Below are 81956 nucleotides of genomic sequence, written 5' to 3'. Positions count from 1 at the left end.
GAAGCGCCACCCGGCTTTTACGCCGCGCGATCGTCCCGATTCGCCATCACCTTCGGCGTATTCACCTCAATCCAGTCCGCCAGCGCGGCGACTTTCTCGCTGACCTCGATCCCCATCGGGGTCAGGCTATACTCTACGTGCGGCGGCACAACCGGGTACGATACGCGATCGACAAACCCGTCCTGCTCCAGCGCCTGAAGCGACTGGGACAGCATCTTTTCGCTCACCCCGCCCATTTTACGGCGCAGATCGCTAAAGCGATGCGTTCCCTGGCGCAGCGCCAGCAGAATCAGTACCCCCCAGCGGCTGGTAACGTGTTTGAGCACCTCTCGTGAAGGGCACTGTTCCGCGAAGAGATTGCCATCGCGCAATTGTTCGCTGAGCGTCGGTATCGTTGTTTTCATACTTACCTTTTTGTACGTACTTACTAAAAGTTAGCTATGGTGCTAGTGTGCCACAACACCAGACAAACACGAAGGAGATTCATCATGATCGCGATTACCGGCGCCACCGGCCAGCTTGGCCATCTCGTTATCGAACAGCTGTTGAAAACCGTACCGGCTAACCAGATTGTGGCCATCGTACGTAACCCGGCAAAAGCTGAAGCCTTAAGCCAGCAGGGAATTGTGGTTCGTCAGGCGGACTACACGGATGAAGCCGCATTCACCGCCGCGCTGAACGGCGTGGATAAGCTGCTGCTGATCTCGTCCAGCGAAGTCGGCCAGCGCGCGATCCAGCACCAGAACGTGATTAACGCCGCCAAAGCGGCAGGGGTGAAATTTATCGCCTACACCAGCCTGCTGCATGCGGATACCTCGCCGCTCGGTCTGCACGTTGAACACGTTGCCACTGAAAAAGCGCTAGCGGCGTCCGGCATTCCTTATGCCCTGCTGCGCAACGGCTGGTATACCGAAAACTATCTGGCGAGCGCGCCGCCTGCGCTGGAACACGGCGTGTTTATTGGTGCGGCAGGCGAAGGCAAAATTGCCTCTGCCACCCGCGCAGACTATGCCGCGGCGGCAGCGAAAGTGATTGCTGAAGAGGGCCATGCGGGCAAGGTGTATGAACTGGCGGGCGACCACGGCTGGACGCTGAGCGAACTGGCGGCTGAACTGAGCAAACAGAGCGGAAAGCCGGTCACCTACCAGAATCTCAGCGAAGCGGAGTTTGCTGCCGCGCTGAAAAGCGTCGGCCTGCCTGCCGGGCTGGCGGATATGCTGGCGGACTCCGACGTGGGCGCCTCGAAAGGCGGCCTTTTCGACGACAGCCGCACCCTGAGCAAACTGATCGGGCGCCCAACCACTACGCTGGCGGAGAGCATTAAAGCCATCCTGTAATGGTTACGGGATGGTTATTTTTTGTGGCATCCCCTCGGGTCATCTTTGATAATGAAAAGATGACCCACGAGGAGGCTCACCGTGCAAGGCGTACCGGAACAGTTTAATGATGAAAGAGACAGCGCGCGCTTTCGCCATCTGTCGCAGCTGCCGGGCCTGGAACTGTATCACGCGCATATTTCTGACTACGCCTTTGAGCCTCACACCCATGAAGCCTTCGGCATCGGCACGATTGAAACCGGTGCCGAACGCTTTCGCTATCGCGGCAGCCAGCATCTCGCGGCGGAGAAATCCGTCGTTACCATGAACCCGGACGAGATCCACACCGGCGAATCCGCCACCGAGGGCGGCTGGCGCTACCGGATGGTCTATATCGAACCCGATCTGCTGGAAGAGGTGACCGGCCTCCGGCACTGGTGGTTCAGCGACGTGACCCGTCATGATCCGTTACGCTCACAGCAAATCGGCAGGCTCATTTACGGCTTGTGGCACACGGACGATCCGCTTGCGCAAAAAGGATTACTGCTGGATCTGATTGAGACCTTCCAGCCGTTTGCCCACCACGCGCCACGGGTTCAGGAAGGCGCGCACCGCTTCGAACGGGTACGCGAGTACCTGCACGACAACTATATGCGCGCTCTGACGCTGGACGAGCTGGCCAGCGTCGTCTCGCTCAGCCCGTATCATTTCCAGCGCCAGTTCAAAGCCCATTTTCACGTGACGCCGCATCAGATGCTGATGGCCATTCGACTCTGGCGCGCCAAAGCGTTTCTCACCCACGGCATGCCCGCCGCAGAGGTTGCCGCCGCAACCGGACTGACCGATCAGTCACATCTGACCCGCGCGTTTACCCACCGCTACGGCATTACGCCCGTGCGCTACCAGAAGCAGGTCACCCGGCGCTAATGCGCAATCTCATACAATACGCGCGCATTCGCCCCTCCTACACTGACTACAGCGTAAATACCTGTGGATGGAAAAATGATTAGTGGAGTGTTGTATGCCCTGCTGGCCGGGATGATGTGGGGACTGATTTTTGTCGGCCCGCTGATCGTGCCCGAGTATCCGGCAATATTACAGTCGACCGGACGTTATCTGGCGCTGGGGCTGATTGCCCTGCCCCTGGCGTGGCTGGGACGCGCGCGCTTGCGCCAGCTCAGCCGTCAGGACTGGGGGACCGCGCTGGCGCTGACCATGATGGGCAATCTTATCTATTACGTTTGCCTCGCGAGTGCCATTCAGCGTACCGGTGCGCCGGTATCGACCATGATTATCGGCACGCTGCCGGTCGTCATTCCCGTCTTTGCTAACCTGCTCTACAGCCAGCGCGATGGCAAACTGGCGTGGTCAAAAATGGCCCCGGCGCTGGTCTGCACCGCCCTGGGGCTGATATGCGTTAATGTTGCCGAGCTGCGCCATGGGCAGGGCGATGTTGACCTGTGGCGGTACGGTTCTGGCATTCTGCTGGCGTTCATTTCCGTGGCGTGCTGGGCATGGTATGCCCTGCGCAACGCGCGCTGGCTGCGTGAGAACCCGGACAAGCACCCGATGATGTGGGCGACGGCGCAGGCGCTGGTCACGCTGCCCGTATCCGTCGTGGGGTATCTCGGCGCATGCCTCTGGCTGGGCCATCAGCAGCCGGACTTCGCCCAGCCCTTCGGGCCAAGACCGTGGGTGTTCATTGGCCTGATGGTTGCGATCGCGGTGCTGTGCTCATGGGTGGGCGCGCTGTGCTGGAACATTGCCAGCCAGAAGCTGCCGACGGTGATCTTAGGGCCGCTGATTGTCTTCGAAACCCTGGCCGGACTGCTTTATACCTTCCTCATGCGCCAGAGCGTGCCGCCGCTGTTCACTGCCTGCGGGATCGTGCTGCTGGTGGTGGGGGTGGTGGTGGCGGTGAGAGCGAAGCCGGAAAAACCGAGGGTCGTTCCGGCGTCGGAGGTGTGATATTTGCCGGGTGGCGGCTCCGCCTTACCCGGCCTACAAGGAGCCGTTTCGTAAGCCGGGTAAGCGCCAGCGCCACCCGGCATGATGTTAAAACGTTTCCCAGTTTGCTTCAGACGCCGCCGCGACAGGCTGCGCTTTTGGCACATAGGTTTTCACCGGCGCCGCTTTGACCGCCTGGTTGCGGGTGATTTTGAACACCGCCACCGCTTCGTTCAGACGCGCAGCCTGATCTTCCAGCGCCGCCGCCGCGGCCGCAGACTCCTCAACCAGCGAGGCGTTCTGCTGGGTCACGCGGTCCATCTCGGCTACCGCCTGGCCCACCTGGTCGATACCGCGGCTCTGCTCGTCAGAGGCCGAAGCAATTTCGCCCATAATGTCGGTGACGCGGGTAACCGCATTGACGATCTCAGCCATCGTCTCCCCGGCTTCGTTAACCAGCTGCGAGCCCGCGCTCACGCGTTCGCCGGAGTCATCGATCAGCGCTTTGATCTCTTTCGCCGCCTGAGCGCTGCGCTGGGCAAGGGTACGCACTTCCCCTGCCACCACCGCAAAACCACGGCCCTGCTCGCCTGCACGGGCCGCTTCCACCGCCGCGTTCAGCGCCAGAATATTTGTCTGGAAGGCAATCCCGTCGATCACGTTGGTAATTTGCGCGATTTTGCTGGAGCTGGTGGCGATTTCATCCATCGTCCGCACGACGCCTTCCACCACGTGACCGCCCTTCTTCGCCGTGGAGGAGGCATCCAGCGCCAGACGGGAAGCCTGACGCGCGTTATCGGCGTTCTGCTTCACGGTTGCCGTCAGCTGTTCCATGCTGGCTGCCGTCTCTTCCAGAGACGCGGCCTGCTGCTCGGTACGGGAAGAGAGATCGTTACTGCCTGCGGAGATTTCGCCTGCACCGGTGTAAATCGTATCTGCGCCTTCGCGCACCACGCCCACGGTGTTCGCCAGCGAAGTTTGCATCTCCTGCACGTTACGCGCCAGGATGGCCATTTCATTTTTACCGTCGGCCTGAATCGGCTGGGTGAGATCGCCTGCCGCAATGGCGCGAATATGGTTGATCACCTCTTCCAGCGGCAGCAGCAGCACGCGGCGCATCGCAATCCAGCTGGAGATAATCACCACGATCACCAGCAGCATGACCGCAGAGAGGATCCACAGGATGCGTTTGTAATCACTTTCGTTATCCTGAATGCCTTTATCCGTGAGCGCGGCCTGCGCTTCACGCCATTCACGATAAACCGTCTGCATCGCATTCTGTTTTTGTTCGGCATTCTGCTTGAACATATCTTCCAGATTGCCCTGGCTCAGCAGAACATTCATTTGCGTCAGCGTTGCAGAGTAAATGCGGTACTGCTCCTCGAGTTGGTTGGTCAGGTTCTCATCCAGGCCTGGCGTATTCGGCAAGGCATAGTATTTATCGTAATGAACCTGGGCTTCAGTCAGCAGATTTTTCGCCGTGGTCACCAGCTCATTCAGCTGACCGCCGTTAATTTGCGAGGCCATGCTGCTTTGCAGGCGCAGCATTCCGCGGTTCAGGGTGACGCGCGCCTGGTTCAGACTGATCCACGCATCGGTAAACTCCGCCACGTTCTTGCTGGAGAGCTGCGACACGGTAAAGTTGTCTTTATCGTTATTCAGGGCGTTGATAAAGATACCGGCGGAAATCACTTGCATGATGCCGAGCACAAGCAGCACCGAAATCAGAAGGGTAATGACTTTTATACGTTTAAACATGCGTTGCCTTTGTTATATGCAGGTTTGTCTGACGTGGATATATCGGCAGGTGCAGCGGGTTGTTTACTGTTTCTCCACCTTTAAAAAGTTTCGAAACCACTTTCCTGAACCCATTCAGAGAGTTAAATCGGATATTTTTTTGTGATCTGCATCTCACTTTTACCCGTCCCTCTAAAGGGTTATAGCGTCGTTTATAAGATGCATTTAATATGCATCTTATATTATTGATGATGAGGTAACTGCTATGGCCTTTCGCGACCAACCCCTGGGCGAGCTGGCGCTCTCCATTCCTCTCGCTTCTGCGCTTTTTCGCAAATACGATATGGACTACTGCTGCGGCGGTAAGCAAACCCTGGCACGTGCGGCCTTACGCAAAGAGCTGAACGTTGAGGTGATTGAAGCCGAACTGGCGAAGCTGGCCGAGCAGCCCGTCGACAAAGACTGGCGAACCGCTCCGCTCGCGGAAATCATCGACCATATCATCGTGCGTTACCATGACCGTCACCGTGAACAGCTGCCTGAGCTGATCCTGCAGGCGACAAAAGTCGAGCGCGTGCATGCCGACAAACCTTACGTACCGCGCGGTCTGGCGAAATACCTGACCCTGCTGCACGAAGAGCTTTCCAGCCACATGATGAAAGAAGAGCAGATCCTCTTCCCGATGATTAAACAGGGAATGGGAAGCCAGGCGATGGGGCCCATCAGCGTGATGGAAAGCGAGCATGATGACGCGGGCGAACTGCTGGAAGTGATCAAACACACCACCCACAACGTCACGCCGCCGCCAGAAGCGTGCACAACGTGGAAAGCGATGTACAACGGCATTAACGAGATGATTGACGACCTGATGGAACACATCAGCCTTGAGAACAACGTTCTGTTCCCGCGGGCATTAGCGGGGGAATAAAAAAGCCCGGTGGCGCTAGCGCTTACCGGGCCTGCAACGTCCTCGAACGTAGGCCGGGTAAGCGTCAGCGCCACCCGGCAACATGCTTAACGCATGCCAGCCATCCGTTTCTTACCGATAAACATCCAGCCCAGCCCCAGCGCGATAAACCACAGCGGCGTGACGATCAGCGCCTGACGGGTATCATCTTCCAGCGTCAGCAGAACCAGCACGAAGACGAAGAACGCCATGCATACCCAGCACATCAGCTTGCCCTGCGGCATCTTGTAGATCGATTTTTCATGCAGGTGTGGGCGCTGTTTGCGGTACACCAGATAGGAACAGAGGATGATGGTCCAGACGAACATAAACAGGATCGCTGAGACCGTGGTAATCATGGTGAACGCGCCAATCACGCTTGGGTTTACGTAGAGCATCACCACGCCGCCCAGCAGGCACATGCAGGAGAAGGTCAGCCCTTTCGCAGGTACCGCACGCTTAGACAGCTTGGCGAACGCGCTCGGCGCCACACCTTCCTGCGCCAGACCAAACAGCATACGGCTGGTTGAGAACACGCCGCTGTTCGCGGAAGACGCTGCAGAGGTCAGCACCACGAAGTTAATCAGGCTCGCTGCCGCAGGCAGCCCCACCAGCACGAACAGCTCAACGAACGGGCTCTTGCTTGGCACCACCGAGCTCCACGGCGTCACGGACATAATGATGATCAGCGCGAAGACGTAGAACATGATGATACGCACCGGAATGGAGTTGATGGCGCGCGGGAGAGACTTCTCCGGATCTTTGGTTTCCGCAGCGGTCGTTCCGACAAGCTCAATCCCTACAAACGCGAACACCGCAATCTGGAAGCCAGCAAAGAAGCCGCTAATGCCTTTCGGGAACCAGCCTCCATCATTCCACAGATGGGTAAACGACGCCTGAACGCCGGTTGGTGACTGGAAGTGGGTGAGCACCATCACCAGGCCTACTACGATGAGCCCAACGATGGCCACGATTTTGATCATCGCGAACCAGAACTCCATCTCACCGAACATTTTAACGGTGGCGAGGTTCAGGCTCAGCAGCAGAACAATAACCGCCAGCGAGGCCACCCAGTCCGACAGCCCGGGGAACCAGAACTGCGCATAGGCGGTTATCGCCACGACGTCCGCCATACCGGTCACGACCCAGCAGAACCAGTAGGTCCAGCCGGTGAAATAGCCCGCCCATGGCCCGAGCAGGTCTGAAGCGAAGTCGCTGAAGGATTTGTATTCGAGGTTCGAGAGCAGCAGCTCACCCATTGCACGCATCACGAAGAACAGCATAAAACCGATAATCATATAAACGAATATGATTGACGGTCCGGCGAGACTGATGGTTTTGCCTGACCCCATAAACAGCCCGGTACCGATGGCACCCCCAATAGCAATGAGCTGAATATGACGGTTTGTGAGATTGCGCCGTAGCGACTGTTCAGACGACGCCTCTTCGTCGGCGACGACTTTGACCTGATCTACCATGTGATATTTTCCTGTTTATGCCTGTCTGTGTTGTTAAGGCTCTTCTGGCCTTTAAATACGTCAAAAAAATGACGTTCCCTTGTTAGGGCTAATCGATATTAGGTAAGAATCGGCGGGATGAATACTATGATTTAGATATTATGTTAATAATATGTTGAAAGTGAGTGTCATATCACTCATGCAGCGCGAAACAGCTCACAAAAATACACGCAACAGTTTCGTTTGCAAGATAAAATATTGATTCCGACTTAACTATAGGTTTTCACGCTATTTTCCCCTCCCCAACCGGGGAGAGGAAATAAGAAAAGTCGATTACAGAATTTCCAGCAGCTCGACTTCAAAGACCAGAGTGCTGAATGGCGGGATGGACGCGCCAGCGCCACGCTCGCCGTAAGCCAGGTTGTGCGGGATAGTCAGTTCCCATTTGGAACCGACTGGCATCAGGGTCAGCGCTTCGATCCAGCCCGCGATAACGCCATTCACCGGGAACTCAGCCGGTTCGCCGCGCGCGACGGAGCTGTCGAAGACGGTACCGTCGATCAGCTTACCGGTGTAGTGTACGCGAACGTGGTCGGTACGCGCCGGGATTGCGCCATCGCCCTGATTGATCACGCGGAACTGCAGACCAGACTCGGTGCTGTTCACGCCTTCACGCTCACGGTTCTCTTCCAGATATTTCACACCTTCGGCGGCCATCTCTTCAAAGCGCGCGCGACGCACGGCGTCAGCACGCTCGTGGATTTCACGCAGCGCACGGTGCACAACGTCAACCGGAACGGCAGGCTGTTTACCTTCCAGCGCGTCAGCGATACCCGCCACCAGCGCTTCAGGTAACAGACCTTCCAGGCCGGATTCGCTCAGCTGCTGTCCTACCTGCAAGCCGATACCGTAACTTGCCTGCGCTTCGATAGTGTCAAAAGTCGGGGTGGTCATGGGTTTTCCTTCCATCACATTTAAAGTAGCGGGCAGCATATCAGCCATGCCCTTATGGGTAAAACTTTGTCTGAAGTTAAGGTGACAAACCGCGACGAAACAGAAACAATAGAGAGAACCAGGATTAATCCCGAACTGATGTCACGGATGTCGGGTTTACTACGCCGTTCAGGCAGTTAGCAAACTATACTTCGGGGCACAGGATAAAAAATACGCGGAGCAGGAGGAGTGCCATGCCCGGGCGATTTGAACTGAAACCTACCCTGGCGAAAATCTGGCAGGCGCCGGACAATTTTCGCATCATGGATCCGCTGCCTCCTCTGCATCGCAGAGGGATCATCATTGGTGCGCTGATGGTGATTGTGGGCTTCCTGCTTCCTTCCGGTGGCGATGATGTTGATACTGCCCCCGTCACCCGCAATGCTCAGCTGGACCTTCAGTCGCAAACGCGACCGCAGCCTGACGCACAGCCGATGCAGACGCAGCTCGTTACCCCGTCTAACGATCCGGGTCAGGTCGCGCCGGTTGAGCCAGAGCCGATTCAGGACGAACAGCCACAGGAACAGGCCGCCGCCCCGTCTCAGCCTCAGACCCAACAGCCCACCGGCATTGAGCAACAGTGGCGTTCCTATCGCGTAGAGCCGGGTAAAACGCTGGCGCAGCTGTTCCGTGACCACAACCTGCCGCCGACAGACGTGTATGCCATGGCGAAGGTGGAAGGCGCGGGTAAACCGCTCAGTAACCTGCAGAACGGCCAGATGGTGCAAATTCGCCAGAATGCCAGCGGGGTGGTGACAGGATTAACGATTGATACCGGAAATGGACAACAGGTGCTGTTTACCCGCCAGACAGACGGCAGCTTTATCAGGGTACGTTAAGGGCGGGGTTCTGTAAAAAGCAAAACGCCGGCACAAGGCCGGCGTTTCAACGTGAGCAGAGTAAAAAATTACTCAGCTACAACGTTAACAACCAGTTTAGCGAACACTTCGCTGTGAACCTGGAAGTCAACTTCGTGCTCACCAGTGGTACGCAGAACGCCGTTCGGCAGACGAACTTCGCTCTTAGCCACTTTAACGCCTGCTGCAGAAACTGCATCAGCGATATCGCGGGTACCGATGGAACCGAACAGTTTACCTTCGTCGCCAGCTTTGGACGCGATGGTAACGGTGCCCAGTGCGTTGATTGCTTCAGCGCGAGCGTTAGCAGCCGCCAGAACGTCAGCCAGTTTGGCTTCCAGTTCAGCGCGACGTGCTTCGAAAAACTCTACGTTTTTCTTGGTAGCTGGAACAGCTTTACCCTGTGGAACCAGGAAGTTACGAGCGTAACCCGCTTTAACGTTTACCTGATCACCCAGGCTGCCCAGGTTTGCTACTTTATCAAGCAGAATAACTTGCATTACCTTATCCTCTTAAAGTCGTATTAATGGACCGTGCCCGATTACTGATGACGATCAGTGTACGGCAGCAGGGACAGGTAGCGAGCGCGTTTGATAGCGCGAGCCAGCTGACGCTGATATTTTGCACGAGTACCGGTGATACGGCTTGGGACAATCTTACCGCTTTCGGTGATGTAGTTTTTCAGCGTTGCGATATCTTTATAGTCGATCTCTTGAACGCCTTCCGCGGTGAAACGGCAGAACTTGCGACGACGGAAATAACGTGCCATATGGCTAGTCTCCAGAATCTATCAAATCAATCTGCTCGGCATGCAGAACCATTTTGCTCAGACCGTTCTTTGCCTTGTGGCAAGAGATGAACCCCTGAACGATTACTGCACTACCGACCGTTAAACTGTGAGTAATGGCCTGGTTTTCGTGTCCGCTAATAATAACGGGCATTTGGCACCACGCCTGCCGGTGAAACCCGGCTTCCTCTTGCACAGAACGATGCTCAAGCACGAACTGGCAATGCGGAATTCCTGATGGACTGACCTTTCGAAGGGGAGCCCTGCATACGATGCCGGACAACGCCAGACGGTTGGTCATCAGAAATTACTCTTCAGAATCCCCAGCATCAGAATCATCTGCGGTTTCGTTTGCGAAATCATCGCGACGCTCACGGCGCTCGTCTTTCGCTTTAACCATCGGAGATGCTTCGGTCACTGCGTTTTTGGTACGCATAACCATGCTGCGGATAACGGCATCGTTGAAGCGGAAGTTAGTTTCCAGCTCATCGATCACTTCCTGCGGCGCTTCAACGTTCATCAGAACGTAGTGTGCTTTGTGCAGTTTGTTGATCGGATAAGCCAGCTGACGGCGGCCCCAGTCTTCCAGACGGTGGATCGTGCCCGCTGCTGCAGTGATTGCACCAGTGTAGCGCTCGATCATACCCGGAACCTGTTCGCTCTGGTCAGGATGGACCATAAAAACGATTTCGTAATGACGCATCGAATTGCTCCTTACGGATTATTCAGCCTCCTGTCTGGGTCAGCCGAGGCCCGGGGAGGCAAGGAACGTGTTAAAGGTCGGCTGAAAAATTGACGCGTCATAATACTTGCGCGCCCCTGGAAACTCAAGCTGATTGCACAAATAATTCGCACAAAGCGCGAAGCGGGTCTAAGTGGGTGATTTAAAATTACTCACATCCGTAAGCGGTGTTTTTTTGAACAACTGCATCAGAAATGGTCACGCATCCCCGCCGGAGGAATGATTACACTTTAATCAGAGATAACCGAAACAGAAGAAGGAGCATCCCCCCTCTCACAGCACGCAGTCGTGGAGCGCATATCATGAAAAAAATCGCATTAGCCATAATGGCGGCGCTTTTGCTCAGTGCAAACGCGATGGCAGCCATCAAGATAGACAGCCGACAGGCCAGAAACATGGATGATGTGCACAGCTTAGGCGTAATCTATATTAATCATAATTTCGCCACCGAAAGCGAAGCAGATCAGGCACTAAATGAAGAGACCGACGCCCAGGGCGCAACCTATTACCACGTGATGTTAATCCGTGAGCCCGGCAGCAACGGCAATATGCACGCCAGTGCAGATATTTACCGATAACGCCTTAACGCTAGCACCAGGAAAGCCAACAACGAGAACATAGCCATAGTTGACGTTGCCCCCTGCCCGGGGGCTTTTTTTGTGAATGGCTCCGGAATACCACCGGTTACAACTGTTTTTCGGTATTCCAGAGCACTTATTCACTTCTGCCCGTAATAGGCATTCGGGCCATGCTTGCGCATGAAATGCTTGTTCATCAGGTAATCATCAATGCCCTGAAGCTGTGGGTTAATGCCGCGGGCAATCCACGCCATACGTGCCACTTCCTCCATGACGACCGCATTATGGACGGCGTCGTGGGCATCTTTTCCCCAGGCGAACGGGCCGTGCTGATACACCACAATCCCCGGCGTATGCAGCGGCTCGCATTCTCCCAGCGTGTCGATAATCACCTTTCCGGTGTTGAGCTCGTACTCTCCTTCCACTTCATCCTGCGTTAATGCGCGCGTGCAGGGGATGTCGCCAAAGAAGTAGTCCGCATGTGTCGTGCCCAGCGCCGGAATCGCCAGCCCCGCCTGTGCCCAGGCGGTCGCGTGCGTGGAGTGAGTATGCACCACACCGCCAAGGGACGGATAACGCCGATACAGCGCCAGATGGGTCGCCGTGTCCGAAGAAGGACGCCATTTACCGTCAACGACGTTTCCTTCAAGATCGACCACCACCATATCGTCAGCCTTCATGGTGTCATACGCCACACCGCTCGGCTTAATCACGATCAGCCCCTGCTCGCGATCGATAGCGCTGACGTTACCCCAGGTGAAGGTGACCAGGCCGTAGCGGGGCAGATCCATGTTGGCTTCAAAGACCTGCTGTTTAAGCTTAAGCATGTTCAGCCTCCAGTAATCCCGCGCGCGCCATACGCTCGCGCACCCAGTCCCGCGCCTTTGCTACTTCCGCAGCAGGGTTGTCCGACGTTTCGCTCCACATCTCAATCAGGTAAGGCCCGCAATAGCCTGTCTGCTTGAGCGTCTCGAAGCACCGTTCGAAATCCACCACCCCGGTGCCGAACGGTACGTTTTTAAACACGCCAGGACGGGTATCTTTGACGTGCACCGCCACGATATGCCCTATGCCTGCCTGCAGCTCCATCTGCACGTCGTTATCCCATGCCGACAGGTTGCCGATATCGGGATAAAGCTGGAACCACGGGTTGTTCAGATAGTGCGCGTAGCCCAGCGCCTTACTGATGGAGTTCATCAGCGGGTAATCCATGATCTCCATTGCCAGCGTGACCTGCGCACGGCTGGCCATCTCAACGCTCTCTTTCAGACCATCACGGAAACGACGGCGCGTTTCATTGTTGGCTTCCTGATAGTAAACGTCATAACCCGCCAGCTGGATCACGCGGATACCCACGTCCTGCGCAAAGCGGATGGCTTTACGCATGATCTCCAGCCCCTGCGCGCGCACGGCATCATCTTCGCTGCCGAGCGGAAAACGGCGGTGAGCGCTCAGGCACATGGATGGCACGCGCACGCCCGTTTCCGCGATGGCGCTTACCAGTGCCAGGCGCTGTTCGCGGCTCCAGTCGAGGCGAGCAAGACGCTCGTCCGTCTCATCCACCGACATTTCGACAAAATCGAAACCCAGCTGCTTCGCCAGCTGTAACCGCTCCAGCCAGCACTCCCCCGCAGGGAGTGCCTTTTCATAGATGCCAAGCGGGACCTGTTTTGACAACATACCCGCTCCTTAGCCCCAAAGCTGAGCGATTGAGCGTTTGAACTGACGCGCGGCTTCCACCGGGGACGCCGCATCACGAATGCTGCGACCGGCAATAAAGACGTGAATCGGAATGCCCTTGAACAGCGGCAGATCTTCCAGCGCCAGACCGCCAGTGACGGTCACTTTGAAACCCATATCGGCCAGACGTTTGATGGCGCTGATATCCGCCTCGCCCCACGCCACACCTGCGGCCTGGGCATCACGGCTGCGGTGATATACCACCTGCTGAATGCCCGCGTCGCGCCACTCCTGGGCCTGCTCCCAGGTCCAGAAGCCGGTCAGCTCAATCTGCACGTCGCCATTAAACTCTTTTGCCACGTCCAGCGCGCCTTTGGCGGTGTTGATATCCGCACAGCAGATCACGGTGACCCAGTCGGCGTTGGCTTCGAAGCACATGCGGGAGAGGATTTTGCCTGCGTCGGCGATTTTGGCATCCGCCAGCACGATTTTATGCGGATAGAGCGCTTTCAGGTCACGAACCGCACGAACGCCTTCGCCCACGCACAGAATGGTACCCACTTCAATGATGTCCACTTCTTCCGCAATCAGGCGGGTGGTTTCGTAAGCGTGAGACAGCGTTTGGTTATCCAGCGCAACTTGCAACATGGGTAATGACATATTCAATTCCTCTTAAACGGCCGCCGCAGTGGCGTTATCAATTAAATCCAGCACGTCCTGCGCGGTGCGGCAGGCGCGTAAACGGTCAAAATTGGCTTCGTCATCAAACAGATTGACGATCTGCATGATGCCCACCTCCTGGTGGGTATTGGCATCGACAGCCGCCATAGTGATAAGGATGTCGACCGGGTCGTTATCTTCGTGGTTAAACACCAGCGGCGTTTTCAGCGTCACCAGCGCGAAGCCGGTTTTCTTGACGCCCTCTTCCGGGCGGCCATGCGGCATCGCCAGGCCTGGCGCAATCACAAAGTAAGGGCCATGCTGCGCCACGCCATCCAGAATCGCCTGGTAGTAACGCGGCTCGACAACGTCAGCCTTAACCAGCAGATCCACACTCAGCTTCACCGCTTCCTGCCAGGTACTGGCTTCGGCCTGTAAAAGGATGGAGTTATTCTCTGCCAGCGAATCACGTAGTTTCATGTGGCGTCCTTACTTCACGTCTTGTGGGAAGTGTTCTTTGATCACTTCCAGCAGTTTTGGTCCGAAATCCGCAGGCGACAGCATGTTGCGTACGCCCACCACATATTTATTACCCGACACACTAATTTCGCCGGCGATATGAGTAGAGGCGATGATGATGTCCGCGCCGTTCAGCTCACTTTTGTATTCACCCACTGCGCAGCTGTTCACCGTGTGGTCGATGTTGGACTGGGTTAAAAACTGGTCCACTTTCATCTTCATGATCATGGAGCTGCCTTGCCCATTACCACACACAGCCAGGATACGTACGGTCATAATCGAAACTCCTTAATGAGCAGACACTTCTGCTGTTTGTTTTTCCGCATCTTCTTCAGCTCGCAGCGAACGGCCAGCGAAGAACATATAAGCCAGAGCAATCAGGATGATGATGGCCATAAAGATCAGTCCGATGGAGGCAAAACCCTGCATCATCGGCGGTGCCAGAATTGACCAGTCCGCCATGCCCATCCAGGCGCTCATACCGGTGAGCTTGACCGCCCACACGCAGCCAAAGATTTCAACCATGCCCATTACCAGGCAGATCTTGAGCGCCGCGCGCCAGCCGCCGAAGTGGTTAGCGAATACGCCGATGGTGGCGTTGGAGAAGAACATCGGGATAAAGCCCGGAATAATCAGGATTGAGGAGCCGCAGCCGACCAGGATGCCCACCGCAATCAGCTGGCCGATGGTGCCCCACATAAAGCCCCAGACCACCGCGTTTGGCGCGAAGCTATAGATAGCGGCACAGTCGATGGCCAGTACCGCGCCAGGAATCAGGCGCTGAGAGATACCGTTGAAAGCTTCAGACAGTTCGGCGACGAACATACGCACGCCCTGAGTAATGATGAAAATAGCCACGGCGAAAGAGAAACCGGTCTGCAGGATGTAAACCGTCCAGTGGGTTTTCCCCGCCATCGCCTGCACCACATCAATACCGAAGGAGAGCAGAATGGCGCCGAAGAAGAGGGTCATCACAATCGCGGTCGACACGATGTTGTCATGGAAGATATTCAGCCAGCCAGGCAGCTTAAGGTCTTCAACACTCTCTTCTTTTTTACCCAGGTACGGCGCAACTTTATAAGCAATCCAGGCAGCAAACTGTTGCTGGTGACCGATGGAAAAACCGCAACCGTCGGTCACTATCTGGGTTGGCTTGTACATCATGTTGGAGGTGATACCCCAGTAGAGCGAGACCAGCACCGCGGTGCAGATAATCGTGGTCCACATTGGGTAACCGAAGATATAGAGAGAAACCGCAATCAGCCCCGCCTGCTGGAACATAATGTGCCCGGTGAGCATGATGGTGCGAATACCGGTAATGCGGCGCAGCAGAACATAGATAATGTTCAGCGCCAGCGCGAGCAGAACGGCGTAACCTACCCAGCTATAGGCATCGCCCATACGATCGATGGTCGCCATCATTGAGGCGTAGGTATCAGAGATAGCCCCATTAATGCCATACACTTCCGACATTTTGGCAACGACTGGCTTAAACGTGCTGGTCAGTATGCCCGACCCCGCCTGCAACAACATGAAACCGATAATGGTTTTGATGGTGCCTTTAATAATCACGCTGACGCTTTTACGCAGCAGGATATATCCCAGGCACGTCACGATACCCAGCAACAGCGGGGCGTTGGTCATTACCTGATTAAAGAAAACGGTAAAGACGTTGTAGAGGATCTCCATAACTCTCTCCAGAAATGAGAACACGAGGGGCAATCCCTGTGCGGTTGGTGCCATCACTCTATTAATCACAAATAATCACCACAAGATTGAATTTGATTATTTGTGACGCATCACGCAATTTATTTCCCTTCAGTTAGTAATGATTTTCACTACCGCACAAAAGAAATAAATTAGTCCTTATAATTCATGAAATTAATGTTTATTGCGCGATAATCTAACAAGTAACAAGCAGAGAGTCTGTGACGTTGAGCAGATAAAATTCCGCATTTTCGCTATTGCAAAGCGCGTAAAATGGTGCCAGCATTAATCACAACGAATCACAATGTGATTACTTTTGATTAAAACCAGGAGTCAAAACGATGAGTAAAGTGAAAACCATCACCCGTGAATCATGGATTCTGAGCACCTTTCCGGAGTGGGGTAGCTGGCTGAACGAAGAAATCGAGCAGGAACAGGTTGCTCCTGGCACGTTTGCAATGTGGTGGCTGGGCTGCACCGGGATCTGGCTGAAATCAGAAGGTGGCGCCAATATCTGCGTCGATTTCTGGTGCGGCACCGGCAAACAGAGCCACGGTAACCCGCTGATGAAAAAAGGCCACCAGATGCAGCGTATGGCCGGCGTTGAAAAACTCCAGCCGAACCTGCGTACTACACCGTTTGTGCTGGATCCTTTTGCCATTCGTCAGATCGATGCCGTACTCTCTACCCACGATCACAACGACCATATTGATGTAAACGTGGCGGCTGCGGTGATGCAAAACTGCGCGGACGATGTGCCGTTTATCGGGCCGCAGACCTGCGTGGATCTCTGGATTGGCTGGGGTGTGCCGAAAGAGCGCTGCATCGTGATGAAACCGGGCGACGTGGTGAAAATCAAAGACATTGAAATCCATGCTCTTGATGCCTTTGACCGTACCGCTCTGATTACGCTGCCGGCCGATCAAAAAGCGGCAGGTGTACTGCCAGACGGCATGGACGAGCGCGCGGTGAACTACCTGTTCAAAACGCCGGGCGGCTCCCTGTATCACAGCGGTGACTCCCACTACTCCAACTACTACGCTAAGCACGGTAACGAGCATCAGATTGACGTGGCCCTGGGCTCCTACGGCGAGAACCCGCGCGGTATTACGGATAAAATGACCAGCGCCGACATGCTGCGCATGGCGGAAGCGCTGAACACCAAAGTCGTTATTCCGTTCCACCACGATATCTGGTCAAACTTCCAGGCCGATCCGCAGGAAATTCGCGTGTTGTGGGAGATGAAAAAAGACCGCCTGAAGTACGGCTTCAAGCCATTTATCTGGCAGGTAGGCGGCAAGTTCACCTGGCCGCTGGACAAAGACAATCTTGAGTACCACTACCCGCGTGGTTTCGATGATTGCTTCACCATTGAGCCTGACCTGCCGTTTAAGTCCTTCCTCTGATTCCGAGGCCACATCGCCAGACTTGTGTCTGGCGATTTCATATTTATTTTAGTAATTTCACGCTATTTCAAATATCATCTTTTCAAATCAATTCTTATCGGAATAGCTCATGACGGAAGCGCAACGGCATCAATTTTTACTGGAACTCCTGGCGCAAACAGGGTTTATCACCGTCGAGAAAGTGATCGAACGTTTAGGGATTTCCCCTGCCACCGCGCGGCGAGACATTAACAAGCTGGATGAAAGCGGCAAGCTGAAAAAAGTTCGCAACGGTGCGGAAGCCATTAGCCAGCAGCGCCCCCGCTGGACGCCGATGAACATTCATCAGGCGCAGAATCACGATGAAAAAGTGCGGATCGCCAGAGCCGCGTCGCAGCTGGTGAATCCCGGTGAGAGCGTCGTTATCAACTGCGGCTCTACGGCGTTTTTGCTGGGCCGCGAGATGTGCGGCAAGCCGGTGCAAATCATCACGAACTACTTACCGCTCGCCAACTATCTCATCGATCAGGAGCATGAGAGCGTGGTGATCATGGGTGGTCAGTACAATAAAAGTCAGTCGATTACGCTTAGCCCACAGGACAGCGAAAACAGTCTCTACGCCGGACACTGGATGTTTACCAGCGGCAAAGGCCTGACCGCTGAAGGTTTGTATAAAACCGATATGCTGACCGCGATGGCGGAACAAAACATGCTCAACGTGGTAGGCAAACTCGTGGTGCTGGTCGACAGCAGTAAAGTCGGTGAACGCGCAGGCATGCTGTTCAGCCGCGCAGAACAGATCGACCTGGTGATCACCGGCAAAGGGGCTAACCCCGAGATCCTCCAGAAGCTGGAAGATCAGGGAGTAAAAGTGCTGCGCGTTTAAAGGTGCTGGCGGAAAAACGCTACCGTGGCGTCCAGCGCCGCTGGCGTGATGCGGTGGCGAACGCCTGATTCCCACAAACAGGTCAGATTACCGTCCAGCCCGTCCTTCTTTAACGCCTGCTGCAGGCGGAAGGTACCGTCAGGTGGCACTACATCATCCGCATCACCGTGCCACAGCAAAAGCGGGCGATCTGCGAGGCGCGGCAATGCCCGGGTTACTTCCCACTCTTCCAGCCTCGCGGTGATTTCCGCTAAATCCTGAGGGGGAAAAAGGGTCTTCGCCAGCGAGGTAAAATAACCCGAGCCCATCAGACAGGCGACCGACCTCACTTCTGGATGGTGCGTCATGATCCCCAGGGCTGTCATACCGCCCATTGACGCCCCGGCCACGGCCAGACGATTCTCGGCCACCAGCCCTGCCTCATAAAGCGCATCGCGCAACCCGGCAAACTCGGTCAGACTCCCGTGCAGTATGTGCCAGAACTGCCCAAGGCGCGCCTGCTCATTACCCATAAATCGTGCGCCGTGGTCAGGCGCATCCGGCATCACCACGCGAAAACCTGCCTGCGCCAGCGCGACCGCAAAGTAACTGTAAACCAGCTTCGATGAGGTAAATCCATGATAAAAAACCACAACAGGCAGCGGTTTATCACGTTTACCCGCTGGCATAGCGTGTAAAATTTCATGGTCGCCGAGATGGCGTATTTCAATTTCAATCATTGTCGACCCTGCACGAATGGATGATTCATAATGTTGAGAACTGGATTACGGTTTCAGGCTATTTTCATTCGAAAATTACGTCCCAGCTAACACTTCGGGAACATTCCCCCAAAACTAAATTCACAGACAACTACACTATGGCTATCAGGAAACGAGATATGGTTATGCACAGGTTTGCTGCTTTATTGCTGGTGTTTCTGCTCAGCGGCTGTAGCGCACTGCAGGGAACACCGCAACCCGCTCCCCCGGTTGCCGATCATCCGCAGGAGATTCGTCGTAATCAGACGGAAGGATTACAACGAATGGGCACCGTCTCCGCGCTGGTTCGCGGTTCGCCGGATGACGCAGAAGAGGCAATAAAGGCACAAGCCGTCGCCGCCAAAGCAGATTATTACGTCATTATTATGATCGACGAAACCATCATAACGGGGCAGTGGTATTCACAGGCCATTTTGTACCGAAAATAATGGTTTACCTTTGAACGACATTTACACTGCTTTGCGTCCATAGACATTTTCCTGTCCACAATAAACTCCATGCCAGCGACAAGGGATGGGAGTTTATTCGCGAAGGATTGCCCGGCGGATACCGGAAATATGTGAAATGGAGCTGACGATGAAACGAACTCTTGCTTTGACCTCTCTGTTGCTCTCCGCAGGCCTGGTGAGCACCACCGCGCAGTCAGCAGAATTCGCCAGTGCTGACTGTGTAACTGGCCTGAATGAAATTGGCCAGATCTCCGTGAATAATATCTCGGGGAGCCCGCAAGACGTTGAACGCGTCGTGGCATTAAAGGCCGATGAGCAGGGTGCTTCCTGGTATCGCATCATCCAGATGCAGGAAGATAACCATATCGACCACTGGCGGGTACAGGCCATTCTCTACGTGTAAACTCCCTCCTGATAAAAGCCACTTATTTTTAGTGGCTTTTCGCTTTTGCAAATTTTTTATCTTATGAAAAACCAATCAATAACAACAAAATAACATTTTGTTACATTAATTCAGTAAACGTAATCTCCGCTCTGCCGTTGAAGAACCACACCTATTCAATGATGAGCAATTTATGATCAACGTTTTTCGCCGTGCAGGCCTGGGGGCGAAGCTGTCGCTGCTGACGGGCGTCAGTGTCGCCACGCTGTTTCTGCTTTTCACTTTTCTGCTCAGTCAAAAAGCCAGCCAGCAGCTTGAAGCCCTTGCGGTAGAAGACCTGCACAATCAGTCCACCGGCATGGTCGACATGGTGCAGATGTTTAACACCAGCCTGAGTGAAGAGGTTGAGAGTTATACCCGGCTGTTTACCACCTTTTTACCGCAGCCACTGAATATTGATACTTCCCAGGCTCAGACGATTAACGGACTCAGCGTCCCGCTTCTGAAAGGCGGTGATACCGGACTGCATCAAAACAACACCCTGTCTGACGAGTTCCTGAACCGTACGGGAGCCATTTCGACGCTGTTTGTACGCAGCGGTAATGACTTTGTTCGCGTAGCCACCTCCCTGCGTAAAGAGAATGGCGAGCGGGCGATGGGCACCGTGCTGGATACCGCCAGCCCGGCCTTTGCCGCCGTCAACAGAGGGGAAGTCTACCGCGGACTGGCGCTGCTGTTTGGCAAACGCTATATCACCCAGTATCAGCCGGTTAAAAACGCCGAAGGACAGGTCATTGCGATCGTCTTTGTTGGCGTGGACATTACGCACTCCTGGAACGTCATGCGCGAGAAAATCCTCACCCGCCGCCTGGGCGAGAGCGGTCACTTCTTCGTGCTGGATCGCAGCAACGGCAAAACGCGCGGGCAATACCTGTTCCATGCCGGTGAAGAGGGGCAGTTGCCGAAGTGGGACGACGCGACGCAGCAGCAGCTTCTGGGTGACAAGCCCGGCACCCTGGAACGCGTAAGCGACGACGGCCGCACGCTTAAAATGGCGTATACCCCGCTGCCAGGCTGGAACTGGACTATCGTGGGCGAAGTGGATAAATCGGTGCTGCTCGCAAGCGTTAACGCCATGCGCGATCGCTTCCTGCTGGCCGGCGTGGTCTTATCTATCCTGTTTGCTGGTCTGTTTGTGGTCCTTATTCGCCGTATGCTGACCCGGCCGCTGAGCCATGTGATCCATCTTGCCCGGCAATATGCTGCAGGGGATCTCCGTTCCAGCCTGCCCGTGACGCGTCAGGACGAAGTCGGCCAGCTGATCGACGCCATTAACGGCATCGGCGGAGGCCTGCAAAAAATTGTTCTGCAGGTTCGCGAGGCCGCAGGCGAGATCCATTTGGGCACTAACGCGCTGGCTTCCGATACCGGCGAGATTTCTGAGCAGATCAACAAGCAGGCCAGCAGCGTGGAAGAGACCTCCGCCAGCATGGAGCAGCTGGCCGCCACCGTACAGCAAAATGCCGCCAACATGGAGCAAACGCAGCAGCTGGTGGGTGAAACCTCCCTCGCGGTCCATCAGGGCGGTGAGACGGTCACCCACGCCGTGTCGACCATGGACGACATTCGCGAGGCGTCAAAACGCATCGAAGACATCACGCGTGTGATTGAGTCCATCGCTTTCCAGACCAATATCCTGGCGCTGAATGCGGCAGTGGAAGCGGCCCGCGCGGGCGAGCATGGGAAAGGGTTTGCGGTGGTTGCGCAGGAAGTTCGCGCCCTGGCCGGACGCAGCGCCAACGCGGTGAAGGAGATTGAACAGCTGATTGGCGATACGCTCAGGAAAGTGAGCGAAGGCCATGCGCTGTCTGAACAGACGCGCCTGGCGATGGATGACATCATCATTCATATCGATAACATCAGCCAGCTGGTCACCGAGATTAACCATGCCTCACGCGAGCAGTCCGCAGGGATTGGCCAGGTGAATCTCGCCATGACCCACATTGGCGAAGCGTCGCATATTAATGCGGATCGTATCTCACGCAGCGAACAAACCGCTCAAACGCTGCGCGAGAAGGGGTCACATCTGGCTCAACTGGTGAGTCTGTTCCAGCTAAAAGACTAACCGACTCTGCCCGTCGCACGCAGCAGCAGGTCATTTTGCACCTGCTCGCTCATCAGCGTACCGCCACGGGTATCCAGCATCATGCGGCACCACGCCTGCGCCACCGGGGGCGATGCGTGCCGCAGCATTTCGCTTCCGGCCCCCAGCAGGAAAAGCTGCTGCGCAATTTCCCGCCCCTGCGCCTCCTGCGGTTTACGCAGTTTTTGCTGAAGCTGTCGCCAGCTGCGGTCGAAGTGTCTGTCCTGCCCTTTTACCTGTGCAAACTCATCGGCAAGCAGATCGTGAATACCCGGCTGCTTCGCCAGCACGCGCAGCACGTCCAGGCACATGATATTGCCGGACCCTTCCCAGATGCTGTTCACCGGCATCTCGCGATACAGGCGGGGAAGTTCGCTCTCCTCGCAGTACCCGACTCCGCCCAGCACCTCCATCGCTTCCGCCACAAACGGGATGCCCGCTTTGCACACGCTAAATTTCGCGGCCGGGGTAAACAGCCGCGCCCATGCCGCTTCCTGGGGATCCGCGCGTTTATCCCACGCCCGGGCCAGGCGAAACAGCAGCGCCGTTTGCCCCTCCAGCACCAGCGCCATCCGACTTAACACCTCACGCATGAGCGGCTGATCGATAAGATTTTTGCCGAAGGTCTGACGCTGATGCGCGTGGTATAGCGCCACGGACAGCGCACGACGCATCAGTCCGTGGCTGCCCAGCGCGCAGTCAAAGCGCGTCAGGCCGCCCATTTTGAGGATCTGCCGTACCCCTTCGCCCTCTTCCCCCAGCAGCCAGCCGGAGGCATCAAGAAACTCTACCTCGCTGCTGGCGTTGGAGCGGTTCCCGAGCTTGTCCTTAAGGCGCTCCAGCCGGACGGCGTTGCGCTGTCCGTCAGGTAAAAAACGCGGCACAAAAAAGCAGGACAACCCGCCCTTCGCCTGTGCCAGCACCAGATGCGCATCGCTTTGCGGGACGGAGAAAAACCATTTATGGCCCACCAGCCGGTAGCTGCCGTCGCTGCATTTTTCCGCTTTGGTGGTGTTGCTCAGCACGTCCGAGCCGCCCTGTTTTTCCGTCATCCCCATACCGATCAGCAGGCCGCGTTTTTGCGCGCCAGGCGCCAGATGAGGATCGTAGCGATCGCTGAGCAGCGGCGTCAGCCAGTCGTGAAATAGTTTAGGGAGTGCCTGCTGCAGGAGCGGTGTCGCGGCAAACGTCATGGTGACGGGACAAAGCGTGCCTGCCTCAACCTGAGCATGAAGCACAAAGCGTGCGGCCCGGGCGACAAACGCCCCCTTACGCGCCTCCTCTTCCCATGCCAGGTTATGTACCCGATTGGCACACAGCCCCTGCATCAGCAGGAGCCATGCCGGGTGAAAGCGAACGTCATCCAGCCGCTCTCCGGTAGCGTCATAGCGAAGCAACTCCGGCGGATTCACGTTCGCCAGCCTGCCCAGCTCCAGCGACTCTGCGGTACCTAACTGCTGCCCGATGCTGGCGAGCAGTTCGATATCCCACTCGGCACCCTCACGCGAGACTGCGTCACGCAGCGCGCAGTCCGAGAGAAAAAGGTTGCTGTTAGAGAGTGGTGCAGGTTGATTGAAAACGGTATGAGTCTGCCAGTGCATACTGTCTCCCTCCTTCAGTGGCAATGACGATAAGTATGGACAGACCGCGCACACGCTGCATGGGAGGGGAGTCACACGTTCACGATCCCGCAGATATCATTCGTGAAATAGCTCACAGAACATAAGAATAAACTATTTCATGACTTCGCTTTTGTTGAATAATTTATTCTCTCCCCCTTTCAGTGAGGAAAGTTATGCAACCGGATGCGCACAAGCGAGCATTAATTGCCGGCTCCATTGGTAACTTTATCGAGTGGTATGAGTTTGCGGTCTACGGTTTTCTGGCGACCGTCATTGCGAAGAACTTCTTTCAGCTTGAAGGGGAAGCGGGGCTTACCAGCCTGATCCTCACCTACGCCTCATTTGCCATCGCCTTCTTCTTCCGCCCGCTGGGGGCGGTGGTGTTTGGCCGCATCGGCGACCGGATTGGCCGTAAGCCGACGCTAATCATTGTGCTGGTGCTGATGACGCTGGCCACCGCCGCCATCGGCATTGTGCCGGTCTACGCCAGCATCGGGATTGCCGCACCGCTGATCGTTACGCTGCTTCGGATCCTGCAGGGGCTGTTCGCGGGCGGCGAGTACGGCGGTGCAGTCTCGCTGATGACGGAGTTCGCCCCGCGAGGCAAGCGCGGGCTCTATGGTGCCTGGCAGTCCTTTACCGTGGCGCTGGGGCTGTTAGCGGGCGCCGGCATCGTGGCGCTGCTCTCCGCCCTTCTCACGCCTGAAGCCCTGCACGACTGGGGCTGGCGCATTCCTTTCTTCCTGGCGCTGCCCATGGGCGCTGTTGCGCTGTGGCTTCGCGTCAGCATGGAGGAGACACCCAGCTTTGTGCAGCAGCAGGACAAACCGGCCGTCGCTCAGGCGGACATTGCCGCCACGCTCCGGGCCATCGTGATGGGGATTGGCCGCGTGATGGTCTGGTCTGCGGCGGGGTACACCTACCTGGTCATTATGCCGACCTATCTGCAGTCGGCGCTGCACACCGGGTTTAATCAGGCGCTGTTGATCGCAGTGATTTCGAACGTTGGGTTTGCGCTGACGATCATTCCGTCGGGGATCCTGAGCGATCGGATCGGGCGTCGCACGGTGATGATTATCGCCACCGCGCTGCTGCTGATCCTCGCCCTGCCGCTGCTGAAACTTCTGCAGGCGGAGTCCAGCACGCTGGCGGTGAAAGCGATAGTGGTATTGATTGCGGGCGGTCTGGTGGGGATGTTGGCGGGGCCGGGCCCGGCGATGCTCTCTGAGATGTTCCCGACGCGCGTGCGCTATACGGGCCTGGGGCTGGCCTATTCGTTATCGAACGCGATTTTCTCGGGATGCGCAGGGTTAATCATAACCGGGCTGATTAAGCAGACGGGCAATCTGGATATTCCGGCGTACTACGTGATGGCGACGGCAGTAGTGAGTATTTTCGCGCTGATGACGCTGAGGAAGGATGACCATTTGCGGTCACTGGAGGAATGAGGTTAATGCCCGGTGGCGCTACGCTTACCGGGCCTACGGTACCGTGCCTTTGTAGGCCGGGTAAGGCGAAGCCGCCACCCGGCATAACAGGCTACCCGCGCTGACGCACCGCTTCAAACAGGCAGATGCCCGTCGCAACAGACACGTTCAGGGAGGACACGCTGCCCGCCATCGGGATGCTGATCAGCTCGTCGCAGTGCTCGCGCGTCAGGCGACGCATACCTTCACCTTCCGCCCCCATCACCAGCGCCAGACGGCCGGTCATTTTGCTCTGATACAGGGTATGATCCGCTTCACCGGCCGTGCCGACGATCCAGATGTTCTCTTCCTGCAGCATACGCATGGTGCGCGCCAGGTTGGTCACGCGGATCAGCGGAACGTTTTCCGCCGCGCCGCAGGCCACTTTCTTCGCCGTCGCGTTCAGCTGCGCGGAGCGATCTTTCGGCACGATCACCGCATGCACGCCCGCCGCATCCGCACTACGCAGACACGCGCCGAGGTTGTGCGGATCGGTAACGCCATCGAGGATCAGGAAGAACGGATTCTCGAGCTCAGCGATCAGATCCGGCAGATCGTTTTCCTGATACTGACGGCCCGGCTTCACGCGGGCAATGATCCCCTGGTGAACCGCGCCTTCACTTTTCTCATCCAGGAACTGGCGGTTAGCCAGCTGGATCACCACGCCCTGCGCTTCCAGGGCGTGGATCAGCGGCATCAGACGTTTGTCTTCACGCCCTTTCAGAATAAACACTTCCTGAAAACGCTCCGGTGCGCGCTCGAGAAGGGCCTGCACCGCGTGGATGCCGTAAATCATTTCACTCATTGATGGTTCTCGTAATAAGTATTTCCCCTCTCCCGGTTGGGGAGAGGGTCAGGGTGAGGGGAGAATTTACTCCGCCTGCTTTTTCTTAGCCGCGCGCTTCGCTTTGGTGGCGGCCGCTATTTTCTGTGTCTTCGCGGAAGGTTTCTTCGCGGCACGGGCTTCTTTCTTCGCCGCCTTCGGCTTCTGCTTCTTCTCACCGCGGAACGCGCTGTCCGGCTCGAAGTTCACCTTCTTACCGGCCTGACGGCGCTTGCCGCTCGTTTTGCCGTTTCCGCCTTTTTTCGCTCTTTCGCGCTCGGTTTTACCGACGTTACGCGGCGCGCGCTCGCTGGAGATCAGGCTGAAGTCGATTTTACGGTCGTCCATATTCACGGCCTCAACCTTCACTTCCACACGGTCGCCCAGACGATAGGTCTGGCCGCCAGATTCGCCGATCAGACGCTGACCGACCTGGTCGAAGCGGTAGTAGTCGTTATCCAGGCTGGAGACGTGCACCAGACCGTCGATAAACAGCTCGTCCAGACGAACGAAGAAGCCAAAGCCGGTCACGCTGGCAATCACGCCTTTGAAGACGTTACCGACCTGGTCCAGCATAAAGTCACATTTCAGCCAGTCCGCCACGTCGCGGGTGGCCTCATCGGCACGGCGTTCGGTCATGGAGCAGTGCTGACCCAGCTGCAGCATCTCTTCCATCGAATAGTGGTAGCCACCGGTTTCAGTGGTGTTCCCTTTATGGCCCTGCTCCTGCGCCAGCAGATACTTGATCGCACGGTGCAGCGAAAGGTCAGGGTAACGACGGATCGGCGACGTAAAGTGGGCGTAAGACTGCAGCGCCAGGCCGAAGTGACCGCGGTTTTCCGGATCGTAAATCGCCTGCTTCATCGAGCGCAGCAGCATTGTCTGTAGCATTTCTGCATCAGGACGATCGCTAATGGATTCCAGCAGCTCGGCGTAATCGCGCGGCTCTGGCTTATTGCCGCCCGGCAGCTCCAGACCGAGCTCGGCCAGCACGGAGCGGAACGCGGTGATGGCTTCCGTCGACGGTTTATCGTGAATACGAAACAGCGCAGGCTCTTTGGCTTTCTCAACGAAGCGTGCCGCCGAGATGTTCGCCAGGATCATACACTCTTCAATCAGCTTGTGCGCATCGTTACGCTGAGTCTGCTCGATGCGCTCAATGCGGCGCTCGGCGTTGAAGATAAATTTCGCCTCTTCGCTCTCAAAGGAGATCCCGCCGCGCTCTTCGCGCGCCTGATCCAGCGTTTTGTAGAGGTTATGCAGCTCTTCGATGTGTTTGACCAGCGGCGCGTACTGTTCGCGCAGATCCTGGTCGCCCTGCAGCATATGCCAGACCTTGGTGTAGGTCAGACGCGCGTGCGAGCTCATCACCGCTTCGTAGAATTTATAGCCAGTTAAGCGCCCTTTGTTGGAGATGGTCATCTCGCAAACCATACAGAGGCGGTCAACCTGCGGGTTCAGGGAACACAGGCCGTTAGACAGCACTTCCGGCAGCATCGGTACAACCTGCGACGGGAAGTAGACCGAGGTACCACGGCTGCGCGCTTCGTTATCCAGCGGGGTATGCGGACGAACATAGTAGCTTACGTCTGCAATCGCTACCCACAGACGCCAGCCGCCACCGCGTTTTTTCTCGCAGTAGACGGCGTCATCGAAGTCACGGGCGTCTTCACCGTCGATCGTAACCAGCGGCAGGGAGCGGAGATCCACGCGGCCCACTTTGGATTCTTCCGGCACTTCTTCGCGCAGGCTTTCGATCTGCTCTTCAACCGCTTTCGGCCAGATGTATGGAATTTCGTGGGTGCGCAGCGCCATATCAACGGCCATGCCGGTGCCCATATTATCGCCCAGCACTTCGACGATTTTACCTACCGCTTTGGTGCGACGGGTTGGGCGCTGGGTGAGTTCCACCACCACCACAAAGCCCATGCGGGCGCCCATCACCTCTTCAGGTGGGATCAGAATGTCGAAGCTCAGACGGCTGTCGTCCGGCACCACGAAGCCCACGCCCGCGTCGGTAAAGTAGCGACCAACAATCTGGCTGGTTTTTGGCACCAGGACGCGCACGACGCGCGCTTCTCGGCGACCTTTACGGTCAGCGCCCAGCGGCTGCGCCAGAATTTGGTCGCCGTGGATGCACATTTTCATCTGTTCAGATGAGAGATACAGATCGTCTTTACGGCCTTCCACCCGCAGGAAGCCGAAGCCATCGCGGTGACCAATGACGGTCCCTTTCAGCAGATCGAGGCGTTCTGGCAGCGCGTAGCACTGGCGGCGGGTAAAGACCAGCTGCCCGTCACGCTCCATCGCGCGCAGGCGGCGGCGAAGGGCTTCAATTTGCTCTTCACCTTCAATGTTTAATTCAACAGCAAGTTCTTCACGATTGGCGGGTTTTTCGCGTTTTGTTAAGTGTTCAATGATGAACTCGCGGCTGGGGATAGGATTCGCGTATTTTTCGGCTTCGCGTTCCTGGAAAGGATCGTGTGACATGTCGGTTCCTCCGTTGTCAGCTCCGGTGGAAATTTTCTTCATTCCACCAGCAATAATTTATAAAGCGGTTGATTCTCTTCAACCAAATCGGCCAGCGTGTAGTTATCCAGCTCCTTGAGAAAACTTTGCACGGCCTTAGAAAGCGCCTTTTTCAGGCGGCAGGCGGGCGTGATGTGGCAGAACTCGCTGCTGCAGTTCACCAGAGACAGCGGCTCCAGTTCACGTACCACATCGCCAACACGAATACTCTGTGCCGGTTTACCGAGACGGATCCCACCATTCTTCCCGCGGACGGCAGCAACGTATCCGGCACGACTAAGTTGATTGATTATTTTGACCATATGATTACGGGATACGCCGTAGACCTCTGTGACTTCAGAGATACTGGTCATTTTCCCATCGGGTAACGACGCCATGTAGATCAGCGCGCGTAAGCCGTAATCGGTGAAACTTGTTAACTGCACATCAACCTCAGGAAAAAGGGAAATCGCGGACAAACCGCAGAGATATTCATTAATGATGATAAACCAGCCAGATAGTTAGCGGCTAATTTATTTGACAGACGGGGCGAAAAAGCGGAGATCCAGGAGCGGTCGCCGGATGGCGCTACGCTTATCCGGCCTACGGGTCTCCCCGCAGGCCAGCAGTCACGAAGATTATGCGTCGAACGGGTCGCGCAGGATCATCGTTTCAGTACGATCCGGGCCGGTAGAAATAATATCGATCGGCACTTCGGTCAGTTCTTCAATACGCTTGATGTAATCCAGCGCCGCCTGCGGCAGGCCGCTACGCTCTTTCACACCGAAAGTGGTCTCAGACCAGCCCGGCATGGTTTCGTAGATTGGCTCAATGCCTTCCCAGTCGTCAGCAGCCAGCGGCGTGGTGGTCACTTCGCGGCCATCAGGCATACGGTAGCCTACGCAGATTTTCACTTCTTTCAGGCCGTCCAGTACGTCCAGCTTGGTCAGGCAGAAGCCAGACAGGGAGTTGATCTGCACTGCACGACGCACGGCAACCGCATCCAGCCAGCCGGTACGACGACGACGACCGGTGGTCGCGCCAAACTCGTTACCCTGCTTGCACAGGAACTCGCCGGTTTCATCAAACAGTTCGGTCGGGAATGGACCTGCACCCACGCGAGTGGAGTACGCTTTGATGATGCCCAGAACGTAATCCACATAACGTGGACCCAGGCCAGAGCCGGTCGCCACGCCACCCGCGGTGGTGTTGGAAGAGGTTACGTACGGATAGGTACCGTGGTCGATGTCCAGCAGCGTACCCTGCGCACCTTCGAACATGACGAAATCGCCACGCTTGCGCGCCTGGTCCAGCAGATCGGACACATCAACAACCATACCGGTCAGAATGTCTGCAATCGCCATGACGTCATCCAGCACTTTCTGGTAGTCAACAGCGTCAGCTTTGTAGAAGTTCACCAGCTGGAAGTTGTGATATTCCATCACTTCTTTCAGTTTTTCAGCGAAGGTTGCTTTGTCGAAGAGGTCACCCACGCGCAGACCGCGACGTGCAACTTTATCCTCGTAAGCCGGGCCGATACCACGACCGGTGGTGCCGATCGCTTTCGCGCCGCGGGCTTTTTCACGCGCAACGTCCAGCGCCACGTGATAGTCCAGGATCAGCGGGCAGGCTTCGGAGAGCAGCAGACGCTCGCGAACCGGGATACCACGGTCTTCCAGACCTTTCATCTCTTTCATCAGCGCCGCTGGAGACAGCACAACGCCGTTACCGATGATGCTGGTGACGTTTTCGCGAAGAATGCCTGATGGAATAAGATGGAGGACGGTTTTTTCACCGTTGATTACGAGAGTATGGCCTGCGTTGTGACCGCCCTGGTAGCGCACAACATATTTAGCCCGTTCAGTCAGAAGATCAACAATCTTCCCTTTACCTTCGTCACCCCATTGGGTGCCCAGTACGACGACGTTGTTACCCATTTTTTTCAAAATCACCGTTTGCTTAAAAATGGATTCTACCATCGCTTTTTCAGATATACAGCACTTTTTGACCTCAGAATATCCCAAATCCGACCACTTTTTGATCAGCCAATCGTTTTCCTCAACATGTAGTAGATCACGATGCCCGCAACCACAAGACCGCCGCCAAAACGACGTAAAATATTATCCGGCAGTTGGCTCATGGTGGCGATCATTCGACGCCAGGCGCGTGGATAGAGCATCGGTCCCAGACCTTCCAGCACCAGGACCAGGGCCAGCGCGAGCCAGATCGTTGAATTCATTTTTGTTCCTTATAAAAGAAAACCACCGCTCCGTGGGGAGCGGTGGTTTGAATACTCAAACGAGCCTGAGTTTATCGCGTTGCGTTAGTCGGCGTCTTCATATAACGGAAGAAATCGCTGTCCGGGCTGAGCACCATCACATCCTGGTTGCTCTGGAAGCTATTCTCGTAAGCACGCAGGCTACGGATAAAGGCATAGAAGTCAGGATCCTGACTGAAGGCATCGGCAAACAGCTTCGCCGCCTCGGCATCACCTTCACCACGCAGGATACGGCCCTGACGCTCAGATTCCGCCAGCGTTTTGGCCACTTCGTAGTCCGCAGCAGCACGCAGCTTCTCCGCCTCTTCCTGGCCCTGTGAACGGTGACGACGGGCGACCGCTTCACGCTCGGCGCGCATACGGTTGTAAATCGCCTCGGACACTTCCACCGGCAGGTTGATCTGCTTGATACGCACGTCTACCACTTCAATACCCAGCGCAGCCATACTGTTCGGGTTGATCACCGGCACTTTACCGTTGGTTTCAGCCTGAACGCGCTCAGCCGCTTTGGCAATCGCATCATCTGCTGCCGGCGTTGAAACTTCATCTTCAGTGCCCGCTGTGCCAGAGTTCAGCGCATCGCGAACTTCCAGGGTCAGACGGCCACGGGAGTCGGTCACGATGTCTTTCACATCCAGACGACCAATCTCAGAACGCAGACGGTCAGAGAACTTACGTTTCAGCAGCACTTCTGCCTGAGAAACGTCACCGCCGCCCGTTGCCAGGAAGTAACGGCTGAAATCGCTGATGCGCCATTTGATATAGGAATCAACGATCAGGTCTTTCTTCTCTTTAGTCACGAAACGGTCGGCCTGGTTATCCATAGTCTGGATACGCGCATCAAGCGTTTTCACTGACTGAATGAACGGCACCTTGAAGTGCAGACCCGGTTCGTAGATCACCGGGCGTTTGTCGCCATCACGCACGACGCTGCTGAACTGGAACTTGATCCCACGCTCGCCCTCTTTCACCACAAAGATCGAGGTATAAAGCACGACCAGTACGATGACGATGATCGCAATAACTGACTTACGCATCCTTATTCCCCCTGACGCTGGTAGTCGTTACGCTGCGCGTTAGCACGGCGTTGGTCCATAATGTCACCATCGCTCGAAGAAGACGTGGTTGTTGCGCTTGTGCTACCGGATGACGCAGGTGGCAGACGCAGCAGGTTGTTCGCACCGCTGTTGTCTTTTGCTGCCGGTGCAGAACCGCCTTTCAGCATCTGATCCAGCGGCAGCACCATCAGGTTTCCGCCTTTACTGTCGTTAACCAACACTTTGCGGGTGTGGCTCAGCACTTTTTCCATGGTCTCAATATAGAGACGCTCACGGGTAATTTCCGGCGCCGCTTTATATTCCGGCAGGATCTTCGCGAAGCGAGCGACCTCACCCTGTGCTTCCAGGATGGTCTGCGTCTTATACGCACGCGCTTCTTCCAGAATACGCTGCGCCTGACCGTTAGCACGTGGCTGAACTTCGTTGGTGTAGGCTTCTGCTTCACGGATGTACTGCTGTTCGTTTTCACGTGCAGCAATCGCATCGTCAAAGGCCGCTTTCACCTCTTCCGGCGGACGAGCGGCCTGGAAGTTGACGTCCAGCAGGGTAATCCCCATGTTGTATGGACGAATGGTCTCTTCCAGCTCACGCTGGGTATCGCTACGGATAACGGTACGACCTTCGGTCAGGATACGGTCCATGGTGTATTTACCGATCACCCCGCGCAGGGCGCTGTCGGTCGCCTGGCGCAGACTGTCATCAGCGCTGGTCACGCTAAACAGATAACGCTCAGGATCGGTCACGCGGTACTGCACGTTCATCTCAACGCGCACCACGTTTTCATCAGACGTCAGCATCACACCAGACGCTGCCAGTTCACGGACCGATTCCACGTTGACCGCGGTCACGTCGTCAATGAAGGTCGGTTTCCAGTTCAGGCCCGGCTCAACCAGATGGCTGAACTTGCCAAAACGCGTAACGACACCGCGTTCCGCTTCTTTAATAGTGTAGAACCCGGTAGCAGCCCAGATGATTACCACTGCAGCGGCAACAATACCGACTACGCGGCCACCCATTTGCGGGCGCGGCCCCTGGGTGGAATTTCCACCTGAGCCAGAACCTTTACCTCCGCCAAGACCACCAAGCTTCTTGCTCAGCTTGCGGAAGATATCATCCAGATCCGGCGGCCCCTGCTCGCGACCACCTTTGTTGCCATTTCCCCCAGAGTTGCCGCCTTGATTATTGCTGCTTCCCCACGGGTCGCGGTCCTGTCCGTTATTACCGGGCTGATTCCACGCCATGTATATGCTCCATATTTGTTATGCAAGGGCGAATTATTCAGGCATCCCCTTTCTGATCAGACGATATAGTCGACCAGCGCAGGTTCTTGTTTACAGAGGCGACGCCAGTCAACGATCGGCATACGCACCTGCATCCCCACGCTGCCGTCATCCTCCATCCACTCTTTTTCTATCGCCTGAAGCTGATAAAACCGGCTGCGCAGCCTGCCTTCCTGTGGCGGCAGTCGCAGCGTGTGCTGAGCTACCTCACCGGAAAGACGTTCTGTCAAAGCCTGGAAAAGCAGTGGCACACCAAGACCGGTCTGGGCAGAAAGCCAGACCCGAATCGGTTTGTTCTCTTCATCTCTGTCGATACGCGGTTCGAAATCGTCCAGCATATCGATCTTGTTCATCACCAACAGCGTTGGGATTTCGTGGGCGTCGATCTCTTCGAGCACCACGTTCACCGCGTCGATGTTCTCCTGCACGCGCACGTCTGCCGCATCAATCACGTGCAGCAGCAGGGTCGCCTGTCGCGTCTCCTGCAGGGTGGCCTTGAACGCCGCCACCAGGTCATGCGGCAGGTGACGGATAAACCCTACGGTATCCGCCAGCACCGTTTCACCGACGTCTGCAACGTCAATACGGCGCAGCGTCGGGTCCAGGGTCGCAAACAGCTGGTCTGCGGCATAAACCTGGGCCTCGGTTATCTGGTTAAACAGGGTGGATTTACCGGCGTTGGTATACCCCACCAGCGACACCGTCGGGATGTCGGCTTTGGTTCGTGCCCGACGCCCCTGCTCACGCTGTTTCTCGACCCTTTCCAGACGTGAGAGGATCTGGGTAATTCGGCCACGCAGCAAACGACGGTCGGTTTCGAGCTGGGTTTCACCCGGGCCGCGCAAACCAATCCCGCCTTTTTGTCTTTCAAGGTGGGTCCAGCCACGCACCAGACGCGTTGCCAGATGACGCAGCTGCGCCAGCTCAACCTGCAGTTTCCCTTCGTGGGTACGTGCACGCTGAGCAAAAATGTCTAAAATCAATCCCGTGCGATCGATAACACGGCATTCGCAGAGAGCTTCCAGGTTGCGCTCCTGGGCTGGAGACAGCGCATGATCAAACAACACGACTGACGCGCCGGTTGCTTTTACGGCATCCGCAATTTCGACTGCTTTACCTTCACCAACAAAATACTTTGGGTGCGGCGCTTTACGGCTACCGGTAATCACCTGCATTGCTTCGACACCGGCGGAAGAGACCAGAGATTCAAACTCCTGGAGGTCTTCCATATCTTTGTCTTGCGAAAAATAGATGTGTACCAGCACCGCCTGCTCACCGGCATCATAACGGTCAAACAAGCGTAAACCTCTCTAAAAAGATCAGCGGGGAACGCAGGATCCCTGGCTCCCCGTGTGGATAACAGTGCGAAACCTTATTCGGTCTCGTCGCTGTCCTGCGCTGGCGTTGAAGAACCCTGCGCGTTGCTGCCATGATGGTAGTTACTACCTGTGCCGCCGCCAGCGTTATTGCTGTGATGAGATACCGGACGGGACGGAACAACAGTAGAAATAGCGTGCTTATAGACCATCTGACTGACCGTGTTTTTCAACAGAATCACGAACTGATCGAAAGACTCAATCTGACCTTGCAGCTTAATACCATTCACCAAATAAATAGAAACTGGAACACGTTCCCGACGCAATGCGTTCAGGAACGGATCTTGTAAAGATTGCCCCTTAGCCATTCTATCTTTTCCTTATATGCTTGTTTTGTACTTAGAACCTTGCGATTCTGAAAAATTGCGCACGATACGCCTCAATTGTACACATTCAGTGAGCGATATCACCAACAACCTCAATCACGTCGCTTAACGCCTGTTGTGGTTTTTCACTGTCTAACCAGTGAACCCCTTCCCAACCGCGCAACCAGGTGATCTGGCGCTTCGCTAACTGTCTCGTGGCGCAAACACCTCGATAAACCATTTCATCGTATGAAATCTCACCTTCAAGGTACGACCACATCTGGCGGTATCCCACACAACGAATGGAAGGCATGTCCGTATGCAAATCTCCACGGGCAAATAGCGCCCGCACTTCTGCTTCAAAATCTGAAGCTAACATCTGATGAAAACGCTGCTCAATTCGCTGATGGAGCAGTTCACGGCTCGCCGGGGCGATGGCGAACTGATGCACCTGATACGGCAGAGCGTCTCCTGACGTTTGCGTCAGTTCCGTTAAAGTTTTACCCGAAATGAAAAAAACTTCCAGTGCCCGGGAAAGCCTTTGCGGATCATTTGGATGGATCCGCGCTGCGGCAACCGGGTCAATCTCCGCCAGTTGCTGATGCAAAACGTCCCACCCCTGCTCTGCCGCCTGCTGCTCAATTTTCGCTCTTACTTCCGGGTCCGCGGATGGCAGAGGTGATAACCCCTCCAGCAGCGCCTTGAAGTAGAGCATGGTTCCGCCAACCAACAGCGGTATACGCCCCGCCGCCGTTATCTGGGCCATCTCGGCTAAGGCATCCCGGCGAAAATCCGCTGCGGAGTAAGCCTGAGCCGGGTCGAGGATATCCAGCAAACGGTGCGGTGCCGCGCGCAGTTCTTCTGCGTCAGGCTTCGCCGTGCCGATGTCCATCCCTCGGTAGATGAGGGCGGAGTCGACGCTAATCAACTCTACCGGCAAAACTTTACGCAACTCAATGGCGAGCGCCGTTTTGCCGGAGGCCGTTGGGCCCATTAAAAAAATTGCCTTAGGCAGGCTCGCCTTACTTACGTCAATCATGTTTCAGGGCGTTCATCGCCGTTTTTAAATCAACAGGTTGTAATAACCCACCCGGCGGCGCTTTCACCAGATGCGGACAGAGGCGTTCAACCTCCGCCAGCACGCTGATGGCCTGTGCCATGCTCCACGGCGCGTGTTCGCTGGCCAGATGGCGGGCGATCCACTGCGCGGTGTTAGCGGCATCAAACGATGTTTGCTGCGCCAGGTAGCCTATCAGTTCAGGAATCAAGTTTTGTAAATTTTGTTGGCGTAAGGGTAAAGGCACTGCACGAATTGTCACATGTTGTGGTTCGAGCACAATTTCAATACCCATTTGCGCCAGCTGTGCTTCGGCACGCTGCAATATCCTTGTTTCATCAGGGGATATTTTCAGGCGAACCGGAATTAACAGCGGCTGCGCACAGGCGGCATTTTCGCCCGGCGTGAGCTGCACCTGTTTAAGCCAGCGTTCGGCAACCGGCAGTGCCAGAAGCATCAATTTGCCGTCACGTTCCAGCAGAGCCATATCCGGCGCGATAATCGTCAGCACCCGGCCAAAACTCTGGCTATGGCCGTCCAGAGAAGGCTGAGGTGCCGGAATAGGTTCTTTACGCTCTACGACTGGCGTCTCCAGCAGTTTGCGGTACAACGCGCCCTGCTGCTTTTGATAGCCAGGCTGGGCATTCGGGTAGTTGGCACCCGTTGGACGCGGTGCGGCCCCTGCGGAGGAAAAGCGCGGCGCTTCCGGTTCACGCGCAACGGCGGGCTCCGCAAAATGGTTGCGGCCTGCAGCGACACGGTTTTCAGGAATTGGGCGTGGCGCAGGTTCTGCGTGTTCCAGCGGCAACGGCGTTTCACCCTGCTGCTGCAGCACGCTCAGCACGCCCTGATAGATAAAATCATGCACCAGTCGCGACTGGTGGAACCGCACTTCATGCTTGGCAGGATGGACGTTCACATCCACCTGATGCGGGTCGATTTCCAGATAAAGCACGAAAGCAGGCTGCTGATCGGCCCCGAGCTTGTCTTCGCAGGCCTGGCGAATGGCGTGATTGATGAGACGGTCGCGCATCATGCGGCCGTTGACGTAGCAATACTGGATCTCCGCAAACGCAGCGCTGCTCGCGTTCGGATCGGCTACCCAGCCGCGCAGCGCCAGATCGCCGTGCTGCCACTCAATGGCCAGCGCCTGTTCCAGAAACGGGGTCCCGCAAATGGCGCCCAGCCGACGCTCTTTCTGTCCACCTTCTGCCACCGCGCGATACTGACGCATCACCTTGCCGTTGTGGCTGAGGTTGATGGTGACATCGAAACGCGCCAGCGCGATGCGGCGGATGATCTCGTCGATGTGTCCGAATTCGGTCTTCTCGGTACGCATGAACTTGCGTCGGGCGGGGGTGTTGTAGAAGAGATCTAATACTTCAAGCGTCGTGCCGACAGGGTGCGCCGCGGGTTTGACCGTCACATCCATATCGCGCCCTTCGGCGTAAGCCTGCCAGGCTTCCTGCTGTTCGGCGGTACGGGAGGTCAGCGTTAAGCGCGAAACCGAGCTGATACTGGCCAGCGCTTCACCGCGAAAGCCGAGGCTAATAATCGCTTCCAGGTCATCCAGAGAAGCAATTTTACTGGTGGCGTGACGGGCCAGCGCCAGCGCCAGCTCCTCTTTTTTAATGCCGCAGCCGTTGTCGCGAATGCGGATAAGCTTCGCGCCGCCGCGCTCGATATCAATATCGATGCGGGTCGCGCCCGCATCGAGGCTGTTTTCCACCAGCTCCTTCACGACCGACGCGGGACGTTCCACCACCTCACCGGCGGCGATTTGGTTCGCAAGCTGCGGCGGCAGAACCTGAATCGGCATGAATTCTCCTTAGTTGGTCGCGGTCATCTCACCCGGTAGCGCTGCGCTGGCCGTCTGGGCAGCGCCGCTCTGTGGCGCAGACTGCAGCGGATGGGCATCAAAGTATTTACGCAGACCGTTATAAATCGCTTCGGCAATTTGCTGCTGATAGCTGTCGCTTCCCAGCAGACGCTCTTCACCGTTGTTACTGATAAAGCCCGTCTCTACAAGGATGGATGGGATATCTGGCGAGCGCAGAACGCCGAGGCTGGCATGTTCAGGACGACGCTTATGCAGCACACCAATGCTTTGCAGCTGGTTCAATACGTTAGTGGCCACATCATACCCGACGCGCTGAGAATGACCGAATTGTAAATCCAGCACCGCCTGGCTCAGGTACGGGTCTGACTGGCTGTTTGCCAGCACATCGCCCGCGCCGCCTAGCAGTTCAGACTGCTTCTCATGCTCTTCCAGCCAGTTGGCCATTTCGCTGTTGGCGCGACGGTTCGAGAGTACCCATACCGAGGCACCGGTCGCGTTACGGTTAGGCGCAGCATCTGCGTGGATGGAAACCAGGAAATTCGCATTCTGCTTGCGCGCGACGTCCGAACGCCCCATTACCGAAATGAAGTAATCCCCGTCGCGGGTCAACACGCCTTTGAACGTAGGGTCGTCGTTGAGCAGTGCACGCAGCTTACGGGCAATGGCGATGGTGACATTTTTCTCTTGCGTCCCACCCGGGCCAATCGCCCCCGGGTCCTGTCCACCATGACCTGCATCAATGGCGATAATCACTTTGTCACCGCTGGTCGCAGCACGGCGCGTACTCACCGCCGGACGGGTCACCGTATTGCTGCTGGTTGCCGCAGTGATGCGATCGTTCTGTGATTTAAATGGATTACGCGCAGGTTCAGCAGGACGCGGCGTATACACCGGTTCTTCCACGCGTTTGGCAACGACAGGCGGCGGTGGAGGCGGTGGCGGGACATCGGCATTGATGGTAAAGACCACCGTATAGTTCGCCCCGTTTTGCTGCTTCACCGCCTTCGTTTTGCCCTTTTCGGTCAGATCGACCACCAGGCGTAACGACTGGCTATCCTGCGGCGTACCCGAACGGATACTTTTCACCAGGTTGTTGCCGCTGAACTGCAGCGGTAATCCCTGGATCACGCCTGTCTGTTTGATATCCAGCGCCACGCTGTGGCTGTCTGGCTGTGAAAACGCATACTCAGGATCGCCCATAAAGCTGAACGTGATCCGGGCCTGGCTTTCGCCGTTCGATACCTGAATATCTGAAAGATTTGCCGCCCCGGCCTGCGCGCACAGCAGCACGGTGGCAGCCAACAACCAACCTTTAACGCGATTTATCATCCCGTCATCCCTACGCTTAACCGGCCAGACGCGCCAGTAAGGAACTGCCTGATGAGGAAACAGCACTGATGCGTGCCTCACGCCCTTGAGCCTGGTAATCTAAGTGAATTTCGACATCCGGGTCAGGCAGCACACCCGCACCTTGTTGCGGCCACTCCACCAGGCAAATGGCGTCGTTGGCAAAATAATCACGGATCCCCATAAATTCCAGCTCCTCAGGATCCGCAAGGCGGTATAAATCGAAGTGGTACACCATGAGATTTTCAAGGGTGTACGGTTCTACCAGCGTGTAGGTTGGGCTTTTCACATTCCCGTTATGCCCTAACGCCTGCAAAAAACCCCGGCTGAAGGTGGTTTTACCCGCCCCTAAATCACCATACAGATAAATGACGGTTGCCCCCTGACAGGCCTGCGCCACGCGCTTGCCGAGATCTAAAGTGGCTTGTTCATCAGGTAAAGGAATCGCTCGATTAGTCATTTTCTACGTCAATCACATCCGGGTTAACTACACGCCGCAGCGTGCAAAAGAGATCGGTGGCCAGCATACCGCGCGTACCGTAACGCGCAGCCAGTTTATCTGCCGCAACGCCGTGGGCCACGCAGCCCGCACAGGCTGCATCATAAAGGGGAAGTTTCTGTCCAAGCAATGCGCCAATAATACCGGAAAGCACATCGCCCATGCCGCCGCTCGCCATGCCCGCATTTCCGGCATCAATAACGCCCTGCGTCTCGTCACAGGCGACAACGGTTCCCGCCCCTTTTAAAACGGCAACACCTCCGTAACGTTTTACCAGACGCTGAGCAGAAAGTAAGCGATCGCTTTCAATTTCTGCCACGCTGCAGTTAAGCAGCCGCGCGGCTTCGCCGGGGTGTGGCGTCAGAATGCGATTGTGACGCTTATCCGGGTTTATTGCCAGAAGGTTAAGCGCGTCGGCATCCCACAGCATCGGTTTGCGAAAATTCTCGACCTTTTGCAGGGCCTGTTTACCCCACGCCTGCTGCCCAAGCCCGGGACCGATCACCACCACGTCCGCCCATTCGAGGCTTTGCTCCAGCGTCTGGAGCGTAAGCTCATGGACCATCAGCTCCGGTCGGGCCGTGACGATCGGCGCAATATTCTCAATGCGAGTGAGCACTCGCACTAATCCGGCGCCGCTGCGCAGAGCCGCTTCACCAGTCATGCGAATCGCACCCGCCGTACCGTGGTCACCGCCCACAATCACCAGCCTGCCGTGATCGCCCTTATGTGACGTTGGTCGTCGCGGCGGGAGCCACGCTGCAAGCTGCGACGCATCATAACGCATGAGGTGCGTTTCCTGCCCGGCCAGCCAGCTCTCCAGCCCCAGCGCACTGTGGTGCAACACGCCAACGACATCCCGCGCTTTGCCGGTCAGTAATCCTGGCTTCAGGGCGATAAAGGTTACCGTATGTGCCGCCTGAATCACCGCCCCCGGCGTCGCACCCGTTTGTGCAATCAGGCCAGAGGGAATATCCAGGGCGACTACCGGCGCGGAATGTCTGTTAGCGTGTTCAATGAGTGCGGCAACGTTTTCGCGCGGCGCGCTGCGCAGCCCGGTGCCCAGCAGCCCGTCAACAATCAGATCAACATCCTCTGGCCAGACGATATCAGGCGCATGAATCACACCGCCGGCGTTCAGCCATGCCTCCCGCGCCGCGCTGGCCTCTTCCGGCAGCGGTTTATCACTTTCGAGAGCCAGCAAGGTCACGCGGATACCCGCAGCCACCGCGAGACGGGCGACGACGTAGCCGTCACCGCCGTTGTTGCCGTGCCCGCACAGAATCAGCCAGTGGGCGGCCTGCGGCCAGGCGCTACGGGCAACGTCAAACGCTGCCTCACCCGCGCGGAGCATCAGTTCATACAGGGTAATCCCGAGGCTGTCTGCAGCCTCTTTTTCGGCGCGCCGGAGGTCATCCGCATGCCAGATGGAATGTGGTATACTTGCGGGGTTTTTCTTCACCGTATGGTCCGTCATGTCACAGCCCCTCGATCTCAATGAATTAGCGCAAAAAATCAAACAGTGGGGTGCTGAGCTTGGCTTCCAGAAGGTAGGCATTACCGATACCGACCTCTCCGCCAGCGAGCCCAAACTGCAGGCCTGGCTGGACAAACAATACCACGGCGAAATGGAGTGGATGGCACGTCATGGCATGATGCGCGCCCGTCCACACGAGCTTTTGCCGGGCACATTACGCGTCATCAGCGTGCGCATGAACTACCTGCCCGCCAACGCGGCCTTTGCGCGCACGCTCAAAGACCCCTCGCTGGGTTACGTTAGCCGGTACGCCCTCGGTCGTGATTACCATAAGCTTCTGCGTAACCGTTTAAAAAAACTCGGGGAAACTATTCAGCAGCACTGTGTTTCGCTGAATTTTAGACCCTTTGTCGATTCCGCGCCTATTCTTGAGCGTCCGATCGCCGAAAAAGCCGGGCTTGGCTGGACAGGTAAGCACTCACTTATTCTTAGCCGCGACGCCGGATCGTTCTTCTTCCTCGGTGAACTGCTGATTGATTTACCGCTGCCGGTAGACGGCCCGGTAGAGGAAGGCTGTGGCCGCTGCGTGGCCTGTATGACCATCTGCCCCACCGGCGCCATCGTTGAGCCTTACACCGTTGATGCGCGCCGCTGTATCTCCTACCTCACGATCGAACTGGAAGGCGCCATTCCAGAGGAGTTCCGACCGCTTATCGGCAACCGCATCTACGGCTGCGACGATTGCCAGCTCATCTGCCCGTGGAACCGCTATTCACAGCTCACCGACGAAGAGGATTTCAGCCCGCGCAAGGCGCTCCATGCCCCGCCGCTCGCTGAACTGTTCGCCTGGACCGAAGCCTGGTTCCTGAAAGTGACGGAGGGTTCGGCCATCCGCCGTATCGGCCATCTGCGCTGGCTGCGAAATGTGGCCGTCGCGCTGGGGAATGCCCCGTGGGATGAAGCGAATATTCGGGCGCTTGAAAGCCGTAGAGGTGAGCACCCACTTCTTGATGAACACATAGAATGGGCGATTGCGCAGCAAGTTGAGAAACGTAATGCCTGCGTGGTCGAGGTGCAGCTACCGAAGAAACAGCGTCTGGTGAGGGTGATTGAAAAAGGGCTTCCGCGGGATGCCTGAACTATTCACAGCCTGTGAATAAAATTACAAACTCAAGCGCCATCAGGGCTGGAGAAGAGTTCAAGTGATCTCAATAACATTTTGAAATCAAATTTTATTAAGTAAATACAGTATCTTATGAAGATATTATTCACCCTGCTAAGTTTTAACCCTGTTTCGGTTAAGCGCAGTTTCTGTGGATAACTCTGTTCACAAGAGTATTTCAGAGAAAACAGAAAACGTCCCCAGCGATGCTTTTCGCTGTGGATATTTTAGAGATGAAGAAGAATTTGGAGCGGGAAACGAGACTCGAACTCGCGACCCCGACCTTGGCAAGGTCGTGCTCTACCAACTGAGCTATTCCCGCTTGGGTGGTCCGTGCTGTGGAAGCACTTTCAAATTTTGGAGCGGGAAACGAGACTCGAACTCGCGACCCCGACCTTGGCAAGGTCGTGCTCTACCAACTGAGCTATTCCCGCTTGGGCAGTCTGTGCTATGAAAGCACTTTCAAATTTTGGAGCGGGAAACGAGACTCGAACTCGCGACCCCGACCTTGGCAAGGTCGTGCTCTACCAACTGAGCTATTCCCGCAAATCTGCACTGCTTTTGTTGCTGTCGTAACGTGTAATTCTCTGTCGTTACGGGAGGCGCATTATACGAGAAATCCTTTTAGCTGCAACCCCCCTTAAAGCGATTTTTTCGAAATTCAGTTCAAATGCTTATTTAATCGGCAAGCTGCACAATTTAACGACAAAAAGCCGGCCACGCAAGGCGCCGGATCTCAAAATCACAGCTTAATAAAGTTTTCGCGGTAGTAAGAAAGCTCCGCCACGGACTCTCGGATATCGTCCATCGCCTGATGCGTCCCCTGCTTTTTAAAGCCGTCGAGAATTTCAGGCTTCCAGCGACGCGCCAGCTCTTTCAGCGTGCTGACATCCAGATAGCGGTAGTGGAAGTAAGACTCCAGCTCCGGCATGTACTTAAACAGGAAACGACGATCCTGGCCGATGCTATTCCCACAAATAGGTGATTTGCCCGCCGGAACCCACTGTTTCAGGAACTCAAGCGTCGCCAGCTCCGCCTCACGGTCACCCATGGTGCTCGCCTTCACGCGCTCCACCAGGCCACTGCCGGTGTGGGTACGCACGTTCCACTCGTCCATCAACGCCAGTTGGTCATCAGACTGATGCACCGCAATCGTAGGCCCTTCCGCCAGGATATTCAGGTTGGCGTCCGTCACCAGGGTCGCAATTTCAATAATGCGATCGCGCTCGGGATCCAGCCCGGTCATTTCGAGATCGATCCAAATCAGGTTGTTTTCATCCGCGCTCATGTTATTTTCCACCCTTCTCGCATAACCGGCAGTAGCAGGTTAACTAGTATTAATTAGAGTGTATCATAGAGGTTTTGCCCCCTACGGGCGACCAGGAGCCAGTGCGATTGAGTAAAAATAAACTCTCCAAAGGGCAGCAGCGCCGCGTGAATGCCAATCACCAGCGCCGTCTTAAAACCACTGCGGAGAAGGTCGATTACGACGACAACCTGTTTGGCGACCCAACGGAAGGCGTAGTCATCAGCCGTTTCGGTATGCACGCTGACGTGGAATCCGCCGATGGTGCCATTCACCGCTGCAACATCCGCCGGACCATTCGTTCTCTGGTGACCGGCGACCGCGTCGTCTGGCGACCGGGTAAAGAGGCGGCGGAAGGCGTAACGGTAAAAGGTATTGTTGAAGCAGTCCATGAGCGCACGTCCGTGTTAACCCGTCCCGATTTCTACGACGGGGTCAAACCGATTGCCGCCAACATTAACCAAATCGTTATCGTATCGGCGATTTTGCCCGAACTGTCGCTCAATATTATCGACCGATACCTCGTCGCCTGCGAAACGCTGCAGGTTGAACCTATCATCGTGCTGAACAAAATCGATCTGCTGGACGACGACGGGATGGCCTTCGTCAATGAGCAGATGGATATCTATCGCAAAATTGGCTATCGCGTCCTGATGGTCTCCAGCTACACCAAAGATGGCCTGAAACCGCTTGAAGAGGCGCTTACCGACCGCATCAGCATCTTTGCGGGCCAGTCCGGCGTGGGTAAATCGAGCCTGCTGAACAACCTGCTTGGCCTTCAGCAAGAGATCCTCACCAACGATGTATCTGACGTCTCGGGCCTCGGCCAGCACACCACCACCGCGTCACGCCTGTATCACTTCCCACATGGCGGCGACGTGATCGACTCCCCGGGCGTGCGAGAGTTCGGTTTATGGCACCTTGAGCCGGAACAAATCTTTAACGGATTTGTCGAATTCCATGATTATTTAGGCGCTTGCAAGTACCGCGACTGTAAACACGATAACGATCCAGGCTGCGCTATCCGTGAAGCGGTTGAGAAAGGCGAAATCGCGGAGACCCGCTTCGAGAATTATCACCGCATTCTTGAGAGCATGGATCAGGTAAAAACGCGTAAAAACTTTTCTGATTCTGATAACTGACAACTAAGCTAAGCATCGCTAAAATCGTCCCCTTTTTTCAGGTTCCGGTGGCTTACCGCCGGATCAGGAACGACAAAACAATGGCCTGGAGGCTACCTTGTTAAACGCATTTAAACTTTCGCTTCAATACATTCTGCCAAAACTGTGGCTCACTCGCCTGGCGGGCTGGGGCGCGAGCAAACGCGCAGGCTGGCTGACCAAACTGGTCATCGACCTTTTCGTAAAATATTACAAGGTCGACATGAAAGAGGCGCAGAAGCCGGATACCGCCAGCTACCGCACCTTCAACGAATTCTTCGTGCGCCCGCTGCGTGACGACGTGCGCCCGGTGAACACCGACCCTAACGTCCTGGTGATGCCGGCAGACGGCGTGATCAGCCAGTTGGGTAACATCGAAGACGACAAAATTCTGCAGGCGAAGGGCCATAACTACAGCCTGGAAGCGCTGCTGGCGGGTAACTACCTGATGGCGGATCTGTTCCGCAACGGTACCTTTGCCACCACCTATCTGTCACCGCGCGACTACCACCGCGTGCACATGCCGTGTAACGGCATCCTGCGTGAAATGATTTACGTCCCGGGCGATCTGTTCTCCGTGAACCACCTGACCGCGCAGAACGTGCCAAACCTGTTTGCCCGTAACGAGCGCGTCATCTGCCTGTTCGATACTGAATTTGGCCCTATGGCCCAGATTCTGGTCGGTGCGACCATCGTTGGCAGCATCGAAACCGTCTGGGCAGGCACCATCACCCCGCCGCGCGAAGGCGTGATCAAACGCTGGACCTGGCCTGCCGGTGAAGCGGAAGGTTCCGTGGCCCTGCTCAAAGGTCAGGAGATGGGCCGCTTTAAGCTGGGCTCCACCGTGATCAACCTGTTTGCGCCGGGCAAAGTGAAGCTGGCTGAACAGCTTGAAAGCCTGTCGGTGACAAAGCTGGGCCAGCCGCTGGCGGTCTCTACCGAAACCTTCGTGACGCCGGATGCAGAGCCTGCTCCGCTGTCACAGGAAGAGATTCACGCCGAGCACGACGCCAGCCCGCTGGTTGACGACAAAAAAGACGAAGGCTAACAACAGAAGGATCGCTGACGTGCGCCCGATTATCGTTCTACTGATGGCCTGGTGCCTCAGCATGGGGGCGTACGCAGCGACAGCCCCCGACGCCAAACAGATAACCCAGGAACTGGAGCAGGCAAAAGCGGCCAAACCCGCTCAGCCAGAGACCGTCGAGTCGCTCCAGTCTGCACTGAACGCGCTTGAGGAGCGGAAAGGCTCGCTTGAGCGCGCTCAGCAGTATCAGCAGGTTATCGACAACTTCCCCAAACTCTCGCAGACGCTGCGCGCGCAGCTCAATAACTTGCGCGACGAACCGCGCGATGTGCCGGCAGGGATGACCTCCGACGCGCTGAACCAGGAGATCCTGCAGGTCAGCAGCCAGCTTCTGGAAAAGAGCCGCCTTGCTCAGCAGGAGCAGGAGCGAGCGCGCGAAATTGCCGACTCCCTCAGCCAGCTTCCGCAGCAGCAAACCGACGCCCGCCGCCAGCTTAATGAAGTTGAGCGCCGCGTGGGGACACAAAACGGCAACACGCCACAGGCGCAGGCCCAAAATCTGGGCCTGCAGGCAGAATCGGCTCGCCTGAAGGCCCTTGTCGATGAGCTCGAGCTGGCGCAGCTTTCCGCCAATAACCGCCAGGAGCTGTCGCGGATGCACTCAGAACTCGCTCAGAAGCAGAGCGAGCAGCTGGACGCCTATCTTCAGGCCTTGCGCAACCAGCTCAATAGCCAGCGCCAGCGTGAAGCGGAGCGCGCGCTGGAAAGTACCGAGCTGCTGGCAGAAAATAGCGATAACCTGCCTGCCGGCATCGTCGAGCAGTTTAAGGTCAACCGTGAGCTTTCGGCCGCGCTGAATCAACAGGCGCAGCGTATGGATCTGGTGGCCTCGCAGCAGCGTCAGGCCACTAATCAAACCCTTCAGGTTCGCCAGGCGCTCAACACCCTGCGCGAACAGTCCCAGTGGCTCGGATCGTCAAACCTGCTGGGCGAAGCGCTACGCGCCCAGGTCGCGCGCCTGCCGGAGATGCCGAAGCCGCAGCAGTTGGATACCGAAATGGCCCAGCTGCGTGTTCAGCGACTGCATTTTGAAGATCTTCTCAATAAGCAGCCGCAAATCCGCCAGATCCGTCAGGCTGACGGACAGCCTCTGACCGGCGAGCAAAGCCGCATTCTGGAAGCCCAGCTGCGTACCCAGCGTGAACTGCTGAACTCTCTGCTCCAGGGCGGGGATACGCTGATTCTTGAGCTGACCAAGCTAAAAGTGTCCAACAGCCAGCTGGAAGATGCCCTGAAAGAGGTGAACGAGGCGACGCACCGTTACCTCTTCTGGACGTCCGACGTGCGTCCGATGACCTTCTCGTGGCCAATTGAGATTGTCCAGGATCTGCGCCGTCTGATTTCGCTGGATACCTTCAGCCAGCTGGGACAGGCCAGCGTGATGATGCTCACCAGCAAAGAGACCATTTTCCCGCTGCTGGGGGCGTTAATTCTGGTGGGCTTCAGCATTTACTCGCGCAGACATTTCACCCGCTTCCTCGAGCGTTCCAGTTCCCGGGTGGGGAAGGTTACCCAGGATCACTTCTGGCTGACGTTGCGCACCGTATTCTGGTCGATTCTCGTCGCCTCCCCGCTGCCGGTGCTGTGGATGACGCTGGGCTATGGCCTGCGGGAAGCCTGGCCCTATCCGCTCGCGGTAGCGATTGGCGATGGCGTCACCGCCACGGTACCGCTGCTGTGGGTGGTAATGATTTGCGCCACCTTTGCGCGACCCAATGGCCTGTTCATCGCCCACTTTGGCTGGCCGCGTAATCGCGTGGCGCGCGCCATGCGTTACTATCTGATGAGCATCGGGCTGATTGTGCCGCTGATTATGGCGCTGATCATGTTCGATAATCTCAACGACCGGGAGTTTTCAGGCTCGCTGGGCCGCCTCTGCTTTATGCTGATATGCGGAGCGCTGGCCATCGTCACGCTCAGCCTGAAGCGCGCGGGTATTCCGCTCTATCTGGATAAAACCGGCAGCGGTGACAATATGTTCAACCGGCTGCTCTGGAACCTGCTGCTCAGCGCACCGTTGATTGCGATGCTGGCAGCCGCGGTGGGTTACCTGGCGACGTCGCAGGCGCTGTTGGCACGTCTCGAAACCTCGGTGGCCATCTGGTTCCTGCTGCTGGTGGTGTATCACGTTATCCGCCGCTGGATGCTGATCCAGCGCCGCCGTCTGGCGTTTGACCGTGCCAAGCATCGCCGGGCGGAGATCCTCGCCCAGCGCGCGCGGGGTGAGGAAGAGCCAAACCACGTTAACAGTACGGAAGGTACGACGGAGGCGGATGAGGTCGAACTGGATCTGGATGCCATCAGTACCCAGTCCCTGCGCCTGGTTCGTTCCATCCTGATGCTGATTGCCCTCCTCTCGGTCATCTTCCTGTGGTCGGAGATCCACTCCGCGTTTGGCTTCCTGGAGAACATCTCGCTGTGGGACGTGACGTCCACGGTGCAGGGTGTTGAAAGCCTGGAGCCGATCACCTTAGGGGCGGTGCTGATTGCCATTCTGGTGCTGATCATCACCACCCAACTGGTGCGTAACTTCCCGGCGCTGCTGGAGCTGGCGCTGCTGCAGCATCTGGATTTAACGCCGGGTACGGGCTATGCAATCACGACCATTACCAAGTATCTGATCATGCTGTTTGGCGGTCTGGTTGGCTTCTCGATGATCGGCATTGAGTGGTCGAAGCTCCAGTGGCTCGTCGCAGCGCTCGGCGTTGGGTTAGGTTTTGGTTTACAGGAGATCTTCGCCAACTTCATCTCGGGCCTGATCATTCTGTTCGAAAAACCGATCCGTATTGGCGATACCGTCACGATCCGCGATCTGACCGGCAGCATCACGAAGATCAACACCCGTGCGACGACGATCAGCGACTGGGATCGGAAAGAGATCATCGTGCCAAACAAGGCGTTTATTACCGAGCAGTTCATCAACTGGTCGCTCTCAGACTCCGTTACCCGTGTGGTGCTGACGGTACCGGCACCGTCGGACGCGAACAGCGAAGAGGTCACCCAGATCCTCTACACTGCCGCGGAGCGCTGCTCGCTGGTCATCGACAACCCGGCGCCGGAAGTCTTCCTTGTGGATTTACAGCAGGGGATTCAGATTTTCGAGCTGCGTATCTACGCCGCCGAAATGGGCCACCGTATGCCGCTGCGCCATGAGATCCACCAGCTGATTCTGGCGGGCTTCCGCGAGCACGGTATTGATATGCCGTTCCCACCGTTCCAGATGCGTCTGGAAAGCCTGGACGGGCGTAAAACGGGAAGAACGCTGACGTCAGCGGCGCGTACGCGCCCGGCGGGCAGCTTATAACGCGTCTCCCCTCCCTTTCGGGAGGGGAATATTCCCGCTACGCCACTTCTGCGATGTACGCCGTCGCGCGTCGACGGTAATTCTCATAAATTCCCATCGCTAACAGCGAGAAGAAGATTGGGCCGCCGACCATCCACAGCGCGCTGTTCCAGTCGTTCGCCTCAATTACCGGCTGAATAATGGTAAAGATGTTGGCAAACGCCACCACCACCACCACCACCGTGGTCGCCAGCAGCGTTGCCGCGCGGGTTTTAAAAATCACAAACGGACGTTCAAGCTCCTGCTTCGCCTTAAAGAACGGGAACGCCAGGGTCAGGAACAGGTACGGCAGCGTCATCGACACGTTCGCCATCAGGGTCAGCTTGTTATAGAACGCCGATGCGGTATCACCGCCAAATGACACCAGCAGAATAAACACGCACACCAGCAGACACTGCATCCACATGGCGTTGGCAGGCATGCCTGCGGTATTGAGCTGGGTCATGCGTCCCGGCCACAGCGCTTTTGGCGTACCCTGGATGATCGCTTTCAGCGGCGAGTAGATCAGCGTGAAGAATGCGCCGGTATAGGCAAGGAACATCGACAGGCCGGTAATGCGCGCAAACCAGATCCCCATGGTGGCCGATGCTTCCGGCGTCAGGTGCATGGCGTTACCCAGCGTCATCCCCAGGCTTTTCATCAGCACGTAGGTAATGTTCCCGAGGTTGGTGGTGTTGTTACTCAATACCTGCTGCCAGTTGGTGCTGACGCCCCAGAGGAAAATCGCCAGTGAATAGCCGATGGAAATCACGATAGCGGCAAAAATAATCCCTTTGGCAAAGTTCTTTTCCGGGTTCTCGGTCTTGTCGACCAGCCCGCCCACCGCTTCAATACCGCCGTAGGCGAAGATGGCAAACACCACGAAGGAGAGCATGGCCAGCCCGGACTGGTAACCTGGATTAGGCGAGGAAACGAAGTTCACCTCCTGCGCAAAATGACCACCGTTCAGGCACAGAATGGCAATACTCACCAACAGCAGCACCAGGTTCAGGCACATCACGGAAATACCGCCAACGGCAGTGATACGGGCAATTTTGTTGATGCCTTTTGACGCCACCAGCGTGACCACCACCATCCAGCATACCGCCAGGATACCGACGACCTGCGTGGAGCTCAGCCCCGCCAGAGACCAGACCTGCGTTTTATCGGCACCGAAAAGAAACGTGGAGAATGGCACCCAGACTTTGGCCGCCGTGCTGACCATCCAGACGACATAAGAGGAGAACCACATAAACGTGCCGATAAAGGCATAACGCGGGCCGACGCTGTTGTTCATCCAGGAGTAGATCCCGCCCTCTTCTTTCCGGTAAGCCGAGCCCATCTCCGCCATCATCAGCGCAAACGGGATAAAGAAGAACAGAGCCGAAACGATATAAAACGGCGTCGCGCTGTAACCCATCAGATAGAACGCTGATGGGCTGTTGGCAAAGCCAAAGACTGAGGTAAATATCATCAGGATGAGCCCGGTGAGGGTCATCTTTTTGAGTGACTGGGACATAGAACCATCCGAAAAGGAATTAAACTGCGCGGATGGTAGCAGATGACCAGACTAATATTGTGGCTATAAGGGGCAAATTAAGAAAAAGACCCGCATATTAATAATATGGCAGTTTTTAATGTGGCAGGGCCAAATGACCGAGTAGGCCGGGTAAGCGACAGCGCCACCCGGCAATTCTTTAAGCGCGATCGACCGTAAAGGCAATCACATCGCCAAGCTGCTCTGCGCCCAGGGCCAGCATGACCAGACGGTCAACACCCAGCGCCACGCCGGAGCAATCTGGCAGACCTGCTTTTAATGCTTCAAGCAGATTAACATCAATAGGCTGCTGCGGCAGGCCGCGCGCGGCGCGCTTGCGGTTATCCTGCTCGAAACGTTGCGCCTGCTCGCGCGCGTCGGTCAATTCGTGGAAGCCGTTCGCCAGCTCAATGCCTTTGTAATAGACCTCAAAACGCTCTGCCACACGGTGGTCTTCGGTGCTGATCTGCGCCAGTGACGCCTGGCTTGCCGGGAAGTGATAGACAAACGTCGGACGGTCTTTGCCAATCTGCGGTTCCACGCCGAAGGTGAACAGCAGCTGCAGCAGCGTGTCGCGGTCCTCTTCGGTATCTGCCACGTTGCTCAGATCCAGTTTTGCCGCCACTTCGCGCAGCAGGGTTTTGTCCGCCGACAGCGGATCGATTTCCAGATGGCGCTGGAAGGCCTGCTGATAAGAGAGCGTTTCCGCTTCTGAGCAATCCAGAACCTGCTGAAGCAGATCGTCCACCTCATTCATCAGGCGGTACATATCATAATGCGGGCGGTACCACTCCAGCATGGTGAATTCCGGGTTGTGGTGACGACCCATCTCTTCGTTGCGGAAGCTACGGCACAGCTGATAGACCGGACCACATCCCGCCGCCAGCAGGCGTTTCATGTGGTATTCCGGGCTGGTCATCAGATACAAATTCATGCCCTGAGAGTGGCCGGGGCCAACAAAACGGGTTTCAAACGGGACCAGATGAATATCCGTTACCGTTGCCTGACTCATGCACGGGGTTTCCACCTCCAGGACGCCGCGGTCGGCAAAGAAACGGCGGATCTCCGTCATAATTGCAGCGCGTTTTAACAGATTAGGGATGGATGCGCTCGGCTCCCAGGTGGCCGTTTCGCTCATGAGTTGTTCTCCGATTTCAGACAAGGGCACGAAGTCTACTCGTTAGCAGGGACAGAGACAAATTTTGCGCAGTAAAAAAGCGCATTTCATTTAGGTGAACAATTGCGTGATGCAATTCATCAATCTCAATGATAAATCGCCGGACAGAACAGCAAAAAAATCGAACACGTCAAATTTCCCTGACATCTACACGGTTATACTGTTTTACCCATAAAGGAGCAGTGGAAACGCTTTCGCAATCGTCCTTTTGGACGGGTGAACTACCTTTAGTTTGTCGCGTTGCGAAATAACAAAAATCTGGAGGAATGTCGTGCAAACTTTTCAGGCCGATCTTGCCGTAATAGGCGCTGGCGGGGCTGGATTACGTGCTGCGATTGCTGCAGCGCAAGCTAATCCCAACGCTAAAATCGCATTGATTTCAAAAGTCTATCCAATGCGCAGCCACACGGTGGCCGCAGAAGGAGGATCCGCCGCCGTTGCGCAGGATCATGACAGCTTTGAATACCATTTCCACGACACGGTTGCAGGGGGCGACTGGCTTTGCGAGCAGGATGTCGTTGACTACTTTGTGCACCATTGTCCAACGGAGATGACCCAGCTTGAGCAGTGGGGATGTCCGTGGAGCCGCCGCCCGGACGGCAGCGTCAACGTTCGTCGCTTCGGCGGCATGAAGATCGAACGTACCTGGTTCGCCGCCGATAAGACCGGCTTCCACATGCTGCACACCCTGTTCCAGACCTCCCTTCAGTTCCCACAAATCCAGCGCTTTGATGAGCATTTCGTCCTCGACATTCTGGTGGATGATGGACACGCGCGCGGCCTGGTGGCGATGAACATGATGGAAGGCACGCTCGTCCAGATCCGCGCCAATGCGGTGGTGATGGCGACGGGCGGTGCGGGCCGTGTTTATCGTTATAACACCAACGGCGGCATCGTCACCGGCGACGGTATGGGTATGGCGCTCAGCCACGGCGTGCCGCTGCGCGATATGGAGTTCGTGCAGTATCACCCAACCGGTCTGCCGGGCTCCGGCATTCTGATGACGGAAGGCTGCCGCGGTGAAGGCGGTATCCTGGTCAACAAAAACGGCTACCGCTACCTGCAGGATTACGGCATGGGCCCGGAAACCCCGCTCGGCGAGCCGAAGAACAAGTACATGGAACTCGGCCCGCGCGACAAAGTCTCTCAGGCTTTCTGGCACGAGTGGCGCAAAGGCAACACCATCTCCACACCGCGTGGCGACGTGGTTCACCTCGACCTGCGTCACCTGGGCGAGAAAAAGCTGCTGGAACGTCTGCCGTTCATCTGCGAGCTGGCGAAAGCCTACGTCGGCGTCGATCCGGTGAAAGAGCCGATTCCAGTCCGCCCAACGGCGCACTACACCATGGGCGGGATCGAAACCGACCAGCAGTGTGAAACCCGTATTAAGGGTCTGTTCGCCGTCGGTGAATGTTCCTCCGTGGGCCTGCACGGTGCTAACCGCCTCGGCTCAAACTCGCTGGCCGAGCTGGTGGTCTTTGGCCGCATGGCGGGCGAGCGCGCGATGGAACGCGCGGCAACCGCAGGCGAAGCTAACGGTGCCGCGCTGGATGCGCAGGTCGCAGACGTTGAAAAACGCCTGAAAGATCTGGTGAACCAGGAAGGTAACGAGAACTGGTCTAAGATCCGCGACGAGATGGGCCTGTCGATGGAAGAAGGTTGCGGTATCTACCGTACCCCTGAGCTGATGCAAAAAACCGTCGATAAGCTGGCGGAACTGCAGGAGCGCTTCAAGCGCGTGCGCATCACCGACACCTCCAGCGTCTTCAACACCGACCTGCTCTATACCATCGAGCTGGGCCACGGCCTGAACGTGGCGGAATGTATGGCGCACTCTGCGCTGGCGCGTAAAGAGTCGCGTGGGGCGCATCAGCGTCTTGATGAAGGCTGTACCGAACGTGACGACGTCAACTTCCTGAAACACACTCTCGCCTGGCGCGATGCGGATGGCACCACACGTCTGGACTACAGCGACGTGAAAATCACCACGCTGCCGCCGGCTAAACGCGTGTACGGTGCAGAAGCAGAAGCCGCCGAGAAGAAGGAGAAGGCGAATGGCTGAGATGCAAAAACTGAAAGTTGAAGTGGTGCGCTACAACCCGGAAGTGGATGCCGCACCGCACAGCGCTTTCTATGAAGTTCCTTACGACGAGCAAACCTCCCTGCTGGACGCGCTCGGGTATATCAAAGACAACCTGGCGCCAGACCTGAGCTACCGCTGGTCCTGCCGCATGGCGATCTGCGGCTCCTGCGGCATGATGGTCAACAAGGTGCCGAAGCTGGCCTGTAAGACCTTCCTGCGTGACTACACCAAAGGCATCAAGGTCGAAGCCCTGGGCAACTTCCCTATCGAGCGCGATCTGGTGGTCGATATGACCCACTTTATCGAAAGCCTGGAAGCCATTAAGCCCTACATCATTGGCAACCCGCGCACGCCGGATCAGGGGCCAAACACCCAGACCCCGGCTCAGATGGCGAAATACCATCAGTTCTCCGGCTGCATTAACTGCGGTCTTTGCTACGCCGCCTGTCCGCAGTTTGGCCTGAACCCCGAGTTCATCGGCCCGGCCGCCATTACCCTGGCGCACCGCTATAACGAAGACAGCCGCGACCACGGTAAAAAAGAACGTATGGCGCAGCTTAACAGCCAGAACGGCGTCTGGACCTGTACCTTTGTGGGTTATTGCTCCGAAGTCTGTCCGAAGCACGTCGACCCGGCCGCCGCCATTCAGCAGGGTAAAGTGGAAAGCTCGAAAGACTTTCTTATCGCTACCCTGAAACCACGCTAAGGAGTGCATGATGACGACTAAACGCAAAGCCTATGTGCGGCCTGTGCCGTCCACCTGGTGGAAAAACCTGCCGTTTTATCGCTTCTACATGCTGCGTGAAGGCACAGCGGTACCGGCGGTCTGGTTCAGCCTTGAGCTGATGTACGGCATTTTTGCCCTCAAGCATGGCCCGGAAACCTGGGCCAGCTTTGTCGGTTTCCTGCAAAACCCGATCATTGTCATTCTGAACCTGATCGTGCTTGCAGCCGCGCTGCTGCATACCAAAACCTGGTTTGAACTGGCGCCAAAAGCGGCGAACATCATCGTAAAAGGCGAGAAAATGGGGCCAGAACCGGTGATTAAGGGGCTCTGGGCGGTGACGATTCTGGTCACCGTGGTCATTCTGTTTGTCGCACTGTTCTGGTAAGGAGACTACTGTGATCAATCCAAATCCAAAACGTTCTGACGAGCCGGTCTTCTGGGGCCTCTTTGGCGCAGGCGGCATGTGGAGTGCCATCATTGCCCCCGTCATCATTTTGCTGGTGGGCATTATGCTGCCGCTGGGGCTGTTCCCGGGCGATGCGCTGAGCTACGAACGCGTACTGGCGTTCGCGAGCAGCTTTATTGGTCGCGTGTTCATCTTCCTGATGATCGTCCTGCCGCTGTGGTGTGGCCTGCACCGTATTCACCATGCGATGCATGACCTGAAAATCCATGTCCCGAGCGGGAAATGGGTATTCTACGGTCTGGCGACCATCCTGACCGTGGTCACGCTGATTGCCGTGATCACTATCTGACGCCTCTGGCCCGCCATCCGGCGGGCCTTTTATTTCTGCATCTTCCCCACCAGCCATTGAGCAAACTCGCGCATTGCGGGCGTTTCTGCGCGTGACTGCAGCCTCGTGAGCCAGTAGCTACCAAGGTCAATCTGCGTCGCAAAGGGTTGCACAATGCGCTCACTGTTCAGCAGATGGGTGAACATATCGACAGGGGCAATCGCGATGCCCGTACCTGCCTGCGCGGCTTCCAGCATGGTCACGGACGAATCAAATACCATTACCCGGTGCGTCGGTGAAGGCGGGTTTTCTCCCGCGGCCTGCATCCAGGCGGTCCACTCGTCGCGCCGGTAAGAACGCAGGAGGGTAAACTTCAGGATATCGGCAGGGGTGTGCAACGCGGCTGCAATGTCAGGCGTGCAAAGCGGCGCAAGCGGTGCAGGGCAAAGAAACGTCGCTTCCGTGCCGTGCCACGCCCCACCGCCATAACGAATGGCGTAATCAAGCCCCTCGGCTGCCGGATCGACGCGATTGTTGTGCGTCGACAGCTGAAGATCGATATGCGGATAGCAGCGACGAAAGTCCGCGAGCTGCGAGAATAACACCCCGGTAGCAAAGGTACCCACCACGCCAATTTTCAGCTTCTCCTGGGCGCGCTGGCTGGCAAAGCGATCCAGCATTCCGGCAATTCGGTCGAACGAGTCATTCAGTACCGGCAGCAAATTCTCGCCTTCCGTGGTCAGCATCAGCCCACGCGAAACGCGGACGAACAGCTGGCAGTTAAGGTGCTGCTCAAGCGCCTTTACGTGCTGGCTAATCGCGGAATGGGTGACATTCAGCTCGATAGCGGCATGCGTAAAACTGAGGTGCCTGGCGGCCGCTTCGAAGGCGCGAAGCGAATTAAGCGGAAGATAGCTGCGGGTCATGGTCCCATCCGTTAGAAAAATTAACAGCTAATGCTAAATTTAACCGTTTGTCAGCCACAGTCAAATCCAACAGACTACAGCGGTCTGACGGGCCCGGACACTCCCTTGAACTGCTATTACGGAAGATAACCGATGATGACAAAATCCCTAAGCTGTGCCCTGCTGCTCAGCGTCGCCAGCGCTGCATTCGCCGCACCGATGTCCGAAACACAGCTGGCTGAGGTGGTGGAACGTACCGTTACGCCGCTGATGAACGCGCAGGCCATTCCGGGTATGGCGGTGGCGGTAATTTATCAGGGTCAGCCACACTACTTTACCTTCGGTAAAGCCGATGTTGCGGCGAACAAACCCGTCACCCCGCAAACCCTGTTTGAGCTGGGCTCTATAAGTAAAACCTTCACCGGCGTACTGGGCGGCGATGCCATTGCCCGGGGTGAAATAGCGCTGGGCGATCCGGTAGCAAAATACTGGCCTGAGCTCACGGGCAAGCAGTGGCAGGGCATTCGCATGCTGGATCTGGCAACCTATACCGCAGGCGGTCTGCCGTTACAGGTGCCGGATGAGGTCACGGATACCGCCTCTCTGCTGCGCTTTTATCAAAACTGGCAGCCGCAGTGGAAGCCGGGCACCACGCGTCTTTACGCTAACGCCAGCATCGGTCTTTTTGGTGCGCTGGCGGTTAAACCTTCCGGCATGAGCTATGAGCAGGCCATGACGACGCGGGTCTTTAAACCCCTCAAGCTGGACCATACCTGGATTAACGTCCCGAAAGCGGAAGAGGCGCATTACGCCTGGGGATACCGTGAGGGTAAAGCGGTCCACGTTTCGCGAGGGATGCTGGACGCGGAAGCCTATGGCGTAAAAACTAACGTGAAGGATATGGCGAGCTGGCTGATAGCCAACATGAAGCCGGATTCTCTTCAGGCTCCCTCACTCAAGCAAGGCATTGCTCTGGCGCAGTCTCGCTACTGGCGCGTGGGGGCCATGTATCAGGGGTTGGGCTGGGAGATGCTCAACTGGCCGGTCGATGCCAAAACCGTCGTCGGAGGCAGTGATAACAAGGTGGCGCTGGCACCATTGCCCGTGGCAGAAGTGAATCCACCCGCGCCGCCGGTCAAAGCCTCCTGGGTCCATAAAACAGGCTCGACGGGCGGGTTTGGCAGCTACGTGGCATTTATTCCTGAAAAGCAGCTCGGCATTGTGATGCTGGCGAATAAAAGCTATCCGAACCCGGCACGCGTTGAGGCGGCATACCGTATCCTCGACGCGCTGCAGTAAAACATTGCCGGGTGGCGGCTTCGCCTTACCCGGCCTACAAAACCACGGTGTGCGGCGAAATTCGCCGCACAATCTTCCGCATTTTTCCTGCTGTCATCTACACTTAACAAAAAAACAGTAAGGAAACTCCTATGCGCATTCTGCCTGTTATCGCCGCGGTGACAGCCGCGTTTTTAGTGGTTGCCTGCAGTTCCCCTACCCCGCCTCCTGGCGTCACCGTCGTCACGCCTTTTGATGCACAACGCTTCCTTGGAACATGGTATGAAATCGCGCGACTCGACCATCGGTTTGAGCAGGGTTTAGAGAAGGTCACGGCGAATTACAGTCCGATGGATGATGGCGGTATTCAGGTGATCAACCGGGGCTATAATCCCGATCGGGAGATGTGGCAGCAGTCGGTGGGAAAAGCGTACTTCACTGGCGACCCGCGACGGGCCGCGCTTAAGGTCTCTTTCTTTGGTCCGTTTTATGGCGGTTATAACGTGATAGCGCTCGACAAAGCGTATCGCCATGCGCTGGTCTGTGGGCCGGATCGCGACTACCTGTGGATACTCTCCCGCACGCCAACTATTTCACCCGAAATGAAGCAGCAGATGCTGGACGTCGCGACCCGGCAAGGGTTTGATGTATCAAAACTTATCTGGGTAAAACAGCCCCATTAGTGGGTGCTGAGCTTAAGCCCAACGATCCCGGCCACAATCAGAGCGAGGCTGGCGATACGCGCCAGACTCGCTGACTCGCCGAGTAGCAAAATGCCGGTGATGGCGGCCCCCACTGCGCCAATACCCGTCCAGACGGCATAAGCCGTTCCCACAGGCAAAGAGCGCATCGCCCAGGATAGCAGAACAATACTGACTATCATGGCGGTAACGGTAATGACGCTGGGCGTCAGGCGGGTAAATCCGTGGGTGTACTTGAGACCAATCGCCCATACCACTTCGAGCAGGCCAGCAATAAAAAGAATGATCCAGGACATGTCAGGCTCCTTAACTTAATGCAAGTTGGGGCCGTCCCCGGTGAAAGAAACGCTTACGGGTCGTCCCGTAAGGCAGAGATTACGCCACCTATTGTGGTTAGCGTGCTATTTTTTTTCAATCCTTTTTTGCTGAACACGTTAAGGCAAGAAATAGCCGCAGTATGGCGCGGAGTTCCGGCTTTTAGCACTCATCCGACTTCTCTATGATGATGTGCTTTCTGATGGCAGGAAGCCAAACCACTAGCCGACTGCGAATAAAATATGTTCAAAATTCTTTTGATTGACCGTTGTCACTTCACCCGCGCGGGGTTTGAAGCATGGCTCAATCATTCCGGTTTGTTCCCGGGACACTACGTTGTGACCGGGCTGAATAATCTGTTTCTTGCCAGAGAACACATTCTGCAATGGAAACCGACGCTGGTTATCGCTGACCTGTACGGCTTCAGGCAGGATATTCACCATTTTCAGCAGCTCTCTTCCCTGCTTAACGCCAGTGAACGATTACCGTTTATTTTGCTGCAGTCGGGAGAGGACAGCGGCATGACCGACTGGCTTGGGAAGTTTCCGGTCTGGTCGTCGCTGTTGAAAAACGCCAGTCTCGAAGAGGTGGCAACGGTTATCAACGACGCGCTAATTTCGCGCGCCAGCGCTGACAGACCAACGGCGGCGGCTCCCTTGCTGACCCGACAGGAAGAGAAGGTGCTGACGTTATGGATGGACGGCGCGAGCAATCAAAAAATTGCCGCTCACCTGAGCATCAACGGAAAAACGGTTTATACCTATAAACGCAATATCCGCATGAAATTACATATGGATACGCGTTTTTCTCCGTTCTTATCCCTGCAGGAATCAGAAAGCTGACGGTACGAAACCCGGCTGGTCCCGTACCGTTTATTCATTACTGCTGAGCTTTTGTTGCCGCACCAGAGATTGCGCTACCACCTTCAGAAATATCCTGACCGACGCCACGCGTGGTATTACAGGCCGTTAACACTGAAGAAAGTACCAGGACTGAAAAGATCGCTGCAATTGTCTTCTTAACCATAATATCTTCCTTTTATAGCCAAAGTTGTTTTGTGTATAGCAACTTAAGAATAGACAAAATCCCGCCGGTTGACGGAAGAGGAAGCATTTTTAGGAAAATTAGACGAACTTAGCTGGCGGCGTGAGAAATGATATGACCCAGATCCTGGATATCTTGTCCCATTCCACGCGTGGTGTTACAGCCAGAAAGCAATGCACTGGAGAGCGCTAACAGAAGCAGAATTTTAACGGTACGTTTCATCATCCCTGCCTGCAAAAAATCGGGCGCAGCGGGCGCTGCGCCTTCAATCATACGTAAATTACTTCACGCGGGATACGTATTCGCCGGAGCGGGTATCCACTTTGATCACTTCGCCAGTCTGTACGAACAGTGGCACTTTCACCACTGCGCCGGTAGACAGTTTGGCTGGCTTACCGCCGGTACCTGCAGTATCACCCTTCAGACCTGGATCGGTTTCAACGATTTCCAGTTCTACGAAGTTTGGTGGGGTCACTGCGATAGGCTGGCCGTTCCACAGGGTCACGATGCACTCAGCCTGATCCAGCAGCCATTTAGCGCTGTCACCTACCGCTTTCTCATCAGCAGACAGCTGTTCGAAAGTGGAGTTGTTCATGAAATGCCAGAACTCGCCATCGTTGTACAGATAGGTCAGGTTCATATCAACAACATCAGCGCCTTCAGCAGAGTCAGTAGACTTGAAGGTTTTCTCAACACGGGTACCGGTCAGCAGACGGCGCAGCTTAACGCGTGCGAATGCCTGGCCTTTACCTGGTTTAACGAATTCGCTGGCTTCAACCGCGTACGGTTCGCCGTCCATCATGATTTTAAGACCAGCACGAAAATCGTTGCTATAGTACGTTGCCATAAGGCCCTCTAAATTTGTTAACTGGTAGCTAAGCCACAAAATGGCGCATATTGTAACCCTAAACACCCCGTCCAGAGAAGATTGGTTATCGCAACTTGCCGATGTAATCACCAGTCCTGATGAATTGCTGCGTCTTTTAGACCTCGATCAGCACCCAGAGTTGCTTGCAGGCCGCGAGGCAAAGCGCCTTTTCGCCCTGCGCGTTCCCCGTGCGTTTGTGGCGCGGATGGAGAAAGGCAACCCCGACGATCCGCTATTAAAACAAACGCTTACTTCGCAGGATGAATTCATTACTGCGCCGGGATACAGCACCGATCCGCTGGAAGAGCAGAACAGCGTGGTGCCGGGTTTACTGCACAAGTATCTCAACCGCGCCCTGCTGCTGGTAAAAGGCGGCTGTGCGGTAAATTGTCGTTATTGCTTCCGTCGGCACTTCCCCTATGCCGAAAACCAGGGCAATAAACGCAACTGGAAGGTCGCGCTGGACTATATCGCCGCCCATCCGGAGCTGGATGAGATTATTTTTTCCGGCGGTGACCCGTTGATGGCGAAAGATCATGAGCTGGACTGGCTGCTGACTCAGCTTGAAGCCATCCCGCACATTAAGCGCCTGCGCATTCATAGCCGCTTACCGATTGTTATTCCGGCACGTATCACCGACGGCCTTGTGGCACGCCTGGAGCAATCTCGCCTGCAGGTGCTGCTGGTGAATCATATTAATCACGCGAACGAAATTGACGATGCGTTTCGCGCGGCGATGGCGCGACTGCGTAAAGCGGGCGTGACGCTGCTGAACCAGAGCGTGCTGCTGCGCGGCGTGAATGATAGCGCCCGCGTGCTGGCCGATCTGAGCAATGCCCTGTTTGATGCGGGCGTGATGCCGTATTACCTGCACGTGCTGGATCGCGTTCAGGGCGCGGCGCATTTCATGGTGACGGATGAAGAAGCCCGGCAGATTATGCGCGAACTGTTAACGCTGGTTTCAGGCTATATGGTGCCGAAGCTGGCACGCGAGATTGGCGGAGAGCCGAGCAAGACGCCGCTCGATTTGCAGCTGCGGCAGCACTAAAAAGGCAGGTGGCGCTACGCTTACCCGCCCTACAGGGCCGGGCGCAGCGCCATTAGCACATTACATCAGTTCGGGCACTTATAGACCTGGCCCGTCATCTGGCTGGCGGTCGGCACGAAGCTGGACAGCATACTCTGCGTTGGGCTACTTACGCCGTAAATCACGTTGCCGCCCATTGCCGCAGCCTGATTACGCAGGGCATTCGCCGCTCCGCGCATAGAACCGCCTTCCTCACCGTGCTGACCCGACATCCAGTTACTTTGTTCACCGGTTGCCGTGCCTAACAGCTGGCATTCACTGCCAGGCTTATCTTCCACAAAGCGAACGCCCTGGCCCGCTGCCGACAGCTCATTGCTGGAGCTACAACCCGCCAGCAGCAGTGCTGCCCCTACAATCCCTGCACAGACTTTTACGCGCATGTTATTCCTCGTTTTCAATAAGCTGGACAGTAATTGTCCGTGTGTAAATCTTATACCTAAAAGATGACTAAAAGAAAAACCCCCGCGCATTTCTGCGAGCCAGATTCCGCGAGGCACTCCTCCGACATCTTAAATGAATTCTGATAATAACCTTTGGGATATCGTGTTTTAGCCCCCGATCGTTTTTAGTGATGCAACGTACAACTTTTGTACGCGACTAAAAAAGGAGGTTTTATGAGTGCATCATCCTCAGGAGAGGAAAAAGTGACATGGGTGGGTTATGTGGCGTTTGTACTTACCATCGTTTTTTTCTCGGGCTTTTTCGCCAAAAGTACCGAATGGTGGCGCGTGCTGGATTTTACCGTCTTAAACGGCAGCTTTGGCCCGGTCAACGGCGCTCTGACGTTTCGCGGAACGGGCGGAACGGGGGCGAAAGACGGTTTCCTCTTTGCCCTTGAGCTGGCTCCCTCGGTCATTTTATCGCTTGGTATCATCGCCGTCACCGAAGGTCTGGGCGGGTTACGTGCCGCACAGCAGCTTATGACCCCCATTTTACGTCCGCTGCTGGGTGTGCCGGGCGTTTGCTCCCTGGCGCTGATAGCCAACCTGCAAAACACCGATGCGGCGGCAGGGATGACCAAAGAGTTAACCGATGAAGGCGCGATTACGGATCAGGAGCGCGCTATTTTCGCCACCTTCCAAACCAGCGGTAGCGCCATCATTACCAACTATTTTTCTTCCGGTGCCGCGCTCTTCACCGTTATCACCATCCCGGTGATTACGCCGCTGGCCGTTATTCTGGTGTTTAAATTCGTTGGTGCGAACGTCCTGCGCCTGTGGATCGCCCACATGGAAAATCGTCGTCTTCAGGAGGAAGAACATGATCGCCCAGCCGCGTAAAAATATCATGGATCTGTTTATTGACGGCGCCCGGCGCGGCTTTACCATCGCCACCACCAGCCTCTTGCCGAACGTCGTCATGGCGTTTGTCATCATTCAGGCGCTCAAGGTCACCGGCCTGCTGGATATTGTCGGCAAGATATGCGAGCCAATTATGGCGCTGTGGGGCCTTCCGGGTGCGGCGGCAACGGTTCTTTTGGCCTCGGTGATGAGTATGGGCGGCGGCGTGGGCGTCTGCGCCAGCCTGGTCGCCGCCGGCACGCTTAACGGCCACGATGCCACCATCCTGCTGCCCGCCATCTATCTAATGGGCAATCCGGTGCAAAACACCGGCCGCTGCCTGGGTACCGCCGGCGTAAACCCGAAATATTATCCGCATATTATTACTCTTTGTGTCATTAATGCCCTGCTCTCAATGTGGGTGATGCAGCTACTCTTCTGAGGAGATAAAAATGGATTTTTCAGTGCTGAAACCCCACCTTTTCCGCAACGCACATCTCTACGCCCCGGAGGATAAGGGACATTGCGATCTGCTGATCGCTGCGGGAAAAATCGTGGCGATCGAAAAAGCGAACCACGGAACAACGAGGCCAGACTGCCCGGAAAGCGATCTGGCTGGGGCGGTGGTTTGCCCGGGGTTTATTGACCAGCATGTGCATTTGATCGGTGGCGGCGGTGAGGCGGGCCCTCACACCCGCACGCCAGAAGTTCGCCTGTCTGCACTCGTTGCCGCAGGCATCACCTCGGTTGTTGGCCTGCTAGGCACCGACGGCGTGACCCGGCATCCTGAATCGCTGCTGGCAAAAACGCGGGCCCTTGAACATGAAGGGATCAGCGCATGGATGCTGACGGGGGCGTACGGGCTGCCTTCGCCGACCATCATCGGCAGTGTCGAAAAAGACGTGGCGCTGATTGATAAAATCATTGGCGTGAAATGCGCGATCTCTGACCATCGTTCTTCCGCGCCAGCCGAGGACCAGCTCGCCAGTATGGCTGCCCAGTCACGCGTAGGCGGGCTGTTGGGTGCCAAAGCGGGTATTTCCGTGTTTCACCTCGGCAACAGCCCAAAGCTGCTGGAGCCGCTATTTAGCATCCTGAATAACGCCGACGTTCCCCGCGTGAAACTGCTGCCAACGCACGTAAACCGCGCCCGGGCGCTGTTCCTTGCCGCGCTGAGCTATGCCCGCGAAGGCGGCTTTATCGACATCACGACCAGCATCAGTGAACCGATTGACGCCGCCAGCGCCATCGTGATGGCCCGCGAGGCGCAGGTGCCGTTTAACCGGCTTACGCTCAGTTCGGACGGCAACGGCAGCCAGCCGAAATTTGATGAGAGCGGCAATCTGGTGGGTATGGGCGTGGCGGGGTTCGAATCCCTGCTCGAAACGTTGCAGCAGCTGGTCAGCCGGCATCAGCTGCCGCTGGAAGAGGCGCTTCTTCCCTTTACGCGAAACGTGGCGGCGTTTCTCGGGCTGGAGCATAAGGGACGGCTCGCGCCCGGATGCGACGCGGATTTCCTGGTACTGACGGACGATCTGAAGATTCGCGAGGTCTGGGCCAAAGGCCGCCAGATGGTGCGTGAAGGTGCCGTGTGCGTCAAAGGGACTTTCGAATAGCACGCAATAAAAAACCCCGGGCATTTCTGCCCGGGGTTCGTTCTGAGAGGTTCAGAACAACATGATTACATCATGCCGCCCATTCCACCCATGCCGCCCATGCCAGCAGCACCTAAGTCAGGCGCATCGCCTTTAGGCAGGTCGGTCACCATGCACTCGGTGGTGATCATCAGACCAGCAACAGAGGCCGCGTACTGCAGAGCAGAACGGGTCACTTTAGTTGGGTCCAGGATACCGAAGTCGATCATGTTGCCGTATTCTTCAGTTGCCGCGTTGTAACCGTAGTTACCTTCGCCCGCTTTAACCTTGTTTGCTACCACAGATGGCTCTTCACCGGCGTTAGACACGATCTGACGCAGAGGCGCTTCCATTGCGCGCAGCGCAACTTTGATACCCACGTTCTGGTCTTCGTTCTGAGCGGTCAGGCCAGCCAGTTTAGCGGCAACGCGCACCAGCGCAACGCCACCACCCGCAACCACGCCTTCTTCTACCGCAGCACGGGTCGCGTGCAGGGCATCGTCAACGCGCGCTTTTTTCTCTTTCATTTCAACTTCGGTCGCAGCACCGACTTTGATTACCGCAACGCCGCCTGCCAGTTTCGCTACGCGCTCCTGCAGTTTTTCACGGTCGTAATCGGAAGTCGCTTCTTCGATCTGCTTACGGATCTGACCTACGCGGCCCTGAATAGCGGCTTCTTCACCCACGCCATCGATGATGGTGGTGGTGTCTTTGTTGATCACAACGCGTTTCGCCTGGCCCAGGTCTTCCAGGGTCGCTTTTTCCAGCTCCATACCGATCTCTTCAGAGATGACGGTACCGCCGGTCAGGGTAGCGATATCCTGCAGCATCGCTTTACGACGATCGCCGAAGCCAGGTGCTTTAACCGCAGCCACTTTCACGATGCCGCGCATGGTGTTAACCACCAGGGTCGCCAGCGCTTCGCCTTCAACATCTTCAGCGATGATAACCAGCGGTTTGCCTGCTTTCGCAACGGCTTCCAGCACTGGCAGCATTTCGCGGATGTTGGAGATTTTTTTGTCAGCCAGCAGGATGAACGGGCTTTCCAGCTCAACAGCGCCAGTCTCTGGCTTGTTGATGAAGTATGGGGACAGGTAACCGCGGTCGAACTGCATACCTTCAACCACGTCCAGTTCGTCTTCCAGACCGGTACCGTCTTCAACGGTGATTACGCCTTCTTTACCGACTTTGTCCATCGCTTCCGCGATCAGTTTACCTACGGTTTCGTCGGAGTTAGCGGAGATGGTACCAACCTGAGCAATCGCTTTAGAGTCAGAGCACGGTACGGACAGCGCTTTCAGTTCTTCCACAGCGGAGGCGACAGCTTTGTCGATACCACGTTTCAGATCCATTGGGTTCATGCCCGCCGCAACGGCTTTCAGACCTTCGGTGATGATGGCCTGCGCCAGAACGGTCGCGGTGGTGGTACCGTCGCCTGCAGCGTCGTTCGCTTTAGAGGCCACTTCTTTCACCATCTGCGCACCCATGTTTTCGAACTTGTCTTCCAGCTCGATTTCACGTGCTACGGAAACACCGTCTTTGGTGATGGTTGGCGCGCCGAAGGATTTATCCAGCACTACGTTACGGCCTTTCGGGCCCAGGGTCACTTTAACTGCATCTGCCAGTACGTTTACGCCGCGGAGCATTTTTACACGAGCGTCGTTACCGAATTTTACGTCTTTAGCTGCCATGTTCTTATTTCCTCAAATTCTCGTGCGTAAATTACGCTTCAACAATTGCCAGAATGTCGCTCTCGGACATGATCAACACTTCTTCATTGTCGATCTTCTCGGATTTCACGCCGTAGCCATCGTTGAAAATTACGATGTCACCAACTTTAACGTCCAGTGGCTGCACAGTTCCGTTTTCCAGGATGCGGCCCTTACCGACAGCGATGATTTCGCCACGCGTTGATTTGGCTGCTGCAGAACCGGTCAGAACGATGCCGCCAGCAGACTTGGTTTCAACTTCTTTACGTTTGACGATCACACGATCATGTAACGGACGAATACTCATTGATAGCTCTCCTTTGAGAAAGTCATTATCAGTTATGGATGACGCCGGCCCGCATGCGGTTTTCCGACTAGTGCCCTGAGAGATGGGGATAGCTTTTTACCCCTTCAAGGGGGAGTTGAAAAAAAATTTTGCGAAAGTGTTACCATCGCCTCTCTTTTGGAATTGGCAGGACGATGTCAATGAGTGGACTCAAGCAGGAGTTGGGGCTGGCGCAGGGGGTCGGCCTGCTCTCAACCTCCTTATTAGGGACGGGCGTGTTCGCCGTACCTGCACTGGCGGCACTGGTAGCCGGAAATAACAGTCTGTGGGCGTGGCCCGTTCTGATTGTATTGGTTTTCCCGATTGCCATTGTGTTTGCCATCCTGGGGCGGCATTTCCCCAGCGCGGGCGGCGTGGCGCATTTTGTCGGGCTGGCATTTGGCCCGCGACTGGAGCGTGTGACCGGCTGGCTGTTTCTCTCCGTTATTCCGGTTGGGCTTCCTGCGGCGCTGCACATTGCAACCGGCTTTGGCCAGGCGCTGTTTGGCTGGCATGACGAGCAGTTGCTGTTGGCCGAACTGGGTACGCTGGCTATCGTCTGGTGGGTGGGTTCACGCGGAGCCCGCTCCAGCGCCAACCTGCAGACACTGGTTGCGGTGCTGATTGTCGCGCTCGTTGCCGCTATCTGGTGGGCGGGCGATATCACCGTAAAAGAGATTCCCTTCCCGGCCGTGACAGACGTCGACCACTCACAGCTTTTTGCCGCGCTCTCCGTCATGTTCTGGTGTTTTGTCGGTCTGGAAGCCTTTGCCCATCTGGCGTCGGAATTTAAGCAGCCTGAACGTGATTTCCCCCGCGCACTGATGATCGGCCTGCTGCTGGCAGGCACGGTGTACTGGGCGTGTACTGTGCTGGTGTTGCACTTCAAGGCTTTCGGAGCCGATCTCGCCGCCGCGGCATCGCTGCCGGGTATTGTGGTTGAACTGTTTGGTGTGAAGGCGCTGTGGATCGCCTGCGTTATCGGCTATCTGGCCTGTTTTGCTAGCCTTAACATTTATATCCAGAGCTTTGCCCGTCTGGTGTGGTCTCAGGCGCTTTACAGACCTGATAACCGCCTCGCACGGCTGTCTAAACGCCAGCTGCCGCTGAATGCCCTGAATGCCGTACTGGGCTGCTGCGTGGTGAGTACGCTGTGCATTTACGCCCTGAAGGTCAATCTGGATACGCTGCTCGTCTACGCCAACGGCATTTTAATCATGATCTACCTGCTGTGTATGCTGGCGGGATGCCGTTTGCTGAAAGGCCGTTATAAAGCACTGGCGCTTGTCGGGGGGCTACTGTGCCTGCTGTTGCTGGCAATGGTGGGATGGAAGAGCGTGTATGCCATCGTCATGCTGGCGGTGTTGTGGCTGGCGCTTTAGTAGGCCCGGTAAGCGAAGCGCCACCGGGCAACAAAATCACCGATCGTCTTTGTGATCCAGACGGTCGTGCTGTTCATCCTTACGCTGATATTCCCCTTCAAACGTGTCGCCTGGCCCGGTGCTGAACCCACCGCCCGGCATACGGCTAAAGCGCAGATGCGGCAGCAGCTTCATGGTCAGGTGCTTTTGCACCGGCGGCAGAAGCAGCAGAAGGCCGAGGAAGTCGGTAAAGAACCCAGGCAGAATCAGCAGCAGCCCCGCAATAATCAACGACACGCTTTTGATCATCTCTTCCGCCGGGCTTTCGCCTGCGGCCATCTTTTGCTGCATTATCAGGAAATTTTTGAAACCCTGATTACGCACCAGCGACATGCCGATGACGGAGGTGAAAATCACCAGAATCAGCGTCAGCAGGACGCCCAGCACATGGGCAACCTGGATGAAAATGGAAATCTCAATGTAAACATAGAGAAAGAAAGCAATAAACGGTATCCAGCGCACTGGCATCTCCTGTGTGGCAGAGGCCATCGGCCCCTGTCTGAATGTGTTCGCGACGCGCGTTTGTATGAGATGGTGACGGTTAGCGAAAATTCAATCAGTTTGCACGGATATTTTTTTTGGAAATATTAAAGCGGTGACCCATTTCACAGATTAATAATTATCATGGAATCGGCTCGATAATAAGTGATCCAGCTTACGGCAATTCGCTATCATCAGCATATGATCTCGAGCATCTGGCTGATTGAGGGAATAATCGTCGGTCAGAAAATATTCAAAACCACATAAATACTGTGTGTTTAGTACAATCCATCGGCAGCTTGAAAAGAAGGTTCACATGTTAAACAACATTCGTATCGAAGAAGACTTGTTGGGTACCAGGGAAGTTCCAGCGGATGCCTACTACGGTGTCCACACTCTGAGAGCGATTGAAAACTTCTACATCAGCAACAGCAAAATCAGCGACATCCCTGAGTTTGTTCGTGGCATGGTGATGGTGAAGAAAGCCGCAGCCCTGGCCAACAAAGAGCTGCAAACCATTCCTAAAAGCGCGGCAAATGCGATTATCGCAGCCTGCGATGAAGTGCTGAACAACGGCAAATGCATGGATCAGTTCCCGGTTGACGTCTATCAGGGCGGCGCGGGCACCTCCGTCAACATGAATACCAACGAAGTACTGGCAAACATTGGCCTGGAGCTGATGGGTCACCAGAAAGGTGAATACCAGTACCTGAACCCGAACGACCACGTCAACAAATGCCAGTCCACCAACGACGCCTACCCTACCGGCTTCCGTATCGCGGTGTATGCCTCCGTGGTGAAACTGGTGGATGCGATCAACCAGCTGGGTGATGGCTTCCAGCGTAAAGCGGTTGAGTTCCAGGACATTCTGAAAATGGGTCGTACCCAGCTGCAGGATGCGGTGCCGATGACCCTCGGCCAGGAATTCCACGCGTTTAACGTCCTGCTGAACGAAGAGACTAAAAATCTGCTGCGCACCTCCGAGCTGCTGCTGGAAGTGAACCTGGGCGCTACCGCCATCGGTACGCGTCTGAACACCCCGGATGGCTATCAGCAGCTGGCGGTACAGAAGCTGGCTGAAGTGTCCAACCTGCCGGTTGTGCCTGCAGAAGACCTGATTGAAGCGACCTCCGACTGCGGCGCCTACGTCATGGTACACAGCGCGCTGAAACGTCTGGCGGTGAAACTGTCCAAAATTTGTAACGACCTGCGCCTGCTCTCTTCCGGCCCGCGCGCTGGCCTGAACGAAATCAACCTGCCAGAACTGCAGGCAGGTTCGTCCATCATGCCAGCCAAGGTGAACCCGGTCGTGCCAGAAGTAGTGAATCAGGTTTGCTTCAAAGTCATCGGTAACGATACGACCGTGACCATGGCCTCTGAAGCGGGTCAGCTGCAGTTGAACGTGATGGAGCCAGTCATTGGCCAGGCGATGTTTGAATCTATCCACATTCTGACCAACGCCTGCTACAACCTGCTGGAAAAATGCATCAACGGCATCACGGCGAATAAAGAAGTCTGCGAGGGTTATGTCTATAACTCCATCGGGATCGTCACCTACCTCAACCCGTTCATCGGGCACCATAACGGCGACATCGTCGGTAAGATTTGCGCCGAAACCGGTAAGAGCGTGCGTGAAGTGGTGCTGGAGCGCGGGCTGTTGACCGAAGCCGAGCTGGACGATATTTTCTCAGCCCAGAACCTGATGCACCCGGCCTATAAAGCGAAACGATATACCGATGAAAGCGAACAGTAACCGTTCAGGCTAGGATTCTTAAGGCACGTCACTTGTGACGTGCCTTTTTTCTTTTTAGGCGTTACCAAAATACAACAATTCAATATCAACTTGTTAATAAGCAAGGCAGGTCCTTATGTTTGGAGCAGAACTCGTCATCGTCTTGTTGGCGATTTATTTGGGAGCACGACTCGGGGGTATCGGCATCGGTTTTGCCGGCGGTCTTGGAGTGCTCGTTCTTACCCTTATCTTTCAGATTAAACCCGGGGCAATCCCGTTCGACGTTATCGAAATCATAATGGCAGTCATTGCCGCTATTGCCGCCATGCAGGTGGCAGGCGGTATGGACTACCTGGTGAGCCTGGCGGAGCGCATGCTACGCCGCCACCCGAAATACATAACCTTCCTTGCTCCGCTGGTGACCTGGTTTATGACCATTCTCGCCGGTACTGGCCACACCGCTTTCTCCACGCTGCCGGTGATTACCGAAGTGGCGAAAGAACAAGGCATCCGTCCGTCGCGTCCGCTCTCTATTGCCGTCGTCGCGTCCCAGATCGCGATTACCGCCTCGCCGATTTCCGCGGCGGTGGTCTTCTTCGCCGGTATCCTGGAGCCGATGGGCGTGAGCTACCTGACGCTGCTGGCGATCTGCATTCCGGTGACGCTGATTGCGGTGATGATTACCGCCGTGCTGTGTAACTTCCTCGGTGCTGAACTGAAAGACGATCCGGTTTATCAGGAGCGTCTGGCAAAAGGTGAAGTGAGCCTGCGCGGCAGCCAGGTCTTCGAACTGAAGCCACATGCGAAACGCTCCGTGCTGCTGTTCCTGATTGGTATTGTCGCCGTCATGTTCTATGCGACCGCCATCAGCGATACCGTGGGGCTGATCCAGAACCCGGTCCTGCCGCGTAACGAAGCGATTGTGGTGTTCATGCTGACCATCGCGACGCTGATTAGCATCACCTGTAAAATTGATACCAGCGAAGTGCTGAACGCCAGCACCTTCAAATCCGGTATGAGCGCCTGCGTGTGCGTACTGGGTGTGGCGTGGCTTGGTGATACCTTCGTGAAAGCGCACATCAGCGATATCCAGACCGTCGCTGGTGACCTGCTGCACAACTATCCGTGGCTGCTGGCTGTCGTGCTGTTCTTCGCGGCGACCCTGCTTTACTCCCAGGCGGCGACCACCAAAGCGCTGATGCCTGCGGCGCTGATGCTGGGTGTGACGCCGCTGACGGCAATTGCCTCTTTTGCGGCGGTTTCTGCCCTGTTCGTATTGCCAACCTACCCAACCCTGCTGGCGGCGGTGGAGATGGACGACACCGGCTCAACCCGTATCGGTAAGTACGTGTTTAACCACGCGTTCCTCATCCCGGGCGTGGTGGCGATTACGCTTTGCGTGGTCCTCGGCTTTATCATCGGCGGCATTGTGCTGTAAACGGTTAGCCGTTGTAAAAATAGTTAAAATCGGGCCGCTCAGCGGCCCGTTTCATTAATGACCAGTCGTCTTGCGTGATATAGTGAAGACTTTCGTGATGAGGAGGTCGACTTGTGAACACGCCTGATGCCGTTGTCGTACTGTGCACCGCCCCTGATGAAGCTTCTGCCCAGGATCTCGCCGCCAAAGTGCTGGCCGAAAAACTGGCAGCCTGCGTCACGCTCCTCCCCGGCGCTACCTCTCTTTACTATTGGGAAGGTAAGCTGGAGCAAGAGTACGAAGTCCAGATGTTGCTTAAAACCAATCTGGCGAATCAGCAGGCACTCCTCGACTGCCTCAAATCTCATCATCCTTACCAAACCCCGGAACTGCTGGTCTTGCCAGTGGTTCATGGCGATAACGACTATCTCTCATGGCTCAACGCTTCCTTACGCTGATCCTGCTGCTTTGCAGCACATCAGTTTTTGCCGGGCTGTTTGACGCGCCCGGCCGTTCGAACTTCATTCCTGCCGATCGGGCGTTTGTTTTCGATTTCCAGCAAAACCAACACGACATTACGCTCAACTGGCAGGTGAAAGAGGGCTATTACCTCTATCGCAAGCAGGTGAGCATTACGCCTGCTCAGGCCAGCGTGGGCGCATTACAGATGCCCGCTGGCGAGTGGCATGAAGATGAGTTTTACGGCAAAAGCGAAATCTATCGCCAGCGCCTGAGCGTGCCAGTTACGGTGAACCAGGCGGATAAAGGCGCGACCCTGACGGTGACCTATCAGGGGTGCGCGGATGCCGGATTCTGCTATCCGCCGGAAACAAAGGTGGTTCCGCTTAGTGAGGTGAAAGCGTCGCCCACGATTTCACCTCTTCCTTCAGGCGAGAAGAATGAGGATACCGCTGACCTTCCGTTCTCCGCGCTGTGGGCCTTACTGATTGGCATTGGCATTGCCTTTACCCCCTGCGTGCTGCCGATGTATCCGCTCATCTCTGGCATCGTACTGGGCGGCAAACAGCGCCTTTCCACCGCACGCGCGCTGCTGCTGGCCTTTATTTACGTGCAGGGTATGGCGCTGACCTACACGGCGCTCGGCCTTGTGGTCGCCGCTGCCGGGTTGCAGTTCCAGGCCGCACTTCAGCACCCGTACGTGCTGATTGGCCTGTCGGCGATATTTATCCTGCTGGCACTGTCGATGTTTGGCCTGTTCACGCTGCAGTTACCGTCAGCTCTGCAAACCCGCTTAATGCTGATGAGCAATCGTCAGCAGGGTGGTTCGGCAGGCGGCGTGTTTATGATGGGGGCCATCGCAGGACTGATTTGCTCCCCTTGCACCACTGCCCCGCTGAGCGCCATCCTGCTCTATATTGCCCAGAGCGGCAATCTGTGGCTCGGCGGCGGTACGCTGTACCTTTACGCGCTGGGCATGGGCCTGCCGCTGATTCTGGTCACGGTTTTCGGCAACCGCCTGCTGCCGAAGAGCGGCCCGTGGATGGAGACGGTGAAAACCGCATTTGGTTTTGTGATTCTGGCGCTGCCGGTGTTCCTGCTGGAACGCATTACGGGTGACGTCTGGGGCACTCGCCTGTGGGCGATGCTCGGCGTAGCGTTCTTCTCCTGGGCATTTATCGTCAGTCTGGGAGCCAAAAAAGCGTGGATGCGCCTGGTGCAAATTCTCCTGCTCGCCGCCGCGCTGGTGAGCGTGCGTCCTCTGCAGGATTGGGCGTTCGGCTCGCCGGTCGGCCAGACGCAGGCGCATTTGAACTTTATGCAGATTAAGAACGTCGATGAGCTCAACAGCGCGCTTGCGCAGGCGAAGGGCAAACCGGTGATGCTCGATCTCTACGCCGACTGGTGCGTCGCCTGCAAAGAGTTTGAAAAATACACCTTTAGCGATCCACAGGTGCAAAATGCCCTGAAAGAGACGGTTCTGCTCCAGGCGAACGTAACCGCCAATAATGCGCAGGATAAGGCTCTGCTAAAACAGCTTAACGTGCTCGGGCTGCCAACCATTCTGTTCTTCAATCAACAGGGTCAGGAGCAGCCAGAACAGCGAATAACCGGGTTTATGGATGCAGCGGCATTTAGCGCGCATTTGCGCAATCGCCAACCGTAAACAACACTTTAAACGGAACATACCGTTGGGAATAGCGGAGGAGACAACCGTGCAACGTGAAGACGTACTGGGACAAGCCCTGCAATTACTTGAGATTTATGGGATCGCCAGCACCACGCTTGAGATGGTAGCCGACCGTATCGATTACCCCCTGGATGATCTTAAGCGCTTCTGGCCGGATAAAGAGGCGCTCGTTTATGATGCTCTGCGCTATCTCAGCCAGCAGGTTGATATCTGGCGCAGGCAGCTGATGCTGAATGAAGAACTGACTGCGGAACAAAAGCTGCTGGCGCGCTATACCGCCCTGACGGAATGTGTCAGCAACAATCGCTATCCGGGCTGCCTGTTTATTGCGGCCTGTACGTTCTATCCCGATCCCGACCATCCTGTCCACCAGTTGGCGGATCAGCAAAAACGGGCAGCGCATGACTTCACCCACGAGCTGCTGACCCGTCTTGAAGTGGATGACCCGGCAATGGTGGCGAAACAGATGGAGCTGGTGCTGGAGGGCTGCCTGAGCCGCATGCTGGTGAACCGTAGCCAGGCCGATGTGGATACGGCGCACCGACTGGCAGAAGATATTCTGCGCTTTGCTCAGTGCCGTATGGGCGGGGCGTTAACGTAAGCGAACCTGTCATATTTGACGTATTCGACGCGTAAACCATCAGATTGCCGCAAAGTTAAGCAATTGAACAGCTTTCCCCGAAATAATGTTGACGATAAGGCGCGATTGCGGTTTAATGCGCTCCGTTGCCCGGATAGCTCAGTCGGTAGAGCAGGGGATTGAAAATCCCCGTGTCCTTGGTTCGATTCCGAGTCCGGGCACCACTTTCACTTCAATGTACGTCTCCCAAACATCACAAAACTCAAGTATAATCACTGCTATACGCCACTTTCCAACATTACGAACTCCACTGACCTCAACTCGATTCTCTCTAAATCAAGTTGCATCCGGGGGCTTTTCAGGGGGCTCTTTGTGTTCAATGAAAATTGAGGCCCCCATATGGCACTGACAGCCCGGCAGGTCGAGACCGCCAAGCCTAAAGAGAAGGACTATAAACTCTCTGACGAACGTGGCCTTTTTCTCCTGGTAACCACCACCGGAAAACGCTACTGGCGTATGAAATACCGTATCGCCGGTAAAGAGAAAAAGTTATCTATCGGTGTTTATCCTGAAATCTCTCTGGCTGACGCGCGTGTAAAACGCGATGAAGCCAGAAAAGTGATTGCTGATGGCGGCGATCCGAGTGAGAAAAAGCAGCTCGAAAAACTCGCCAAAAAAATATCCGTCGTAAATACCTTCAGGGCACTCGCCATGGAGTGGCATAAGCATAAGTGTATCTCATGGTCGGAAAGCTACGCAGAAAGCGTTCAGGAGGCGCTGGAGAAGGATATTTTCCCGTATGTGGGCAAACGCCCTGTCGCTGAGATCCTGCCTCTGGAGATGCTGGAAGTTTTACGGCTGATTGAAAAACGCGGTTCGCTGGAAAAATTACGTAAGGTCCGGCAGTACTGCAATCAGATCTTCCGTTACGCCATAGCAACAGGGCGTGCGACGATTAATCCAGCTGCGGAACTGACCGGTACTCTGACCGCACCAAAGACCGAGCACTTCCCTCACCTACAGGCATCCGAGTTACCCGCGTTCCTTGCCAGTCTGGCTAATTACCATGGCAGTTGCATTACGCGTATGGCAACCAGTCTGCTGCTACTGACGGGGGTTCGTACGATTGAACTTCGCGCTGCAGAATGGCAAGAGTTTGATCTGGAGAATGCATTGTGGACAATCCCCGAAAGCCGGATGAAAAAGCGCCGCAAACATCTGGTGCCTTTGTCAGACCAGGTTCTGTCGATCCTGCTGGAACTCCGCACTTATACCGGTCAGTATCAACTCGTGTTTCCAGGGCGCTGCAACATCAACAAACCGATGAGTGAAGCCAGTATCAACATGGTTATCAAACGTATCGGCTACGATGGTAAAGCTACCGGACACGGCTTTCGCCACACTATGAGCACCATTTTGCATGAGCAGGGGTTTAATACAGTCTGGATCGAGATGCAGCTCGCTCACGTGGATAAAAACAGCATTCGCGGCACATATAACCATGCACAGTATCTGGATGGAAGACGAGAAATGATGCAGTGGTACGCTGATTATATTGACAATCTTCTCAGTTCATCGACAAAAAGTTAGTGGTTGTTCACCCGCACCTGAAGGTGCGGGGAACGTAATTCTTTTATTTTTTGTTTGTTCTATAACCTTCTGGCATATTTACCGCGCTGTATGGACTTAAACGTGAAGCGATCCAGTACTGCTTTCCCTGTCGGAGCAAGTTCAGGTAAGCAAGACGTTCGGTCAGATCACGCCGTATTGTTTTTTCGCAAATGCTAAATTCGTCAGCAAGGCTCCTGACGGTCAGTGACTCGCCATTGTTGAGGCGGGTTGACCTGATCCCCGTTGATTAATACACCGCGATGTTTGTAATGTCTTCATCAGCAACGTAAGCGATGAGATGGTCTACCCCCTCCTTCACGGCGACTCTCAATACCGTCATGATGGTGGTAATTCAATCAGCGTTGAAAGGGTGAGAAACCATGTCAAGGCTGAACATTATTGGAATTGATCTTGCGAAAACAAATTTTTATCTTTTCAGCCTTTCACCGGAAGGGAAGCCTGGTGGAAGGATTAAGCTCTCTCGTGAAAAGTTGATTGGCTGGTTTACGACACAGTCCAGGATGATTGTCGCCATGGAGGCATGTGGTGCTTCTCATCACTGGGCCAGAGAAATTCAAAAGACGGGGCATGATGTTGTGATGCTACCCGCTCAGCACGTCAGGGCTTATCAGCGTCGCCAGAAAAACGACTATAACGATGCTCAGGCCATTGCCGAAGCCTGCTGGCACGGAACAATTCGCCCAGTTCCGGTAAAAACGCTATCTCAGCAGGATGAACAAACCTTTTTAAAAATGCGACGACTTGTTTCTGAAGAAAGAACGCAGTTAATCAACCATATCAGAGGGTTAATGGCAGAGTATGGTATTGTTTTGCGTAAAGGCGCAACTGAGCTTCGACGTAAATTACCCGAGTTGCTTGAAGATGCAGAGAATGGATTTACGCCCCAGATGCGTGAACTGTTACAACGGCAATATCAGCGGCTGGCGGCTCTGGATGATGAACTCATATGGTATGACAACCGACAGCGAAAAAATGCCGCCGGGGATTCAGTATGCCAGCGCCTACTTTCTATTCCGGGTTTTGGTCCACTGGTTAGTCTGGCAGTGAAAAGCTGGATGGGTGATGGAAAACAGTTTAAAAGAGGTCGGGATGCTTCAGCGGCTCTTGGGTTGGTTCCACGACAATTCAGCACAGGGGGGCAACAGGTTCTTCTGGGGATCACCAAATGTGGAAACAGCTACGTCAGATCAATGCTGATACATGGTGCCCGAGCTGTTTTGTTCAGATCCGCAGGCAAAACGGATCAACTTAGCTCATGGGTTAACCTGGTCCGGGAGAAACGAGGATTTAACAGGGCAGTCGTCGCCCTGGCAAATAAGTTAATTCGTATTGCCTGGGTTATTATCACTCGTAATGAAGTTTACCGGGTTTCGGTAGCATGAAATAAGAAGTTGAAACAGGGTAATTTATACCGTTAACTCCAGCATTGCGTAGAAAGCAGAAACGATGAAAAACAGGTCAAACCTGCATATCGAAAACCTGGGATCGGGGCTTGGCCAGAATTAATCAAGGCCGTGTAAGCGTTAAGGACGATATGCGCGAATGTTTCATCAAGGCCAGAAGCAGTAGCTTCATCAACAGGCCGAATATACGAAAGCAAACCTGTTACTTTCATTGTCACTGCGTTCTTGCAATACGGGGGAAGACCATATAGGTCCCCCTATTAAGAAGCGTTTTTACAACAAAAACCTTCACATGACCGAACGCCGTTTTCCATTCAGGTTACAAAGTGCCTCATCAGCACGATAAACCTCGGCACGGAAGGCTATTCACTTCACATTTAGCATTCTCAAGTACTTACTTTTTCTATTCACGCAGGAAACACAGTGGTATTGTTTTAAGCTAATATCGATGATGTGATACGTACCACCAAACATTGGATGGTAACTTGTTGCTTTCATGAGCCATTTTTCCGTACAGCTGAAAGCGCAATCGACGCAGGGACTTAAAATGACCGGAGTATCTAGCGATCAATACGCTGCTGGTGAACAGGGCTTAGGGTATATCTATCAGCCTCGTTTTGCGCTACTTAAGCTTCTTCAGTGGCCAGAAGATACATCTGTTTTGATCGAAAAAGATGATGACCTAGACTTCGTTAGTTTTGATGGTGTCAAAACACTGGCATCGCTCAAACACAAAGGGGATGGGGATACTCTAACCGACCTGTCTACCGATTTTTGGAAGTCAGTCCGCATCTGGCTTGACCGCTATAATCGTGATGGTAAAACCGAAGCAAATCTTCGTTTCTTTTTGTTTACGACCGGATCTATCTCAAACTCCTCGTTCCTGCAACACTTCTTAGTCGAACCGCCAACAAAAGACGATAATTCAGTATCAATAACTCAACTCACCAACACAGCTCTGGCTAGAAGCAAGTCAAAACTGATCACGGCAATAGCCGATGAGTTCAATAAACTGACTGATGAGCAAAAAGATGACTTCTTATCACGGATAATCATATTTGATGGCGGGCCTCGCATTGAAGACCTCCCAACAATTATCAAAAATCAACACATGCGTATCATTAGACGCGATAACCGAGACGCTATTTTTGAACGACTTGAAGGGTGGTGGAATAACACGATAGTCGATCTGCTAACAGGGAAACGTAAAGAGGCGATTTTTGGTTATGAGATTTCCGACAAACTTGCAGCATTTTCTGAAGAGTACAAATCGGACAATCTGCCGATTACGTTCAGAGGAAAAATTCCCGTTGGAGAAATCGATGCGATGAATGATCCCAGGCTCTTTGTTGTGCAACTCCGTGAAATAGGGGTTTCCTCTAATCGTATCCGAAACGCTATTCTCGACTACTACCGAGCATTTGAGCAGCGTTCTTCATGGGCGCGTGAAAACCTTTTGGTAACAGGAGAGATGGAAGATTATGAAGACCGCCTTGTTGATGAATGGAGTCGCTATAAAGACGTAGTTTTTGAAGAATTAGATGAAAATTCAGCTGACGAAGTACTTATTACTGCGGGAAAAGCATTGTATCAATGGGCCGATCTTGAAAGTGGTAATATTCACTCATTGCGAATCCGAGAACGAGTGACTGAGCCTTATGTAGTTCGAGGAGGATTTCACATCCTTGCGAACAGTAGACCACTACCCAAAATTTTCTGGCATCCCCACTTCCTAAATAGAATTGGGCAATTGTTGGGAGCCCAAGCATGAAGCAATGGGATCAGCGTCCATTCGAGATAAGGAATCTTTTCAATCCTGCATTTTGTGGTGTTGTACTATTCAGAGCAATGCAGAGCTACGAAGAGGAAAACTCACAGGGCATGCCATTTTCTCTCGCTCTTTTAGTTTTACCATTATGTCTGCAAAAAGATTCTCGCCAAGTGTTTGCTGAAAATCCTCGCCGCTACCTTTTGAAAACTATAGAAAACAATCCCAAATTACTCATTAATTTTGCTAACCGCGTCAATAATATGCTGCCATTTACGCTTGAAGCTTTTGGAGTGCTCATGGAACGAGGATGTTTTGTCGTAACGCAAGACGGCCGATTGAAAACAATACCTAATAAAGTTCGCAAATCGGTCATAGGGACTGAAGAATCAATCTCATGCCAGCGTGTCGCGCGCTATATAGGAAAAGAATTTGCCCGTATTGCAGATCGCGTTACGGTGTACACGACCTTTGGAATACGCCCATGAAAATTAAGTCGATTCATGTCTACAGCCATGATGGCCAACGTCGGGACCTGCAATTTAAGGTTAATGGTTTAAATGTCATTACTGGCCGTTCCTCAACCGGTAAATCAGCTCTTTCTGAGATCATTGAATACTGTATGGGTCGATCTACTTTTAACGTACCAGAAGGTATTATTCGCGATAAAGTGTCATGGTTCGCAGTCATTTATCAATTTTCACAGGAACAAGTACTAATCGCGAAACCAACACCAAATGCAGGAGCCACAAGCTGTGGCACCGTTATGCTGCGACGAGGAAATGAACTGACCGCACCAAATTTCAAAGACCTCTCGGTTAACACCGATGATGATTCTGTAGTCGCACTGTTGTCACGATTACTTGGCATCCGCGAGAACCGTACAGACGTGGCAATTGGGCACAGCAGAGAAAGCTTTGAAGCAAACATCAAGCATACTTTTTATTACCTTTTCCAAAAGCAGGGCCTTGTAGCAAATAAAGATCAACTTTTTTATCGACAAAATGAGGCATTTCAGCCACAAGCTATTCGCGACACATTACCGATTCTTTTAGGTATTTCATCAAATGATCGCTATGAACTTGAGGCCAAACTCCGAACAGCACAACGAGATCTGAAAATCAACGCCAAACGTCTTGAACAAGCTCGCGATACAATCGATACATCACTGCTAAAAGGTTCTGGGCTTTTATCTGAAGCCAGAGCCGTGGGTATCATCACACAAGACAAAGAGAGAATCGGAACTGACGAAGTAATTGATGTTTTGCGTTCTGCAATGCAATGGATTCCGTCCCCCCTACCTGAAGACGATGGACATAGAATATCCATTCTTGAAAATGAAATTGCTGGTTTACGACAAGACAGACGTCAGACCCAGTCCCGAATTGATTCTGCTCGGATGTATGCCAAGCAATCAGGTAATTTTGAAAACGAAGTTTTAGAGCAGCAAGACCGATTATCTTCTATCAAGGCTCTACCGAAAAATCCGGAAACTGGTGAATGGCAATGGCCATTCTGTGAAGCAAATTTAGCACTGGAATCTCCAATTGCTAAAGCACTCCTGAGCGAACTAACAACTCTCGACGCTGAAATGAGCATTGTGGCTGGCCAACGCCCTAAAATGGATGTTTATCTTACTGAACTAGAAGATGAGGTTCAGACCATTGTAAGTTCGATAAGAGCCAAAGAAGTGGAGCTTGCTGCGGCAATCGCGGCAAACGAAGTTATTGAGCAATTAGGCACACGCAATAATGCTGCGGCAAGAGTAATTGGTCGTATAAGTTTGTTCCTTGAAGACCTTGTACCTAACTCAGAACTGGCCACATATGAAGCAGAAAATCGTCGTCTAAAGCTCAAAGTCGAAGACCTACAAAGGAAATTTGGAGCTGATAGCAGCCATGAAAGACTCATATCTATTCTGAATAACATTTCGTCACAGATTACACGCTACATCCAGGCTTTTGATGCAGAATTTCAGGGGCTCCCTGCACGGTTTGATCTAAGCCAAATGACTATTATCTTTGATCGTACAGATCGTCCGGTACCAATGAGTCGAACTGGCGGTGGCGAAAATCATCTCGCTTATCACCTGTCTGCCTTGTTAGCCCTTCATCTCTTTGCTTCAAAGAACAATTGCCCCATTCCTCAGTTTCTTTTAATTGATCAGCCTACCCAAGTTTATTTCCCTTCTGAAAAAATTTACCAGGAAGCTGATGGTACTGTTCAGAAAACGGAAGCTGATGCTGACTTAGCAGCAGTACGTAGACTGTTTGCGTTACTGCTGAAGTTTACACAAGAAGAAGTCCCAGGCTTCCAGCTTATCGTGACAGAGCACGCAAATCTTCGCGACCAGTGGTTCCAGGATGCTTTAACCGAGCTTCCCTGGACCAAGCCCCCTGCCCTGGTACCAGAAGACTGGCCTTTACCGTCAGAATTACCAAATTAAGCACGAGTTTTGAAAATCCCCGCATCTTTGGTTCGATTGCGAGTCTTGCACCAAATTCATATCAACGGACCTCCATGGTGGTCCGTTTTTGCATTCTAAGCCCGCCGAAATCAACACTTCTACAATACCTTAACTCCGCCTGACCGTAAGCGCACCGTGAAGGACGTGGGGTAAAAATTAGTTTACAGAGAGGGTGACGTTCCAGGGCAGCAGTTCTTTCACGCGGTTGGCGGGCCAGGTGTTGATGACGCTGATCACATGGCGCAGCCAGGCTTCCGGCTCGATGCCGTTAAGTTTGCAGCTACCGATCAGGCTGTACATCACTGCCGCACTGTCACCACCACCATCAGAGCCGAAGAACATGTAGTTACGGCGCCCCAGCGCAACCACCCGGAGGGCGTTTTCATACTGAACCGCCCCGGTTTTCCTGGAGAGAGTTAAGTTCGGAAGTTCAGGCTGCCAGAACCTTGTTCCCGATGGAAGCGTAATACGCTTTTTCTGCCTCTATCGGAGGGATGTGACCAAGTCGTTCCAGCAACCGACGATTGTTGTACCAGTCCACCCATGCCAGCGTAGCCAGTTCCACTTCTGAGCGCTTCTTCCAGGCCTGACGGTGGATGAC

The 81956-nt window shown here is 55.2% G+C and carries 81 protein-coding genes, 4 tRNA genes and 2 pseudogenes; 39 read left to right on the top strand and 48 right to left on the bottom strand.

Going from position 1 to position 81956, the window contains the following annotated elements; genetic code table 11:
* Window positions 1–17: 17 nt before the first annotated feature.
* Window positions 18–404: a winged helix-turn-helix transcriptional regulator gene (locus tag ACVCAM_RS17130; protein WP_008502885.1), complete on the bottom strand. Its 387-nt coding sequence runs from the start codon at window positions 402–404 to the stop codon at window positions 18–20.
* An 84-nt stretch (window positions 405–488) separates the two neighbouring features.
* On the opposite strand from ACVCAM_RS17130, the gene ACVCAM_RS17125 reads away from it, so the two are divergent.
* The 3 genes from ACVCAM_RS17125 (at window position 489) to ACVCAM_RS17115 (ending at window position 3284) form a co-directional block, all read left to right on the top strand.
* Window positions 489–1337 (top strand): SDR family oxidoreductase, encoded by an 849-nt coding sequence (locus ACVCAM_RS17125; protein ID WP_047748359.1) that lies wholly within the window; start codon window positions 489–491, stop codon window positions 1335–1337.
* 81 nt (window positions 1338–1418) lie between these two features.
* Window positions 1419–2243 (top strand): AraC family transcriptional regulator, encoded by an 825-nt coding sequence (locus ACVCAM_RS17120; RefSeq protein ID WP_407223001.1) that lies wholly within the window; start codon window positions 1419–1421, stop codon window positions 2241–2243.
* Window positions 2244–2318: 75 nt separating this feature from the next.
* The gene (locus tag ACVCAM_RS17115) at window positions 2319–3284 is read left to right on the top strand and encodes a DMT family transporter (protein WP_407223000.1); all 966 of its coding nucleotides are present in this window, start codon (window positions 2319–2321) and stop codon (window positions 3282–3284) included.
* Between the two features lie 87 nt (window positions 3285–3371).
* Here ACVCAM_RS17115 and ACVCAM_RS17110 read toward each other — a convergent pair whose 3' ends face one another.
* Window positions 3372–5021, bottom strand: coding sequence for a methyl-accepting chemotaxis protein (locus ACVCAM_RS17110; protein WP_407222999.1), 1650 nt, complete (start codon window positions 5019–5021; stop codon window positions 3372–3374).
* A 244-nt stretch (window positions 5022–5265) separates the two neighbouring features.
* Here ACVCAM_RS17110 and ytfE point away from each other — a divergent pair, with 244 nt between their 5' ends.
* Entirely contained in the window at window positions 5266–5928 is a 663-nt protein-coding gene (gene ytfE, locus ACVCAM_RS17105; RefSeq protein WP_407222998.1) for an iron-sulfur cluster repair protein YtfE, read from the top strand.
* Window positions 5929–6014: 86 nt separating this feature from the next.
* Here the strand turns inward: ytfE and cycA are convergent, their stop codons facing one another.
* Together cycA and fklB are read right to left on the bottom strand one after the other, a co-directional pair.
* The gene (gene cycA, locus ACVCAM_RS17100; protein WP_407222997.1) at window positions 6015–7424 is read right to left on the bottom strand and encodes a D-serine/D-alanine/glycine transporter; all 1410 of its coding nucleotides are present in this window, start codon (window positions 7422–7424) and stop codon (window positions 6015–6017) included.
* Between the two features lie 312 nt (window positions 7425–7736).
* Window positions 7737–8357: an FKBP-type peptidyl-prolyl cis-trans isomerase gene (gene fklB / locus ACVCAM_RS17095; protein WP_008502892.1), complete on the bottom strand. Its 621-nt coding sequence runs from the start codon at window positions 8355–8357 to the stop codon at window positions 7737–7739.
* Window positions 8358–8590: 233 nt separating this feature from the next.
* Here fklB and ACVCAM_RS17090 point away from each other — a divergent pair, with 233 nt between their 5' ends.
* Window positions 8591–9235, top strand: a complete 645-nt coding sequence (locus ACVCAM_RS17090; RefSeq protein WP_008502893.1) for an OapA family protein — start codon at window positions 8591–8593, stop codon at window positions 9233–9235.
* 68 nt (window positions 9236–9303) lie between these two features.
* Here ACVCAM_RS17090 and rplI read toward each other — a convergent pair whose 3' ends face one another.
* Genes rplI through rpsF form a run of 4 tightly spaced genes read right to left on the bottom strand, consistent with a single transcriptional unit; the run spans window position 9304 to window position 10743 of the window.
* Entirely contained in the window at window positions 9304–9753 is a 450-nt protein-coding gene (gene rplI, locus ACVCAM_RS17085; protein ID WP_008502894.1) for a 50S ribosomal protein L9, read from the bottom strand.
* 41 nt (window positions 9754–9794) lie between these two features.
* On the bottom strand, window positions 9795–10022 hold the full coding sequence (gene rpsR, locus ACVCAM_RS17080; RefSeq protein ID WP_000135199.1) for a 30S ribosomal protein S18: 228 nt from the start codon (window positions 10020–10022) through the stop codon (window positions 9795–9797).
* Between the two features lie 4 nt (window positions 10023–10026).
* Window positions 10027–10341: a primosomal replication protein N gene (gene priB / locus ACVCAM_RS17075; RefSeq protein ID WP_008502895.1), complete on the bottom strand. Its 315-nt coding sequence runs from the start codon at window positions 10339–10341 to the stop codon at window positions 10027–10029.
* A 6-nt stretch (window positions 10342–10347) separates the two neighbouring features.
* On the bottom strand, window positions 10348–10743 hold the full coding sequence (rpsF, locus tag ACVCAM_RS17070) for a 30S ribosomal protein S6 (protein ID WP_008502896.1): 396 nt from the start codon (window positions 10741–10743) through the stop codon (window positions 10348–10350).
* Window positions 10744–11084: 341 nt separating this feature from the next.
* Between rpsF and yjfY the strand changes: the two genes are divergently transcribed.
* Entirely contained in the window at window positions 11085–11360 is a 276-nt protein-coding gene (yjfY, locus tag ACVCAM_RS17065; RefSeq protein ID WP_008502898.1) for a DUF1471 family protein YjfY, read from the top strand.
* 140 nt (window positions 11361–11500) lie between these two features.
* Here yjfY and ACVCAM_RS17060 read toward each other — a convergent pair whose 3' ends face one another.
* The 6 genes from ACVCAM_RS17060 to ulaA are packed head-to-tail and all read right to left on the bottom strand — an operon-like array spanning window position 11501 to window position 15908.
* Complete coding sequence (locus ACVCAM_RS17060) at window positions 11501–12187, bottom strand: L-ribulose-5-phosphate 4-epimerase (protein ID WP_025911930.1); 687 nt, start codon at window positions 12185–12187, stop codon at window positions 11501–11503.
* The gene (locus ACVCAM_RS17055; RefSeq protein WP_025911928.1) at window positions 12180–13040 is read right to left on the bottom strand and encodes an L-ribulose-5-phosphate 3-epimerase; all 861 of its coding nucleotides are present in this window, start codon (window positions 13038–13040) and stop codon (window positions 12180–12182) included. The genes ACVCAM_RS17060 and ACVCAM_RS17055 overlap by 8 nt, the downstream gene beginning before the upstream one ends.
* 9 nt (window positions 13041–13049) lie before the next feature.
* Window positions 13050–13700: a 3-keto-L-gulonate-6-phosphate decarboxylase UlaD gene (ulaD, locus tag ACVCAM_RS17050; RefSeq protein ID WP_008502901.1), complete on the bottom strand. Its 651-nt coding sequence runs from the start codon at window positions 13698–13700 to the stop codon at window positions 13050–13052.
* A 12-nt stretch (window positions 13701–13712) separates the two neighbouring features.
* The gene (ulaC, locus tag ACVCAM_RS17045) at window positions 13713–14180 is read right to left on the bottom strand and encodes a PTS ascorbate transporter subunit IIA (RefSeq protein WP_003856024.1); all 468 of its coding nucleotides are present in this window, start codon (window positions 14178–14180) and stop codon (window positions 13713–13715) included.
* 9 nt (window positions 14181–14189) lie between these two features.
* Window positions 14190–14495 carry a PTS ascorbate transporter subunit IIB gene (ulaB, locus tag ACVCAM_RS17040; RefSeq protein WP_003856022.1) on the bottom strand — a complete coding sequence of 102 codons (306 nt, stop codon included), beginning with the start codon at window positions 14493–14495 and terminating at the stop codon, window positions 14190–14192.
* A gap of 12 nt (window positions 14496–14507) precedes the next feature.
* Complete coding sequence (ulaA, locus tag ACVCAM_RS17035; protein ID WP_021240705.1) at window positions 14508–15908, bottom strand: PTS ascorbate transporter subunit IIC; 1401 nt, start codon at window positions 15906–15908, stop codon at window positions 14508–14510.
* Between the two features lie 359 nt (window positions 15909–16267).
* On the opposite strand from ulaA, the gene ulaG reads away from it, so the two are divergent.
* Together ulaG and ulaR are read left to right on the top strand one after the other, a co-directional pair.
* Window positions 16268–17332, top strand: a complete 1065-nt coding sequence (gene ulaG / locus ACVCAM_RS17030; protein WP_006810379.1) for an L-ascorbate 6-phosphate lactonase — start codon at window positions 16268–16270, stop codon at window positions 17330–17332.
* A gap of 109 nt (window positions 17333–17441) precedes the next feature.
* Entirely contained in the window at window positions 17442–18197 is a 756-nt protein-coding gene (ulaR, locus tag ACVCAM_RS17025) for an HTH-type transcriptional regulator UlaR (RefSeq protein WP_407222995.1), read from the top strand.
* Here the strand turns inward: ulaR and yjfP are convergent.
* Window positions 18194–18916, bottom strand: a complete 723-nt coding sequence (gene yjfP / locus ACVCAM_RS17020) for an esterase (protein WP_025911918.1) — start codon at window positions 18914–18916, stop codon at window positions 18194–18196. The two genes, ulaR and yjfP, sit on opposite strands and share 4 nt — an antisense overlap.
* 137 nt (window positions 18917–19053) lie before the next feature.
* Between yjfP and bsmA the strand changes: the two genes are divergently transcribed.
* The 3 genes from bsmA to ACVCAM_RS17005 all read left to right on the top strand — a co-directional run bounded on the left by bsmA (window position 19054) and on the right by ACVCAM_RS17005 (window position 21911).
* The gene (gene bsmA / locus ACVCAM_RS17015; protein WP_023616161.1) at window positions 19054–19383 is read left to right on the top strand and encodes a biofilm peroxide resistance protein BsmA; all 330 of its coding nucleotides are present in this window, start codon (window positions 19054–19056) and stop codon (window positions 19381–19383) included.
* 136 nt (window positions 19384–19519) lie between these two features.
* Window positions 19520–19807, top strand: a complete 288-nt coding sequence (gene yjfN / locus ACVCAM_RS17010; protein WP_021240708.1) for a DUF1471 family protease activator YjfN — start codon at window positions 19520–19522, stop codon at window positions 19805–19807.
* A 172-nt stretch (window positions 19808–19979) separates the two neighbouring features.
* On the top strand, window positions 19980–21911 hold the full coding sequence (locus tag ACVCAM_RS17005) for a methyl-accepting chemotaxis protein (RefSeq protein ID WP_032675817.1): 1932 nt from the start codon (window positions 19980–19982) through the stop codon (window positions 21909–21911).
* Here ACVCAM_RS17005 and ACVCAM_RS17000 read toward each other — a convergent pair.
* On the bottom strand, window positions 21908–23530 hold the full coding sequence (locus ACVCAM_RS17000; RefSeq protein WP_407222993.1) for an isovaleryl-CoA dehydrogenase: 1623 nt from the start codon (window positions 23528–23530) through the stop codon (window positions 21908–21910). The genes ACVCAM_RS17005 and ACVCAM_RS17000 overlap by 4 nt on opposite strands.
* Window positions 23531–23724: 194 nt before the next feature.
* Between ACVCAM_RS17000 and ACVCAM_RS16995 the strand changes: the two genes are divergently transcribed.
* A complete protein-coding gene (locus tag ACVCAM_RS16995) occupies window positions 23725–24999 on the top strand; it encodes an MFS transporter (protein WP_023326551.1) in 1275 nt (424 codons plus the stop codon).
* A gap of 91 nt (window positions 25000–25090) precedes the next feature.
* Here the strand turns inward: ACVCAM_RS16995 and rlmB are convergent, their stop codons facing one another.
* The 14 genes from rlmB to nnr all read right to left on the bottom strand — a co-directional run bounded on the left by rlmB (window position 25091) and on the right by nnr (window position 40865).
* Window positions 25091–25822, bottom strand: coding sequence for a 23S rRNA (guanosine(2251)-2'-O)-methyltransferase RlmB (rlmB, locus tag ACVCAM_RS16990; protein WP_008502911.1), 732 nt, complete (start codon window positions 25820–25822; stop codon window positions 25091–25093).
* Between the two features lie 66 nt (window positions 25823–25888).
* Window positions 25889–28330 carry a ribonuclease R gene (gene rnr / locus ACVCAM_RS16985; protein WP_008502912.1) on the bottom strand — a complete coding sequence of 814 codons (2442 nt, stop codon included), beginning with the start codon at window positions 28328–28330 and terminating at the stop codon, window positions 25889–25891.
* Window positions 28331–28368: 38 nt separating this feature from the next.
* Window positions 28369–28794 (bottom strand): nitric oxide-sensing transcriptional repressor NsrR, encoded by a 426-nt coding sequence (gene nsrR, locus ACVCAM_RS16980; protein ID WP_023293453.1) that lies wholly within the window; start codon window positions 28792–28794, stop codon window positions 28369–28371.
* A 192-nt stretch (window positions 28795–28986) separates the two neighbouring features.
* Window positions 28987–30285: an adenylosuccinate synthase gene (locus ACVCAM_RS16975; protein ID WP_006178975.1), complete on the bottom strand. Its 1299-nt coding sequence runs from the start codon at window positions 30283–30285 to the stop codon at window positions 28987–28989.
* A 104-nt stretch (window positions 30286–30389) separates the two neighbouring features.
* A complete protein-coding gene (locus ACVCAM_RS16970) occupies window positions 30390–30587 on the bottom strand; it encodes a DUF2065 domain-containing protein (RefSeq protein ID WP_003855996.1) in 198 nt (65 codons plus the stop codon).
* A gap of 71 nt (window positions 30588–30658) precedes the next feature.
* Window positions 30659–31663, bottom strand: a complete 1005-nt coding sequence (hflC, locus tag ACVCAM_RS16965; protein WP_008502916.1) for a protease modulator HflC — start codon at window positions 31661–31663, stop codon at window positions 30659–30661.
* A gap of 2 nt (window positions 31664–31665) precedes the next feature.
* Window positions 31666–32925: an FtsH protease activity modulator HflK gene (hflK, locus tag ACVCAM_RS16960; RefSeq protein WP_008502917.1), complete on the bottom strand. Its 1260-nt coding sequence runs from the start codon at window positions 32923–32925 to the stop codon at window positions 31666–31668.
* A 56-nt stretch (window positions 32926–32981) separates the two neighbouring features.
* A complete protein-coding gene (gene hflX, locus ACVCAM_RS16955; RefSeq protein WP_008502918.1) occupies window positions 32982–34262 on the bottom strand; it encodes a ribosome rescue GTPase HflX in 1281 nt (426 codons plus the stop codon).
* A gap of 74 nt (window positions 34263–34336) precedes the next feature.
* Window positions 34337–34648, bottom strand: a complete 312-nt coding sequence (hfq, locus tag ACVCAM_RS16950; protein ID WP_008502919.1) for an RNA chaperone Hfq — start codon at window positions 34646–34648, stop codon at window positions 34337–34339.
* 85 nt (window positions 34649–34733) lie between these two features.
* Window positions 34734–35684, bottom strand: coding sequence for a tRNA (adenosine(37)-N6)-dimethylallyltransferase MiaA (miaA, locus tag ACVCAM_RS16945; RefSeq protein ID WP_023293455.1), 951 nt, complete (start codon window positions 35682–35684; stop codon window positions 34734–34736).
* Window positions 35677–37521: a DNA mismatch repair endonuclease MutL gene (gene mutL, locus ACVCAM_RS16940; RefSeq protein WP_023326549.1), complete on the bottom strand. Its 1845-nt coding sequence runs from the start codon at window positions 37519–37521 to the stop codon at window positions 35677–35679. Before mutL ends, miaA begins: the two co-directional genes overlap by 8 nt.
* Before the next feature lie 9 nt (window positions 37522–37530).
* On the bottom strand, window positions 37531–38871 hold the full coding sequence (gene amiB, locus ACVCAM_RS16935) for an N-acetylmuramoyl-L-alanine amidase AmiB (RefSeq protein ID WP_021240715.1): 1341 nt from the start codon (window positions 38869–38871) through the stop codon (window positions 37531–37533).
* 16 nt (window positions 38872–38887) lie between these two features.
* Window positions 38888–39349: a tRNA (adenosine(37)-N6)-threonylcarbamoyltransferase complex ATPase subunit type 1 TsaE gene (gene tsaE / locus ACVCAM_RS16930; RefSeq protein WP_008502923.1), complete on the bottom strand. Its 462-nt coding sequence runs from the start codon at window positions 39347–39349 to the stop codon at window positions 38888–38890.
* Entirely contained in the window at window positions 39342–40865 is a 1524-nt protein-coding gene (nnr, locus tag ACVCAM_RS16925; protein WP_407222992.1) for a bifunctional ADP-dependent NAD(P)H-hydrate dehydratase/NAD(P)H-hydrate epimerase, read from the bottom strand. The genes tsaE and nnr overlap by 8 nt, the downstream gene beginning before the upstream one ends.
* Between nnr and queG the strand changes: the two genes are divergently transcribed.
* Window positions 40864–42003 carry a tRNA epoxyqueuosine(34) reductase QueG gene (gene queG / locus ACVCAM_RS16920; protein ID WP_023345299.1) on the top strand — a complete coding sequence of 380 codons (1140 nt, stop codon included), beginning with the start codon at window positions 40864–40866 and terminating at the stop codon, window positions 42001–42003. The two genes, nnr and queG, sit on opposite strands and share 2 nt — an antisense overlap.
* Before the next feature lie 270 nt (window positions 42004–42273).
* Here queG and ACVCAM_RS16915 read toward each other — a convergent pair.
* From ACVCAM_RS16915 to orn, 4 genes are all read right to left on the bottom strand, one after another.
* A tRNA-Gly gene (locus ACVCAM_RS16915) sits at window positions 42274–42349 on the bottom strand.
* Between the two features lie 36 nt (window positions 42350–42385).
* A tRNA-Gly gene (locus ACVCAM_RS16910) sits at window positions 42386–42461 on the bottom strand.
* A gap of 36 nt (window positions 42462–42497) precedes the next feature.
* Window positions 42498–42573: transfer RNA gene (locus tag ACVCAM_RS16905), tRNA-Gly, on the bottom strand.
* A gap of 196 nt (window positions 42574–42769) precedes the next feature.
* The gene (gene orn, locus ACVCAM_RS16900; protein WP_008502926.1) at window positions 42770–43315 is read right to left on the bottom strand and encodes an oligoribonuclease; all 546 of its coding nucleotides are present in this window, start codon (window positions 43313–43315) and stop codon (window positions 42770–42772) included.
* A gap of 107 nt (window positions 43316–43422) precedes the next feature.
* On the opposite strand from orn, the gene rsgA reads away from it, so the two are divergent.
* The 3 genes from rsgA to mscM all read left to right on the top strand — a co-directional run bounded on the left by rsgA (window position 43423) and on the right by mscM (window position 48884).
* Window positions 43423–44475 carry a small ribosomal subunit biogenesis GTPase RsgA gene (gene rsgA / locus ACVCAM_RS16895; RefSeq protein WP_008502927.1) on the top strand — a complete coding sequence of 351 codons (1053 nt, stop codon included), beginning with the start codon at window positions 43423–43425 and terminating at the stop codon, window positions 44473–44475.
* Window positions 44476–44572: 97 nt separating this feature from the next.
* Window positions 44573–45541: an archaetidylserine decarboxylase gene (gene asd, locus ACVCAM_RS16890; RefSeq protein ID WP_025911888.1), complete on the top strand. Its 969-nt coding sequence runs from the start codon at window positions 44573–44575 to the stop codon at window positions 45539–45541.
* Window positions 45542–45560: 19 nt separating this feature from the next.
* Window positions 45561–48884 carry a miniconductance mechanosensitive channel MscM gene (gene mscM, locus ACVCAM_RS16885; protein ID WP_407222991.1) on the top strand — a complete coding sequence of 1108 codons (3324 nt, stop codon included), beginning with the start codon at window positions 45561–45563 and terminating at the stop codon, window positions 48882–48884.
* Window positions 48885–48921: 37 nt separating this feature from the next.
* Here the strand turns inward: mscM and yjeM are convergent, their stop codons facing one another.
* Window positions 48922–50421, bottom strand: coding sequence for a glutamate/gamma-aminobutyrate family transporter YjeM (gene yjeM / locus ACVCAM_RS16880; protein ID WP_025911885.1), 1500 nt, complete (start codon window positions 50419–50421; stop codon window positions 48922–48924).
* 178 nt (window positions 50422–50599) lie between these two features.
* Entirely contained in the window at window positions 50600–51577 is a 978-nt protein-coding gene (gene epmA / locus ACVCAM_RS16875; RefSeq protein WP_008502931.1) for an elongation factor P--(R)-beta-lysine ligase, read from the bottom strand.
* 310 nt (window positions 51578–51887) lie between these two features.
* Here epmA and frdA point away from each other — a divergent pair, with 310 nt between their 5' ends.
* From frdA to frdD, 4 genes are read left to right on the top strand one after another with little or no spacing between them, the layout of a single operon-like run.
* Entirely contained in the window at window positions 51888–53678 is a 1791-nt protein-coding gene (frdA, locus tag ACVCAM_RS16870) for a fumarate reductase (quinol) flavoprotein subunit (protein ID WP_008502932.1), read from the top strand.
* Window positions 53671–54405, top strand: a complete 735-nt coding sequence (locus tag ACVCAM_RS16865) for a succinate dehydrogenase/fumarate reductase iron-sulfur subunit (protein WP_003855955.1) — start codon at window positions 53671–53673, stop codon at window positions 54403–54405. Before frdA ends, ACVCAM_RS16865 begins: the two co-directional genes overlap by 8 nt.
* Before the next feature lie 10 nt (window positions 54406–54415).
* On the top strand, window positions 54416–54811 hold the full coding sequence (gene frdC / locus ACVCAM_RS16860; RefSeq protein ID WP_025911882.1) for a fumarate reductase subunit FrdC: 396 nt from the start codon (window positions 54416–54418) through the stop codon (window positions 54809–54811).
* Between the two features lie 10 nt (window positions 54812–54821).
* Window positions 54822–55181, top strand: coding sequence for a fumarate reductase subunit FrdD (gene frdD, locus ACVCAM_RS16855; RefSeq protein WP_008502934.1), 360 nt, complete (start codon window positions 54822–54824; stop codon window positions 55179–55181).
* 29 nt (window positions 55182–55210) lie between these two features.
* Here frdD and ampR read toward each other — a convergent pair whose 3' ends face one another.
* Entirely contained in the window at window positions 55211–56086 is an 876-nt protein-coding gene (ampR, locus tag ACVCAM_RS16850; RefSeq protein ID WP_023293463.1) for a LysR family transcriptional regulator AmpR, read from the bottom strand.
* Between the two features lie 132 nt (window positions 56087–56218).
* Here ampR and blaMIR point away from each other — a divergent pair, with 132 nt between their 5' ends.
* Complete coding sequence (blaMIR, locus tag ACVCAM_RS16845) at window positions 56219–57364, top strand: MIR family cephalosporin-hydrolyzing class C beta-lactamase (protein WP_025911878.1); 1146 nt, start codon at window positions 56219–56221, stop codon at window positions 57362–57364.
* Window positions 57365–57495: 131 nt separating this feature from the next.
* Window positions 57496–58026 (top strand): lipocalin family protein, encoded by a 531-nt coding sequence (locus tag ACVCAM_RS16840; RefSeq protein ID WP_021240724.1) that lies wholly within the window; start codon window positions 57496–57498, stop codon window positions 58024–58026.
* Here ACVCAM_RS16840 and sugE read toward each other — a convergent pair.
* The gene (gene sugE / locus ACVCAM_RS16835; RefSeq protein ID WP_008502938.1) at window positions 58023–58340 is read right to left on the bottom strand and encodes a quaternary ammonium compound efflux SMR transporter SugE; all 318 of its coding nucleotides are present in this window, start codon (window positions 58338–58340) and stop codon (window positions 58023–58025) included. The genes ACVCAM_RS16840 and sugE overlap by 4 nt on opposite strands.
* A gap of 261 nt (window positions 58341–58601) precedes the next feature.
* Between sugE and ACVCAM_RS16830 the strand changes: the two genes are divergently transcribed.
* Window positions 58602–59201 carry a helix-turn-helix transcriptional regulator gene (locus ACVCAM_RS16830; protein WP_021240725.1) on the top strand — a complete coding sequence of 200 codons (600 nt, stop codon included), beginning with the start codon at window positions 58602–58604 and terminating at the stop codon, window positions 59199–59201.
* Between the two features lie 37 nt (window positions 59202–59238).
* Here the strand turns inward: ACVCAM_RS16830 and ecnB are convergent, their stop codons facing one another.
* The 3 genes from ecnB to efp form a co-directional block, all read right to left on the bottom strand.
* Entirely contained in the window at window positions 59239–59385 is a 147-nt protein-coding gene (gene ecnB / locus ACVCAM_RS16825; RefSeq protein WP_003025482.1) for a lipoprotein toxin entericidin B, read from the bottom strand.
* A gap of 108 nt (window positions 59386–59493) precedes the next feature.
* A complete protein-coding gene (locus tag ACVCAM_RS16820) occupies window positions 59494–59625 on the bottom strand; it encodes an entericidin A/B family lipoprotein (protein ID WP_024907352.1) in 132 nt (43 codons plus the stop codon).
* Window positions 59626–59683: 58 nt separating this feature from the next.
* A complete protein-coding gene (gene efp / locus ACVCAM_RS16815) occupies window positions 59684–60250 on the bottom strand; it encodes an elongation factor P (protein ID WP_008502940.1) in 567 nt (188 codons plus the stop codon).
* A 40-nt stretch (window positions 60251–60290) separates the two neighbouring features.
* Here efp and epmB point away from each other — a divergent pair, with 40 nt between their 5' ends.
* Window positions 60291–61319, top strand: a complete 1029-nt coding sequence (gene epmB, locus ACVCAM_RS16810; protein WP_407222989.1) for an EF-P beta-lysylation protein EpmB — start codon at window positions 60291–60293, stop codon at window positions 61317–61319.
* A 65-nt stretch (window positions 61320–61384) separates the two neighbouring features.
* On the opposite strand, the gene ACVCAM_RS16805 is transcribed toward epmB, so the two are convergent.
* On the bottom strand, window positions 61385–61738 hold the full coding sequence (locus tag ACVCAM_RS16805; protein WP_008502942.1) for a DUF4156 domain-containing protein: 354 nt from the start codon (window positions 61736–61738) through the stop codon (window positions 61385–61387).
* Window positions 61739–61972: 234 nt separating this feature from the next.
* Between ACVCAM_RS16805 and ACVCAM_RS16800 the strand changes: the two genes are divergently transcribed.
* From ACVCAM_RS16800 to iadA, 3 genes are read left to right on the top strand one after another with little or no spacing between them, the layout of a single operon-like run.
* Window positions 61973–62638: a nucleoside recognition domain-containing protein gene (locus tag ACVCAM_RS16800; protein ID WP_025911870.1), complete on the top strand. Its 666-nt coding sequence runs from the start codon at window positions 61973–61975 to the stop codon at window positions 62636–62638.
* Window positions 62619–63080, top strand: coding sequence for a YjiG family protein (locus tag ACVCAM_RS16795; RefSeq protein ID WP_008502944.1), 462 nt, complete (start codon window positions 62619–62621; stop codon window positions 63078–63080). Before ACVCAM_RS16800 ends, ACVCAM_RS16795 begins: the two co-directional genes overlap by 20 nt.
* Before the next feature lie 10 nt (window positions 63081–63090).
* The gene (gene iadA, locus ACVCAM_RS16790) at window positions 63091–64254 is read left to right on the top strand and encodes a beta-aspartyl-peptidase (RefSeq protein WP_025911868.1); all 1164 of its coding nucleotides are present in this window, start codon (window positions 63091–63093) and stop codon (window positions 64252–64254) included.
* 65 nt (window positions 64255–64319) lie between these two features.
* On the opposite strand, the gene groL is transcribed toward iadA, so the two are convergent.
* Window positions 64320–65963: a chaperonin GroEL gene (gene groL, locus ACVCAM_RS16785; protein ID WP_008502946.1), complete on the bottom strand. Its 1644-nt coding sequence runs from the start codon at window positions 65961–65963 to the stop codon at window positions 64320–64322.
* A gap of 31 nt (window positions 65964–65994) precedes the next feature.
* Window positions 65995–66288: a co-chaperone GroES gene (locus tag ACVCAM_RS16780; RefSeq protein ID WP_003855929.1), complete on the bottom strand. Its 294-nt coding sequence runs from the start codon at window positions 66286–66288 to the stop codon at window positions 65995–65997.
* Window positions 66289–66467: 179 nt separating this feature from the next.
* Here ACVCAM_RS16780 and yjeH point away from each other — a divergent pair, with 179 nt between their 5' ends.
* Complete coding sequence (gene yjeH, locus ACVCAM_RS16775) at window positions 66468–67688, top strand: L-methionine/branched-chain amino acid transporter (protein ID WP_407222988.1); 1221 nt, start codon at window positions 66468–66470, stop codon at window positions 67686–67688.
* Between the two features lie 36 nt (window positions 67689–67724).
* Here the strand turns inward: yjeH and ACVCAM_RS16770 are convergent, their stop codons facing one another.
* Window positions 67725–68189 (bottom strand): FxsA family protein, encoded by a 465-nt coding sequence (locus tag ACVCAM_RS16770; RefSeq protein WP_023616652.1) that lies wholly within the window; start codon window positions 68187–68189, stop codon window positions 67725–67727.
* A 334-nt stretch (window positions 68190–68523) separates the two neighbouring features.
* On the opposite strand from ACVCAM_RS16770, the gene aspA reads away from it, so the two are divergent.
* From aspA to ACVCAM_RS16735, 7 genes are all read left to right on the top strand, one after another.
* Window positions 68524–69960, top strand: coding sequence for an aspartate ammonia-lyase (gene aspA / locus ACVCAM_RS16765; protein ID WP_003855923.1), 1437 nt, complete (start codon window positions 68524–68526; stop codon window positions 69958–69960).
* A gap of 115 nt (window positions 69961–70075) precedes the next feature.
* The gene (locus tag ACVCAM_RS16760; RefSeq protein WP_008502949.1) at window positions 70076–71377 is read left to right on the top strand and encodes an anaerobic C4-dicarboxylate transporter; all 1302 of its coding nucleotides are present in this window, start codon (window positions 70076–70078) and stop codon (window positions 71375–71377) included.
* A 113-nt stretch (window positions 71378–71490) separates the two neighbouring features.
* Window positions 71491–71814, top strand: coding sequence for a divalent cation tolerance protein CutA (gene cutA / locus ACVCAM_RS16755; RefSeq protein ID WP_014168278.1), 324 nt, complete (start codon window positions 71491–71493; stop codon window positions 71812–71814).
* Window positions 71790–73481: a protein-disulfide reductase DsbD gene (locus ACVCAM_RS16750; protein ID WP_407222987.1), complete on the top strand. Its 1692-nt coding sequence runs from the start codon at window positions 71790–71792 to the stop codon at window positions 73479–73481. The genes cutA and ACVCAM_RS16750 overlap by 25 nt, the downstream gene beginning before the upstream one ends.
* A 49-nt stretch (window positions 73482–73530) precedes the next feature.
* The gene (locus ACVCAM_RS16745) at window positions 73531–74106 is read left to right on the top strand and encodes a transcriptional regulator (RefSeq protein ID WP_021240733.1); all 576 of its coding nucleotides are present in this window, start codon (window positions 73531–73533) and stop codon (window positions 74104–74106) included.
* A 127-nt stretch (window positions 74107–74233) separates the two neighbouring features.
* A tRNA-Phe gene (locus ACVCAM_RS16740) sits at window positions 74234–74309 on the top strand.
* 175 nt (window positions 74310–74484) lie between these two features.
* The gene (locus tag ACVCAM_RS16735) at window positions 74485–75675 is read left to right on the top strand and encodes a tyrosine-type recombinase/integrase (protein WP_016154414.1); all 1191 of its coding nucleotides are present in this window, start codon (window positions 74485–74487) and stop codon (window positions 75673–75675) included.
* 43 nt (window positions 75676–75718) lie between these two features.
* On the opposite strand, the gene ACVCAM_RS16730 is transcribed toward ACVCAM_RS16735, so the two are convergent.
* Window positions 75719–75934, bottom strand: coding sequence for a DeoR family transcriptional regulator (locus ACVCAM_RS16730; RefSeq protein ID WP_223822565.1), 216 nt, complete (start codon window positions 75932–75934; stop codon window positions 75719–75721).
* A 142-nt stretch (window positions 75935–76076) separates the two neighbouring features.
* Between ACVCAM_RS16730 and ACVCAM_RS16725 the strand changes: the two genes are divergently transcribed.
* The 4 genes from ACVCAM_RS16725 to ACVCAM_RS16710 all read left to right on the top strand — a co-directional run bounded on the left by ACVCAM_RS16725 (window position 76077) and on the right by ACVCAM_RS16710 (window position 81334).
* A complete protein-coding gene (locus ACVCAM_RS16725) occupies window positions 76077–77099 on the top strand; it encodes an IS110 family transposase (RefSeq protein WP_032950067.1) in 1023 nt (340 codons plus the stop codon).
* Window positions 77100–77667: 568 nt separating this feature from the next.
* Window positions 77668–78891 carry an ABC-three component system protein gene (locus ACVCAM_RS16720; protein ID WP_016154416.1) on the top strand — a complete coding sequence of 408 codons (1224 nt, stop codon included), beginning with the start codon at window positions 77668–77670 and terminating at the stop codon, window positions 78889–78891.
* Window positions 78888–79376, top strand: coding sequence for a three component ABC system middle component (locus tag ACVCAM_RS16715; RefSeq protein ID WP_016154417.1), 489 nt, complete (start codon window positions 78888–78890; stop codon window positions 79374–79376). The genes ACVCAM_RS16720 and ACVCAM_RS16715 overlap by 4 nt, the downstream gene beginning before the upstream one ends.
* Complete coding sequence (locus tag ACVCAM_RS16710) at window positions 79373–81334, top strand: DUF3732 domain-containing protein (RefSeq protein ID WP_016154418.1); 1962 nt, start codon at window positions 79373–79375, stop codon at window positions 81332–81334. The genes ACVCAM_RS16715 and ACVCAM_RS16710 overlap by 4 nt, the downstream gene beginning before the upstream one ends.
* Window positions 81335–81511: 177 nt before the next feature.
* Here the strand turns inward: ACVCAM_RS16710 and ACVCAM_RS16705 are convergent.
* Both ACVCAM_RS16705 and ACVCAM_RS16700 read right to left on the bottom strand, forming a co-directional pair.
* Window positions 81512–81739 (bottom strand): annotated as a pseudogene (locus tag ACVCAM_RS16705) (transposase domain-containing protein); the annotation flags it as partial.
* Between the two features lie 46 nt (window positions 81740–81785).
* Window positions 81786–81956, bottom strand: a pseudogene (locus ACVCAM_RS16700) (IS3 family transposase); the annotation flags it as partial.

This window comes from Enterobacter sp. CFEC122 (assembly GCF_052983755.1).
Note: the sequence above shows the minus strand (reverse complement) of the source record. Positions and strands in the feature narration are given on the sequence as shown.

Bases quoted from the DNA above. Each gene is read 5' to 3' on its own strand.
- blaMIR (WP_025911878.1), top strand. From the start codon at position 56,219: ATGATGACAAAATCCCTAAGCTGTGCCCTGCTGCTCAGCGTCGCCAGC.
- ACVCAM_RS17060 (WP_025911930.1), bottom strand. From the start codon at position 12,187: ATGCTTAAGCTTAAACAGCAGGTCTTTGAAGCCAACATGGATCTGCCC.
- ACVCAM_RS16710 (WP_016154418.1), top strand. From the start codon at position 79,373: ATGAAAATTAAGTCGATTCATGTCTACAGCCATGATGGCCAACGTCGG.
- hflK (WP_008502917.1), bottom strand. From the start codon at position 32,925: ATGGCGTGGAATCAGCCCGGTAATAACGGACAGGACCGCGACCCGTGG.
- rlmB (WP_008502911.1), bottom strand. From the start codon at position 25,822: ATGAGTGAAATGATTTACGGCATCCACGCGGTGCAGGCCCTTCTCGAG.
- epmB (WP_407222989.1), top strand. From the start codon at position 60,291: ATGGCGCATATTGTAACCCTAAACACCCCGTCCAGAGAAGATTGGTTA.
- rplI (WP_008502894.1), bottom strand. From the start codon at position 9,753: ATGCAAGTTATTCTGCTTGATAAAGTAGCAAACCTGGGCAGCCTGGGT.
- ampR (WP_023293463.1), bottom strand. From the start codon at position 56,086: ATGACCCGCAGCTATCTTCCGCTTAATTCGCTTCGCGCCTTCGAAGCG.
- ACVCAM_RS16840 (WP_021240724.1), top strand. From the start codon at position 57,496: ATGCGCATTCTGCCTGTTATCGCCGCGGTGACAGCCGCGTTTTTAGTG.
- yjfY (WP_008502898.1), top strand. From the start codon at position 11,085: ATGAAAAAAATCGCATTAGCCATAATGGCGGCGCTTTTGCTCAGTGCA.
- tsaE (WP_008502923.1), bottom strand. From the start codon at position 39,349: ATGACTAATCGAGCGATTCCTTTACCTGATGAACAAGCCACTTTAGAT.
- sugE (WP_008502938.1), bottom strand. From the start codon at position 58,340: ATGTCCTGGATCATTCTTTTTATTGCTGGCCTGCTCGAAGTGGTATGG.
- hflC (WP_008502916.1), bottom strand. From the start codon at position 31,663: ATGCGTAAGTCAGTTATTGCGATCATCGTCATCGTACTGGTCGTGCTT.
- queG (WP_023345299.1), top strand. From the start codon at position 40,864: ATGTCACAGCCCCTCGATCTCAATGAATTAGCGCAAAAAATCAAACAG.
- ACVCAM_RS16820 (WP_024907352.1), bottom strand. From the start codon at position 59,625: ATGAAACGTACCGTTAAAATTCTGCTTCTGTTAGCGCTCTCCAGTGCA.
- rpsR (WP_000135199.1), bottom strand. From the start codon at position 10,022: ATGGCACGTTATTTCCGTCGTCGCAAGTTCTGCCGTTTCACCGCGGAA.
- rpsF (WP_008502896.1), bottom strand. From the start codon at position 10,743: ATGCGTCATTACGAAATCGTTTTTATGGTCCATCCTGACCAGAGCGAA.
- iadA (WP_025911868.1), top strand. From the start codon at position 63,091: ATGGATTTTTCAGTGCTGAAACCCCACCTTTTCCGCAACGCACATCTC.
- yjfN (WP_021240708.1), top strand. From the start codon at position 19,520: ATGGAGCTGACGATGAAACGAACTCTTGCTTTGACCTCTCTGTTGCTC.
- aspA (WP_003855923.1), top strand. From the start codon at position 68,524: ATGTTAAACAACATTCGTATCGAAGAAGACTTGTTGGGTACCAGGGAA.
- ACVCAM_RS16750 (WP_407222987.1), top strand. From the start codon at position 71,790: ATGGCTCAACGCTTCCTTACGCTGATCCTGCTGCTTTGCAGCACATCA.
- ACVCAM_RS16725 (WP_032950067.1), top strand. From the start codon at position 76,077: ATGTCAAGGCTGAACATTATTGGAATTGATCTTGCGAAAACAAATTTT.
- ulaG (WP_006810379.1), top strand. From the start codon at position 16,268: ATGAGTAAAGTGAAAACCATCACCCGTGAATCATGGATTCTGAGCACC.
- ACVCAM_RS16975 (WP_006178975.1), bottom strand. From the start codon at position 30,285: ATGGGTAACAACGTCGTCGTACTGGGCACCCAATGGGGTGACGAAGGT.
- priB (WP_008502895.1), bottom strand. From the start codon at position 10,341: ATGACCAACCGTCTGGCGTTGTCCGGCATCGTATGCAGGGCTCCCCTT.
- ulaR (WP_407222995.1), top strand. From the start codon at position 17,442: ATGACGGAAGCGCAACGGCATCAATTTTTACTGGAACTCCTGGCGCAA.
- ulaC (WP_003856024.1), bottom strand. From the start codon at position 14,180: ATGAAACTACGTGATTCGCTGGCAGAGAATAACTCCATCCTTTTACAG.
- ACVCAM_RS16865 (WP_003855955.1), top strand. From the start codon at position 53,671: ATGGCTGAGATGCAAAAACTGAAAGTTGAAGTGGTGCGCTACAACCCG.
- ACVCAM_RS17130 (WP_008502885.1), bottom strand. From the start codon at position 404: ATGAAAACAACGATACCGACGCTCAGCGAACAATTGCGCGATGGCAAT.
- ACVCAM_RS16760 (WP_008502949.1), top strand. From the start codon at position 70,076: ATGTTTGGAGCAGAACTCGTCATCGTCTTGTTGGCGATTTATTTGGGA.
- ACVCAM_RS16805 (WP_008502942.1), bottom strand. From the start codon at position 61,738: ATGCGCGTAAAAGTCTGTGCAGGGATTGTAGGGGCAGCACTGCTGCTG.
- ACVCAM_RS16715 (WP_016154417.1), top strand. From the start codon at position 78,888: ATGAAGCAATGGGATCAGCGTCCATTCGAGATAAGGAATCTTTTCAAT.
- epmA (WP_008502931.1), bottom strand. From the start codon at position 51,577: ATGAGCGAAACGGCCACCTGGGAGCCGAGCGCATCCATCCCTAATCTG.
- ytfE (WP_407222998.1), top strand. From the start codon at position 5,266: ATGGCCTTTCGCGACCAACCCCTGGGCGAGCTGGCGCTCTCCATTCCT.
- efp (WP_008502940.1), bottom strand. From the start codon at position 60,250: ATGGCAACGTACTATAGCAACGATTTTCGTGCTGGTCTTAAAATCATG.
- ACVCAM_RS16830 (WP_021240725.1), top strand. From the start codon at position 58,602: ATGTTCAAAATTCTTTTGATTGACCGTTGTCACTTCACCCGCGCGGGG.
- ACVCAM_RS16735 (WP_016154414.1), top strand. From the start codon at position 74,485: ATGGCACTGACAGCCCGGCAGGTCGAGACCGCCAAGCCTAAAGAGAAG.
- ecnB (WP_003025482.1), bottom strand. From the start codon at position 59,385: ATGGTTAAGAAGACAATTGCAGCGATCTTTTCAGTCCTGGTACTTTCT.
- ACVCAM_RS17055 (WP_025911928.1), bottom strand. From the start codon at position 13,040: ATGTTGTCAAAACAGGTCCCGCTTGGCATCTATGAAAAGGCACTCCCT.
- ACVCAM_RS17000 (WP_407222993.1), bottom strand. From the start codon at position 23,530: ATGCACTGGCAGACTCATACCGTTTTCAATCAACCTGCACCACTCTCT.
- ACVCAM_RS17115 (WP_407223000.1), top strand. From the start codon at position 2,319: ATGATTAGTGGAGTGTTGTATGCCCTGCTGGCCGGGATGATGTGGGGA.
- groL (WP_008502946.1), bottom strand. From the start codon at position 65,963: ATGGCAGCTAAAGACGTAAAATTCGGTAACGACGCTCGTGTAAAAATG.
- nnr (WP_407222992.1), bottom strand. From the start codon at position 40,865: ATGACGGACCATACGGTGAAGAAAAACCCCGCAAGTATACCACATTCC.
- ulaB (WP_003856022.1), bottom strand. From the start codon at position 14,495: ATGACCGTACGTATCCTGGCTGTGTGTGGTAATGGGCAAGGCAGCTCC.
- ACVCAM_RS17125 (WP_047748359.1), top strand. From the start codon at position 489: ATGATCGCGATTACCGGCGCCACCGGCCAGCTTGGCCATCTCGTTATC.
- ACVCAM_RS17110 (WP_407222999.1), bottom strand. From the start codon at position 5,021: ATGTTTAAACGTATAAAAGTCATTACCCTTCTGATTTCGGTGCTGCTT.
- ACVCAM_RS16995 (WP_023326551.1), top strand. From the start codon at position 23,725: ATGCAACCGGATGCGCACAAGCGAGCATTAATTGCCGGCTCCATTGGT.
- ACVCAM_RS17090 (WP_008502893.1), top strand. From the start codon at position 8,591: ATGCCCGGGCGATTTGAACTGAAACCTACCCTGGCGAAAATCTGGCAG.
- ACVCAM_RS16720 (WP_016154416.1), top strand. From the start codon at position 77,668: ATGACCGGAGTATCTAGCGATCAATACGCTGCTGGTGAACAGGGCTTA.
- amiB (WP_021240715.1), bottom strand. From the start codon at position 38,871: ATGATAAATCGCGTTAAAGGTTGGTTGTTGGCTGCCACCGTGCTGCTG.
- orn (WP_008502926.1), bottom strand. From the start codon at position 43,315: ATGAGCGCGGATGAAAACAACCTGATTTGGATCGATCTCGAAATGACC.
- yjfP (WP_025911918.1), bottom strand. From the start codon at position 18,916: ATGATTGAAATTGAAATACGCCATCTCGGCGACCATGAAATTTTACAC.
- frdC (WP_025911882.1), top strand. From the start codon at position 54,416: ATGACGACTAAACGCAAAGCCTATGTGCGGCCTGTGCCGTCCACCTGG.
- cycA (WP_407222997.1), bottom strand. From the start codon at position 7,424: ATGGTAGATCAGGTCAAAGTCGTCGCCGACGAAGAGGCGTCGTCTGAA.
- ACVCAM_RS16795 (WP_008502944.1), top strand. From the start codon at position 62,619: ATGATCGCCCAGCCGCGTAAAAATATCATGGATCTGTTTATTGACGGC.
- bsmA (WP_023616161.1), top strand. From the start codon at position 19,054: ATGGCTATCAGGAAACGAGATATGGTTATGCACAGGTTTGCTGCTTTA.
- ACVCAM_RS16800 (WP_025911870.1), top strand. From the start codon at position 61,973: ATGAGTGCATCATCCTCAGGAGAGGAAAAAGTGACATGGGTGGGTTAT.
- ACVCAM_RS16780 (WP_003855929.1), bottom strand. From the start codon at position 66,288: ATGAGTATTCGTCCGTTACATGATCGTGTGATCGTCAAACGTAAAGAA.
- hfq (WP_008502919.1), bottom strand. From the start codon at position 34,648: ATGGCTAAGGGGCAATCTTTACAAGATCCGTTCCTGAACGCATTGCGT.
- mutL (WP_023326549.1), bottom strand. From the start codon at position 37,521: ATGCCGATTCAGGTTCTGCCGCCGCAGCTTGCGAACCAAATCGCCGCC.
- yjeM (WP_025911885.1), bottom strand. From the start codon at position 50,421: ATGTCCCAGTCACTCAAAAAGATGACCCTCACCGGGCTCATCCTGATG.
- fklB (WP_008502892.1), bottom strand. From the start codon at position 8,357: ATGACCACCCCGACTTTTGACACTATCGAAGCGCAGGCAAGTTACGGT.
- miaA (WP_023293455.1), bottom strand. From the start codon at position 35,684: ATGATTGACGTAAGTAAGGCGAGCCTGCCTAAGGCAATTTTTTTAATG.
- ulaD (WP_008502901.1), bottom strand. From the start codon at position 13,700: ATGTCATTACCCATGTTGCAAGTTGCGCTGGATAACCAAACGCTGTCT.
- yjeH (WP_407222988.1), top strand. From the start codon at position 66,468: ATGAGTGGACTCAAGCAGGAGTTGGGGCTGGCGCAGGGGGTCGGCCTG.
- ulaA (WP_021240705.1), bottom strand. From the start codon at position 15,908: ATGGAGATCCTCTACAACGTCTTTACCGTTTTCTTTAATCAGGTAATG.
- ACVCAM_RS16970 (WP_003855996.1), bottom strand. From the start codon at position 30,587: ATGAATTCAACGATCTGGCTCGCGCTGGCCCTGGTCCTGGTGCTGGAA.
- rnr (WP_008502912.1), bottom strand. From the start codon at position 28,330: ATGTCACACGATCCTTTCCAGGAACGCGAAGCCGAAAAATACGCGAAT.
- ACVCAM_RS17005 (WP_032675817.1), top strand. From the start codon at position 19,980: ATGATCAACGTTTTTCGCCGTGCAGGCCTGGGGGCGAAGCTGTCGCTG.